The sequence below is a fragment of the Phreatobacter oligotrophus genome (assembly GCF_003046185.1).
Taxonomy (GTDB): domain Bacteria; phylum Pseudomonadota; class Alphaproteobacteria; order Rhizobiales; family Phreatobacteraceae; genus Phreatobacter; species Phreatobacter oligotrophus.
Genome location: NZ_PZZL01000001.1, coordinates 447,615 through 554,733, shown reverse-complemented (window position 1 = coordinate 554,733; position 107,119 = coordinate 447,615). Strand labels below are relative to the sequence as shown.

Below are 107,119 nucleotides of genomic sequence, written 5' to 3'. Positions count from 1 at the left end.
GTCGGGCAGCGGCAGCCCGTAGTTGGTCGGCTCAAGGCGGCAGTCCGGCCAGCGCTGGCGGACCACCCACGCCGCGGCGAAACCATCGTCGCAGGGGAAGTGATAGAGGCAGACATCGGGCTTCCATGCGGCCATGGGCTCAATCCATTTCATCGGCGAGGAGCTGGGAGATCGGCCGCGGGCGTTCCGGCCTGCGGATGAGGGCGCGGTCGCCGTGCTCGGGGCGGGCGCCGCGCGGCAGCACCGTGATGACGGCGTCGCCCTTGATGACGAAGTGGTGCCCCTCATGCGTGACGCCGGAGGCACCTGCCCTCACCGCCTTGGCGCAGATCTCCTCGATCCGCTGGCGGCAACCATCGACGTCGAACCCGTGCACACGGGCGAGGAACTGCAGCACCGCATGGTCGGTGACGCGCGGGGTCATGCCGCTGCCTCCGCCGGTTCATTGAACTTGCGGGCCTCGTTGCCCCAATTGTCCCAGCCGGGGCGCCGCTCCCGCGAGAAGACGTCGACGCGAGGGCCTTCCAGGCGCTCCTCGATGTCGGCGTAGATCTCATCCGGCTTGCGGGAATGCTGCCGCCGGACGGTGATGACCGGGTTCGGGAACGGCTTGCGGTTCAGCGACTGCGGCCGGCCGGATTTCAGGATCAGGAGGTATTCGGTGTTCCCGACGGCCTCCAACCCGTTCCCTCGAGCGAGCGAGTCCCGGTAGAGCCAGAGGCTCCCGGCATCCTTCGGCCAGACCTTCGACCACGCGATCACGGTCGAGTAGCGGAGACGCCACGCCTTGGAGATCTCGGCCGAGCGGATCAGCAGCGGACCGGTGAGCCACAGGAAGACGCGGCCACCATCGGGATGCAGCAGATCCCGCACCGGCAAGGCCTTCACCTCATCGAGGGTCATCCGCTGGTAATGCTGGGGGCGGTTCTTGGTGCCGCCGCTCCACTTCCAGGGCGGATCGATCATCACGACGCGGTAGTGGCGCCTGGGCAGGGGATCGAAGAAGAAGCCGGTCATGGCGCCGCATCCGCGGGGGCGGTTTCGGCAATGAAGCGGTCGCGGGTCGGCGGCGACAGGCGATAGCCGACGTTGGGGACGTTCTGCAGCTCGTCAAAGGACAGCGGCACCTTCTTGCGCAGCCGCGCCATCGCGACGCGGAACGCCGCCTCGGTGCTGGGGCGGAGAGCCGCGGGCAGGTCCACATGGACCACGAAGGGGGACAGGCAACGGCCGCCGACCATCGCGTCGAGAAGGCAGGCTTCCGACGGCGTCAGCCCATAACGCTTCCGAAGGGCGAGAGCACGAGGGGTCAGGGCTGCGACTGCGGCCTCGAACTGCGTTGGCGGACGGGGTGGCGGGCTCGGCGGCGGCTCCCCTCGCGGTTCCGCCCGGGGATCTGGTGGTGGACTGGCCGGCAACAGCGGGACCGGTGGCAACGGGATTTCCGCGGCGACCACGGCGGGGCGGCCCGTGCTGGCCTTCGACGCGGCGTTCAGCCGCTCGACGGCCTCGTCCATCTCCTTCATGCCGGTGGGGCCATGATGGGCGGCATAGGCAGCCATGAACAGCTCGGTGGCCCGTGCCGCCGGCGTCCGCCCGAACTTTCGGGCCTGCTCTACGAGCCGGGTGTAAACCGTCTCGGGCATTGTGATTGTCACGGACCGGCTGTCGGCGCGTTCAGCCTGTGCGCGCATCATCCCCTCCCCTGCGGCCTTCTGGCCGCCCTGCTATGGTCGTGCGGCGTTGGACTGCGATCTGCGGCGCTCGGAGGCGACACGGCGCTTGTAGGGCGGGACGTTCGGCCAGGCGTCGATGAAGGCATTGACCTTGTCGGCGGTGCGGGTGGTGCAGTCGCCCCCTGCCCGCAGCTTCTTGACGAGGTCAGAACCCGCCTCCGCCCGCTGGCCGAGGTGGGACGCGCCCATCCCCGTTCTGGCGAGGAAGGCTTCGATCTTGGCTAGCAGTCGGGATCTGGTGTCGTTCGCGGCATCCATGCACACGATGAGAAACACACCGTAGTGTGCGCGTCAACGGTGCGTGGATTTGCGAGGTGACAGAGGGTTGTGCACGTTTTATTGTGCTCCGCATGTCACAGCTGACGTGGCGCGATCGTCTGCGCGCGAAAATCGAAGAGAGCGGCCGGAGCATGCAGGACATCTCGCTAGCAGCGGGACGTAGCCGCAATTATGTCCGGTCGCTGCTCACCGAGGGGAAGGAGCCTGGGCTCGAGGCCTTCATCCAGCTGTGTGACGTGCTCGGCGCGAATCCGATGTGGATGATCTACGGCGGGGACGAGGATTTCTCGGCCCACACCGAGCTGCTGCGCGAGTATGCGAAGCTGACCCCCGAACAGCGGGCCGGCCTAGCCGCGGTCATGAAGTCGATGCAGCCGCCGGGCTGAGTTCGTCAGGATTGGCGCGCACCCGGCGGGCAAGGTCGCGGATCTGCTCGCCGGTCAGCCGTCCGACGTCGCGCCGGAACCGGTCGGCTTCCGCCTGCAGCGTTGTCGCTGGCGGTGCCTGGTGCACTTGTCTTCCGCCGTCTCCCATCATCGCAACTCCCTTTTCACGCACTTGAGAAGGCGCGCCCCCTCGGGGTGTCGCCCGCCCTACGCTTGCATCAACCCAATATACGCACACAGTAGTTGACGCAACACACGTTAGAGTGCACTCTCCCCTTCGTCCATGGGGGATGCGCCGATGCCTCGAACGACTGTCTTTGCCGCCATTCTGTTCTCCTCCGCCGCCTGGCTTGCCGCGCTTGTCTGGTTCGCCGGCGATGCGCGGGCCACCTGCGAACGGCATGCCAGCACCGCAACCTGCGTCACTCTCCTGCGGTGACGCCATGTCGGATCTTCCGAGAATTGCGGCTGATCAAGCGCCGCTTTCACCGTTCGCTGCGGCCTTCGCTCTCGTGCTGACGCCAGATGACGTCAGGGCACGGCGGACAGCCGCCCTGCTGATGGCGCGCGGCTTCGATCGCAAGACCATCGAGGCCGCGATCGATGACGCTGAACGTCTCGTTCTGAAACAAACAGAAACCACCGGTGATTTATGATCGGGACGCATTCAACGAAATCCGCACGTCTAAATACTCTGGTTGCTGCGCTGGGGACGGAGCCGCGGCGCCCGCGTGAGCGCAGCGACGGGCTGTCCGACATCATCCCCCTGGGGGAGGACTCCGCCTGCATCACCGCGGCCGGTGACAACGCCGCCATCATCACCGTCGTCACCACGACGGAGAAGGGCCGCCGCCTGCTGCGTGCCATCGCCCGGTTCTACGGGATCCAGCCTGCAGGGGTCGACGCGTGAGCCGGGCCCGCACAACCCGCAAAGATATGAGCGCGGTTGCAGGCAGCGTCATGTCCTGTTTCGCGCCGACGTGGTTCGCCGATGTGGCCACTGTTACGCAGGGTCAGCCATGAGCCGGGCCGCGAAGAAGAAGATCACCGGCGGCTCGCCGGCGGATCCCGCGGTGTCCGTTGTGGTCCGCATCCACGATCCGCGGCAGGTCGAGGCCTTCACCGAGGTCGAGATCGGCAAGAGGCGCTACGAAGAGATCGCCTCCGGCCAGCTGAAAGCGATCATCGAGCGCATCGAGCGTCTCGATGACGAGCGCAAGGCGGTCATCACCGACATCAAGGAGATCTTCGGCGAGGCCAAGGCTAACGGCTTCGACGTGAAGGTGCTCCGCAAACTTCTCGCCCTGCGCAAGGTCGACCGCGACACGCGGGAGCAATTCGAGGCCCTGGTCGAGCTCTACCAACAAGCGCTGGGGATGATCTGATGCGGGCGCCCATCGAACTGCGGATGCACGACACCCACATCGGGATCTGGCAGGCCAGCGCGCACGATCCGTCGTTCCGCGATGAGGTTTATGGCGGCCTGATCCGCTTGATGCGGGCGCGCGGCTGGACCATCGGGCAGGATCCCCACACGCGGCGGCACTATGCCTGCCTGTCGCCGAACCATCGGCTCGGCCGAAAGGGCGACCTTCGGTGCTCGATCCAGCTCGCCGGGCGCTCCATCACTGTGGAGGTGTGGGCGGAGACATGGCCGCTGGTTCACTCCAACGGCCACCGCTACGACTTCGACAAGCTGCAGCGCATGACCTATCTCGATCGGCTCCGCTTCCTCTTGGAGCGGCGGCACATCGCCGCCTGGCTCCGCACCATCGCGCCGGTGACCGGTGCCGAGCCGCCGCGGAAACCGCTGCCCCCGATGGACACCATCGCGAGGGAGTATCGGACGAGCTGGCACAAGGATAAGGCCATTGGCCGCCCGGTCTGCACCGATGATCGGAACCGGACGAGTGCCGACGGCGCGCTCCTCGAGCATGGCCAGACGGTCTGGATGCGCGACCGCTCCGGCCGGTGGATCCGCGGCCAAGCCTTCTACCGCATCAACAACGTCTGGTTCATGGTCGCCGGCAGTGATCTGCACTACCCCGGCTGTTTCCAGCTCTATGCGAAGGCGCCGGCGGATCCCCGCGAGAAGCGGAACGCCCGCCTTGCCCGCGAGCGGCTTGAAGCCGAGCACCGCAAGGCGGTGGCGAACCATCGCTATCGCCGCGCCGAGATCCTGCACCGGCTGATCTGCGAGGGCACCGCCGTGTGGCGGATCTGGTCGCGCAAGAACGATGCCTGGTACCGGACCGGCTGCGCCGGCTACACCACCGATCGATCCACGGCCGGGCTCTACACCCGGGCCGAGGCCGAGGCCGAGGTGAGGCGCGTTCCGCACAACCTCGAGGCCCATGGGCCCGACGGTGCGGTGTTCCGGGTCGAGGCTGCGCGCCATGCCGAGGCGGAGCACGCGGCATGACGGTCCCTCTTCCTCCGCACCACGCTGTCGGCGCCGCCCTGGCCGGCATGCGCGTGGTCATTGGTACCGAGAAGGCGACGCAGTCTGCCATCGCTGACGTGTTCGAGCGAAAAGGTGTGCCTTTCCTTCGTGAGCACCGACTGTCGGCCCGAGACATTCCGGACTTCTTTGCGTTCGGCGAGGTCGCGGTTGAGGTGAAGGTCGGCGGCGCGAAGGCGGCTATCGGCCGCCAGCTGGCCCGCTACGCCGAGCACGCGGACGTCAAGGCGCTCGTCCTCATCACCAACGTCGCTGTGGACCTTCCCGCGACCATTGGCGGCAAGCCGCTGACCGTCTTCTCGCTTGGTGCCGCATGGCTCTGACCGTCACCGCTCCGGGCCGCCCTGTGGGCTCTCTTCGCCTCACCGACCGCGAATGGGTCATGGAGGATGTCGAGCCGCATGTGAGCATCCGTTTGAAGCAGCTGTTTCCGCGGATCCCTAAGACAGCGCGGCCGCCCTACCGCCTGCCCAACGATCCCGTCACCTCCGCCGACATCGAGTGGTTCACCTCGCGTTACGCCATGCGGATCAGCGCGGAACATCTGTCCTACCTCGGTGAGCGTCGGGAGTTGTTCGAGCGCGACGTCGCGGCGCGCGAAGCTATCCTTCTGCCCGACTGGCAGCCGCCGGCGGTGACGCCCGGGCTGCGCGAAGGTCAGGTCGCGCGGACCTATCAGCATCAAGCCGTGCAGTTGCTCATGGCGCGCCAGGCGCTCCTCCTCGGCGATGTCGGCGGGCTTGGTAAGACCTATGTGGGCGGGCTTGCCTGTCTGCAGCCCGGCGTCCTGCCCGCCGCCATCGTGGTGGAGGCTCACCTGCAGCGGCAATGGGCCGAGAAGCTGGAAGCCTTCACCACTCTCAAAACCTACATGGTCAAGGGGACGCGGCCAGACCGCGAGAAACTGCCCCCTGCAGACGTTTACATCTGGCGTTACAGCCAGCTGGCCGGCTGGACTAACGTGTTCGAGAAGCTGCGGCTGCGGCTCGTCATCTTCGATGAGATCCAGAAGCTGCGAACCGGCACGGAATCCCACATGGGGGTCGCGGGACTCGTGCTCGCGAAGAATGCGCAGATCCGGCTCGGCCTGACCGGCAGCCCAATCTACGGCTATGGGTCCGAGATATTCACCATCCTCCGCTACATCGATGAGGCGGTGCTGGGCTCGTGGGGTGACTTCTTCCGCGAATGGCTGGCTGACGGGAAGCACCTCAAGGATCCAAAGGCGCTCGGCACCTATCTGCGCGACCAGCACGTCTATCTCCGTCGCACGAAGGAGGACGTCGGCCAGCAGATGCCGCCGGTCAATCGCATCGTGCAGACCGTCGAGCACAATCAGGCTGACATCGACGCGGTCGAGGCGGTGGCCCGCCAGCTGGCCTTGCGGGTCCTTGAGGGCTCGTTCACCGAGCGCGGTGAGGCAGCGCGCGAACTTGATTGGCGCCTGCGGCAGGCCACCGGCCTTTCCAAGGCGCGCAGCGTGGCCGGCTATGTCCGCCTTTTGCTGGAAAACGATCAGCCCGTGCTTCTCGCTGGTTGGCACCGCGAGGTCTATAGCATCTGGCTCAAGGAACTCTCGGACTTCAATCCGGTGCTCTACACGGGCACCGAATCCGCCGCTGGCAAGGAGCGGGCGAAGCAGGCAGCTATCCGCGGCAATACCAACCTCGTCATCATCAGCCTGCGGTCGGGCGCGGGCCTGGACGGGCTCCAGCACCGGTTCAGCGACATCGTCATCGGCGAGTTGGACTGGTCGCCCGGCGTGCACCAGCAGCTGATCTGGCGTCTCGACCGCGAAGGCCAGTCGCGGCCTGTGACGGCGCATTTCCTTGTCAGCGAAGACGGCTCCGATCCCGTCATCATCTCTCGGCTGGGCATCAAGGCCAGCGAGGCGCGAGGCGTCAACGATCCGCACCTCGGCGTGGAGGAGGTGAAGACGGACACCTCGAACATGGTGGCCCTGGCACGCCGCTACCTCAACAAGCACCAGCAACGGCAGCTCGACGCTTTCGAACGGGAGGCAGCCGAGTGAGCTATGACCCCGAAAACCCGCGCGGCCGCGACTTCGCCCGCGTGCTCATCTTCCTCTTCGTCGTCGTGCCGCTGGGCCTTCTGGTCTTGGCGCTGATCAAGCGGTGGCCAGCATGATGCTGACCTTCGGCAAGACGCCTGTTCCGTTCACCGTCTCATGGACCGGCGAGGAGCGTTTCCATGTCGGCCCGTGCGCGCATGTCGGCGGGCGCCTTGCCATCTGCCAGGCGGTCGCGCCGGGATCCGGCAAGCCGAAATTCGGCGCGCCGCACTCCCAGCGCCAGCGGGAGGCAATCGCCCACGATCTCTGCGATCTCTGCGGCCGAAGCCTGCGGAATCGCACCAAGGTGTCGCTCTCCCATGCGGCGCCCCGGATGAACGCGGCCAAGGCCGGCGATATCCTGCAGGTCGAGCCGCTGCTGCACCGGGAATGCGCGGCGCGGTGCGTCGAGCACTGCCCGTCGCTCCGCCGCGACATCGCCGACGGCTCGCTGCGGATCCGTCGGGTGCAACGGCATCAGGTCCAATTCGCCATCATGGGGCCCGAGTACGTGTCGCACTACGTGCCCGGCTATGTGCCCAAGCCCGGGGACCGGATTGTCGGGCACGCCAAGGTGCACCTCCTGCGCTGGCAGGACTGCGACCTTCGCTGGTTGGAGGGCGGCTGACCATGCCGATCCGCCCCGAGAACCGGAGAAGATACCCGGCCGACTGGAAGACGGTGATCGTGCCAGCGATCCGGGCTCGCTCGGGCAATCGGTGCGAGGAACCATCGTGCGGCGTGCGGAATGGCTCCTTGGGCGGCCGGCTGCCGAACGGGCGCTGGCTGCCCGCCGATCCGACCGGAGACGACGGCCTGCGCCTGACGTGGCCGGCGCCCGGCACCTATAGCTGGTGCAGCGACGGCGATCGCCGGGAGCCGCTGCGGATCATCCGGATCGTGCTCACCGTCGCGCATCTCGATCACGACGATCTCGAAACTCGCGACCTGACGCGCCTGCGCCATTGGTGCCAGCGCTGCCACAACCGCTACGACGCCCGACACCGGGCCGCCGGGATCCGTGCCCGCCGCCGCGCCACGGCCGCTGCCGCCGATCTCTTCATTGCGGAGGCGGTCACGCCTGCCGCCGCTGGATCTCCCGCCGCGCCGGTGGGGATCGAGGAGGAGCGGCCTCGCCTTTCCGCTCGTCAATCCGGAGCCAACTCGCACGCCGGGGATCAGGTGGCCCCCTCGTCCCCGGCAACTCCGGAACCATCGCTGCACGCGCCCACGGAGGCAGCATGACCGTCTCGGCTTTTCCCCTGGCATGGCCACAACACCGGCCGCGCACCGCCCATCGGCGGAATGCCACTTTCAACACGAAGGTGAACAACGGCCGCTACATCGAGACGAAGGCGCTAACGGTCGCGGCGGCACGCGACCGGCTGCAGCGGGAATTGGATCGGCTCGGCGCCAAGTCCATCGTGCTGTCCACCAATGTCGAACTGCGGCTCGACGGCCTGCCGCGCTCCGGCCAGGCGGAGCCGAAGGATCCCGGCGTCGCTCTCTATTTCATGGTGAAGGGCAAGCCGCACTGCCTGCCCTGCGACACCTATAGCACCGTCGCCGACAACATCGCCGCGCTGGCCGCCCACATCGAGGCGTCGCGCAAGATCGAGCGGCTCGGCGTTGCCGACCTGGGCGAGATCTTCGCCGGGTTCGTCGCCCTGCCTCCCCCGAAACACTGGTCGGAGATCCTTGGCGTGCCTCGCACGGCCACGGTCGCGACCGTCAACGATGCCTACCGGGGTCTGGCGAAGAAGCGCCATCCCGACCGCGGCGGCTCGCAGGAGCTGATGGCCGAACTCAACCTCGCGCGGGACGCGGCCGTGCGCGACATCGAAGGAACGTCCCCATGAAGATCGGTCATCCCGTGGACTGCTATGTCGGCACCCGCGTCCGCGCCGGACGCATGCGGCTCGGCATGAGCCAGGAGAAGCTGGGCGAGGCGCTCGGCATCACCTTCCAGCAGGTGCAGAAATACGAGAAGGGCTCGAACCGGATCTCGTGCTCGCGCCTGGTCGAGATCGCGCGCGTCCTTGGTCTGCCCGTCGCCTTCTTCTTCGAAGGCCTGCCGGACGATGCCGTCGCCCCGACCGACGAGGCAAAGACCATGGCGAACATGATGGCCACCCGCCACGGCGCCGCCATGGCGGCCGTCTGGCCGGAGGTCGAGGCCAAGGGGCTGGCCCCGCTGGTGCTCAACGTCGCGCAGCTGTCGGCCCACGGGCCGGCCGCCAACCTCACCGCAGCGTGAGGGGGCGGGGATGACCGATTGGAAGCGGCGAAGCACCTCGGCCGACGTTTACACCACCGTCGAGGTTGATCTGGACGAATTCAGCGATGAGCAACTGCTGCAGGAGCTCATCGACCGCGGGATCCTGACGGAGGGCGGCGCCGTCGCCCTCCTGAACCGGCCGGCGGGCAATGCACAGCCCGCGGCGAGCGCCGGCGGTTATCCGGACCTGACGCGCGCGCGAGACGAGCTGGCCATCGGCCGGCGCCACGAGGCGCTGATCTATGTCGAGCGCTACCTGGGCCGCGATTGGATCGGGAGGCTGACGCAATGAGCAAGCCCGAACGCATCATCGTTCCGCTCACGCCGAAGCAGCAAGGCGTTGTCTGGCGGCTCTACGGCGCCGCTGACATCGTGCAGGAGCTGCGAGAGCAAGCGAAGAGGGGGCCGACAGGTCCCGGCTTCGCCTTGGCATTGGCGCTGGCCGAAAAGATCGAGGCGGAGCGGCGGGTCGAACTCGCGCAATCCGCGCTGCGAGCTGTCGCCGGCGCTGGGCACAGCATCGCGAACCTCGATGGCGTCTATACGGACATCAAGGACGGTGTGCCGGTCTGCGCCATCGAGCCGCCGGACCTGTTCGGAGGCGAGCCATGACCGCGCCGCTCAACCTGTTCCGTGAGCGGCCGATCCTGTTCTCCGGCCCGATGGTCCGCGCCATCCTCGACGGCCGTAAGACGCAGACGCGGCGGGTGTTGAAGCCGCAGCCGCCGGTGGGCGTCTCGCGTCTCATCGGACCGGAGATCTATCGCCCGGTCGCCGTTGACCGTCATGGCGACGAATGCGAGGGCGAGCCCATTTTCGGCGTCTATGACGACGACGGGGAATTTGGCACGGCAGTGCCGTTCCAGCCCGGCGACCGCCTGTGGGTGCGAGAGGCCGCGCACTATGGGCCCAACCGCGTCGCCTACTGCGCGGACAATGAGCGGCTGGGGCCGAGCGAGCGTGTCCCTGGCTTCGGGCCCGCCAAGCCCTCCATCCACATGCCGCGCTGGGCCTCCCGCATCACGCTCGAGGTGACCGCTGTGCGGGTCGAGCGGCTGCAGGACATGCTCGAGGTCGACGCCATCGATGAGGGTGCCCTGACCATCGATCTCCCCGCGGTCGGGCCGGCAACACAGGCTGGGAAGCCGCCGCTCGGTGCCTCGCCCCTCGTGCGGTTCCGTCACCTTTGGGACGAGATCAACGGCAAGCGGCCCGGCTGCGCCTGGGCGAACAACCCGTGGGTGATCGCCGTCACCTTCAAGAGGCACACGCCATGAAGGTTCTGACCATATGGCAGCCATGGGCGACGCTCATCATGGCCGGCGCTAAGCCCTACGAGTTTCGCGGCTGGATCGCCCCTGTCTCGCTGCAGGGCAAGCGGATCGGCATCCATGCCGGCAAGCGGCCCGTGCGGAAGGCCGAGATCCAAGACCTGATCGTCAGGCTGCGGAGCGCGAACGCCTGGTCGACGTGCCTCAAACCGGAAGCGCTGCCTCTACTGGAACGGTGGCACCAGCGGCCAGACATGCTGCCGGTTTCGTGCGTGCTCGGGACAGCTGTTCTCGGCCGCCCGCGGAGCGGTCACGACGTCGCCGCTGAATTCGGCGGCCCGGTCAACGATTCCGACCGTCACGGCCACGCGAATTGGGCGTGGCCGCTCACCGACATCAGGCAATTCGAGCCGCCATGGCCGATGCGCGGCGCCCAAGGCTTTTGGGATCTACAGGTGGAGGATCCATGACCGGCCGCGCCTTCACCGTCTTCATCATCATGATCGCCGGCGCCATCGGCAGCTGGTGCCTCGTCTTTTGGGCCGCATGGAGCCGCACGCCATGATCCCGCGCTTCGCCAAGAGAACCAGCCGGTTCGCCGCCCGTCCGCCCCGCGCCTTCGGCTTGCTGACCATCGGGGATCTCACCATCGCCGAAAAGGTGAAGCTGCGGGTGTGCCAGGCGACGTCGCCGGAGGGCCGGTGCGATTGCTTCGACGGATCCAACCAGACGCGGCGGCCATCCTGCGAGACGCTGAATCGTCACGTGCGGCGGATCCTCACCGAGGTTGAGGAACATGTCCGCGAGAACATCGGGGAGGCGAAGCCGTGAACCTGTCAGCGCTGATCGCCGCCTATGGAGACGACAAGGTCCAGTTTCAGAATCTCGACCAGTGCTCGAAATCGCTCAACATGAGCAAGGACGGTACTTTCATCACGTTCGGCACCGAGCAGCGCCTGACCCCTGACGGTACCGTTCAGCTCGGTCTGGTGGTGTGGCTCGACCGCGACCGGGTGAAGGAGATCATAGCGGCTTCGAAAGGAGGGGCGGGATGACGTCGCGCACCCTCGAACGCGGCGCGGCGGGGATCCCCGACTATGTCATCGGGGAGGATGAGATCGCTCGTCGCTGCCAGATGACCATGACCGAATGGCGCCTCGCCGCGGTTCGCCTTGAGGCAGCAGGCTTCCCGCCTATCCACCCGATCCTCGGGAAGAGGTTGAGAGCCAGGGTCGATCAGTGGTTTGATGGGCAGACGGGGCTCGCTCCGATGGGGCCTGCCAAGGCTGCCCTGTATGATGATGGAGAAGAGAATTGGGGAGGCCGCCGTCGTCGTGCCCGGGCCTGACCATTATCGCGCGCCAAGGGCGACGCGAGGCTTGGTGGATCGCGCGCCGTGATCTCCGCTCGCGCGGCTTCGAGCCGGCGACCGTCCGTCTCATGCCCGATCCGCCCACCGACATGGACGCGCCGACGAAGGAAGCGCTCTATGCCGAGCGATGCGTGCGGCTGTGGGCCGACATGCTGGCATGGGCGGATGGCACTCTCCTCCGACCGCATGAGCGCTGGGACGGGACCATCGGCAGCCTTGCCCGGATCTACCAGTCGCACCCCGATTCCCCCTTCCATGCCTGCGTGCCCGGCACGCAGAGGAACTATGTCTCCTACTGCAAGGACATCGTGCGCACCGTCGGCAAGCGCACCATCGGCACGCTGACCGGTCCGGACTTCCGCCGCTGGCACACCAACTGGCTGACGCCCCCCGGCCACGAGGGCGAGCCGTTCACGCGCTCGGCGCAGGCCAAGATGAGCATGGTGCGCACGCTCCTGCGCTTCGGCATCGAGCTCCGGCTGCCGGGCTGCAGTCAGGCCTTGGAGATCCTGTCGACCATCGAATTCGCGGCGCCCAAGGCCCGCAAGCAATTCCTCGAGTTTAAGCACGCCGACGCCATCGTGCGGGAAGGGCTCAAGCGCGGCACCAAGCTGTTCCGGTCCATCGCCATCGGGCAGGCCTTCCAATTCGAGCTCACCCTGCGCCAGACGGACGTGATCGGCACGTGGGAGAAGCCCCGCGGCCCCTACAAGATGCCGCCGGGCGCCGTGCAGGTCGGGCAGGAGGTCTGGCTGCCGGGCCTGACGTGGGAGATCATCCAGGGCGGCCGGGCCGCTGGCGAGACGTCGAAGACCGATCACCCCTTCGACTTCGATCTGTCGCTCTACCCGCTGGTGCAGCTGGCGATAGCGGCCGTTCCTGCGGAGGAGCGAAAGGGCCCCCTCGTCGTCACCAACAGCGGCGAGCCCATCGGCCCCCTGATCTACTCGCGGAATTGGCGCAAGCTCGCCGACGCGGTCGGTGTCCCGGCGAACGTCTGGAACCGGGACAGCCGCGCCGGCGGCGTCACCGAGGCCACCGATGCCGACGCCCCGCTCGAATCAGTCCGGCACCATGCGCAGCATTCCGATGTCCGGACGACGGCCCGCTACTCGCGCAACGCGGCGAAGAAGACGGCGGAGGTGGCGCGGATCCGCGTGGCCTCTCGCGGTCAGAACAAGCCGTGAATCGAGTTTTCTAACGGGTTTTCTAACATTCTCTAACGGATCGGGGCTAAGTGCTGGAGCGGGTAGCGGGAATCGAACCCGCGTATTCAGCTTGGAAGGCTGCTGCTCTACCATTGAGCTATACCCGCGCCGGTTCGGCGAGTGACCATATTTGCGGCCGCCGATCAAGGGGCGACGGTCTGCCGTGCACCCGCGGCGCTTGTGGCGGCGGCCATAAGCCGGCTCAATCGCGGCCCCTTTTTGCGACAGCGGGCCGCAAGGCATCGCCCCCTCCATGACCGACGCGCTTCCCTCGCCCGCCGACAGCGTCCGCCTCCTGCCGCTCGCCGCCCCCTTGGCGGTGACGCAGATGATCGGCTGGGGCACGACCTTCTGGTTGCCGGCGGTCATGGTCGGACCGCTGACGCGTGATCTCGGCATCGCGCCGGAAGCGGTGTTTGGCGGCATCACCGTGATGCTCTTGGTGGGCGCTGCCGCCGCGCCGCGATTCGGCCGGATCATCGATCGCAGCGGGTCGCGCTGGCCCATGGCCTGCGGGTCGCTCGTCTTCGCCGCCGCGCTCGCCGTGCTCTCGCAGGCGACCGGACTTGCCGGCTATGTCGCGGCCTGGATGCTCATCGGGCTCGGCACGCCCCTCGCCCTGACCCAGGCGGCGGCCGCCGCCATGTCGCAGCTCGCCGGCCCCCGCGCCCGCCAAGGCATCGGTCTCCTGATGCTGCTTGGCGGCTTCTCCTCCAGCATCTTCTGGCCGCTCTCGGCCTTTCTCGACGCCCAGATCGGCTGGCGGGCCATGTGCCTCGTCTTCGCTGCCCTGCATGTCCTGGTCTGCGTGCCGATCCATCTTGTGGCGCTGAGACCCCGCGCCTCCCGGGACGGCGACAGCGCGGCCCCGCGGCCGGTCGCCACTCCGAGCCTTGCCCCGGAGCGACGGCGCTCGGCCTTCACCCTGATGGCCGTCGCCTTCTCGCTCGCCGGCTTCGTCTCCTGGGGCCTGCCGCTGCAGATCGTCGAGATTCTCAAGGCCTATGGCCATCCCGTCGCCTTCGCCATCTTCGCCGGCAGCCTGATGGGCCCGGCGCAGGTCATCTCGCGGCTTGGCGAGATCGTCTTCGGCCGCTCGACGGGCATCCTCACGGTCGGCGTCGTCACCTCGGCGATCATGCCCATCGCGGTGGTCCTGCCGATCCTGTCGCCGGCCTCAGCCGGCCTCGCCACGGCTTTCGTCATCGGCTACGGCATGTCGGCTGGCGCCATGACGGTGGTGCGCTCGGTCGCTCCCCTCGCCCTCTTCGGCAAGGACGCCTACGCCACCATGACGGGCTGGCTCACCCTGCCGCAGAACATCGTCTTCGCCCTCGCCCCCATGGCCTTCGCCTTCGTCATGCGCACGGCCGGCCCAACCGCGACGCTCGCCATGTCCTGCGGCGCCGCCCTCATCGCGCTCGGCACCATGGCGATGCTGGAGCGCCGCTTCCGCAACGACGCCGTCGCCTGATTCCGCCGCGTGTGGCCGGAGCCGGCTTTCGCGTTTGACGATAGTTTCATCTGCAACTATATGAGGACAACACCACCCGGAGGAGCCCCCATGACCCTGCAATATGTGACGGGCTTCGTGCCCACGGATGGCCGCGGCGGCGGATCGCTGCAGTACATGTCGGGCTTCGGCAATTCCTTCGAGACGGAGGCCCTGCCCGGCGCGCTGCCGATCGGCCGCAATTCGCCGCAGAAGTGCAATTACGGGCTCTATGCCGAGCAGCTCTCGGGCTCGCCCTTCACCGCGCCGCAGGCGACGAACCAGCGCTCCTGGCTCTACCGCATCCGCCCCTCGGTGAAACATTCGGGCCGCTACCGGAAGGTCGACAAGGGCCTGACCCGCACCGCTCCCGAAGCGCGGAACGAGAGCCAGCTGCCCATCGACCAGATGCGCTGGGACCCGACGCCGATCCCGACCGATGCGGTGACCTTCGTCAATGGCCTGTGGACCGTCACCACGGCGGGCGATGCCGACACGCAGGTCGGCATGGCCGCCCATGTGCTGGTGGTCACCCGCTCGATGACGAACGAGTACTTCTTCAACGCCGACGGTGAGTTCCTGATCGTGGCGCAGGAGAATCGTCTGCGCTTCCGCACCGAGTTCGGCGTCATCGAGATCGAGCCGGGCGAGATCTGCGTCATCCCCCGCGGCATCGTCTTCAAGGTCGAGCTCGTGAACGGCCCGGCCCGGGCCTATGTCTGCGAGAACTATGGCGGCGCCTTCACCGTGCCGGATCGCGGACCGATCGGCGCCAATTGCCTCGCCAATTCCCGCGATTTCCTTACGCCGGTCGCGTCCTACGAGGATCGCGAGGAGCCCTCGACCATGTATGCCAAGTGGGGCGGCGAGTTCTATGCCGCGACCATCGGCCAGTCACCGCTCGATGTCGTCGCCTGGCATGGCAACTACTACCCCTACAAATACGACCTGAGGCATTTCTCGCCGGTAGGGCCGATCCTGTTCGACCATGCCGATCCCTCGATCTTCACGGTGATGACCGCGCCCTCCGAGACGCCCGGCACGGCCAATGTCGATTTCGTCATCTTCCCGGAGCGCTGGATGGTCGGCGAGAACACGTTCCGCCCGCCCTGGTACCATCGCAACCTCATGAGCGAGTTCATGGGGCTGATCTACGGCGTCTATGACGCCAAGCCCGAGGGCTTCGTGCCGGGCGGCATGAGCCTGCACAATTGCATGCTGCCGCACGGGCCGGATGCCCCGGCCTTCGAACATGCCAGCACCATGGAGCTCAAACCGGCCAAGCTGACCGGCACCATGGCCTTCATGTTCGAGACCCGCTTCCCCCAGCGCGTGACCAAATGGGCGAGCGAACTCTCGACCCTCCAGCCGAACTATGCGGACTGCTGGACGGGCCTGAAGAAGCACTTCGATCCGGCGAAGAAGGAGCCGCGCTGAGCGGCTCCGCCGTCAGCTCACCACCGGCAGGTCCACGATGTCGTAGGCATGGGCGATGGTGCGCTTCAGGACGGGGTCGATCAGCTCCATCTCGAAGCGCGCCGCCGGGCGGATGCCGCCGATGGCGCCCAGCGTGCCGCCGAACATCAGCGTGCCCGGCAGGAGCGTGTCCTTCCCCGTCCACTTGGCGATGAGGTCGGCGGGCGGGCGAAGGGCTGCGAGCGTGCCCTCCTGGTAGACCACGCGCTCGCCGGCGATGACCACATGGGCGCGCAGCTGCAGCTCGTCCCAGTGCGGGGCGACCTCCTCGTATTTCCAGAGCACAGTCGCCACGGGCTTGGCGCACATCTGCTTCGACAGGGCGATGCCATAGGTCTCGGCCTTGCGGTCGGTATGGTCGGACCCGACCGTCACCCAGAGGCCATCGGCCAGCGACACGACCACCGGCTCGATCTCGCCGGAGGAATCGGGGCCGAGCACCTCGACGCGGTGGCTCTGGGTCACCAGCGAGGCCGCCCCGCGGTAGAAGACCGGCACCGAGGAGGGCGGCGGCACGCCGATGGCGGCGAGTTCCTCGATGTGGTGCTGGATCGCCGCGGCGTCGCGGCCGGCCCAGCCGGCCACCACCAGCGTCTCGAGCTCCATCGCGATGCGGTCGGAGCGACCGGCGGCGTAGCGGGTGAAGGACAGCATCGTGAAACTCCGGTCGGATGGTGCGCGAGCCATAGCGCGCAACGGCGCGGCGCGCCATCGACGGGGCCGCGACAGCCGCGCAAGGCAGCCGCGCTAAGCTTAACAACGGGGCGTGGTTGCCGCCGCCCGGCGCTTCGGCTTTGATCCCGCCGACACTCCAGGGAGGGGACCACCATGCAGCCGATGAGCCCCGGCATCACCAAGGCCGGAACGGGTATCGACGGGATCGTCTGGAACATTCTCGGCCAGACCTATGTGCCGAAGCAGGTCAGCGAGACCTCGATGTCCTGGCACGCCACCTTCCCGCCCGGCACCTTCGTGCCGCCGCACATCCATCCGACCCAGGACGAGTTCATCTACATGCTCGAGGGCCGGTTCGACCTGGTGCTCGAGGGCAAGGAATTCGTCGCCACTGCCGGCGACCTGATCCGCCTGCCGATGGGCCTCTCCCACGGCATCTTCAACAAGACCGACCAGACGGTGAAGTGCTTCTTCTGGGTCTCGCCGACCCGCAAGCTCTACGACCTGTTCTGGGGCATCCATTCGCTGCCCGAGCAGAACCCCGACGCGGTCGTCGCCCTCTCGGCCAAGCACGAGGTCGTCTTCCTGCCGCCGCCTCCCGGCGCCTGAGGTCAGCGCGAGGCTCTGGCCTGCGCCAGCGTCACCAGCGCGACACCGATCACCACCACGCCAGCGCCCGCCCATGTGGCGGGCGCATAGTTTTCGCCGAGCCAGATCGTGCCGGTGACGAGCCCGACCGCGGCGACGACATAGCCGATCTGGCTCAAGTAGACCGGCCCGCCGACATGCTGGAGGCGGAAGAACATGGCGAGGTTGGCGCCCGTCGCCAGCACCTGCGCCGCGATGAGCACGGGAACCGACGCGACCATCGCAAGGCCTGTCATCCCCTCCCCCGACGCGAAGACCGCGGCGAAGAGCAGCCCGGCGGCCACGAGGTTGATCGCCGAGGCGAGGGACAGAGGGTCCGCGCCCGCCGGCCAGTTGTGCGAGCGGTAGACATTGCCGGAGGCAAGGCACACCGGGATCATCAGGCCGAGCAGGACCCAGCCGAGGGTGGCATCGGCCCCGCCCGCATCGCCGCGAAAGGCGATGATGACGAGCACGCCGGCGAGGCCGACGAGAATGCCGAGGACGCCCAGCGGTGCGGGGAGCTTGCGCGCCACCAGCGAGGCGACCGTCAGCGTCATGATCGGCGAGAGCGCGAACATCACGGCGGTAAGCCCCGCGCCGATCCGCGGGATCACGACGAAGACGATGAGGTTCGGCAGCACGAAGGAGACCAGCGCGGCGATGACGTAGTAGGCGCCATGGCCGCCGCGGGGCGGCACGCCCTTGACGATCGCGCCGAGGGTCAGCAGCAGGCTCGCCCCCAGCGTCGAGGCGAAGACCCAGGAGGCCGGCGGCACGCCGGCCGCTGCCGCAAGCTTCTGCAGCGGGAAGGTGGAACCGAGGCAGAGGCCGCAGCCCGTCAGCAGCAGCGCCGCCTCACGCATGCGACCGGCGCTCACGGGGCTCGCCGCCCCTGGCGGTCACCCGGCCGGCGGGACCGGCGCGCCGAAGGTGAGGCAATTGCCGTCGGGGTCGCGGACGGCGATTTCGCGCATGCCATAGGACAGGTCCTCGGGGCCGAAGCTGATGGGGCATCCCATCGCGACGAGCCCGTCGCGGAGCCCATCGACATCGTCCACATAGACATAGATCGACGAGGTGCCGAGGCCATCCGGCGATTGGCTGGCCGGCATCAGGTGCAGGGAGACGGTATCCCGCTCGATGATGGCATAGGTCGGCGGCTCGCCCATGCCGAACTGGAGCCGGAAACCGAGCCGGTCGCGGTAGAAGGCAAGGCTCGCCGCGACGTCGCGGACCGTGAAGACGGCGCTGAAGCCCGTGAGCTGCGCCGCCATTCCACCCTCCCCGTCAGGCCGCCCTGCGGTTGACCTTGTCCTGCGAGAAGCCCGCCGTGGAGGCATAGCCGCGCACGATGGCCTTGCGCTCCTCGAAGGAGAGCACGGTGTCGATGTCGCTGAAGCCGTCCGGCGCGCGCTCCTCGACGGCGTCGATGACGCCCTCGGGGCCGCCCTTGCGGTTCATGCGCACGATCTGCGCGGTCATGGGCAGGCGCTCCTGCTCATAGGCCCAGAGCGCCTGGACCGGATGCTCGGCCGAGACGAGCAGGTCGGCCAGGCAACGCGCATCGAGGATCGCCTGCGAGGCGCCGTTGGAGCCCACGGGATACATGGGATGGGCGGCGTCCCCCAGCAGCGTGACACGGCCATGGCTCCAGCGCGGCAGCGGATCGCGGTCGCACATCGGATATTCCCAGAATTCGGGCGTCGCCTCGATCATGCGCTGGGCGTCCACGTAAGGCAGCGTGAAGCGCTTGAGGTAGGGCATGATGTCCTCGAACCGGCCGGGGCGCGACCAGTCCTCGCGCCGCGGCGGCGTGGCGTTGTTCTCGCCGATCTTGGCGGCGATGGCCCAGTTGGTGAGCTTGCGGCCCGGCGCGAGGCCTTCGGCGATCGGATAGATCACGAGCTTGGCGCTCATGCCGCCGGCGATCACCATCGAACGTCCGGTGAGGAAGTCCGGCCAGTCCACCGCGCCGCGCCACAGCATGATGCCGTTCCAGGCGGGCGGGCCCTCTGTCGGGAAGAGCGAGCGGCGGACCATCGAATGGATGCCGTCGGCGCCGATCAGCACGTCGCCGGTGGCGGTGCGGACATGGCGGCCCTCGCGGTCGAAGAACCAGGCGGTGACGCCGCTCTCGTCCTGCTTGAAGGCGCCGAGCCGGTGACCGGTGAAGATGCGGCTCTCGCCGAGGCGGGCGCGCACGGCCTGGTAGATGACCGTCTGCAGGCGGCCGCGATGGATCGAGAACTGCGGCACATCGAAGCCCGCCTCGACACCGCGCGGCTCGCGCCAGATCTCCTGGCCGAAGCGGTTGGTGTAGATGAGCTCGTGGGTGCGGATCGCGACGTCGTCGAGACGCGGCAGCAGGCCGAGGCCGGCCAGCTCCTTGATGGCGTGGGGCAGCGTGTTGATGCCGACGCCGAGCTCGCGGATCTCGGAGGCCTGCTCATAGACCTCGCAGGCGATGCCGCGCTCGGTGAGCATGAGCGCGGTGGTCAGTCCCCCGACACCGCCGCCGACGATGATGGCCTTCATGGAGCACTCCCGACGCGAAGGCGATAAACACGCGGCAGATCATGGCTTCGGGGCTCGGCACAGGCAAGGGGCGCGGCCCTGCCGGCGGGCGCGGGACGGCCCTGCGGGGCCCCTCGTCGTGCGGTAAGGTTACGCAGGGACGCGCTCCGCCTTCCGCGCCGGGCGCGCCGCGTGTAGAGACGCGCCCATGACAGACGCCGCCCGCCTTGCCAACGACACCTCTCCGGCCGCCGACGATGGCTTGTGGCTCGACCATGAGGACCGGCCGATCTTCCGCCACAAGCCGAAGCTGATCGGGCCCGAGATCGTCTTCACGCTGCAGGACCGCGAGATCGCCTGGTCCGACGGTCGCGTGTCGGGAAGCCTGCCGCTGCACCAGATCGAGAGCGTCCGGCTCATGTTCCGGCCGGCCAATCTCTACACCAGCCGCTACCGGATCGAGATTCGCCAGCGGCTCGGCAAGCGCATCTGGTTCTCGAACATCTCCTGGCGCGGCATGGTGGAGATCGACTCCAACGACGCGCCCTTCGCCGCCTTCGTGCGCCAGCTCTGCGCGGCGATCGCCAAGGCGTCGCCCAAGGCCAGGTTCATCGCCGGCGAGCCGGCCTGGCGCTATGCCGTCGTGGCGGCGATCACGGCGGGCCTCGCCGTGTCGCTCGCCTATCTCGCCATCGCCGCGGTGAAGACCGTCAACTGGGGCCTGATGGGCCTCGTCGCCTTCGTCGGCGGCTATACGGTCTGGCAGATGTCGCTGTGGCTCCGGAAGAACCGGCCGGGCAGCTTCGATCCGCTCGCGCTGCCGACCGACCTCCTGCCCACGGTCAAGCCGCCTCGGGCCTGAGCGCCATCACCGAGCACTGGGCGTGGCGCACCACATGCGCGGCGTTGGAGCCGAGCAGGTAGGTGGCGAGGCGCGGACGGTGCGAGGCCATGACGATGAGATCGGCATGGGAGGCTTCCGCCTCCTCGAGGATCTCGTGATAGGGGCGGCCGAGGCGCACGCGGGTCTGCACCTTGTCCTGCGGCAGGTCGGATTTCACGGCGAGGTCCTTCAGCGTCTGCTCGGCCTCCGACATCTGATTGGCGTGGAAATCGGCCGGCAGGTACTCGGCGGCCATGACCGGCATGTCCGGCACCACGGCGAGCAGCGTGATCGACGCGCCGCTCTCGGCGGCCAGTTGCCTGGCGACGGACAGCGCCTTTGTCTCGAGGCCGGGCTCGGCCGTGTCGACGGGGCAAAGAATGGTGTGGAACATGGCGGGTCTCCCTTCAACGGGAGGACAAAAGCACCGCCAGCGGCCCGGCGCCTTGACGCCGGTCAAGCCCGCGGCGGCTCCTTCGGCTCGCCGCGCCAGCTGACCGCATCGCCGACGAGATCGCGCACGTCCGGCTTCGGCGCGCCGATATAGGGCAGCGGCCGGGTCACCGCGATGGCGGTGATGCCGAGGCGGGCGGTGAGGAGCCCGTTCAGCACGCCCTCGCCGAGCTTGGCGGAAAGCTTGGCCGCAAGCCCCTGCCCCACCAGCTGGTCGAGGATCGTGTCGCCGGCTGCCATGCCGCCGGTCACCGCCATATGGCCGAGCACGTGGCGCAGCAGCTTCCACATGCCAAGCGTGCCGGGACGGCCGCCATAGAGTTCCGCGATCCGCCGGATGAGGCGGACGGCGGTCGCGAAGACCATGGCGAGGTCGATGGCGGCGCGCGGGCTGACCGCCGTCACCACGGAGACACGCCGGGCGGCCTCGGCGACGAGCCGCGTCGCCTCCCGATCCAGCGGTTCGAGCAGTTCCCGCTCGACGATGCGCAGGCGCTGCATCCCATCGACGATGCCGTCCGAGAAGGCGGCGGCCGCCGCCGTCCGGCCCCGGGCCGTGCGGGCATTGCCGGCCATGGCCGCGAGGAGATCGTCGGCGACTTTACCCGCGGCGCGGTCGTCCCGTGCGACCAGTGCCGCCGCGGCGCGCTCCCGCAGATCATCGAGACGGGCAAGGCTCCGCAGGGCAGCGAGTTCGCGGATGGCGAGCGCGAGCCCGCCGACGAGGAACAGCGCCAGCGCGGCGAGGCCGACCCAGCCGAGCCAGGCGGCACGAGCGAAGAGGTCATCGATGAGAGCCGACACGGCGAGGCCGAAGGCCAGCGAGACAAGGCCGCCAAGGCCGGTCCAGAAGAACCGGGTCCACCAGCTCGCCGGCGGCGGCGGCGGCGCGGCGAGGTCCGCCGGCGGATCGGGAGTGGTGTGGGTCGGCACCGGCGCATCGCTCGGCGGGGCGATCTCGACCGCCTTCGCGTCGAGCCGGAAGACCTCGGGCTTTGGTTGCGATCCCCGCGTCATGCCAGGCGGTCTCCGATGAGAAACTCGACGGCCCGGTCCAGGCGGATATGCGGGAGCGCCTGGGTCGGATCGGCCTTCGGCGGCAGGAACCGCACGAAGCGGTAGTCCTCGCCGCGGAAGGCATCGGGACCGTCAAAGAGCGCCGTCGGATCGGCCGGCAGCGCGCCGGGGAAGACCGCCACCTCCTCGGTGCCGGTGAAGGTCTCGGCTCCCGCGCGCTCGCCGGGCAACGGCGTGCCGACGATGCAGGGCAGGCTCTCGCCGCGGCGCGTCACCGTCGTCTCCCGCGTGGCCCGCAGCGCGGCGAGCGCCACGGCATCCACGCCGGCGCCGGCAAAGCTCGCCCGGCGGATGGCGCGATCGGTGAGGCGCTTCAGCAGGGCCTCAAGGCGGTCGTGGCTGGTCTGGTGGAGATGGTCGGCCTTGGTGGCGGCGAAGAGGATACGGTCGATCCGGCGTCCCAGCATGGACGAGAGGATGGAGTTCGCGCCGGGCCGGAAGGCGGTGAGCACGTCGGCCAGCGCCACTTCGAGGTCGGCCAGCGCCGCCGGTCCCGCATTGAGCGCGGCAAGCGCGTCGACCAGCACGATCTGGCGGTCCAGCGTGGCGAAATGGCGGGTGTAGAAGGGCATCACCACCAGCCGCTTGTAGCTCTCGAAGCGCCGCTCCATCAGCGCGGCGAGGCTGTCGGCGGGGGGAACGCGCCCGGCGAGGTCGAGCGGCGCGAAGGTGAGCGCCGGCGAGCCCTCCATCTCGCCCGGCAGCAGGAAGCGGCCGGGCGGCAGGGTGGAGAGCGAGACGCGCTCGTCGCGGCAGGACTTGAGATAGCGCGTGAACGCGTCGGCAAGGCGCAGGGCCTCCGCCTCCCCGCCCCGGCCGAAGGGCTCGGCCGTGGCCGTCGCCTCCAGCCATTCCGCGGCGAGCGCGGCGCGCGGCGGACGACGGGCGGCGTCGATGGCGAGCCGCGACCACTCGGCATAGGTCTGTCCGAGCAGCGTCAGGTCGAGCAGCCACTCGCCGGGATAGTCGACGATGTCGAGGGTCAGGGTCTTGCTGCTGCCGCGCATGAAGCCGGCATTGGAGGCAAAGTCGATGGCGAGACGGATCTCGCTGATGCGCCTGGTGCCCTCCGGCCATTCGCGGCGGGCAGTCAGCGTCGCCAGATGCTCCTCGTAGGGGAAGCGCGGGATGCCATCGTCCGCCTGCGGCTCCAGCCGGACGCGGGCGATGCGGCCTTGGGCCTGGGCCTCGAAAACCGGCCAGCGGGATGCGGTGAGCAGGCCGTGCACCAGCGCCGTGATGAAGACGGTCTTGCCCGAGCGCGACAGGCCGGTGACGCCGAGCCGCAGCGTCGGGCTCGCCCAGTCCGTCGCATAGGCCGCGATGGACCTTGCGGCGAGCCGCGTCTCGTTCACCCAGCCGGTCCAGACCATCACTCGGCCTCTGGATCGAGGTCCCGCGGGACGACGAAGGCGTGGAGCGTGCCGATGCCGGCGGCGATGTCGCGCCAGGAATGCGCCGCACAGTCGATGACCGCGAGGCCGCCGGTCGGATACTTGCGCGCGAGGCGCCGCCGCTGGTCCTCCGGTCCCGCGCCGATAAGGCGGGCCGCGAGATCCTCGATGCCGGTGTTGTGGCCGACGAGAAGCAGCGTCGCCACGTCGTCTGGCGTCTCGCGGATGACGTTGAGCAATTGCCAGGCCGGCGCCTCGTAGATGCGCGGCTCGAACGTCGCGGCGGGCATGGCGATAAGGCCGGCGCTGGCCAGCGCCCAGGTTTCGCGCGTGCGCTCGGCGGTGGAGACCAGGGCCCGGTCGGGCACGAAGCCATTGTCGACCAGCCACCGTCCGATCAGCGGCGCTGCCCGGCGGCCGCGCGCCGCCAGCGGCCGGTCATGGTCGACCATGCCGGGCGGCCAGTCCGACTTGGCATGTCTGAGCAGGATCAGCCGTCGCATCGCATCCTCGTCCGTCCTCATGTGCCCCCTCGCCTCCCCGGCGGCAAGGGCAAGGGGTCACGAGGGCCGGCGCGGACGCCGCTCGGACCAGATGAGATAGAGGCCGCTGGCGACGATGATGGCGGCCCCGGCGAAGACCTGGGGTCCGGGGAAGACGTTGAAGACGAACCAGCCGGCGGCGACCGACCAGAGCAGCTGGGTGTACTGCACGGGCGCCGAGACCGAGGCCGAGGCGAAGCGGAAGGCCATCAGCATGAAGGACTGGGCGACGAGCTGGATGGCGGCGTTGAGGAGGATGGTCGCGATGAGCCAGCCCGGCACCGGCTGCCATCCCGGCAAGGCGAAGGCGAGCGCGATGAGGCAGATGAAGAGGTTGAAATAGAAGAGGATCGAGAGCGTCCCCTCGGTCTTGCCCAGCGCCCGGATGGCGACCATCGCCGCGCCCCAGGTGGCAGCCGAGAGCACGGCGAGCAGGGCCGCCAGCGACACGCCTTCCGGGCCGGGGCGGATGATGACGAGGGCCCCGACAAAGCCGATGGCGACCGCGATCCAGCGGTTGAGGCCGACATGTTCGCGCAGGACGAGGCCCGAGAGCATCACCACGAAGAAGGGCGTGACGAAGAGGATGGCGGTGGCGACCGGCAGGTCGAGTTCGCGCAGCGCCTCGAAATAGGCGAAGACCGAGACGGCCGAGAGCGCCGCGCGCAGGATATGGGCCTTCAGCCGGCCGGTGCGCAGGGTCGCCCGGCCGCGCGCCATCTGGACGAGGATGATCGGCGTGAGGATCAGCAGGCTGGAGGCCGAGCGCATCGCCATGATCTGCCAGCTCGGCGCCTCGGCGACGATGATCTTCAGGATCGAGTCGGCGATCGAGACCAGCGTGAAGCAGACGAACTGCGCGGCAATGGCCGGCAGCGGCCGCTCGGCGGCCGGGGGAGGCGCGACCGGCGACGTCATGGCGCTCTCCGCGCAGTCATGGCGTCAGTCTCCGCCCGCATGCTGCAGCTTTAGCGGACCCGGCGGCGCAGCCAAGCCCGGGCGGGACATGCGCGCCATGCGGCGGGCGGCGGGGCCGCCCGCAAGCGGTCAGCCCTGGCGCGGCGGCGTGTGGATGACGAGGCCGTTCATGGCATCCGTCACCTTGATCTGGCAGGACAGGCGCGAGGTCGGCTTCACGTCGAAGGCGAAGTCCAGCATGTCCTCCTCCATGTGGGAGGGCGTGCCGGTGGTGGCGGTCCAGGCCTCGTCGACATAGACGTGGCAGGTGGCGCAGGCGCAGGCGCCGCCGCATTCGGCGACGATGCCGGGCACGCCGCTCTTGATCGCGGCTTCCATGACGGTCGAGCCGGTCGCGGCGTTGACCACGCGCTTCTCGCCACCGTGGTCGATGAAAGTGATCTCAGGCATCGGATCCCGTCCCTCACGCTGCGCCGGTGCCTGCCGGCGCGCACAAAGCGAAACCGCCGCACGGCAGCGCGGCGGTCGATGATCGCCAGTCCTTAGCGAATGGCCCGGCGGCGCGCCAGTGGTCCCGTCACATGGCGGATCGCCGCAGAGACAGTGATCCAGCCGCTCAGGCGGCCTTCAGCAGGTTGGCGATGAAGCCATTGGCCTCGGCCACCGCCTGCTCGAGGCGGGCCAGGTCGTCCCAGGCCCGCGAGGAGAGGTGGTCGACCTGGTCGCACTCGACCGCCTCGGCGGCCTGGGCGACACCGAAGGCGCCGATGCCGAGGGCCGAGCCCTTCAGCGTATGGGCGGCCTCGGCCCAGGTCTTGGCGCTGGTGGCGTTGCGCAGCCGCTCCAGCATGGTGCGCGACTGACGCTCGAAAAGGGCGAGAACCTCGCGCTCGAGATCGTGGTCGCCGAAGGTCTGCCGCGACAGATGGGTGAGATCGACGGGCATTGCCCCGCCAAGGTGGTCGTCCGACATGATACGCGCCATGGTCATAGTGTCCCCTGATTGACCGCAGCCGCTGGGTTGCGGCCGTTTTGTCCCGGAGGAGGTATGTCCTCCCCTCTCCCTGTGGCCCGACCTTGGCAGCGGAGCGGCGAAACAGCGGTTAAGGCGACCGGCGAAAGACACGGTTTCGCGAGGCGCGGTTGACCTTTCGTAAATGGCGCGGAGGGCCTCAGGCGCCGGGCGGCGGCTCCTTGCCGATGGCGCGATAGCCCTCGGCGGTGAGGCGGCAGACGAGCCAGTCGGGCTTGGTGGGATTGGCGAACCAGGGTGCCGCCCAGCCCGCGTCGAGGCAGGCGCGGACGGTCGCCTTCGGAACCTCGCGGCCTTCGGGGTCAAAGAGCGGGAGTTTTCCACCGGGCTGGTCGACGCCGCGCAGCAGCCAGCGGCGCTGCGGATCGGTCGGCCGAAGCCCCGTCGCCGCTGGGGCAGGAGCGCGCCGCCGTCCCGGGGCGCGGGTCGATGGGTCAGTCATGGTTACTCATCCGTTAACGATGAATCTCAAACTGCACGCGCCTACGGTTTCAATCCTTAGGACCCCCCGGTAGATTACACAGTGCGGCGGACTGTTGTCTGCCACCGGTATCGTTGCGTCCGAGAGGCACCTTGGGGCGTGACGCGGGCCGGTGGATCGACGGTCGGCAGTCAGTAAGGATGCGGGCGACACCATGGCGAACACTCCTAAGAAGGCTCAGGACCCGGCAGAGGCGGCTCTGGCTGCCATCCAGGACGCGCTGAACCTGGCGAACGAGGATCCGTCGAAGGCGGGCCGGACCGGCAGCGCGCCGCGCAACGGCGATGCCATGCGGGTCGATGACGATCTCTTCGCCGACACCCGCCGCAGCGAGGGCGTCGTCTCCCCCAGCCAGCCGCCAGCCAATGACGACCGCCGCGACCTCGCGCAGATGCTGGAGCGCCTGTCGCGCCGCCCCTCCTCCGCGCCGCTGTGGATCGCCGCCCTCCTCTCCGCGCTGTGGCTCGGCGGTGGCCTGTTCATCGCCTTCCGTGCCTATGGCGGCGCGCTGCCCGATCCGATGGCGCCGCAGACCCTGACGCTCGCCGCGGTCCTGCTGCTGCCCGTCCTCTTCTTCTTCGTCATGGGCGCGCTGATCCGCCGCTCGCAGGAAATGCGCATCGTCGCCCAGGGCATGAGCGAGGTCGCGCTGCGCCTCGCCGAGCCGGAGACGGTCGCCCGCGAGGCCGTCGTCTCGGTCGGCCAGGCCATCCGCCGCGAGGTCGCCGCCATGGGCGACGGCGTCGAGCGGGCTCTCGCCCGCGCCGGCGAGCTCGAGACCCTCGTCCATAACGAGGTCGCCTCCCTCGAGCGCGCCTACAGCGACAACGAACTGCGCGTGCGCGCCCTCATCGAGGAGCTCGTCAACCAGCGCGAGGCCATCGTCTCCAATGCCGAGCGCGTCCGCTCGGCCATGACCGGCGTCCACGAGCAGGTGGCCAGCCAGATCGCCGAGGCCGGCGAGCAGCTGAGCCGCCGCATCGACGAATCCGGCATGCGCGTCACCTCCTCGCTGGGCGAGAAGGCGGAGGCCATCACCCTCGCCCTCGGCCGCGCCGGCGACACGATGATCGACCAGATCCAGCTGCGCGGCGCCGACATCGTCGACCGCCTGGCCTCGACCAGCGACGAGGTCACCCGCGCCCTGTCGACCACCGGCGACCGCGTCACCTCGGTCCTCACGGACACCGGCAACATCGTCACCGTGACGATGGCCGAGACCGGCACCAGCATGGCCGCCAAGCTGTCCGAGACCGGCACGGCCATGACCAACCATCTCGCGCTCACCAGCGCCGAGATCACCCAGGCCATCGCGTCGCGTTCGGACGATGTCTCGGCGCGCCTGAAGGAGACCGGCGAGAGCCTGGTCGCCGAACTGTCGGCCCGCACCGGTGAGGTGTCGCAGACCCTGCGCGACACCGGCGAGACGCTCATCGGCGAGCTTGCGGCCCGCAGCGGCGAGGTCGCCGGCACCCTGCGCGAGACCGGCGAGGCGCTCATCAGCGAGCTGTCGGAGCGCGGCGGCTACGTCACCTCCACCCTCAAGGTCACGGGCGATGCCATCATCGGCGAGCTGTCGAGCCGCGGCGACTATGTCTCCTCGACCCTGCGCGAGACCGGCGAAACGCTGATCGACGAGCTGTCGCTGCGCGGCAACGAGGTCACCAGCCGCCTGAAGGATACCGGCGAGAGCCTCGTCTACGAACTCTCGACCCGCGGCGGCGAGGTCAATTCCGTCCTCAAGGCGACGGCTGAGACCCTGGTCTACGAACTCGCCACCCGCGGCGGCGAGGTCACCACCACCCTGCGCGAGACCGGCGAGGCCTTCGTGTCCGAGCTGTCGCTGCGCGGCAACGAGGTCACCACCCGCCTGCGCGACACCGGCGAGCGCCTCGTCGGCGAACTCACCGAGCGCGGCTCGGAAGTGGTCGGCAAGCTCGAGACCACCGGCAGCTACGTCGCCGAGACCATCACGGTGCGCGGCGGCGCCCTCGCCGACCGCATCGCCGAGACCGGCGACAAGCTGCACGAAACCGTCACCACCCATGGAGACGAACTCGACAAGCGTCTCGCCGTCACCGGCCAGCTCATCGCCGAGGCCATCACCCAGCGCACGGCCGAGGCCAAGAACGCCATCGGCGACGTCGGCATCCAGGTGGTCGAGAGCCTCACCGAGAAGGCCCAGGACGTCCAGCTTGCGCTGCATCGCGCCAGCGAGACCGTCACCACCGCCATTTCGGAGCGCACGGCCAGCCTGCGCGAGGAGATCGAGCTCGCCGGCACCGGCGTGCTGTCGTCCTTCGCCACCCAGGGCGCGGACCTGACCATGCGCATCGAGAGCATCGGCAACCACGTCACCGACACTCTCGCCAACCGCGGCGATGCGGTCACCCGCGAGCTGCAGCGCGTCGCTGCCGAGGTCACCGAGGCCGCGACCGCCCATGGCGAGCATGTCGCGAACCGCATCGCGCAGAACGTCGTCGCCCTCGATGAGGCGGTCGCCCGCCACTCCAACGGCTTCGAGACCCGCATTGCCGGCTATGCCGCGTCGATGGAAGACGCCTTCAGCCGCTACACCTCCGGCTTCGACACGCGGATGGCCGAGCAGGCCGCCAATCTCGAGGACGCCTTCATCCGCTACACCTCGGGCTTCGACACCCGCGTCGGGGACCATGCCACCCGGCTCGAGGACGCGATCGTGCGCCATACCTCGTCCTTCGAGGGCCGTGTCGCCCATTATGCCGCGACGATCGAGGACACGGTCGGCCGCCACGCCCTCAATATCGAGGACAGCGTCGGCCGCCTCACCGCCGACTTCGAGAGCCGCGTCGGCACCCATGCCTCGCTGCTCACCGAGCAGGTGGCGAACCATGCTGCCCTGCTCGACCACAAGCTGACCGGCCACATCTCGGCGCTCGACGAGACGATCGCCGGCAAGGGCACGGCGCTCGCCGACCGGATCGCGTCGGATGCCCGCGAGTTCGCCGAGCGCGTGGCGCAGCAGTCCTCGGAAATCTCCGAGGCGCTGGATGGCCGCCTCGCCCGCATCGACCAGGCGCTGGACACCCGCGCCCAGGCCTTCAACGAGACGCTGGCCAACCGCACGCTCGAACTCGCCAAGGTGCTCGGCGAGGGCGGCAAGGCGGTGACCGAGGCGCTGGAGAACAAGTCGGCCGAGATCACCTACAACCTGACCTCGAAGTCGGACGAGATCGCGAGCAACCTCGCGGCCAAGTCGGACGAGATCGCCACGACGCTCGCAAGCAAGTCCGAGGAGATCGCCTTCAGCCTGACCTCGCGGTCGGACGCGCTGGCGCGCCTGCTCAACGACAAGTCGGACCAGATCGTCTTCAGCCTGACCTCGCGCTCCGAGGAGATGGCGAAGGACCTCGCCGAGAAGTCGGACGCCATCGCCCAGACGCTGGCCCAGACCTCCGAGAGCATCGCGCAGAACCTCGCGACCCGCTCCGAGGACATCACCCGCATCCTCTCCGACAAGTCGGCCGACGTGACCTACACGCTCGCCGCCAAGTCCGGCGAGATCACCCGCCTGCTCACCGACAAGGCGGACGAGGTCACCTACACCCTCACCGCCAAGTCCGACGTCATCGCCGCGACGCTGTCGGAGAAGGCTGACGAGATCAACCGCACCCTCGGCGGCCGCGCCCTCGAGGTCGCCGAGACGCTCGACACCCGTGTCGCGCGCTTCGAGGAGGTCGTCGTCGGCCGCCTCGAGACGGTGTCGCAGACCCTCGACGCCCGCGGCTCGCATATTGCCGAGACGCTGACGGAGAAGGTCGAGGCGGTGACGCAGACGCTGCGTGCGAATGCGGACGACGTGGAGCGCACGCTCTCCGTCATCTCCAACGACATCACCCAGGGCCTGTCGACCCGCGTCAACGAGATCAACGCCGTCCTCGGCGCCCGCTCGGCGGAACTGGCGGCCCTTCTCGACGACCGCGGCAACACGCTCGTCACCCGCCTCGGCGACAACGGCATGCAGATCACCAACGAGGTCAGCCGCGTCGGCGACATCGTGGTGCGCGCGCTGGAGAACCGCGGCGGCGCCATCGCCGAGGTCATCGGCCAGAAGGGCGCGGAAATCACCCGCGTCCTGTCGCAGACCGGCCTCGACGTCACCCGCGGCATCACCGACTCGAGCGAACAGGCTGCCCGCGTGCTCGCCGAGAGCTCGCAGACCGTGCGCTCGGAGATCGACGCCGGCACCCGCGAGACGGTGGCGACCCTCACCGCGACCAACGACCAGCTGCGCGGCGAGATCGCCTCGCTGCTGTCGCGGCTCGGCGAGACCACCGGTTCGCTGCGCGAGGTCGCGACCCGCACCGAGCAGTCGCTCGCGACCATCAACGCCGAGCTCGGCGAGCGGATCGGCCAGTTCGCCACCTCCGCCGAGACCGCCTCGACCGCCGCCGAGACCTCGACGCGCATGCTCAACGGCCAGATCAGCCAGCTCACCACGGTGGCCGGTACGGTCCTGCGCGACGTGTCGAGCCTGTCGGAGCGTTTCGACAACCAGGCCCGCCTCCTCGGCGCCGCCGCCGAGCAGGTCGAGGAGATGCAGCAGCGTCTCGACGCCTCCTTCGAGGCGCGCCGCGAGCTCATCGAGGCGCTGGTGACCCACCTCGCCTCGAAGACCGAGGACATGGACAATCTGGTGAAGAGCTTCACCGGCCTCCTGGACGACAATCTCGGGACGGCGGAGAGCCGCGCCCGCGAGATCGGCCGGGTGCTGGTCGAATCGACCAACCAAACGACCCAGGCCATCGGCGAGCAGGCCGAGGCGCTGCGCCTTGCCACCGGCAAGGAGCGCGAGCGCACCACCCACGCCATGCGCTCGGCCTATGAGCAGGCGACGCAGGAGATGCATGGCCTCTTCCGCGAGGCCGCCGAGCGCTTCGAGACGCTCACCGCCGGCATGAAGGCGATGAGCAACGAGATCCAGCGCGAGCTCGCCGAGACCCGCGACCAGCTCACCCGCGGCATGGTCGAGATCCCGAAGGAGACGCAGGAGAACACCGCGGCCATGCGCCGGGTGGTCGCCGACCAGATCAAGGCCCTGGCCGAACTGAACGACATCGTCGCCAAGTCGGGCCGTGCCTTCGATGTCAGCGAGCCGGCGGCCCCGAGCCGCCGCACCAGCCGCGAGGAGCCCGCCCCGGCGCTGCGCGGCACGGTCGCCGAGGTCGCCCGTCCCGAGCCGGTGCGCGAGGCCCCGCGGCCCCGCCTGCCGGAGGCCCGCGGTCCCGAGACCCGCGCGCCGGAGGCACGCCCGGCGGAGACGCGTCCCGCCGAACCGCGCCGCGAGGCCCCTGCCCGCGCCGAGGCGCCGAAGGCGGCTGACCGCTCCGGCGGCTGGCTGTCGGACCTGCTCGCCCGCGCCTCGACCGAGGATGGCTCTGACCAGCCGCTGCGCCCGGCCCCGCGCCGCAACCCGCCGCCGGCAGCCCTCGACAATCTCGATGCGCTGTCCTCGGACATCGCGCGGATGGTCAACCACGATGCCGTCGCCGAGCTGTGGGACCGCTGGCGCCGCGGCGAGCGCAACGTCTTCTCGCGCCGCCTCTATACGACCCAGGGCCAGCAGACCTTCGACGAACTGCGCCGCCGCTACCGCCGCGACACGGATTTCCGTGACACGGTCGATCGCTACATCGACGAGTTCCAGCGCCTCCTCGCCGACGTCGACCGCAACGATCGCGACGGCAGCCTCGCCCGCTCCTACCTGACCTCCGAGACGGGCAAGGTCTTCACCCTGCTCGCCCATGCGAGCGGCCGGTTCGACTGAGCCGGCCCGACAGGCCGACATGACGAGGGCGCCGCGAGGCGCCCTTTTCGTTGGTCGGGAGGGATTGAGGAGACGCTCGCAGCGCTGAGGGCGCGGCGCGGCCGCGTCAGACCTGGCCGGTGGCCCAGATGACGATCTCGCCGAGCACGCCCTGGACGGCGGTGTTGAAGGCGGCCGAGACATTGCCGGCATCGATGCCGGCGGCCGGGGCACGGCCGCTGAAGACCCGGCCCGCGAGGATGCGGCCGGAGCGGTCATTGACCAGCTTCACCGAGAGCTCGACCACCACCTCCGTGGCGCCACCGGCGACGACCTCGAAGGAGCGGACGTCGGCGATGAGCTGCCAGTCGGAGGCCAGGCGGTCACCGGGGCGGCCGACCGAGCGCAGGCGGTTGGCGTTCTCGAAGGCCTGGATGAGGCGGGCCTGCAGCAGCTTCGGCAGGCGGTCGGCCCAGGCGCCGTCGGAGAGATAGGAATAGGCGCCGCCCGGCGCGCGCACGGCGATGCGCTCGGTGTCCAAGCTGGCAATGGCCTTGGGCTCGACGACGATCAGCTGGCCGCGCACGGCGCCGGCACGGGCCGGAAATGTCGAGGGAGCGATGAGGTCGAAGGCGCGCGGCGCATTGGACGATGAGCAACCCGCCAGCAGGATGAGGCCCGCAAGGGCCGTCACCGCAAGCCGTCCCGCCCGCCGATAACCCGGATGTCCACTGCCGTTGCGCAAGCCCGAACCTCAGTTCCGCCCTAGCGGCGATTGTATTCGGGCACGCCCGAGCCGCCGAAGATGAACCGCTGGGGATTGCGCTCCAGGGACCGCAATGTCCGCTCCAGTTCCGACAGCGTGCGCCGGCCGTCGGCCGACAGGGATTGAATATCGCGGATCGTCCGATCCGTGAAGCCGGTGATGGAGGTCGACAGCTGCGCGGTGCGGGTATCGAGCCGTTCGGCCAGCGTCCGGATCGAACGGGCCGTCGCGGTGAACTCGGCGAACATGCCGTTGTTCCCGTCGCCGGAGAAGTTCTTCAGCAGCGCGTCGAGCCGGTCGGCCATGCCGTTGAGCTTGCTGGAGACCTCGGTGGCGTTCTTGAGCAGCGCATCGACATTGGCGGAGTTGTCGCCGAGCGCCTGGGTGAAGCGGTCGATATTGGCCATGGCGCGGCCGATGCGTTCCGAATCCAGCGACTGGATGACGCGGTCGGCGCCGGCCAGGGTCCGGTTGAGGGCGCGCACGTCGAAGGTGGTGGCGACCTCGTTCACGCTGCCCAGCGTCTGGGTGAGCGAATTGGCGGCGGTGCGGGCGTCGCGCAGCAGGTCGCCGAGATTCTGGCTCTGCGCGTTCAGGCCACCGGTCAGGTCGTCGATGTTCTTCAGGATCGAGGTGATGCGGCCGGGCTGGGCGCCCTCCATCATCGATTCGACCTGCGAGGTGACCCGGTCGAGGCGCTGGGTCAGCGCTGAGATCTGCTTGGCGGCATCGCCCACCTGGGTGAGGAAGTCGCGGATGCCGTCGGAATTGTCACCCAGCGCGGCGGTGAAGCGCTCGACATTGTTCAGGCTGCGCTGAACCGAGCCCTGCCCCTCCGCCACGAGGCGGTCCAGGCGCTCCACGAGGCCGTTCAGCGTGTTCATGGTCTGCTGCGCGCCCGACATGATGTCGGAGCCGCCGGGCACGTCCGGGCCGATCTTCGGCGGGACGCCCGCCTCGCGCTGCAGCGGCTGGGCCGGCTCGGGACCATTGGCGAGGTTCACCGAGGCGATGCCTGAGAGCAGCGCGACATTGAGGCCGGCGCGGGTGGCGGTGGAGATGGGCGTGCCGGGCTGGAGGGCGACCACGGCGACCACCTTGCGCGGGTCGTTCGGGTCGATGTCGATGCGCCGGACCTCGCCCTTGCGGATGCCGTTGAAATAGACGGGCGAGCCGGTGCGCAGGCCGCCGACGGCGCCGGAGAAGACGATGCGGAAGTCCTCGCGGTCCTGACGGTCGCTGACGCGCAGGAACCACCAGAGGAACAGGGCGAAGATCGCCATGACCCCGAGGGTGAACAGGCCGATCAGCGTGGTGTTGGCCTTGGTCTCCATGTCCGGCGGTCGTCCTTAGGCCTTGACCCCGGCGGCGCGGGCGCGCTCGCCACCGAAATATTTCCGCAACCACGGGTGGGGATGGCGGAGCATGTCCGCCATCGTCCCCGTGGCGATGACCCGGCCCTCGGCGAGGGCTGCGATGCGGTCGCAGATTCGCGCCAGGCTATCGAGATCGTGGGTCACCATATACACCGTCAACCCCAAGGTGTCCCGCAAGGTCCTGATGAGCGTATCAAATTCCTCGGCGCCGATGGGGTCGAGGCCCGATGTCGGCTCGTCGAGGAAGACGATCTCGGGGTCCAGCGCCAGGGCGCGCGCCAGCGCCGCGCGCTTGATCATGCCACCCGACAGTTCGGACGGGTACTTGTCGCCGGCATCCGGCCTCAGGCCCACCATGGCGATCTTGAGCCGGGCGATCTCGTCCATCAGCGGCTCGGAGAGCTTGAGGTACTCGCGCAGCGGCACCTGGATGTTCTGCTTCACGGTGAGCGAGGAAAACAGCGCGCCGTGCTGGAACAGCACGCCCCAGCGGCGCTCGACCGCCTTGTGCTCGGCGCGCGACAGGCCGTCGAGATTCTGGCCGAAGGCCTCGATCGTGCCGCGCCGCTTCGGCACGAGGCCGAGGATGCAGCGGGTGAGGACCGACTTGCCGGTGCCGGAGCCGCCGACGACGCCGAGCACCTCGCCGGGCTGCACGTCGAGGTCGAGCCCGTCGATGATCAGCCGCTCGCCGAAGCCGACGGCGAGGTCGCGGACCGAGATGATGGGCTGGTGCGCGGATGCGTCCATCGTCCTGTCTCAGTAGCCGAGGCTGGCGAAGAACATGGCGAAGAGACCGTCCATGACGATGACGAGGAAAATGGCCTTCACCACCGAGGCGGTGGTTTGCTGCCCGAGGCTCTCCGCCGAGCCCTTGACGCGCATGCCCTCGATACAGGCGACAAGGCCGATGATGAGCGCCATGAACGGGGCTTTTGCGAGGCCGACCCAGATATGGCGCTGCGACACTTCCTCCTGCATGCGTGACAGGAAGATGTCGAAGGGGATGTTGCCGTAGATGTTGGCGACCATGGCGCCGCCGGCAATGGCCGAGAGATCGCCGACGAAGGTGAGGATCGGCAGGCCGACGATCAGGGCGATCATGCGCGGCAGGACCAGCACCTCGACCGGATTGAGGCCCATGACCTTCAGGGCGTCGATCTCCTCGCGCATCTTCATCGAGCCGATCTCGGCGGTGAAGGCCGAGCCGGTGCGGCCCGCCACCATGATGGAGACGATGAGCACGCCGATCTCGCGCAGGGTGAGGATGACGACGAGGTCGACGACATAGGTGTCGGCGCCGAAGTCGCGGAAGAAGAAGATGCCCTGCTGGGCGATGATTCCGCCGATCAGGAAGGTGATCAGCGCCATGATGGGGACGGCGCGGAACACGATGTGGTCCATCTGCGTGACCACGGCCGGCAGGCGGAAGCGGCCCTGCCCGGTGAAGATGCTCCCCGCCGCCAGCACAACCTCACCGAGAAAGGAGGCGAGCGCGGCAAGGTCGCGGCCCGCCTCGACCATCTGCTGGCCGACCTTGTCGATGGCGAGGGCGAGAGCCGGCCGGGGGCGCGGCGGGGCCTCGGGGGCGGTGGCGAGGCCCTCGGCGATGTCGGCATAGAGTGTTGCCGTCGCGCCATCGAGGCCGGAGCGATCCACCGGCACGCCGCGGGCGCCGAAGCCGGTCTCGATGCCGCGCACCAGCGTTCCGCCGAGCGTGTCGAGGCGCGAGACGCGGGAGAGGTCGAGGCTGACGGCGGCGGGCGTGCCCGCCTCGGCGAGGAGCCGCGTCACCTGCGGCTCCATGTCGCCGGCGGTCTCGGCCGTCCAGGCCCCGGCCAGCGTCACCGTGAGGCGGCTGCCGTCGACCCTCGTCGCGAGTTCAGCTTGCGCCACGGGCGTCCTCGTCGGCGGCGCGTCCCAGCCGCCGCGCGGCGACCGAGGCGCGAATTTCGATAAGTCGCATGCGCCCGCTCCGCTTCACAGGCGACGCCACACCTTCCATAAAGGTCCCGCCCGGCGCCGTCGAGGTCGCCGTTTCTTGTCTCATTTGTGCAGGCCGCCCCATGGAACTCGCCAAGCCCTATCTCCTTTTCCTCGGGGATGTTCACGACCAGCTCGCCGCCAAGACCGCGCAGGGCATCGTCGACTGGCGCCGCGACTGGTGCGTCGGTCAGGTCCGCCTCGAGGGCTGCAAGGCTGATACGGGCCTGAAGGACCTTTCGATCGCTCAAGGCGCCAAGGCCGGCGCCAAGACGCTGGTCGTCGGGGTCGTCAATGCCGGCGGTGTGCTGCCCGATCACTGGATCGACAGCATCGTCTCGGCCATCGAGGCCGGCATGGACGTCGCCACGGGCCTGCATGCGAAGCTCTCCTCGATCCCGAAGATCGCCGCCGCCGCCAAGAAGCACGGCCGCCAGCTCCATGACGTGCGCCATCCCACCCAGACCTTCGCCACGGGCAAGGGCGGGCTGCGGTCCGGCAAGCGCCTGCTGATGGTCGGCACCGACTGCTCGGTCGGCAAGAAGTACACCGCCCTCGCCATGGAGAAGGGCATGCGCGACCGCGGCTTCGATGCCGATTTCCGCGCCACCGGCCAGACCGGCATCTTCATCTCCGGCCGCGGCGTCGCCGTGGACGCGGTGGTGGCCGACTTCATCGCCGGTGCGGCGGAGTGGCTCACCCCTGCCGCCGATCCCCTGCACTGGGACGTGGTCGAGGGCCAGGGCTCGCTCTTCCACCCCTCCTTCGCCGGCGTGACGCTCGGCCTGCTGCACGGCGCGCAGCCCGACGCCTTCATCGTCTGCCATGAGCCGACCCGCCGCACGATGCGCGGCGTGCAGACGCCCCTGCCCTCCATCGCCGACGTCATCGAGCAGACCATCGCGCTCGGCCGCCTGACCAACCCGGCGATCACCTGCACGGGTCTGTCGATCAACACCGAGCACCTCTCGGAGGACCAGGCCTTCACCTATCTCGACCGCCTGTCGCGGGAATACGAGCTGCCGGCGACCGACCCGGTGCGCTTCGGCGTCGAGCCGCTGGTGGACGCCATCGCCGAGCTCTATGGCGAGCCCGAGCCGAAGCCGAAGAAGAAGCCGGCGCGCAAGGCGAACTGAGGCATCGCCATGACATCGCGTGAGCTCACCGTCCGCACCGAGCGCTGGCCGATCGCGGGCAGCTTCACCATTTCCCGCGGCTCGCGGACGGAGGCGGTGGTCGTCGTCTGCGAGATCCGTCAGGGCTCGGCCATCGGTCGGGCGGAATGCGTGCCCTATCCGCGCTATGGCGAGTCGGTGGACGGCGTCGCCGCCGACATCGAGGCCATGTCCGATGCGCTGGACAACGGCCTCGACCGGCAGGGGCTGATGGCGGCGATGAAGGCGGGCGCCGCCCGCAACGCCATCGACTGTGCGCTGTGGGACCTCGAGGCGAAGCTGTCGGGCAAGCGCGCCTGGGAACTGGCCGGTCTGCCCGCGCCGAAGCCGCTGACGACGGTCTATACGATCTCGCTGGGCTCGCCCGCCGAGATGGCGGAGCGTGCCGCCGGCTGCGGCCGCCCGCATCTCAAGATCAAGCTCGGCGGCGAGGGCGATGCCGACCGGCTCGCCGCCATCCGCGCGGCGGTGCCGCAGGCGACCCTGGTGATCGACGCCAATGAGGGCTGGACCCCGGCCAATCTCGAATCGAACCTCGCGGTCTGCGAGCGGTTCGGCATCGCGCTGGTGGAACAGCCGCTCCCCGCCTCCGACGACGAGGCGCTGCGGCATGTTCGCCGGCCGATCCCGATCTGCGCCGACGAGAGCGTCCACGACCGGCCGTCGCTGTCGAAGCTCGCCGGCAAGTACGACGCTATCAACGTCAAGCTGGACAAGACCGGCGGCCTCACCGAGGCGCTGCTGCTGGTGGCGGAGGCCGAGAAGCTCGGCCTCAAGATCATGACGGGGTGCATGCTCGGCACCTCGCTGTCCATGGCGCCGGCGACGCTGGTGGCGCAGCGCGCCTTCCTCGTCGATCTCGACGGGCCGCTGCTCCTGAAGGAGGACCGGCCGGAGGGCCTGCGCTACGAGGGCGCCACCGTCTACCCGCCCGCCCCCTCGCTCTGGGGCTGAACGGGCGCTGCGGGGCGCGGGACCGGCATGGCCCGCGCCACCGCCGTGACGATGATGCCGGCTGCACAGAGGCCGGCCATGGCCACATAGGCGCCGACGCCCGTGCGGGCATAGAGATAGCCGGCAATCAGCGTCGACAGCGCCATCGAGCCGCCGATGGCGACCGACACCGTCCCCTGCCCGCTCGCCCGCTGGTGGGGCGGCAGGCGCGCGGCGAGATAGGACATGGTGCCGAGGTGCACGAGCCCGAAGCCGGCGGCGTGCAGGAGCTGCAGCGGCGCGTTGATCCACAGCGGCGGATCGAGCGCCATGACGACCCAGCGCAGGAGTCCGCCTGCCCCGCCGATGAGCAGGAAGGTGGTGGGGCGCCAGTCCCGGGTGAAACGCGTCGCCACCCAGAACATGACGATCTCGGCCAGAACCGCGATGGCCCAGAGCGTGCCGACGGTGAAGCCGGAATAGCCGATGGCCTTCCAGTGGATGGAAGCGAAGCCGTAATAGACGGCGTGGCTGCCCTGGAGCAGCGCCGCGGCGATCATGATCAGCACGAAGCGCTGGTTGAAGAAGCCGGGCCCTGACGGCGCCACGGACCTGTCCGGCCGGTCGTGGACGAGCATGACCGAGACGATGGCGAGCGGCACGAGGCTCGCCCAGATCATCCAGGCGATCCAGTCGGGCGCGATGAGGGTGAGGATGATGCCGCCCGCGATGTTCGCGCCCATGAAGGCGACCGAGCCCCAGACGCGGATGCGGCCATAGTCGAGGGTTCGCCGCGCGACCCCGGCCAGCCCATAGGCGTCAGTCAGCGGCACCAGCGGGCTCCAGACGAGCCCGGTCAGGATCACGCCGATCAGGATCATCGTGAAGCCGTCTGCGAGCGCCACGCCGATGAAGGCCACCGCCGTGGCGAAGCAGCAGATGACGATGGCGTAGGAGAGCGTGCCCGCCTTGTCGGCGAGATAGGTGACCACGGGCGTCGCCAGGAGGCGCACCAGCTGCCCGCCGGCGAGGATCATGCCGACCTGCGCATCGGCCAGGCCCTTGGTCTTCAGCCAGACAGGGAAGAAGGGCTGGTGCAGGCCGAAGCCGATGAACATGGCGGCATAGAAGAGCGACAGCCGCGTCGCAAAGCGCCTGGAATCGTCCGATTTGGTAATGGGAACACGGACCATTAAGATTTTCGGAGAGAATCGGCTGTTGCCACTGTTCTAGACCGTCCCCACCCGTCCTGCGAGAGCGCGCTTCCGGATGACTGACGTGATCCAACCGCCTGCCACGCGCCCGCAGGGCTCGCTGGTCGAGGCCGACTACGAGGCGATCGAGCAAGCCGTCATGGAGACGGCGCGCGGCCGCTGGTTCCTCGCCGAATATGCGAGGCGCAACCGCCACGCCGACACGACTGCCGTGCTCGACGCCATCGGCCGGCTGGAAGGCGCCATGGGATCGGCGAGGCCCTCGGGGGATCTCGACCGCGTGCGTCTCGACATCCGCGAGATGGCCCATGCCATTGCCCGCACCAAGGCCGAGATCGCCGCCATCAAGCCGGAGGGGGCGACCGCACAGTCCGGCCATTTCGAGGACGCCTCGGTCGAGCTCGACGCCATCGTGCAGGCGACCGAGAGAGCGACCGGCGACATCCTGTCGGCTGCGGAGACGATCCAGGAGATCGCCTGGACGCTGCGCGAGATGGGCGCCGAGAACGAGGTCTGCGACCTCATCGACACCAAGACCACCGACATCTACACGGCCTGCTCGTTCCAGGACATCACGGGTCAGCGCACCCGCAAGGTCATCAACGTGCTGCGGTTCCTCGAGGAGCGCATCGACACGATGATGGCGATCTGGGGCGAACCGCTGGTCGCCCCGGCGCCGGCCCCGCCGCTGATGAACGAGGCGGCGAAGGCGGTCAGCGAGGAAGCCGCGCTGCTCAACGGGCCGGCCAAGCCCGGCGAGGGCCTCGTCCAGTCCGATGTCGACATGATGCTGGACGACGGGCTCTTCGCCGATGGTCAGGAAGCTCAGTCGGCCCCCGCAGCCATCACTCCGGCGCCCGAGCCTGCGCCGGCAGCGGCTGCGCCCGGCCCTGCTACCCCGGTGATGGCGGAACCCGCCCCGGCGGCACGCGCCCCGCTCGTCGAGGACGTACCGGCCACCGCGCGCGCCACCGCCGCGGCCGCGCTCTCCACCGATGACCGTCCGCTGGCCGAAACGCCGCGGGCGCCGCGCACCGACGCCCCGCTCGCACCGGGTCTCGGCGCGGTCGAGGAGATCGAGAAGCTCAGCTTCGTGGAGAAGGTCGCCCTGACGAGCTGATCGCCGTCAGGGCCGTCGCAGCGTCACGCCACCAGCGTGGCGAAGAGGGCCGGATCGACATTGCCGCCCGACACCATGGCGCCGACGACCTGGCCCTTCACGTCGAGGCGGCCAGCGAGCAGCGCTGCGAGCGGCACGGCACCCGAAGGCTCCACCACCAGCTTCAGTTCGCGGAAGGCGAAGGACACCGCGCGCTTCACCTCGTCCTCGGAGACGACGATGCCGCCGGCGACCAGCGGCTTGTTGACGGCGAAGGTGAGCTCGCCCGGCATGGCGGCCAGCAGGCCGTCGCAGATCGAGCCGGCGCGCCGGGTGTTGGCGACGCGCTCGCCGCCCGCGAAGGAGCGGGCGTGGTCCTCGAAGCCCTCCGGCTCGACCGAATAGATCTTGGCGCCCGGAGCCTTCTCGGCGACCGCGAGAGCGACGCCGGCGAGCAGGCCACCGCCGGAGCAGCAGACCAGCACCGAATCGGGCGTCAGGCCCTGGGCGACCAGGTCCTCCATCATCTCGCGACCGGCCGTGCCCTGGCCCGCCATGATGTGGAAATCGTCATAGGGCGGTACGACCACGGCGCCGCGGGCGGCAGCGATATCGCGGGCCATGGCCTCGCGATCGTCCTTCTCGCGGTCGAAGAGCACCACCTCGGCGCCGGCGGCGGCGGTGCGCTCACGCTTCAGGGCAGGCGCGTCCTTGGGCATCAGGATGGTGGCGCGGATGCCAAGGAGCTGGGCGGCGGTGGCGACGCCCTGGGCGTGGTTGCCGGAGGACATGGCGACGACGCCGATGGCCTTGCGGTCCTCCGGGATGCGCGCCAGCCGATTATAGGCGCCGCGGAACTTGAAGGAGCCGGTGCGCTGCAGCGGCTCGGCCTTCAGGAAGACGCGCGCGCCAGTGATGGCGTCGAGCTCGTGGGAGGTGACGAGCGGCGTGCGGCGGGCGACGCCGGCGATGACACGGGCGGCCTCGGCGACGTCGGCGGCGGTGGGCAGGACGGCCATGACTGTTTCCTTCGCGATGGTCGGAACCTTATGGGCGAGGCGGCCAGCCTGAACAAGTCAGCCTTTGTCCAGCCATCGATCAGCGGCGCTGATGGCGGACGCTGCGACGCCGCCGCCCTCGCCTTCCCGGCCCCGAGCAGATAGAGACGGCGCCGGAGGCACCGCTTGACCGACCCGACCGCCCTTCCCCGCCCGACCACGGCCCCGGCCGGTCGACCGTTCCAGGTGCTGATCCTGATGAGCCGCACCGGCGGTGGTCATCTGGCGAGCGCCCGGGCGCTGGAGGCGGAGCTTGTGCGGCAGCGGCCGGACTGCAAGGTCACCATCGTCGACATGCTGACCGACCATCTGGCCTTCCCCTTCTCGCGGATGCCAGCGACCTACGACACCGTGGTGAACCGCACCCCGCGGGTCTGGCACGCCATGTGGCGGATGACGGCGCTCTCGCCCGTGGCACGGCCGACCGCCGCCGTGGTCCGGCGCCTGTCGAGGGCGCGGCTGGAGGCCCTCGTCCGCACCACCCAGCCGGATCTCGTCATCTCCGTCCACCCGCTGGTCAATGACCTGATGGTGCCGGTGCTCCGCCGCATCGCGCCGCACAGCCGCTACGTCACCGTCGTCACCGATCTCGGCGGCATCCATCCGTCCTGGCTGCACCGTCAGAACGACGCCGTCTATCTGCCGACGCCCAAGGCGATCGACATCGCCCTGCGCCGCGGCCTGTCACGCGAGCGCCTCCATGCGCTCGGCCTGCCGGTGCGCGCCGATTTCGCCCGCGCGCCCGCCGACAGGGCCGAGACCCGGCGCGCCTTCGGCCTCGATCCCGATCTCCCGGCGATCCTGGTGATGGGCGGAGGCGGTGGCATCGGGCCGATCGCCGCCATCGCCGAGGCCATCTCGGCGGCGCTCGTGCCTGCCGGCAACGCGTCACCTGCCGCGCAGGTGGCGGTGGTCTGCGCCGGCAATGCCAAGCTCAAGGCCGAACTGGACGCGTCGTGGTGGCCGATTCCGGTGACGGCGCTCGGCTATGTCGACCGCATGAGCGACCTCATGGGGGCCTGTGATCTGCTCGTCACCAAGGCGGGACCCGGCACCATCGCGGAGGCCAGCATCCGCGGCCTGCCGATGATCCTCTACGGCTACATTCCCGGCCAGGAAGCGGCCAATGTCGACCATGTCGTCGATGCCGGGGCGGGCCTGTTCGAACCGGATGTCCATCGTCTCGGGGCGGAGGCGGCCCGGCTGATGACCACGGAGCGCGAGCGCCTTGCCGCCATGGCGGAGGCCTCGCGCCGGCTCGGCCGTCCCGAGGCGACGCGCGAGATCGTCGCCTCGATCCTTGGGGCAGCCTGAGGCTCAGACCTTCGGGCCGACCCCCTCGATCTCCGGCCGCCGCTTGGCGATCTCCGAGCCGACGTGATCCATGAAGACGCGGACACGCGCCGTCGAGCGCAGGTCGGGATGAGTGAGGATCCAGAGCGCCCCTGGCGAATCGCCGATCGGATCTGACAGGGGCACGAGGTCGGGGATGGTGCGGGCGATGAAGCAGGGCAGCAGCCCGAGCCCTGCCCCCTCCGCCACGGCTTCTGCCAGGCCGAGCACCGTGTTGATGCGCCAGCCGATCTTGTCCTCGCCGACATGCTGGGTCAGCCAGCGGCTGGGCTTGAGCCCCGACAGGTTATCACCCAGGCCGATCCAGGGATGGGAGCGGTAGTCCACGGGATCGAGCGTGGTGAGCCCGAGGCTGCGGGCGCCGTAGATGGCCCATGGAATCGCGGCGAGCCGCCGGCCGACCAGGGTCTCCGGCGGGTCGGAGGTGGCGCGGATGGCGACGTCGGCATCGCGCTTCGACAGGTTCAGCGACTGGTTGCCGACCACCACGTCGAGCGAGATCTCCGGATAGAGCTTGCGGAACGAGGCGAAGATCGGGGTCAGCAGGTGGACCACGAGCGTGTCGTTGGTCGTCACGCGAACCTCGCCCTGGGGGCGCAGGTCCTGGCCGGTGAGGCGGCGCTCGAAGTCGATGATCTCTTCGGACATGCGCTCGGCGAGCTTCACCATCTCCTCGCCCGCGGCGGTCAGCGAATAGCCGGTGCGGCTCCGCTCGAAGAGGCGGGCGCCGAGGCGTTCCTCCATCGCCCCGAGGCGGCGGAAGACGGTGGACTGGTTCACCGCGAGCAGATCGGCGGCGCCGGCGAGGGAGCGCGCGCTCGAGACGGCGAGGACAGTCCGGTAGTCGTCCCAGGAGACGAGCGGCTGCGGCATGGTCAAGGCTCCAATCGCTTGCGTCCATGCAAGCAAATCATTGCGGTCTCGTCAATTTACTTGCGGGCCATCGCCACCCATTCTTCGGGCCAAGGGACGCTCCTCCAACGCCCCGCCAGCCGCTTTCTCCTCTCCCCAGCCCCCTGGTGCCCCCATGTCCGATACCCAGACCGCCCCCTATGGCCTCCTCGCCCTACGCGTCGCGCTCGGCCTGATGTGGATCGCCCACGGCCTCCTGAAGGTCGTCGTCTTCACCGTTCCCGGCTTTGCCGGCTTCCTCGGCTCGCTCGGCCTGCCGACGGCGCTCGCCCTGCCGATCATCGTCGCCGAGATCGGCGGCGGCGTCCTCATCCTCGCCGGCATCTATGGCCGCCACGTCTCCGTCCTGCTGCTGCCAATCATGCTCGGCGCGCTGATGGTCCACCTGCCGAACGGCTGGGTCTTCTCCGCGCCGAAGGGCGGCTGGGAGTACCCCGCCTTCCTGATCGTCGCCTCCATCGCCCATGCGCTGGCCGGTGACGGCGCCCTCGCCCTGCGCTCCGGCCCGCTCGCCTTCTGGCGCCGCGAGGCCCAGGGCCAGGTCCGCATGGCCTGATCCGTCAACGGCGCGCCGGCCCGTCCGGCGCGCCTGTCCTGTCACCTCCCCCACCTCCCTGAGGACAATCCCATGGCCAAAGTGCTGTTCATCGAGGCGAGCCCCCGCAAGGGCCGCTCCTACTCCACCCAGGCGGCCGAGCATTTCCTCGCTGCCTACAAGGCTGCCCATCCCGGCGACACGGTCGAGACGCTCGACCTCTGGGCGGCCGACCTGCCGGCCTTCGACGGCGCGACGCTGGATGCCAAGTACGCCGTCATGGGCGGCAAGGACTTCACCGCCGAGCAGGCCCAAGCCTGGGCGAAGATCGTCGCCGCTGCCGACCACTTCAAGGCGGCCGACAAGATCGTCATCGCCACCCCGATGTGGAACTTCGGCGTGCCTTACGTCCTGAAGCACTACATCGACGTCATCGCCCAGCCCGGCCAGACCTTCGGCTGGTCGCCGGACCAGGGCTATTTCGGCCTGGTGAAGGGCAAGCCCGCCCTCGTCATCACCGCTTCCATGGGCGCCTATGGCCCGGGCACCGGCGCCGAGGCCATCGACTTCCAGAAGCCCTATGTGGAGTGGATGCTGAAGTTCTTCGGCTTCGAGACCATCCACTCGCTGCAGGTCATCAACACCGGCATGCCGGATACGGCCGAGGCTTCGCTCTCCGAGGTCAAGGCCAAGGCCGAGGCCCTCGCCAAGACGTTCTGACGGAAAAGACCGTTCGGCGGAACCAGCCCCCGTTCCTCCCGTCATGCCTGGCCCTTGCGCCGGGCATGATGCGTTTCAGGGGACGACGGGGCCGGTGCTGCCGCGCACGACCAAGGTCGGCGGCAGGATGATGCGGGCCGGCGGCAGGGCCGGGTTCACCGTCCGCACCAGGACGCGCTCGCCAGCGCGGCGCCCCTGCTCGCTCGGATGGGTGGATACGGTGGTCAGCCCCGGCGCCCACATGGCCGCCTCGCGCACATCGTCGGCGCCAACGACGGAGAAGTCGCGGCCGGCCTCGCGGCCGCGCTGGCGCAGGCCCATCATGACGCCGAAGGCGATGAGGTCGTTCATGCAGACGGCGGCGGTGGGCGGCGCCGCGAGATCGAGCAGCGCCTGGATGCCGGCAAATCCGGTGTCACGCGTGCCGAGGCCCGTCACCATCAATGCGGGATCGAAGGCGAGGCCCTTCTCGGCGAGAAAGGCGCGATAGGCGAGGCGCCGGTTGCGGCCCGTCGACATGGTGTCGTTGCCGCCGACCACGGCGATCCGCCGGTGGCCGAGCCCAAAGAGATGGTCGAGGGCGAGACGGGTCGCGGCCACGTCGTCGGAGGCGACCACGTCGAGGCCGATGCCCTCGATCTCGCGGGTAATCTGGATGACGGGAATGCCGGCCCTGGCGATGCGCAGCAGCGCGTCGCCGCCCGCACCATTGGCGGGGCAGAGGATCATGCCGTCCGGCCGGTACTCCTTCAGGGTCTCGAGCACGCGGTCCTGCTTGGCGGGATCGTCGGAATAGGTGCCGAGCAGCACGGTGTGGCCCGACCCGGCGAGGGTCTCCTCGATCGCCGCGAGGATCTCGCCAAAGTAAGGGTTCACGACGTCGTTGACGCCCACCGCGATCATGTTGGTGCGGGCGGTGCGCAGGCTGGCGGCGGAGCGGTTGTAGACATAGCCGAGCTCGCGGGCGACGGCCTGGACCTTCTCCCGCGTCGCCTCGGCCACCAGCGGGCTCGCGCGCAGCGCCAGGGATACGGTCGCAGTCGAGACGCCGAGGGTCTCGGCGATCTGCTGCAACGTCACGCGGCCGGGCGGCAGCGGATGCACGGGATGCTGATGCGAGGCGTCGTCCATGGGCCGCCCTCCCCACAGCGATCTAAAACTTCATTTCAAGTTTTGAACAGCGAATTCAATCGTTTTGGCTCTCGTCCCTTCGGCGGGGCCGGTCTAGGCTCGCCGCAAAACACAAGGTCACGGGAGGATCACATGACCAGGCAGCGCATCGGGTTCATCGGCGTCGGGCTGATGGGCCACGGCATGGCGAAGAACATCGTCGAGAAGGGCTATCCGCTCACCGTCATGGCCAACCGCAACCGCGAACCGGTCGAGGACCTGGTGAAGCGCGGGGCGAAGGAGGCGAGGAACGCCCGCGAGGTGGCCGAGGCCTGCGACGTTGTCGTCATCTGCGTCACCGGTGCGCCGCAGGTCGAGGCCGTCGTCAACGGACCCGACGGCATCCGGGCGGGTGCGAAGCCGGGCCTCACCATCATCGATTGCTCCACCTCCGAGCCCACCCTCACCCGCCGCCTCGCCGAGGAGCTCGCGCCGCTCGGCGTCACCTTCCTCGACGCACCGCTGTCGCGCACGCCGAAAGAGGCCTGGGAGGGCAAGCTTGACGTCATGACCGGTGGATCGGAGGCGGACCTTGCCCGCGTCCACGACGTCATCGCGTGTTTTGCCGGCCGCATCGTCCATGTCGGCCCGACGGGCGCCGGCCACACCATGAAGATCGTCAACAACTTCGTGTCGATGGGCTATGCGGCGCTCTATGCCGAGGCCCTGTCGGTGGCGAAGGCCAATGGCGTAGCCCCGAAGGCGATGAACGCCGTGCTCTCGGGCGGCCGGATGGATTGCGGCTTCTACCAGACCTTCTTCAAATACGTGATCGAGCGGGACGAGAACGCCCACCGCTTCACCCTCGCCAATGCCCACAAGGACATGCGCTATTGCGCCAACATGGCCCAGGCGGCGGGAATCGCGAACCCGATGGGCAATGCGGTGAAGAACTACTTCGCCATGGCGGAGGCGCAGGGCAACGGCGGCAAGTATGTGCCGATGCTCTCCGACGAGGTGGCGCGCTGGAACGGCGTGAACCTTCTGGAGTGACGGCGGACCGGTAGCCCAAGGCCGATCGCACCTGTCATCGCCGCTCCTGCCTTGCGCGGGGGCGGCAATGCCTTATGTTCCGCGCAGATTTCATCCAGGGATTTTCCGCGTGGTCACCTATGTGGAGGCCGGTTCGGCGCAGATGCGCAAGAACGGCCAGATCAAGCTCTATGGCGAAGAGGCCTTCGCGGGCATGCGCAAGGCGGGCCGGCTGGTCGCCGAATGTCTCGACATGCTCGTCGACGAGGTGCGCGAGGGCGTGCCCACCAGCCGCATCGACGAGCTCGTCTTCGAGTTCGGCATGGACCACGGCGCCTATCCGGCGACGCTGATGTATCGCGGCTACGAATATTCCTGCTGCACCTCGCTGAACCACGTCGTCTGCCACGGCATGCCCAACGACAAGCCGTTCCGCGACGGGGACATCGTGAATATCGACGTCACCTTCGTGCTCGACGGCTGGCATGGCGATTCCTCGCGCATGTATGGCATCGGCGACATTCCGCGCCGCGCCGAGCGCCTCATCGAGGTGACCTACGAGTCGCTGCTGCGCGGCATCGCGGCCGTGAAGCCCGGCAACACGGTGGGTGACATCGGCCACGCCATCCAGAGCTATGTCGAGCCGCAGCACATGAGCGTGGTGCGCGACTTCTGCGGCCACGGCGTCGGCAAGCTGTTCCACGACGAGCCGAACATCGTCCATCTCGGCAAGCCCGGCGAGGGCAGCGAGCTGAAGCCCGGCATGATCTTCACCATCGAGCCGATGGTGAATCTCGGCCGTCCCCACGTGAAGGTGCTCTCCGACGGCTGGACCGCGGTGACCCGCGACCGCTCGCTCTCGGCGCAGTTCGAGCACACGGTGGGCGTGACGAAGGACGGCGTCGAGATCTTCACCCTGTCGCCGAAGGGCCTCGACAAGCCGCCGCTGAACCGCGCCGCCTGATCACAGGCGACGGTCGGCGGGCGGGTCGGTCTCGCTCTCGCGGATCATGCCGCGCAACCGCCGCCAGATGCGCTCGGCAAGGCTCAGCGCCCGGTCGACCTCCTGGTCGCTCGGCAAAGTGAGGGACTGGCCGGGATCGGCCGGACGCGCGGCCGTCGCCCCGCCCCGCCTCAGCGCCTCGTTCTCCGCCTTCAGCCGTTCGATCTCCTGCTCCAGCGCGGCCCGGTCGTCGGGCACGAGCCGACAGGCGAGCGAACCGCCCGTGCGGGTGCACAGCGAGATCGCGCCGGTGCGGCTGTCCATCCGCAACAGGCCGTCCGGCGTGTCGCGCAGGACGAAGCGGCCATCATTCACGGCGGACGGCTGGGCGGCGGGCACCTGCGCGACGGCCGGGGCGGCAGCGAGGACAAGGGCAGAGAGCACGAGACGGGTTCGCATGGCGGACCTCCTTGAGCCTCGCCATTGTCCCCAGCTTCATGTCGTCACGATGGCTCGTGGATGAACGCCGGCCGAACGGTCAGTGGCGGTGGCCATCATGATCGTGGGCATGGTCGTGCCCGCCCTCGTGGCTGTGGTCGTGGCCGTGGCCCATCAGGGCGCCGCGATCGACGCCGCTGCGCCATTCGCCCCAGGCCTGGGCAAGGATCAGCGTCGCCGAGTGCAGGAAGAGGCCGGCCATGACGAAGGCGACGGCGAGGTCCGGCCAGGGGCTGGCGAGCCACCAGACGAGGCCCGCGGCGATCATGACGATGACATTGCCGACGGCGTCGTTGCGCGAGCAGAGCCAGACCGAGCGGACATTGGCGTCGCCATCCTTGTAGCGGGCGAGCAGCAGCACGCTGGCGAGATTGGCGGCAAGGGCCAGGAAGCCGACAATGCCCATGAACTCGGCGCGCGGCAGCCCGAGCACCAGCACCTGCCAGAGGGTCGAGCCGAAGACCCACAGGCCCATGACGAGCAGGCTCACACCCTTGGCGAGGGCCGCCGCCGACCGGACCCGCAGCGGCTTGCCGATGACGGCGAGCGACAGGCCATAGGTGAGCGTGTCGCCGAGGAAATCGAGCGCATCGGCCTTCAGGGCCTGCGACCCCGCGAGGTGGCCGGCCAAGGTCTCGACCGCAAACATGAGGCCATTGAGCGCGATGACGATCCACAGAACGGTGCGGTAGCGCGGATCGGTGCCGTCGAAGCCGGCGGGGGATGTGGCGGATGCGGACATGGGCTGTTCCTGCTTGGATCCTGTCGCCTGGAGGCCTAAATCCTCTAGTCACTGGAGGATCAAGCGGAGAGCAGCCATGCGCGACCTGACCATCGGCGCCTTGTCGAAACGGACCGGCGTCAAGGTGCCGACCATCCGCTACTACGAGCAGATCGGCCTGATGCCGCCGGTGCCGCGAACGGATTCGGGCCGGCGCAGCTATGGCGGCGACGACCTCAAGCGGCTCGGCTTCATTCGCCATGCCCGCAATCTCGGCTTCGAGATCGAGGAGATCCGCCAGCTCATCGCGCTAGCCGGCGATCCCGCCCAGCCCTGCGCCGATGCCGACGCCATTGCCCGGCGGCACCTTGGGGGAATCGACGACCGCATCGCCCGGCTGACGGCCCTGCGCGGCGAGATTGCCCGGATGGTCGACCACGGACCGCACGGCGCCATCGGTGAGTGCCGGGTCATCGAGGTGCTCGCCGATCACGGCCAATGCGTCAATCCGGCGCATTGAGCTCAGGACGCCTGGCCACGCCGCAGCCACCAGCCAGCCAGGGCCGCCCTGCTCTGCCGCCACCACAGGGTGAAGGGCAGCGTCACGAGCTTCGCCGCATCGGTGTCGGGCACGCCGTCGCGGATCGTGCCCATGGGCGCGTCGCAGGCGTCGTGGCGGTGATAGGTGCCGAACATCAGGTCCCAGAGCGGGATCATGTTGGCGAGGTTCTTGCCATAAGCCTCCGGCACGTCGGCATGGTGCCAGCGATGGAAGCGCGGCGAGGCGACGAGCCAGTTCAGCGGACCATGGTCGATGTCGAGCTCGAGATGGACATAGGCGGTGTGGAGCGAGGCCACCACGTAGGCCGCGACGATGGCGCCAGGCGGGATGCCGATCCAGGTGAGCAGGACGATGTAAAACACCTTCATCGTCAGCACCTCGAGGAGGTGGACGCGGAAGGCGGTGAAGCCGTTCACGTGGGTGTCGGAGTGATGGACGGCATGGACCGGCCAGCCGATCGGCGTGTGGAGGGCGCGGTGACACCAGTAGTCGGAGAAGTCCTTGCCCAGCACCCCGACCACGGCCATGACGATCCAGGGCACGCCGTCCCAGGCGCTGGCGGGGATGGCGGGAATGCCAAGGCTCGCATAGGCCGAGGCAACGAGGCCGGCGCCAACATAGACGACCGGCGCCATCAGGATATTCACCCCGAGGGTCGCCAGCGAGGCGGCGGAATTGCGCAGGGCGAGCGGCGTCAGCACGCGGGCGCGCCAGCCCAGGGCGAGGGCGATCACCGTGAAGGCCACGACGAAGCCGAGCACCGCCAGCATGGAGGGGCTGAGGAGATGGGCGCTGTAAATCGCCAGGAGGGTCGCGCCGGAATCGGCGAGCATGGCGGGCTCCGCGGCGCCGCCTGAGGCGCCGCATCCTGTCTAAGCCAGGCTGATTGCCGAATGGTTGACGGCTCAACCCGGGGTGGCCGTTGCGGCGATCTGCTGCTGCACCAGTTCGCAGGGACCATCGGTGGTCAGGAAGGCGATGTCGGCGGCGTCGCGGCCATGGCCGATGCGGACCAGCCCCTCGACGGGCGCGAGGCGGGTGAGATCGACGAGCCACCAGTCATGGCCGAGGAAAACCTCCATCACCGCGTGGAAGTCCGGCGGGTCGAGGTCAACGGCGTAGCAACTAACCGCCCGCGCGGGAATGCCGAGGGCGCGGCAGAGCGTGATGCCGAGATGGGCGAAGTCGCGGCAGACGCCGGCGCGCAGCGTGAAGGTATGCGCGGCATCGCTTTCGGCCGTGCTGACGCCAGCCACATAGTCGACATGGGCGGCGATCCAGTCCGCCACAGCCATGACCCGGGCGACACCATCCCCGTGGGGGCCGAACTCGCGGGCGGCGAAGCGCAGGAAGAGGTCGGAGGGGCAGAAGCGGCTGGGGAGCAGATAGGGCAGCACGGCGAGCGGCAGGTCGGACCTGCTCACCTGCACCGCGGATGGCGGCAGCAGGCGGCGGGCGCCATTGTCGATGGTGGCGGTGTAGGTGAGTTCGAGCCGGCCGCCGATCTGGCCGCGCAGCCAGCGCAACCCCTCGCCGTCCACCTCCTCGGCAAGGCTTTCCGGCGCGACGACGAGCCTCTCCGACAGGATGCTCTGGTCCGCGGTTCGCGCCGCCTGCACGAGGGCCAGCATGTGGGTCTCCGCCGGCAGGTCATAGACCAGCCGCGTCGTGACATCGATCCGCATGGCGCCCCCCTCGTGCTGCGGTGCAGAACGGCCGGCGAGGCCCTCGGTTCCCCGCAGCGCGCGGCCGCGATCACAGGGGACAGCAGCCGATGGCGAAGCTGCCGGCGCAGGCATTCCCTGCGCTGGCCGCGCCGCAACATCCGCATTCCCTCATTGCGGCTGCGGCGACTTGTTTTTTCTTTTTGTCGGCCAGCAATTGAGGCTATTGGAGAATTTTATTATCTCTTGAGCCTCCGCCCCATGGGGCCGCCACCATTTCCGGGTCGATCATGTCCACGACGCTCCCCCGCCGTACCCTGCTCGCCGCCGCTGCGGCGACCCTCGCCGCCCCTGCCCTGCCGCGCCTGGCGCTGGCCCAGCGCGTGCCCGCGCGGGTCGGCGTCATCCCCATCGTCGGCGCCGCTCCCGTCTTCGTGGCCGACCGCGAGGGCTGGGCGCGCGAGGCCGGCCTCGACTTCGCCTACACGACCTTCGAGTCCGGGCCGAACATGATCCAGGCGCTGGCCTCCGGCACGATCGACATCTACGCGGCCGGCGTCGCCCCGCTGGGCGTTGCCCGCTCCCGCGGCGTCGACGTCAAGGTCGTCGCCAGCACCGCCACCGGCGAGAACGTCTTCGTCGCCACGCCGCGCCTTGCCGCCTTCTTCAAGCCCGGCACCAGCCATGCCGAGGCCTTGCGCGCCTATCGCGCCCAGACCGGCAAGCCGGCGCGCCTCGCCACCCAGCCGCCGGGCTCGGTGCCGAACACCACCCTTCAGTACTGGCTCTGGGAGCAGATCAAGGCCGACAAGGCCGATGTCGAGATCGTCGCCATGGGCATCGACGCGACCCAGCAGGCGATCCTGGCCGACGCCGTCGAGGGCGCAACCATTCGCGAGCCGGCCCTGACCATCGTCCAGAAGCGCAATCCCGGCATCCGGCTGATTGCGCTCGGCGACGAGCTCTTCCCCGGCCAGCCCGGCACGGTGGTGGCCGTCTCCGGCGCCTTCCTCGCCCGCAACGAGGACCGCGTGCAGGGCCTCGTCAACGGTCTTGTCCGCGCCGGCGCGCTCCTCACCCGCGATCCCGACAAAGCGGCCCCGCATGTGGCGGCGAACCTCGCCAAGGGCATCGTCGACCTGGAGACGATCAAGGCGGCGCTGAAGTCGCCGGCCTCGAAGTTCACCATCGATCCGCGCGCCATCATCCAGCCGACCAAGGCGATGCAGGACTATCAGGTGAAGCTCGGCTCGTTGCGCGAGTCGGTCTCGCTTGACGGCCTGTTCGACACCCGCTTCTTCGAGAAGGCGCCGTCGGCGACCTGATGGCCGCCGGCAAGGACATCCCCGTGACCGGCACCACCCTCCCCGCGCCGGCGCGCAAGGCCGCGCCCACCGCGACGCTCGCGGCGGCGCGGCGCATCGGCCTTGCCGCCCTCGGCCTCGCCCTGTTCCTCGCGCTGTGGGAGGCGCTGCCGCGGCTCGGCCTCGTCAATCCGATGCTGCTGCCGGTGCCGAGCGTCATCCCCGCCGCCTTCTGGGCCGAGATCACCTCGGGCGCCTGGGCGACCGCCGTGCGGGCGAGCCTCGGTCACTACATGATCGGCCTCGTCCTCGGTTCGGTGCTGGGGCTTATCCTCGGCATCGCCACCGGCATGTCGCAGCTCGCCGAGGACATGACGTCCTGGGTCGTGCGCGTGCTGCGCCCCATTCCGGGCCTCGCCTGGGTGCCCTTCGCCATCATCTGGTTCGGCGTCAGCCCGTCCTCGGCGGTGTTCATCATCGCCATCGGCGTGTTCTGGATCGTCTTCTTCGCGGCCCATGGCGCCATCCGCGGCGTCGACCGGGACCTCATCGAGGTGGCGGATGCCTTCGGCTTCCGCTCGGCGCGGGAGCGGCTGTTCAAGATCCTGCTGCCGGCGGCCATGCCCGGCATCCTCGTCGGCGTGCGCACCGCCCTCGGGCAGGCCTGGATGGCGGTGGTGGCGGCCGAGATCTTCGGCGTGCCGGGCCTCGGCCAGCGGATGATCCAGGCCTCGAGCCTGCTCGCGACCGAGATCGTGGTCGTCTACATGCTCACCATGGCGGCGCTCTACGGCCTGCTCGACACGCTGTTCGTCGCGATCCAGGGATGGGTGCTCCGATGGAAAGCGTGATCGACATCCGCGGCCTGTCGCTGTCCTTCACCCGCGACGGCGAGACCAACGAGGTGCTGCGCGGCCTCGACCTCGCGGTGCCGCGGGGCGCCTTCATCGCCATTGTCGGCTCGTCCGGCGTCGGCAAGTCGACGCTGCTGCGCGTACTGATGGGCCTTGCCGCGCGCAGCGTCGGCGAGGTGACGATTGCGACGCGCTCCGGCCAGCGCCAGCCGCTCGCCCTGGTCTTCCAGGATTCGCGCCTGCTGCCCTGGCGCTCGGTGGCCGACAATGTCGCTTTTGGCCTTGAGGGCAGCGCCCTCTCCAAGACCGAGCGGCGGGCAAAGGCCGAGGCGGCGCTCGACATTGTCGGGTTGAAGCACCTCGCCGAACGCTGGCCGCACCAGCTCTCCGGCGGCCAGCGCCAGCGCGTGTCGCTGGCCCGGGCGCTTGCCGTCGAGCCGGAGGTGCTGCTGATGGACGAGCCCTTCTCGGCGCTCGACGCCATCACCCGCGAGGGCCTGCAGGACGAACTCGTCCGCATCTGGCAGGTGACGGGCAAGACCATCCTCTTCGTCACCCATGACATCGAAGAGGCGACCTATCTCGCCGACCGCGTGGTGGTCCTGGCGGGATCGCCCGGCCGTGTCGTGGCTGACCACGTCATCAGCTCAGCCCGGCCGCGCAAGCGCGCGGTGGCGGCGGATACGGGCCTCGTCGCCGGTATCCGCCAGCATATCGGCGGCGAGACGATGATCGACGGGACGGGGATCTAGGCCCCCGCCCCCGTCCTCCATCACTCAGTCGTCGAGCGAGAAGCCCGAAGCCTTGACGATCGGCGCCCAGTTGGCGCGGGCGCGCTCGAGATTGGCGGCATATTCCGGCGGCGTCAGCGAAAAGGGCTCCTGGCCGACGGCGCGCAGCGTGTCGCGGGTCGCCGGAACCTTCACCGCCTCCGCCACGAAGCCGGCGATGCGCGCGGCGAGATCGGCCGGCGCGCCCTTGGGCATGAAGCAGCCGAAGGTGTCGCGGCCCACCACCTGGGCGAAGCCCTGCTCGGCGAAGGTCGGAGTGTTCGGCAGGAAGGCCGAGCGCTCGCGATCGGCAACGCCAATGACGCGGAGCACGCCCGCCGCCACATGCGGCACGTAATCGCCGATGGGCGTGATGGTCGAGGCGACATGGCCGCCGATCAGATCCTGGATCGCCGGGGTCGAGCCGCGATAGGGCACGTGGCGCAGCTGGACACCCGCCGAGGCGATCAGCAGCTCGCCCATGAAGTGCGGCGTCGAGCCGGCCGCCGGCGAGCCGAAGGCGGCCTTGTCGGGATTGGCCTTGGCCCAGGTGATGAAGCCGGCGACGTCCCGCACCTCGGCCGGGACCATCGGCCCGACGGCGAGCGCGAAGGTGGCATAGGTGGCCGGGGTCACCGGAGTGATGTCGGTCGCGGGATTGTAGGCGAGGCGCTTGTAGACGCTCGGGTAGATGGTGAACATCGCGTCCGGGCTGACCAGCATGGTGCGGCCGTCGGGCGCGGCCTCCATCAGCGCGGCGATGGCGAGGCGCGCCGAGGCGCCCGGCCGGTTCTCGACGACGAAGCTCTCGGCGACCGAGCCGCGCAGGCTCTCGGCCAGGCGACGGGCCAGCGTGTCGGTGGGGCCGCCGGCGGGGAAGCCGACGATGATGCGGCCGACGCCGCGCACGAGCTGGGCGGGTGCCGGCAGCGTCGAGGCGGCGAGCGCGCCGGCTGCGAGTCCGAGCGCATGGCGGCGGCTCGGGCGGAAGTTGGTCGTCTTGGTCATTCGTGTCCTCCCTCAGATGAGCACCCGCCGGCTTCTCGTGGCCGGTCGCGGCGCCCGTGGCGTTTCCTCGTTGCGGGCCGGTCTCAGGCGGCGAGACCGAGCACCCGCATGGCGTTCTGCTTCATGATCAGGTCATGCACTTCGGGCTTGAAGCCGACCTCGGTGAACTGGGCGAGCCAGCGCTCCGGCGGGATCAGCGGAAAATCCGAACCGAACAGCATCTTGGTGCGCAGCTGGCTGTTCGCATATTGGACAATTTGCGGCGGGAAGTATTTCGGCATCCAGCCCGACAGGTCGATGTAGACATTGGGCTTGTGAAGGGCCATCGACAGCGCCTCGTCGGTCCAGGGCCAGGACGGATGGGCGAGGATGATCGTCATGTCCGGGAAATCGACGGCGACGTCGTCGACGTGGATCGGCTGCGAATATTTGAGCCGCATGCCGCCGCCGCCGCGCATGCCCGTGCCGATGCCGGAATGGCCGGTGTGGAAGATGGCCGGCATCTTGTAGTGGGCGATGACCTCGTAGAGCTGATAGGCCATGCGGTCGTTGGGATAGAAGCCCTGGCAGGTCGGGTGGAACTTGAAGCCCTTGACGATGCCGCCCTTGATGAGGTCCTCGGCCTCGCGCGCCCCGAGCCGGCCCTTGTGCGGGTCGATGGAGGCGAAGGCGATCATCATGTCGGCATTATCGCGGGCCGCGTCGGCGATCTCGTCATTGGCGATGCGGCGGTTGCCGATCTCGGCCTCCGTATCGACCGTGAACATGACCAGGCCGATCTTGTGCTTGCGGTAATGCGCGATCGTTTCGGCGATGGTCGGGCGCTTGCCGACCTTGAAATATTTCCCCGCCGCCTCCTCGAAGGGCGTCCAGTAGGGATCGGGCTCCTGACGGCAGGAGACCTCGGCATGGGTGTGGATGTCGATGGCGACGAGGTCCTCGACCTTCATGGGGTCTCTCCTGCACGGCTGTCGGGTCGGATGATGGCCTCGCCCGGCGGCTCGGCATAGAGGGCGGTGACGAGATCCTTGCGGCGGGTCAGCACCGCGCGCTGGTTGATCGAGCCCTTGTCGGTAAGTTCGCCGGCTTCGAGCGAGGGCGGCTCCGTCAGGATCACCGCGCGCTCGACACGGTTCGACGAGCCGGTGGCGGCCTTGGCGAGCAGGCCGAGGCGGCGGGCGAGTTCGGCGCGCAGGCCGGCATGGGCATAGAGGCCAGGATCATTGGCGGCGAGGCCGGCGAAGCGGGCGCAGGCCTCGGCGTCCGGCACCAGCAGCATGCCGATATCGTCGCGGTCATGGCCGGTGACCACCGTGTCGCGGATCAGCGGGTCGAGCGCCGAATTGACGACATGGCGGAGCGGGCCGACGCTGACCCAGGTGCCGGTGGCAAGCTTGAAGTCCTCGGACAGGCGCCCGTCGAAGAGGAACCCCTTGGATAGGTCGCCGGGGTCCGCATAGGCGACGGCGTCGCCGAAGCAGTAATAGCCCTCTTCGTCGAAGACTTTGGCCGTGAGGTCCGGGCGGCGCCAGTAGCCCGGCGTCACCGTCTCGGCCTTGACCCGCGCCTCGAGCTTGGTGCCGGCGGGGACGAGCTTCAGCGTGACGCCGACCATTGGCAGGCCGATGGCGCCGGCCTGGCCGGTGGCGCGCAAATTCATGATGGCGGAGGGGGCCGTCTCGGTAGCGCCAAGGCCGGTGACGAAGGGGATCTCGCGGCCGGCGACCTCACGGGCCAGCGTCAGGTAGCCGTCCCAGACCGGCTGGGCGAGGCCCGCCCCCGCATAGAACAGCATTTCGAGCCGGCTGAAGAAATGCGCGGCGAAGGCGCGGTCGGCCTCCAGGTACGGCAGCAGCGCCTCGTAGCCCTTCGGCACGTTGAAATAGGCGGTGGGCGCGATCTCACGAAGGTTGCGCACGGTCGGCAGGATGCCGGCCGCCACCGGCTTGCCCTCGTCGATATGGAGCGTGCCGCCATGGGTCAGCGCCATGCCGAAATTGTGGTTGGAGCCGAAAGTGTGGTTCCAGGGCAGCCAGTCCACGAAGACCGGCGGGGTCTCGGCGAGGAAAGGGAAGCACTGCAGCAGCATGACCTGGTTGGCCATGAGCATGCGCTGGGTGTTGACCACGGCCTTGGGCTCGCCGGTCGAGCCGGAGGTCAGCAGGAACTTGGCGATCGTCTCCGGACCGATGGCGGCGAAGGCGGCGTCGACGCGCGGATCGTCGGCATGGCCGTCGAGGCTCGACAGGTCGCGGGCACCGGCAAGCTCCGCATTGGCGGCCGCGACGATGACCCGGTCCGGTGCGGCCGCAGCCGCCAGCGCGGCGCGGAAGGGCTTGGCGTCGGCGACGAAGACGAGGCCGGGGGTCAGCAGGTCGAGGCAGTAGGAGAGCTTGGCAAAATCCTTGGCCACCAGGCTGTAGGGCGGCGAGATCGGGCAATAGGGCACGCCGATCATCATGGCCGCGAGGGCCATGACCGCATGGTCGATGCTGTTGCCGGAGAGGATCGCCACGGGCCGCTCGGCCGAGAGCCCAAGGCCGGCAAGGCCGGAGGCCAGACGGCGCACGCGCGTCAGGCACTCGCCAAAGGTCAGCGTCCGCCAGGCGCCGTCAGGCCCGCGTTCGGCGAGAAAGACGCGGTCCGGCGTGGCGGCGGCCCAATGGACGAGACGGTCGGGCAGCGCGCGGGGATAGGGGTCGAACCCCTGCCGCACCGTGACGAGCCGGGTGCCATCCGGCCGGTCCTCGACGACAGGGTCGAGCCGGCCGAGCCGGTGCCAGGCCTCGGGTGCGGTCGGTGCGGCGGCGAGCGAAGCGGCGAGGGCCATGCAGAGCCTCCGGGGGGCGGCCCTTGGCGGGCCTCACGAGGCGGTTGACGGGGATGCAAGTGTCGCGGGCGCGGGCGCCCGGCGCTCAGTCGGGGCGGGCGACCTTGGCGGCGCGCTTGGCGAGGAAATCGCGCACGCGCGCCTTCGCCTCCGGCATGTTCTGCGCGGTGGAGGCCATCAGCGCCTCGGTGAGGTAGCCGATATGCGGATCGGCCTCGGCGATGCGCGGCAGGGCATGGATGACCGCGAAATTGGTCATGTCGGCATTGCCCGCGGCTTTGGCGGCGAGCTGCTTGGCGAGCGCAAGGCCCGTGCCGTCGTCGACGAGGTACTGGCAGGCGCCAGCCCCCCTCGCCTCTTCCGCCGAGAGCGAGCGGCCCGTGAGCATCATGTCCTGGACGAGCGGCACGCCGATGAGGCGCGGAATGCGCACCGAGCCGCCGCCGCCGAGGAAGATGCCGCGCTGGCCCTCGGGCAGCGCGAAGAAGGCGGAGCGTTCGGCGATGCGGATATGGCTCGCCGCGGCGAGCTCGAAGCCGCCGCCGACCACCGCGCCGTGGAGCACGGTGAAGACGGGGACGCGGCCGAACTCGATCTCCTGGAAGGCGCGGTGCCAGCCCAGCGAGTGGGCGATGCCGGCGGCAAGGTCCGGCTCGCCGCCGACCTCCGACAGGTCGAGGCCGGCGCAGAAATGCTCCCCCTCGCCATGGATGACGACGGCGCGGACGGAGGCCGGAAAGGTTGCGAAGAGCTCGCGGAGCCCCGCGACCATGGTCTCGGACAGCGCATTGCGCTTGGCCGGCCGCGACAGTCGGATGATGGCGACTGCGCCTTCGATCGACAGGGACAGTCCCGATGCGGGTATCGGTTCGGCCAGGGCGCCCTCCCTCGGGCTGGTCTCGCCTTTGCGGCGATTAGTTATCTGTCATAACTATTTTCTGGATGGGCTGCTCTTGTCAATGGCCCCCTCGACCGGCCAGACAGAAAGAACAGGGCGTTGCTGCGCTTCGCCCGGTCAGCCCTGAGGAGCAGCATGGCGCTGGATCTCGGCCCCCTCGACGGCCATATCGGCTATCTCCTGCGGCGCGCGCAGCTCGCCGTCTTTGCCGACATCATGACGGGTTTCGCCAGCCATGGCATCTCGCCGGCCGATTATTCGGTGCTGACCGTCATCGCCGGCAATCCCGGCGCCGGGCAGAGCCAGGTGGCCGAGCGGCTCGGCATCCAGAAGACGAATTTCGTCCCGCAGATCCGCCGGATGGAGGAGCGCGGCCTTGTCGCGCGCACCCCCTCGCCCACCGATCGCCGGTCGATGAGCCTGACATTGACGCCCGAGGGCGAGGTGCTTCTCGCCGAGCTGCACCGCACCGCACAGGCCCATGTGGACCGGATGCGCGCCCATCTCGGGCCGGAGGCCTATGAGGCGCTGCGCGAGCCGCTGATGCGGCTCGCCGCCATCGGACCGGGCTGAACCCCGGTCAGTTCGCGCTGGGGACGCGGTCCTCGATGCCCCGGATATAGAAGTTCATGCCGAGGATCTGCTCGTCGGAGAGCGCGCCATTGCCCTTGCACTCCACCGTCTGGCCGTCCTGGCGGACCACCGGGCAGCGGAAGGGATGCAGCGTGCCGGCCTTGATGGCGGCCTCCGTCGCCTCGGCCATGGCCTTCACATCGGCCGGCATGTTCGTATAGGGCGCCATGTGGACGAGGCCGGTATTCAGGCCGCCCCAGGTGTCGCCGGAGCTCCAGCGGCCGTCCAGCATCGCCTGCACCCGCTGGATGTAATAGGGCGCCCAGTCATTGACGATGGAGGTCAGCTGCGCCTTCGGCCCGAAGCGGATCATGTCGCTGTCCTGCCCGAAGGCGAGGATGCCGCGCTGCTCGGCGATCTGCATGGCGGCGGGCGAATCCGTGTGCTGGGCGAGGATGTCGGCGCCCTGGTCGGCGAGCGCCTTGGCGGCGTCCGCCTCCTTGCCCGGATCGTACCAGGAGTTCACCCAGACGATCTTGATCTTGAGGTCGGGCCGCACCGACTGGGCGCCGAGCATGAAGGCGTTGATGCCGGAAATGACCTCGGGGATGGCGAAGGAGCCGATATAGCCCACCGTGCCGGTCTTCGACATGCGGGCGGCGATCTGGCCGAGAATGTAGCGGCCCTCGTAGAAGCGGCCGGCATAGGTGGCAAGGTTCGCCGAGCGCTTGAAGCCGGTGGCGTGCTCGAAGCGCACGTTGGGATGGCGGCGGGCGACGCGCTCGGTCGGGTCCATGAAGCCGAAGGAGGTCGTGAAGATCAGGCGATGGCCGGTGCGGGCAAGCTGCTCGATGACGCGCTCGGCGTCGGGGCCTTCCGCCACCTTCTCGACGAAGGTCGTCTCGATGCGGTTGCCGAACTGGCGCTCCAGCGCCTGGCGGCCGATGTCGTGCTGGTAGGTCCAGCCGTGGTCGCCGACCGGGCCGACATAGACGAAGCCGATCTTCAGCTTCTCCTGCGCCCACGAATAGCCGGCGCCGACGGTTGCGGCGACGGCAAGGGCGGCGGCGGCGAGCGTCGTCCTGCGGGTCAAGATCGCTCTGATCATCGTGCATGCCTCCGGCAACGGTCGGGTTGGGACAGCACGATGGTGGCGCGGCGCGCCGCCGGGATCAAGCGCCGCAGGACGTTCCCCCTCAGCGGCGCTCGTTGAAGTTGCCGCCGCCCGGGGGCCGCGTCATCTTGAACATCTGCTCCTCGCCGACCTGGAAATACTGGTCGTAGCCGCCGCGCATGATGGGATGCATCTTGCCGGTGTTGACGATGCCGTTCTCGATGAAGGCGTCGTCAATATACATGCCGACCACCTGGCCGATGACGAGGAAATAGGTGGTGACGCCCTCGAGCGAGGTCAGCGGCACGGTCTGGATCCACTTGCATTCCAGCGCGGCCGGGGCGGCCTTCACCCGCGGCGGCTTCACATGGACCGAGGGCGCAGCCTCCAGGCCGGCAAAGCTCATCTCGTTCTCGCCGCGCGGCAGCGGCGCCGAGGTGGCGTTCATTGCGTCGCGCAGGTCCCAGGAGCAGAACGAGCAGGTGAACTCGCCGGTCTCCTCGACGAAGGCGCGGGCGTCCTTCATGCCGCCGGAGCCGAAGGCCACCATGTGCGGCCGGTCCGAGATGGCGTTGAAGAAGGAATAGGGCGAGCAGTTGATGCGGCCCTCCTTGTCCATCGCCGTGATCCAGCCGATGGGGCGCGGCGAGACGATTGCCTTGAACGGATCGTGCGGCAGGCCGTGGTCGGCGGCGGTGACGTTGTAGTGCATGGGGGTTTCCTCAGGCCGTCGTCTAAAGGCGCGTGATGATGGCGGACATGTCGGGGCGCACGCGCTCCTCGGCGCGGGCGCTGGGCGTGCCGATATGGACGAAGCCGGCAATGGTCTCGTGGGCTTCGAGGCCGAGATGGTCGAGGAAGCGGCGGTCCATGGACGGCCATTCGGTGATCCAGGTGGCGCCGAAGCCATGGGCCGCCGCGGCATGGAGCAGGTTGAGGCAGACGGCGCCGGCGGAGAGCACCTGCTCCCATTCGGGGATCTTCGGGTGCGGCGCGGCGCGCGAGATGACGGCGACGCAGACCGGCGCGCGCAGGAAGCGGGCGCGTTCGATCTCGCGGCGATTGTCGGGGGCGGCGGGATCATCGGCGAGGATGATGCGCTCCAGCGCCTCGCCGAGCCTCTTGCCCGCATCGGGGCCGATGACCATGAAGCGCCAGGGGGCGAGCTTGCCATGGTCGGGCACGCGCGCGGCGATCTCCAGCATGGCATCGAGGGTGGCGTCGTCCGGCCCCGGGCCCTGCATCAGGGCGAAGGGCGTGGACCGGCGGGTCTTCAGATGGGCGACGAGGGCAGTGTTGACGGCGGCTGGCGCGGACATGGGATCCCCTGGACGGCGAGGCTCACCTAGGCCAGTTCCGGGCTTTCGCCAAGGGGACAGCGGGCCGGACCGCTCGCGGCAAAGGCCGGCAAGCGCGCCCTGCGGCGCAGGGAGGGCTTGCTCCGCCGCCATTCCCACACCAAAAAGGGCCACATTGTCCCGCCACCTGAAGGCGTCATGACGGCCGGCCGCAGCCCCTCTCCTCTCCTGATCGCGCTGGTGATGGCCGCGGGCCTCGGCCTGCCGGCTGCGCCGTCCCTCGCGCAGTCGCTCGACCGGCCGACCCTGCCGCGGATCGGGCCGGCTCCCTCCACCGAACTGCCGAGCGTCGCACCCGAGCCCCAGCGGCGCCGCCGCCACATGCCGGGCGGCGCCGCAACGCCGTTCTTCACGCTTCCCGACGGGGCAACGCCCTTCACGCCGCAGATGGGCACCTCGCCGCTCATCATCCCGCAGATCCCGGGCGCCCCGGTGGCCCCGGGCACTCCGGCCCTGCCGCCGCAATTCGCCGATCGCACGGCGGTCGCCTTCGACGCGCGCTTCCGCCAGGGCGGGCAATATGTCCGGGAGGGCCTGCACTGGCGCATCTTCGCCGACCAACCGGAAGCGAACGGCGCCTTCGCCCTCGTCGCCGAATCGCGCGATGCGGCGCCGGTCTTCGCGCTGCGCCCCGGCGCCTATATCCTGCATGTCGCCTTCGGCACCTTCGCGCAGACGCGCCGCCTGCGGATCACCGGCGAGCCCTTGCGCGACAGCATCGTGCTGAATGCCGGCGCCGTGCGGCTCGTCGGCCGCGTCGGCGAGGCGCAGATCCGCAATGCGCGCCTGTCCTTCGACATCTATGCCGGCGGCCTGTTCGACGGCGGCGAGCCGCGCCTCGTCATGCGGCAGGTCCCGGCCGGTGACCTCGTGGCCCTCGCCGAAGGCACCTATCACGTGGTCTCGACCTATGGCGACGCCAACGCCACGATCCGTGCCGACATCCGCATCCGTGCCGGCCAGGTGACGGATGCGACGATCCAGCACCGGGCGGCGAACGTGAACCTGAAGCTGGTGCAGCAGCGCGAGGGCGGCGATCCCATCGGCAACGCCGCCTGGACCGTGCTGACACCGGGTGGCGACGTGATCAAGGAATCGATCGGCGCCTACCCCTCCATGGTGCTGCAGGAGGGCGAGTACCTTGCTATCGCCCGCCACGAGGGCCGGGTGTTCAACCGGCGGTTCAACGTCGAGGCCGGCAAGGACCTGAACATCGAGGTCGTGGCGCGGTAGGCAGGTGGCTCCTTGCCAGCTGTCTTGAAGCCCCCGCGCCCTTCATCCGGCGATGCGCGCGAAACGCACCCTCACCTCTCCCCGGCGGGGAGAGGTCGACGAGCGACAGCGAGGCGGGAGAGGGGGAGCCTTCAACGAGAACGGTTCAGCCCCCCTCTCCCGGCCTTCGGCCGACCTCTCCCCGCCGGGGAGAGGTGTCGGTCGCGCCACATCGGAGTGGTTTGAGGCTGCCTCCCGCCCTTAGCCCTTCGCCCGCGCGCGGCGCACGTCCGGTGGAGTCGCCTCGTCGGCGAGCTGGGCGACCAGCGCGTCGAGGCCCATGACCTCCTGCGCCTGGCTGCCGAAGCGGCGGACGGAGACGGTGCGCTCGGCCGCCTCTTTCTTGCCGACGGCGAGGATCACCGGGATCTTCTGCAGCGAGTGCTCGCGCACCTTGTAGGAGATCTTCTCGTTGCGAATGTCCGCATCGGCCTTGAGGCCGGCCTTCTTCAGCGCCGAGAGCACTTCCAGCGCATAATCATCGGCCTCGGAGGTGATGGGGCAGACCATCACCTGCTTCGGCGCGAACCAGAAGGGGAAGGCCCCCGCATAGTTCTCGATGAGAATGCCGATGAAGCGCTCCATGGAGCCGCAGATGGCGCGGTGGACCATGACCGGCGGGATCTTGTCGCCGTCGGCGCCGATGTAGAAGGCGCCGAACCGTTCGGGGAGGTTGAAGTCGACCTGGGTGGTGCCGCACTGCCAGTCGCGGCCGATGGCGTCACGCAGGACATATTCGAACTTCGGGCCGTAGAAGGCGCCCTCGCCCGGGTTGATGGCGGTCTTGATGCGGCCGCCGGACTGGCTGGCGATCTTCTCCAGAACCTTGCCCATGACGCTCTCGGCGCGGTCCCAGAGCGCATCGGCGCCGACGCGCTTCTCGGGCCGGGTCGAGAGCTTCACCACGATCTCGTCGAAGCCGAAATCCGCATAGGTGGTGAGGATCAGGTCGTTGATGCGGATGCACTCGGCTTCCAGCTGCTCGTCGGTGCAGAAGACGTGGGCGTCATCCTGGGTGAAGCCGCGCACACGCATCAGCCCGTGCAGCGCGCCCGAGGGCTCGTAGCGATGGACGACGCCGAATTCTGCAAGTTTCATCGGTAGATCGCGGTAGGACTTCAAGCCATGCTTGAAGATCTGCACGTGGCCCGGGCAGTTCATCGGCTTGATGGCGAACCAGCGCTTGTCCTCGGCCTCGTCGCCCGCCGACTGGGCCGCGAACATGTTCTCGCGATACCAGCCCCAGTGGCCCGAGGTCTCCCAGAGCGACTTGTCGAGGAGCTGCGGCGCGTTGACCTCGTCATAGCCATGCTCGGCAAGGCGCCGGCGCATATAGGCGACGAGGGTCTGGAACATCGACCAGCCCTTGGGGTGCCAGAAGACGACGCCCGGCCCCTCCTCCTGGAAGTGGAAGAGGTCCATCTCGCGGCCGAGCCGGCGGTGGTCGCGCTTCTCGGCCTCTTCCAGCATGTGGAGATAGGCCTTGAGCTCGTCCTCGGTGCGCCAGGCGGTGGCGTAGATGCGGGTCAGCATCGGATTGTTGGAATCGCCGCGCCAATAGGCGCCGGCCACCTTCATCAGCTTGAAGGCGTTGCCGATCTGGCCGGTCGAGGCCATGTGCGGGCCGCGGCAGAGGTCGAACCAGCCGCCCTGGTCGTAGAGCTTGATCTCCTGGCCGGCGGGGATCGCCTCGACCAGTTCGACCTTGAAGGCCTCGCCCTTGTCGCGGAAGATCTGCGCGGCCTCATCGCGCGAGACGACGCGCTTGGTGAAGGGCTTGTTGGCGGCGATGATCTTGCGCATCTCCGCCTCGATCGCCGCGAAGTCCTCGGGGGTGAAGGGCTCGTTGCGGAAGAAGTCGTAATAGAAGCCGTTCTCGATGACCGGGCCGATGGTCACCTGGGTGCCCGGCCAGAGCCTCTGCACGGCCTCCGCCATCACGTGGGCGGCGTCGTGGCGGATCAGCTCGAGCGCCTCGGGGCTCTCGCGGGTGATGAACTCGATGCGGGCATCGCCGGGAATGGGATCGGCGAGGTCGACGACCACGCCGTCGAGCTTGGCAGCGATGGATTTCTTGGCGAGCGACGGCGCGATGGCTTTGGCGACGTCGAGGCTGGAGACGCCGGAATCGTAGGACCGCTGGGCGCCATCGGGGAAGGTCAGGACAGGCATGTCTCTCTCCGCTCACTCCTGCCGACAGAGCAGGTAAGGGGTGGTCTGGTGCATGGATGCGGCCCGGACACGGAGTTGCCGCTGACAAGGGCGGCATCCGGATCCCGGCCGGTGGGATCGCATAACCGAGCGCACAGCCGAGGGCAATGCGGGAGCGGCGCGGGGTTGCGGTCCGAGCGGGCCGGCTTCACGCTTGGGCCATGCCCCGCGGCCTCCGACTCGTCCTGCTCCTGCTTGTCGCCGCAGCCGCAAGGCCCGCCGCCGCCCAGCAGCCGCCCGCCCCGCCCCTTGCCGAGGCGGCGCCGCTCACGGCTCCGGCCAATGTCCCCGCCATGACCTTCACGCTCGTCACCGGCGAGGCGGATGCCTGCGGGCCGGGTTGCGACCGCTGGATCGCAGCGGAAGGCGTCATCGTCGCCGACACGCCCATCGCCTTTTTCGAGTTCGCAAGGCGCCTCGACGGCACAAGGCCGCCGCTGCTCATCCAGTCGGAGGGCGGCGTGGTCGAGGCGGCCATGGCGCTCGGCCGGCAGGTGCGCCGGGCGGGGCTCGCCACGATGGTGGCGCGCACCGACCGATCCGGCGCCCTGCCCCAGCCCGCCCTCGACGGCACCTGCCATGGCGCCTGCCTCTACCTGCTGATCGGCGGCACGGATCGCTCGCTGGCGCCGGGGGCGGAGCTCTCCATCAGTCCCATCAGCTTCGACGGCACTGCGGGCGAACCCTTCCCCGAGGCCATGCGGCAGCGGCTGATCGCTGGCGTCCTCGTGCGCATCCGCGCCTATCTCGGCGAGATGGGCGTCGATCCGGGCCTTGCCGCCTTCCTCGACGGCGAGCGCTACGAGGGTTTCTTCCCCACCCGCGGCTTCCTCGACCGCCACGCCATCCTCACCCGCGACCCCTGACCGGGCTTTTCGCACCGGCGATCCTGCACGACTGCCCTGCCCGCTCGCCTGCTTGCTGCGCCCCCCGTTCTCGGCGAGCCTGCCCATGGGACGTTCGGGTATCGGCCCGGCGTGGTTGACGTGGAGACGGGCCATGGGCTGGTCGGATCGGATCGGGCGCGCCGGACGCGCCATTGCGGGCCTCGCGCTGCTGGCGGGGGTGGCGCTGGCGCCTCCCGCGGCACAGGCGCAGTCGGTGCTGCGCGCAGCCATGCACTCCGACCTGCGCATCCTCGACCCGATCTGGACCACCGCGCTGATCAGCACCCATCACGGCTTCATGGTCTACGACACGCTTTTCGCAGTCGACGACAAGCTCGAGGTGAAGCCGCAGATGGTGGAGAGCTGGACGGTCAGCGACGACCGGCTGACCTGGACCTTCACGCTGCGCGACGGGCTTGAGTTCCACGACGGCCAGCCGGTGACGGCCGAGGACTGCATCGCCTCCATCCGCCGCTGGGGCGCCCGTGACGGCATGGGCCAGAAGCTCATGGCGGTGACGGCGGAGCTGACCGCGTCCGGGCCGAAGACCTTCGTGCTCAAGCTGAAGGAGCCCTACGGCCTCGTGCTCGCCTCGCTCGGCAAGCCGGCGGCGAACGTGCTCTTCATCATGCCGAAGCGCATCGCCGAGACCGATCCCAACACCCAGATCACCGATGCGACGGGCTCCGGCCCCTTCATCTTCCAGCGCGACCAGTGGAAGCCGGGCGAGCGCGCCGTCTATGTGCGCAATCCCCGCTACCGCCCGCGCGCCGAGGCCCCGTCCGGCATGGCCGGCGGCAAGGTCGTCAAGATCGACCGGGTCGAGTGGATCTGGATCCCCGATGCCCAGACCCAGGTAAGCGCGCTGCAGCGCGGCGAGATCGACTTCATCGAGGCGCCGCCGCATGACCTGCTGCCGCTCTTGAAGGGCGACAGCAACGTGGCGCTCACGGTCATGGCCCCCATGGGCCGGCAATATGCCTTCCGCTTCAACGTGCTGCACAAGCCCTTCGACAATGCCCGCATTCGCCAGGCCGTTGCGATCGCCTTCAACCAGGAGGACTTCCTGCGTTCGACCATCGGCGACCCCGACTATTACGTGCTGTGCAAGTCGCTCTTCCCCTGCGGTTCGCCGCTGTCGAGCGAGGCAGGCTTCACCGACCGCCTGGAGGGCAACATCGCCCGCGCCCGCGCGCTGGTGCAGGAGGCCGGCTATGACGGCTCGCCGGTGGTGCTGCTGCAGTCGACCGATATCGGCTCGCTGTCGAACCTTGCCCCGGTCGCCAAGGCGCTGATGGAGCGGATCGGCCTCAGGGTCGATCTGCAGGCCATGGACTGGCAGACGCTGGTGGCGCGCCGCGCCCGCCGCGATGCGCCGACCGCCGGCGGCTGGAGCGCCTTCCTGACGTCGTGGGGCTCGATCGACGTGCTCGACCCGGCCTCCGCCAGCTTCCTCAATGCGAGCTGCGAGCGGGCCGCCTTCGGCTGGCCCTGCGATGCCGAGCTCGAGCGGCTGCGCGATGCCTATGCGCGGGAGACGGATGCGACGAAGCAGAAGGCGATCGCGGAAGCCGTGCAGCGACGGGTGGCGGAGTATCCGACGCATATCCAGCTCGGCCAGTACCTGCAGCCAACGGCCTATCGCACCAATATCGTCGGCCTTCTCGCCGCCGGAAACCTGGCGCTCTGGAACGTCGAGAAGCGCTGAAGCGGCATGACCTGGTCGATCGTCGCCCATGATCCGGCGAGCGGCGCCTTTGGCGTCGCCGTCGCCACCTGCGCCTTCGCGGTGGGGGCAAGCTGCCCCTTCGTGCGGTCGGGCGTCGGGGCGGTCTCGACCCAGTCCATGACCAATCGCTATCTCGGCCCGGCCATCCTCGATGCGCTGGAGGCCGGCCTGTCGCCGGTCGAGGCGATCGAGCGGGCGCTCACGCCCGACGAGGGGCGGCACCTGCGGCAGGTCCACTGCGTCGATGCGCAGGGCCGAACGGCCTATTGGACGGGCCGCAACTGCGTCGAATGGTGCGGCGAGGCGACGGCGCCGCATGTCTCGGTGGCCGGCAACATGCTGGCAGGCGCGGATGTGGTGGCGGCGACGCTCAGGACCTATGAGGCAAGCACCGGCCTCGATCTCGCCGGCCGGTTCATGGCGGCGATGGCGGCGGGAGAAGCCGCCGGCGGCGACCGGCGCGGCAAGCAGTCCGCCGCCATGCTGGTGACGACGACTGAGGACTTCCCCGACCTCAACCTGCGGGTGGACGACCACGCCGATCCGCTCGGCGAACTGGCGCGGCTGCTCGGGATCTGGCGGCAGACCTATCCGCCGCGGCGCGGCTGGGCGCCGTCTAAGGCCAATCCATCGGGGGCTGCCGACATGGAGGCCATCGAGGCTGGCTGGAAGGCACAAGGCCTCGACCTGCGCTTCCGCCGCTGAGGCCTCAGCGCCCCTCCCCGGCCTCCACCGCCTCGCAGACCGGCCCGCCGCCGCGCCAGCGCCAGTCGCCATAGGCGAGAGGCTTCCACCATGCGGCATCGGCGGGGAGAACGAGCGGCGGATTGTCGATGCCGGAGGTGCCGCGCGGATGGCAGCGGCAGAGCCGCGCGAGGCCCATCCAGCCGCCGGCCCAGAGGCCGTGCCGCATCACGGCTTCGTCCATGTAGGCCGAGCAACTCGGCATGTGCCGGCACCAGCGGCCGACCAGCATGGAGATGGTGAGCTGATAGCTGCGCAGCAGCCCATGGGCAGCAAGGCGCGGCCAGCGCGGCGGGCTCCAGTCGTTGAACAGGGCGTCGAGGTCCCGATCCCGGCTCATGCCCGGCGGGTCATTCCGCGGCCTGGGCGCGGGCGGCGGTGGCCTTGCCGACCGCCTCGACCACGGCGTCGAAGGTCAGCAGAGTCGAGGCATGGCGGGCCTTGAACTCGCGCACGGGCTCCAGCACCGCGACATCGGCCCATTTGCCGGCGGGCGGCGCGCCATTCTCCTTGAGCATGCGGCGGACGGTGTCGCGCAGGTCCTTCAGCTCGGCCGCGGTCGAGCCGACCACGTGCTGCGCCATGATCGAGGAGGAGGCCTGGCCGAGGGCGCAGGCCTTCACGTCGTGGCCGAACTCGGCGACGCGGTCGCCATCCATCACCACGTCGACGGTGACGGTCGAGCCGCAGAGGCGGGAATGGGCGGTCGCCGAGCCATCGGGCTGCGCGAGGCGCCCCAAACGCGGGATCGAGGCCGCCAGTTCCAAGATGCGGGCGTTGTAGACGTCGTCGAGCACGTGCCGTCCCTCCGGCCAAAACGATCTGGCGTTACGGGCGCCATTGCCCCGCGGGAAGATGAACGCCCGTTCATGGAGCGTTCAGGCCCTCCCATCATATATGTGTCGCGTCAGGGCAATAAAGGCCGGCGGGCAACGCCGGGACCCTGGAAACGCCCCCGCATGCGACAACCTGCCGCACCTTGGCGATGTGCGCGGAAGTCGATCCGGAACGTTCTCCAGTGGCGTAGCAGGAAACGTTCCCGAAGCGGAGTTAAGTCTCATGGATGCCGTCGTGACGTCCCTTCCCATGGCGAAGGGGCTCGAGTCGCCGCGCCGCCGCCGTCCCAGCCGTGAAGAGGCGGAAGCCGCCGTGCGGACCCTCATCGAATGGGTTGGCGACAATCCTCCGGACCGCGAGGGTCTCGTCGACACGCCCCGCCGCATGGTCAAGGCGTGGGAGGACCTCTTCCGCGGCTATGGCCAGTCGGCCGCCAAGGAACTCGGCACGGTCTTCGAGGAGGTCGGCGGCTATGGCGACGTCGTCCTCGTCCGCGACATCCCGTTCTTCTCGCATTGCGAGCACCACATCGTGCCGATCATGGGCCGGGCGCACATCGCCTATTACCCGCGCGAAGGGGTGGTCGGCCTGTCGAAGCTCGCCAAGGTCGTCGACATCTATGCGCGCCGCCTGCAGACGCAGGAGAACATGACGGCGGAGATCGTCGGCGCCATCGAGGAGAGCCTGAAGCCGCGCGGCCTCGCCGTGCTGGTCGAGGCCGAGCACATGTGCATGTCGATGCGCGGGGTGCAGAAGCAGGGCGTCTCGACCATCACCACCGGCTTCACCGGCCTGTTCAAGGACGATGCGTCCGAGCAGGCGCGGTTCATGCAGATGATCCGCGGCTTCCGCTGAGGCGGGGTCCGTCGACCGCTCAAGCCTTCAAGCGACTCTCACTGCGCGATCCCCGCCCCTGTGGCGGGCATTCGCGTTTGATCGCCTGATTTCAAGACTTTGCAGATGCGGGATGGAGGGCGTCGAGCCGGCTGGGGCCCCTCACCCTTCCCTCTCCCCGCAGGCGGGGAGAGGGGCCGGAAGCGTTGCGACTTTTCCGAAGATCGACTGCTTGGGCCAGGGCTGTGCTGATCGGGCGGGACCTCACGGGTCCCCTCTCCCCGCAGGCGGGGAGAGGGCAAGGGTGAGGGGCAAGGGAGCGCAAAGCGTGAGGGGCAAAGAGCCCCCGTCCCTCAGAACGTCACGCTCTCGCCCGACTTCGGCACGGCGACCTTGGTCTTCGAGCCGGCCATGCCCGCCACGAACTTGTCCGCCGTCTGGTCGAGCAGCCCGAAGGTGGCGTAGTGGCAGGGCACGACCGTGTCGAACTGGAAGAACTTCTTGCAGGCGAAGGCCGCGGCATCGCCGCCCATGGTGAAGCGGTCGCCGACCGGCACCAGCGCGTGGGTCGGCTTGTGGTACTCGGCGATGAGGCCCATGTCCGGCATCATGTCGGTGTCGCCCATGGCATAGAGCACCACCCCGCCCTTCTGCTTGATGATGAGGCCGTTCGGGTTGCCGAGGGCATGGCTGACGCCGTCGTGGAAATCGGCGGAGGAATGCAGCGCATTGGTGAGGGTGACGGTGAAGTCGCCCTGGTCGGTCGTGCCGCCGCAATTCATCGGGTCGAAGGCCTTGAGCCCCTTGTTCGCCAGGTACATGCATAGGTCGTAATTGGTGACGACCTTGGCGCCCGTCTCGGCGGCGATGCTCAGCGTGTCGCCGACATGGTCGGAATGGCCGTGGGTGAGGAGGACATGCGTCGCGCCGCCGATGGCCGCGGCACGGTCGCCGGTGAAGCTCGGATTGCCGGTGAGGAACGGGTCGATCAGCACCACGGAGGAGCCGAATTCGAGGCGGAAGGCGGAATGGCCGAACCAGGTGAGCTTCATGGGATGATCCTCCGACAACATGCGGCTTGAGGGCCTGGCCTGTTGTAGAGTGTGGGCCTCACCAGACAAGCAGGGAGATCGACCATGAGCAGCTTCGGCCTTGGGCCCTTCGCCCCCAACACCCTGTCCCAGAGCATCCTGCCGGGATGGGGCGCGTTCAACATGACCGTGAACTACCAGGGCTCGCCCGACATCGAGACCGAGGTGGTGCGCGACGTCGCGAGCTTCGGCCGCCAGATCGGCTGGCTGAGCGAGCTCGTGCTGGAGCTGTGCAAGATCCACCCGCCGCAGGGCGCGGCCAAGGATGCCGAGGTCAAGCTGCGGGAAGCGGCGAAACGCATCAAGGCCATCAAGGAGCGCCGGGAAGAGAGCGCCCGCATCGAGGCCACCGAGGCGCTGGAGCGCTTCCGCAAGGAGCATCCGCAGCGCTATGCGCTGTTCCTGCGGGACAAGGCGGCGGAACTGCAGGCCGCCGAGAGCAAGGGGAAGCCGGTTTGATCGTCGAAGCGCAGCAGATCCGCGGCGAGGTGGCGAGCGGCCGGCGGCTGCTTGGCCTCGACCTCGGGACCAAGACCATCGGCCTCGCCCTGTCGGATGTGAACTGGACCATCGCCACGCCACTGGAGACCATCAAGCGGGTGAAGTTCACGCCCGATGTCGAGGCGCTGCTGGGCCTTGCCGCCAAGCATGATGCCGGGGCGCTGGTGATCGGCCTGCCGAAGAACATGGATGGGACCGAGGGCCCGCGCGCGCAGTCCACCCGGTCCTTCGTGCGCAACCTGCTGCCGAAGACGGAGCTTCCCATCGTCTTCTGGGACGAGCGCATGTCGACGGCGGCGGTGACGCGGACGTTGCTGGAGGCCGATGCCTCGCGCGCCCGGCGGGCCGAGCTCGTCGACAAGATGGCGGCGGCCTACATCCTCCAGGGGTTTTTGGACCGGCTGGGCTACGGAGAATTCGGGTCGGAGTGAGGGTTAGCATGCCCCTCACCCTTCCCTCTCCCCGCAAGCGGGGAGAGGGGGACCATGACGTCAATGACAGGTCTCCATCGCCCCGCCAGGCACAACGGGTCCGCTGGACGCGCAACGCTGTTGCCCCCTCTCCCCGCTTGCGGGGAGAGGGAAGGGTGAGGGGCGGATGAAGCCAGCGACAGCGGTGGAGTACCCCTCACGCCGGCCCGAAATTCAGCGTCCAGGTCTGCCCCACCAGATCCACCCCGAAGGAATGGTGCCTGTCCTCGGATGCCAGCACGAAGCCTTCCGCCACATAGATCCCCCGCGCGGCGGCGAGGCAGTCGTTGGTCCAGAGCATCATGCCGCGATAGCCGGCCTCGCGGGCGAAGGCGATGCACTCGCGCACCAGCCGCTTTCCCAGACCGGTGCCGCGCTGCGAGGCATCGACATAGAGCATCCGCAGCTTGGCCACCCCCTCTCCGGCATCGACGCAGAAGACCGAGCCGACCACCTCCCCGCCCCGGTCGGCGATGAAGGCGCGCTCACGGGCGGGATCGTTCTTGCGCAGGAAAGCCGCGCCGATCTCGGCGGCGAGCGCCTCGAACTCGTCGTTCCAGCCATATTCGGCGGCATAGACGCGCGCCTGGCCGGCGATGATGGCGCCCATGTCGCCGGGCCGGTGACGGCGGATGACCACCGCGGGCCCCTCGCCCGCCATCAGCCCCTGCACCTCCTCCATGGCGCCGACGAGCCGCTCGCGGTCGCCGGGCCTCAGGCGCGCCAGCAGCCCTGCCACCTCGTCACGCGAGGCGGCGTCATAGGGGGCGAAAGCGGCGCGGCCCTGCTCGGTGAGCTGAAGGATCTGACGGCGACCGTCCTCGGCGGCCGCATGGCGCAGGAGCAGCCCGTCCCGCTCGAAACGGCCAAGGATTCGCGACAGGTATCCGGCATCGAGGCCGAGCTCCGCGCCAAGGTCGCGGGCCGTCAGGCCGTCGCGGGTGAAGAGCTCATAGAGGACGCGGGCTTCCGTCAGCGACCATGACCCGCCGAGATAAAGGCCGAGAAGGCCGATGGCGCGGGTGTAGAATCGGTTGAAGCCACGAATGGCGGCGATCTGCGCGTCAGATGGTGCGGACATGGCCTTCCTCCGACAGGAAGGCTGGACCTATTAGTTGACTGAGTCAACTATTCAGCGCAGGTCGATCGGCCGGGGCAGCATCTCGGTGATCTGCACGCCGATGCGGTTGCCGTTGATCACCACCTGGCCGCGGGCAATGGGCATGTCGTTGGCGAGGATTTGCACCTCATCGTCCTCCGTGGCATCGAGTTCGATGATGGCACCGCGGGCCATGCGCAACATCTGATGGATCGGCATCACGGTCGTCCCGAGGACGACGGAGATATCGACGGAGACGGTATCGAGCTGAGCCATGGCACCTGTTGCCGCATGCGCGTCGCGGGGACGCCGATACCCTGACCTTAACATGGTGAACGAGTGGTAAACGACCGTTCCAATCTGGTGCTGGCGATGGCAGCGCCCGCCGATGCGCCGCCGGTGGAATGGGTGGTGTCAGACCGCCTCGTGCCCTACGAGGAGGCGCTTTCCGCCATGGAGGCGCATGTCGCGGCCATTGCGGCGGGCGAGGCGGCCGAGCGGGTCTGGCTGCTGGAACACCCGCCCCTCTACACCTCAGGCACCTCGGCCAAGGCCGATGGCGTGGTCGATGCGCGATTCCCCGTCTTCGAGGCCGGCCGCGGCGGGCAGATGACCTATCACGGGCCGGGCCAGCGGGTGGCCTATGTCATGCTCGACCTCAATCGCCGCAAGCGCGACCTCAGGGTCTTCGTCGCGGCGCTCGAGGACTGGATCATCGGCACGCTGGACGCCTTCAACGTGCGCGGCGAGCGGCGCGAGGATCGCGTCGGCGTGTGGGTGAAGCGCCCTGACAAGGGCGCGGAGGTCGAGGACAAGATCGCCGCCATCGGCATCCGCGTAAAGCGCTGGGTGACGCTCCATGGCATCTCGCTCAATGTCGAGCCGGATCTCGCGCATTTCGACGGCATCGTGCCCTGCGGCATCGTCGATCCGCGCTATGGCGTCACCAGCCTCGTCGATCTCGGCCTGCCGGTCACCCTGCCCGAGGTTGATGCCATCCTGCGGCGCGCCTTCGAGGATCGTTTCGGACCGACCGTCGCGGTGGAGGGTTGATCCCGGCCGCGCCCTTCCTGAGGAGCCGCCGATGCCTGCCTCCGCCGTCCAGACCTTCCGCGCCTTCGCCTACAACAATGCCTGGGCGAACCATCGCCTGCTTGAGGCCTGCGCGGCGCTCAGCCCGGAGGCGTTCGCGGCGCCGCGCACCGGCTTCTTCCCGAGCCTTGCGGCGACGCTGAACCACATCCTCGTCATCGACTGGTTCTACGTGGACGCCCTGGAAGGCGGAATGCTTGGACCGAAGGCCTGGGAGAACGAGATCCCCTGCCCCGCGCTCGCGGACCTGAAACGCGAACAGGCGGCGGTCGACCGGCGGCTGATCGCAGTCTGCGAGGCGCTGACGGACGAGGCCCTGAACGGGGAGGTCCGGGTCAACCGCATCACCCGCGTGCAGGTGGAGCGGGCCGACCGGCTGCTGATGCATCTCTTCCAGCACCAGATCCACCATCGCGGCCAGGTCCATGCCATGCTGGCGGGAACGGCGGTGAGGCCGCCGCAGCTCGACGAGTTCTTCTCGGTGGGGGAAGCGGACCTGCGGGCGGCGGAGTTTGCGGAACTCGGGTGGAACGAGGAGCGGGTGTGGGGGTGAGGCGGGGATCATTGGCGCGGCGGATGGGTCGATGCGCCCAGAAGGTTGCCGCCAGCACCTCCCCCGTCATCCCCGGCCGAGCGAAGCGAGGGGAAGGGGATCCAGGGGCCAAAACTGCTAGCCCGAGCGAAAGGGCCGCCCTTGCCTATCGGGGTAGAGGATTGGGACGGGTCTGGATCCCCTTCCCTCGCCCTTCGGGCTCGCCGGGGATGACGGGTGGTGCGACAGGAACTGAACTGACCCCTAAGGTCGCATTTGGGTCGAGCGGGCGGCCATCCACCCCTCACTCCGTTGGCCGAATCTCCACCTCTCCAGCCTTCACCCCCGCCATCTCCTCCGCCGTCGCCGGGCGCCGGTCGATGCGATCCACCTTGGCGCCAAGGGGCCCCGCCATCGCCACCCGGACGAGATCCTCGACTGCCACGGCGTCGCCCGCGATCACCGCCTCGACCGTCTCGTCGGCGCGGTTGCGCACCCAGCCCGAGAGCGCGCGGGCCAGCGCCTGCCGGCGGAACCACTGGCGGTAGCCGACGCCCTGGACGATGCCGGATATGGTCAGGTGAAGCCCGGAGGTGTTCACCATGGCAGCACGCCCTCCCGTGCCTTCAGGCCCTCTTCCGCGTGGGTGATGAAGTCGCGGGTCACCGGCACGGCATCGCGCTTCTCAGAGAGCAGGAGTTGGTAGACCATGTTCGAGCCGTCGCGGAAGCCGAGCTCGACCGCGGCGAGGTAGAACTCCCACATGCGGGCGAAGCGCTCGCCCTGCATGGCGACGACGTGGTCGCGCACGGCCTCGAAGTTCTCGCGCCAGGCCTTGATGGTCCAGTAGTAGTGGAGGCGCAGCACCTCGCAATCGTCCACCCAGAGCCCGCAGCGCTCGGTGGAGGCGAAGACTTCCGACAGCGCCGGCACATAGCCGCCGGGGAAGATGTATTTGCGGATGAAGGGGGCCGTGGTGCCCGGCGGCGACATGCGGCCGATGGCGTGGATCATGGCATAGCCGCCCGGGCCGCAGAGCCGCTTCACGGTGGAGAAGTAGTCGTCGAAATGGGCGACGCCGACATGCTCCATCATGCCGACCGAGACGACGCGGTCGAAGGTGCCGGTGAGCTCGCGATAGTCCTTCTCGAAGAAGGTGACGCGGTCGGCGACGCCGGCGGCCGCCACCCGCTCCTTCGAGGCGGCGAGCTGGTCGGGCGAGACGTTGATGGCGGTGACCTTGGCCCCGCAGACAGCGGCGAGATAGGTCGCGAGGCCCCCCCAGCCCGAACCGATCTCGGCGACGGTCATGCCGGACTCGATCTGCAGTTTCGCCGCGATATGGCGCATCTTGGCGATCTGCGCGTCCTTGAGCGCCATGTCGGGTGTGGCGAAATAGGCGCAGGAATAGCTCATCGTTGCGTCGAGCCAGAGCTCGTAGAAGGCGCGCGGGTGGTCGTAGTGGCTGGAGACATTGGCAGCGGCCTCGCCGACCTTGTTCGACTGCTGCCGCCGCTTCAGCGCCCGCCAGACCTTGCGCAGCGCCTGCTGGACGGGGTGGGAGCCAAGGCCCGCACGATTGACCGAGAACAGCGTCAGCAGGTCGAGGACCCGGCCGCCCTGCTCGATGGTCAGCCGGCCGTCCATATAGGCCTCGGCCGAGGCCAGTTCCGGGTTGAAGAAGAGCTGCCGCTGCACCTTCTCGTCATGCAGCTTCACGGTCACCAGCGGCCCGTCGACGCCGGAGCCGAAGCTCTCGGTCGTGCCGTCGTGGTGGATCACCGTCAGCCGGCCGTTGCGGACGAAACGCGACAGGAGATGGGCGAGCAGGCTCATGCGGGGTCACCCTCGACATCCACGCCGCGCAAGGCGGCGAAGCCCGGCCAGGGCTGGCGCGGGCAGGTTCCAGGCCATCGCCGGGCCGAGGACGGCCTCCACGAAGGGACGGCGATTGAGACGCGCCCCCTCGCGCATCCCGGCGCCATGGTAGACGAAGCAGGGCCGCGCGCCACCCTTGGTGCGGATGGGCATGAGGCGGCGGCGATAGCGGCCGGGGCCGAGGCCCTCATAGGCATCGAGCCGGGCTAGATCGCGGGGCGTGAGGCGCCAGACCACGCCATGAACCGTGCTGGCGGGGGCAGCCTTCACCGCGAGATAGCCGGCCGCCGTGACGACGAGGCGGTGGCGGTCGAGCCGGCCGAGGCCGAGGGCCCGGGCTCCCGGCGCGCGGCGGGCCATGTCCGGCCGGCTCATGTTGGTGCCATAGGCGAAACAGAACATGAGACAGGGATGGCAAAGGCGGTGGAAGGGGGCAAGGGGGCACCGCCTCATCTTGATTGATATACGGCTCTGCCGTATATATCTGTGATGCAGACGGTCCTGCTGACTCCGACCTTCGAAAGTGAAGCGCGGCGCGCAGGACTGACCGACGACGAGGTGCTGCACATTGCCTCGTTCATCGCCGCCGACCCCTTGGCTGGCGAGCTGATCCCGGGAACGGGCGGGGCTCGCAAGCTGCGCTTCGCCCGACGCGGAGCGGGAAAGAGCGGTGGTTATCGGACCGTCCACTATTTCGCTGGGCTGGACGTCCCGATCTTCCTGCTCGCGGTCTATGGCAAGGGTGAGAAGGCCAACCTCACCCAGGCCGAACGGAATGCGCTGGCGGCCCTGCTACCGCGGATCGCCGCGAATTGGCGAAGCCGGCGAAGGAGAGACTGATGGGACGGTTTGGTGAGACGCTGATCCAGAGCGCCCGCGAGGCGGAAGCCATTGCGCGCGGTGACTTGGCGCCTGCCCGTGAGATCCCGATTGAGGAGATCGACGTGGCCGCCATCCGCAAGCGGCTCAATCTGTCCCAGGATCGTTTCGCCCGCCGGTTTGGCCTGTCCCCGGCGACCGTGCGCGACTGGGAGCAGAAGCGACGGCGGCCGGATCGGATCGCGACCGCCCTGCTGCGCGTGATCGACCACGCGCCGGAGACGGTCGCTCGCGCGCTGGAAGACACCCCCTCCCCGCCATTGCGCGACTGACCTTCGCCTGCGCCCCTCCCGATTCTCCCACCGCCATGCTTTGGTGCGCGGCAGGGAGTGAACGACCATGGCGAAAAGCCCGACATCCAAGGCGACGACGAACAAGACCACGACGAAGCGCCCGAAGGCCGCGAGCGGCATGCGCAAGGGCCTGACCGCCTATGGCGATCCCGGCTTCTCGCTGTTCCTGCGCAAGGCCTTCATCAAGGCGGCCGGCTTCTCCGACGACGCGCTCGACCGGCCGATCATCGGAATCACCGACACCTCGTCGGACTACAATCCCTGCCACGGCAATGTCCGCGCACTCGTCGAAGCGGTGAAGCGCGGCGTGATGCTGTCGGGCGGCCTGCCCTTCGCCTTCCCGACCGTGTCGATCCACGAGAGCTTCTCGAACCCGACCTCGATGTTCCTGCGCAACCTGATGGCCATGGACACCGAGGAGATGGTGCGCGCCCAGCCGATGGACGCGGTGGTGCTCATCGGCGGCTGCGACAAGACCGTGCCGGCCCAGCTCATGGGCGCGGCTTCAGCCGACGTGCCGGCCATCCAGCTCATCACCGGCCCCATGCTGGTCGGCCATTACAAGGGCGAGGTGCTCGGCGCCTGCACCGATTGCCGCCGCCTCTGGGCCATGCACCGGGCTGGCAAGATCGACGAGGCGGAGATCGAGGCGGTGTCGCAGCGCCTCGCGCCGACCGTCGGCACCTGCATGGTCATGGGCACGGCCTCGACCATGGGCTGCATCGTCGAGGCCCTCGGCATGGCCCTGCCCCATACCGGCACGATCCCCGCAACCCATGCCGACCGCATCCGCGCGGCGGAGGCCTCCGGCCGCGAGGCGGTGAAGCTCGCCGCGTCAGGCCGCAAGCCGCGGGACGTGATGACCCAGGCCTCGCTGCGCAACGCCATGGTGGTGCTGCAGGCGATCGGCGGCTCGACCAATGCCGTGGTGCACCTTGCCGCCGTCGCCGGCCGCCTCGGCCTCAGCTGGGACCTCGACGAGCTCGACCGGATCGGCCGCGAGGTTCCGGTGCTGCTCGACCTCAAGCCCGCCGGCTCCAACTACATGGAGCATTTCCACTGGTCGGGCGGCGTGCCGCGGCTCCTGAAGGAGCTGAAGGACCATCTCGACCTCGACGCCCCGACCGTCACCGGCGAGCGGCTCGGCGACTGGGCGGAGCGCGCCGAGGAGGTGCCGGGCCAGACCATCATCCGCTCGCTCGGCCAGCCTCTGAAGAAGACCGGCGCCCATGCGGTGCTGCGCGGCTCGCTCGCCCCCGGCGGCGCGGTCATCAAGGCGGCGGCGGCAACGCCCAAGCTCATGGTCCATACCGGCCGCGCCGTGGTCTTCGAGGATGTCGAGGACATGACCAACCGCATCGATGATCCGGATCTCGACGTCACGGCGGACGACATCCTCGTCATGCGCAATGCCGGACCGAAGGGCCATCCGGGCATGCCGGAGGCGGGTCTCCTGCCCATCCCGAAGAAGCTGGCGCAGCAGGGCGTCACCGACATGATCCGCATCTCCGATGCGCGCATGTCCGGCACGGCCTATGGCACCATCGTGCTGCACGTGACGCCGGAGGCGGCCGAGGGCTCGCCCCTGGCGCTGGTGCGCTCCGGCGACCGCATCAGCCTCGACGTGCCGAACCGGCGGGTCGACCTGCTGGTGAGCGAGGCGGAGCTCGCCGAGCGGCGGAAGTCGTGGCGGAAGCCGAAGCACATGCGCCAGCGGCAGCGCGGCTATCGCAAGCTCTACCTCGACCACGTGACCCAGGCCGACAAGGGCTGCGATTTCGACTTCCTGGAGAAGTGAGGGGAGCATTTGTCGGCTATTCGCCGGGGAACGCTGCACCCCTGCCGCCGTCCGGGAGACCGCAGAACCTCCGCCCGTCATGCCCGGGCTTGGGCCGGGCATCCACGACTTTTCTGGCGGCGAAGTGGTCAAGTCGTGGATGCCCGCCACAAGGGCGGGCATGACGGAGGAGGTTCGGGCGTCAGGTCGGCCGCAGACCCTGCGCCCGTCATCCCCGGCCGAGCGCAGCGAGGGGAAGGGGATCCAGGGGCGGACAGGCGCAGACCCTTCAGGCAGGCTGACGTGAGTTTCCGAGGGCGTCGGTGGGTCGGCCCCTGGATCCCCTTCCCTCGCCCTTCGGGCTCGCCGGGGATGACGGGTGGTGCGGACGCACTTGCGCGGTGCAGGGCGCCTGACAAACCCGGCCCTCCCTCCCCCTTTCGCGCACCCCCTCATGCGCGGCGGGCGATTGCTCAGCCGCCCGCGCCGTGGTCGAAGACGCCCGCCATGTCGCTGCTCATCTCAAGCCTCGCCCCGGTCTTCTTGCTCATCGTCCTCGGCGCCTATCTCAAGGTCATGCCGCTGACCGACGAGGCGGGCTGGCGCGGGCTCGAGCGCGCCACCTACTATGTCTTCTTCCCCGCCATGATCATCATGACGCTGGCCAAGGCGGATCTCGGCACGGTGCCGGTGGTGGCCATGGGCCTGTCGCTGATCGCCGCCATCCTCGCCATGACGGTGATCCTCCTGGTGCTGCGCCCGGTGCTTGCCGGCTCACTCGGCATGGACGGCCCGGCCTTCACCTCGGTCTTCCAGGGCGCGACGCGGTGGAACTCCTTCGTCGCCATCGCCACGGCCGGCGCGCTCTACGGCCAGCTTGGCCTGACGCTCACCGCCATCTCGGTCGCGGCGATGATCCCGCTGCTCAACGTGCTGGCGGTGGTGATGCTGCAGCGGCACGCGCAGGACAAGCCGATCGTGCTGGGACCGACGCTGAAGGCGCTCGCCTCCAACCCCTTCATCTGGTCCTCGGTGATCGGCATCATCATCAACCTGTCGGGGCTGAAGCTGCCGATGATCGCCATGCGCTTCGGCGACATCCTCGGGGCGGCGGCGCTCGGCACGGGCCTGTTGCTGGTCGGCGCCGGCCTCGACGTGAAGGCGGCGCTCAAACCCCGCGCCATCACCTGGATCACCACGGCGCTCAAGCTCGCGCTCATGCCGGCCATGGTCGCGGCCATCGCCATGGCGCTCGGCGTCGACGGCGTGACGCTGAAGGTCGCCATCCTCTCCGCCGCCATGCCGACGGCGTCCGGCTCCTACATCCTCGCCCGCCAGATGGGCGGCGACGCGCCGCTGATGGCGGAGATCCTCACCGTGCAGACGCTCATCGCCGTGGTGACGATCCCGCTCGTCCTGTCGCTCGCGGGCTGAAACGCCAACGGCCCCCGTGAGGGGGCCGCCGCGTCGATCAGGCCAGCCGATCAGTAGTAGTCGCGGAACGTGTGCGGATAGCGCTCGTCCACCGCCGGGCCGCGGCGATAGCGCACCGCCGGCCGCTCGTACACATAGGCCGGCTCCTCGTAGTAGCGGGCGCGCGGCGCATAGTAGCCGCCGCCATAGCCATAGCCGTAGCGCGGCGCGTAGTAGCTGTTCTCATAGGCCTGGCGGCGCTGGTCGGCGGCGATCGCCGCGGCGCCGAGGCCGATGATGCCGAGCGCGATGCCGGCGCCGATGGCCGCGCCATTGTCGCGGTGATAGGGACGGCGATAGTACTGCGCCTCGGCGGGCGCGACGGCCGCGGCAGTGCCGGCGGCGACGATGAGGGCGCCAATGGCGGCCTTCGCCTTACGGGAAATCATGGGGATGCCCCTTTCGGTTCTGAGGATCTCGTGGCGCGATGCGCCTCGACTGCGGATGTCTCAAGAACGTGGGGGAAGGTGTAGAAGTTCCGCGTTGAACGGCGTCTGAACGTAAAAAGGCGGCACCGTGGCACCGCCATGAACAGGTGTTCAGGTGCCGGCCTCGGGCAGCGCCTCGATGACGATGAAGGCCTGCGCCCAGGGGTGATCGTCAGTAATGGTGAGGTGGATGACGGCGCGGTGCCCCGCCGGCGTTATGGCCTTGAGCCGCTCCGCCGCGCCGCCGGTCAGCGCCATGGTCGGCGCGCCCGAGGGCAGGTTGACCACGCCCATGTCCTTCCAGAAGACGCCGCGGCGGATGCCGGTGCCGAGCGCCTTGGCGCAGGCCTCCTTGGCGGCGAAGCGCTTGGCATAGGTGGCGGCGCGGTGGGCGCGGCCTTCCGCCTTCGCCCGCTCGGTCTCGGTGAAGAGGCGATGGGTGAAGCGCTCGGCATGGCGCTCGAGGCTCTTCTCGATGCGGCGGATGTCGCAGAGGTCCGAGCCGATGCCAATGATCACGCCGCCTGCCCCTTCTTCCGGGCGAGCAGCGTCAGCCAGATGCCGATGCCGGCAATGGCGAGGCCGAGCAGGATGAGCGGCACGCGCTCGCGCGGCGGATCGTCGAGCACCACCATGTCCTCGCAGCGCGTGCCGGGGACGATGCGCAGCGTCTCGTGCACCGGCTTGCCGTTCGGCGCGTGGCGATACTGGACCAGCGGCACGCGGCATTCCTGCACGATCGGACCGATGCGGCGCTCGAAGACGAAGGTCGGCACGCCCACCGTGTCGCGTGAGGAGGAGACGACGTTGGAACCCGTCCAGCGGGCGACGACGGCCTCCTCGCGGCTCGCCTGCCAGTAGACCCAGACCGGAAGGGCGTTGGGGACGAGGATGACAAGGCCGAGCAGCGCGACGAAGAGCCCGACCAGCGTGCGGGTGCGGCCGGGCGAGAGCTCGTCGGCGGGCGCCGGGGCGGGCGCGCTCATGCCTTGGCGCCCTGAATGCCGCGCGAGCCGGGTTTCACGGCTGGCAGCGCGGCGAGCTCGGGCGGCAGCGCGTCGGGGGCATAGTCCGGCACGTACCAGGAGAGCAGCGAGACCAGCGGCACGCCGACATCGGCCTTGCCGTCGGAGCGGTCCACGAGGACGGCGGCGCCGACCGTCTCGCCGGGATGGCCGGCAATGGCGGCGAGGCATTCGCGGGTGGACAGGCCCGTGGTGACGATGTCCTCGACGACCAGGACGCGGGCGCCGGGCGGGATCTCGAAGCCGCGGCGCAGCTTGAACTCGCCGTTCTCGCGCTCGACGAAGATGGCCTTGGCGCCGAGCTGGCGGGCGGTCTCATAGCCCGGCACGATGCCGCCGACGGCGGGCGAGACGACATAGTCGATGCGGCCGAAGCGCTCCTTCACTTTTGTCGCGAGCGCGGCGCAGAGCTTCGCCGTGCGCTCGGGGTCCATGAAGACGAACATCTTCTGCAGGAAGACCGGGCTGCGCCGGCCCGAGGAGAGGATGAAATGGCCCTCCAGCAGGGCGCCGGCGGCGCGGAACTCGGCGAGCACGTCGTCAGAGGTCATGGGTCAGGCATCCGTCGTGGGTCGACGGGGAGAGACGACGAAAGGGGGGAGGAGTCAATCCGCAGAACGCGCCCCCCGCGCCATCCCAGCTACCGCGCCAGCACCACCGCCGCCTCGCGGGTCGAGGCCACCGCGCCCGAGACCTGCGACACCGCCGAGGAAATGCCGGCGATGTTCTCGAAGATGTCGACGGTGGAGCGCGCCGCCTGCTGCATGGACTGCGACATGTCGCGCGTCACCGCGCTCTGCTCCTCCACGGAGGCTGCCGTTGCGACGACGCCGTCGCGCAGCACGGAGATCGCGGAGCGGATGTCCTGCAGCGACTGCAGCACCTCGGAGGAGATGCCCTGCACGCCGTTGATCTCGGCGCTGATCTGCTCGGTCGCCCTGGCCGCCTGGTTGGCGAGATTCTTCACCTCCTGCGCGACCACCGCGAAGCCGCGGCCGGCCTCGCCCGCCCGCGCCGATTCGATCGTCGCGTTGAGCGCGAGAAGGTTGATCTGGCCGGCAATGGTGTTGATGAGGCCGACAATGCCGCCCATGGCGACGGTCGCCTCGGAGAGGCGCGCCGCGAAGCCGCCAGCTGAATCCGTGCGCGAGAAGGCCGTGTCGGTCGCGGCCTGCGAGGCCGACATCATGTGCGAGATCTCGGCGACCGAGGCGGCGAGCTCTTCGGTTGCCGCCGCCATGCCCTGGACGCTGTCGCGTGTGGCGCTGGCGGCCGCGAGGGCGCGGCTCGTCTCGGCGCCGGTATCGCCGACGGCCTGGTCGATCTGGCCGAAATTGGTGTCGATGATGCCGCGCAGCTGGTCGAGCAGCGCCACCTGGCCGCTGATGTCGGTGGCGAACTTCACCACCTTCACCGGGCGGCCGGCCGCATCGAAGATCGGATTGTAGGAGGCCTGGATCCAGACGGTCTTGCCGCCCTTGCCGACGCGGCGGAACTGCGCCGCCTGGTACTCGCCGCGGCGCAGAGCAGCCCAGAAGGCGGCATAGTCGACGCTGTCACGCGTCTGCGGATCGACGAACATGGCATGCTTGCGGCCGACGATCTCGTCGAGGCGGTAGCCCATGACGGAGAGGAAATTGTCGTTGGCCTCGAGGATGGTGCCGTCGAGGTCGAAGGCGATGACGGCCTGCACCCGGCGGATCGCGGCGATCTCGGCGGCGCGCGCGGCGTCCTCGGTCTTCTGGCGAGTGATGTCGGTGGCGAACTTGACGAAGCCGAAGGGGTGGCCGGCGCTGTCGAGCAGCGGATTGTAGGAGGCCTCGATCCAGACCTCGCGCCCGCCCTTGGCGATGCGGCGGAACTGCCCGGCATTGAAGGCGCCGCCGCGCAGATCTGACCAGAAGTTTCGATATTCGGCGCTCGACCGCGTGGTCTCGTCGACGAAGATGGAGTGGTGCCGGCCCTTGATCTCGTCGAGCGAATAGCCGACGGCGCCAAGGAAATTGGCGTTAGCGTCCAGGATGTTGCCGTCGAGATCGAACTCGATGATGGCCTGGACCCGGTCGAGGGCCGCGAGACGTGCGGCCCGGGAATCGCGCGACTTGAACAGGTTGAGCATGGCGGCCTCCGGCCGGTGGACAGCCCCTCGTCGTCACTCGCCAGCGATCGGGGGTTCCGCATAGCGGTCCGCACCATTCCACCACGGACGTAAAGAAAACCTTCTTCCAATTGTAAAATCGGAGTAAAATTCCGCTCATTATTCACCTATCCCGCGTTCTGCGGAATGCAGGCGCTTGATTGTCTGCGGACCAACAGCACTTTATCGCAATAATAATTGACTTCCGCTACGTCAAATCGATTGGACGCAGACGCATCAATCCCATCATGGAAGGCAGGCACAACCTGTCGTGGGACCGGCGGGGCACCAAGTGCCAGCCGCCGCCGTTTGCCTATTCGAACACCCGGCCCGCCTCGGCCGAGATCGGCAGGTCCCGAATCCCCGCGATGATCGCGTTGAGGTGCTTGAGGTCCCAGACCTCCAGGTCGATCACCACATTGGTGTAGTCCTGGGCCGAGCGCTGCATGCGCAGGTTGTCGATGTTGCCGTCATTGTCGGCGATGACCTGCGTCACCGCCGCGAGCGAGCCCGGCGCGTTGCGGGACTTCACCGCGATGCGGGCGGGGTAGCGGGAGCGCCGCGCCTCGTCGATGTCCCAGCGCACGTCGAGCCAGCGCTCCGGCTCGTTGTCGAAGGCGGCGAGCGCCGGCGACTGGATGGGATAGATGGTGATCCCCTCCCCCGCCGTGAGGATGCCTACGATGCGGTCGCCGGGCACGGCGCCGCCCTCGCGGGAGATGGTCACCGGCAGGTCGGAATTGATGCCGCGGATGGGGATGGCCCCTTCCGATTCCGGCACCTGGAACTTGAGCGAGGAATCCTTGCCGACGCCGAACCATTCGGCGGTCGGCTTCGGCCCCAGCGGCACCTCGCTCTTGAAGTCGGGATGCACCGCCTTCAGCACGTCGTCGGCGGGGATCTCGTCGCGGCCCACGGCCCAGAACACGTCGTCGGTGGAGGAGCGGGCGAGGCGCTTCAGCCCCTGTTTCACCGCCTCGTCGGAGAAGGGCTTGCCGGCGCGGGCGAAGAGCTGCTGGACGATGCGGCGGCCGAGCTCGAGATACTGGTTGCGGGTGGCGGCGCGGGTGGCGCGGCGGATGGCCGAGCGCGCCCGGCCGGTCACCACGATGCTCTCCCAGGCGGGCGACGGCGTCGCCTTGGCATCGGTGATGATCTCGACCTCGTCGCCGTTCTGCAGCTCGGTGACGAGCGGCCGTTCGACGCCGTTGATGCGGGCGCGGGCGCAGTGATTGCCGATGTCGGTGTGCACCGCATAGGCGAAGTCGATGCAATTGGCCTTGCGCGGCAGGGCGATGAGCCGGCCCTTCGGGGTGAAGCAATAGACCTGGTCGGAGAAGAGCTCGAGCTTGGTGTGTTCGAGGAACTCTTCCGGATTGTCGCCATGGGCGAGCATGTCCACGGTGCGCCTGAGCCAGGCATAGGCGCTGCTCTCGGAGGCGAAGGCGGCCTCCGCCGCGCCATCCTTGTAGAGGGCATGGGCGGCGATGCCGTATTCGTTCACCTCGTGCATGTGGTGGGTGCGGATCTGCATCTCCACGCGCTGGCTCTCCGGGCCGATCACGGTGGTGTGGAGCGAGCGGTAGTCGTTGCCCTTCGGGGTCGAGATGTAATCCTTGAAGCGCTGCGGCACGGCCGGCCAGGTCGTGTGGATGATGCCCACCGCGCGGTAGCAGTCGGCAATCGTCTCCACGAGGATGCGGAAGGCGACGATGTCGGAGAGCTGCTCGAAGGAGACGGCCTTGCGCTCCATCTTGCGGTAGATCGAATAGGGCTTCTTGAGCCGCCCCGAGACCTCGGCACTGATGCCCTCGCCGGCGAGCTTGCGGGTGAGCTGGGTCTCGATCTCCTCAACGACGCGGGCGACCGCGTCGCGCTGGCGCGACAGGCGCTGCTCGAGCGCCTCGTAGGCTTCCGGATTGATCTGGCGGAAGGAGAGGTCCTCCAGCTCCTCGCGCATGTCATGCATGCCCATGCGGCCGGCGAGCGGGGCATAGATGTCCAGCGTCTCCTGCGAGATGCGGCTGCGCTTGGCGGGCGGCACATAGTGCAGCGTGCGCATGTTGTGCAGCCGGTCGGCGAGCTTCACCAGCAGCACGCGCACGTCGGAGGTGATGGCGAGGAGCAGCTTCCTCAGGTTCTCCGCCTGCACCGCCTGCTTCGACACGAGGTCGAGCTTCTTCAGCTTGGTGAGGCCGTCCACCAGCTCGGCGATGGAGGGGCCGAACTTCTCGCGGATGTCGTCCTTGGTGGCCGCCGTGTCCTCGATCGTGTCGTGGAGGAGCGCCGCGACGATGGTGGCATCGTCGAGCTTCAGGTCGGTGAGGATCGCCGCGACTTCGAGCGGATGGGAGAAATAGGGGTCGCCAGAGGCGCGCTTCTGCGTGCCGTGGGCCAGCATCGCATAGACATAGGCGCGGTTGAGCAGGGCCTCGTCGGCCCTCGGATTGTAGCGCTTGACGCGCTCCACCAGCTCATATTGCCGCATCATGGTGGGGTGGACGGGCCTTCCGGGATTCGTGTCGCCAGCCCGTCACGATAGCATCCGGGGGGACGGGGGCGGCAAGGCCGCGGGCCGCATGGACAGCGCACGCTGGCGTGAGCGCAGGGCGACGCGACCGGATCGGGACAGTACCAATGAAAAGGGCGACCTTGCGGCCGCCCTGGTGGTCTCGCGAGGCGAGAGGGCTCAGAGGCCCTCGTCGTCGTCGGTGTCCTCCGGCGGCTTCAGCCCCTCGAGGCCGCGCAGCAGGTCTTCCTCGCTCATGCGGTCCATGGCGACGTCGACATCGTCGGCGGCGCCGCCGGCAGCGGCGATCATCGGCACGGTATCGGCCTCGGGCTCGTCGACCTCGACATATTTCTGCAGCGAGTGGATCAGGTCCTCGCGCAGGTCATCGGGGGAGACGGTGGCATCGGCGATCTCGCGCAGCGCCACGACCGGGTTCTTGTCGCGGTCGCGGTCAATGGTGATCGGCGCGCCGGCCGCGAGCATGCGCGCGCGGTGGCTGGCGACGAGCACCAGCTCAAAGCGGTTGTCGACCTTCTCGATGCAATCCTCGACGGTGACGCGAGCCATCGATCATCCTTCGGCAGCGGTGGAACGGAGCCTGTATGCAGGCGGTTGTCCGGAAAGAGCGGGTGTATACCCATTCGCAGGGGCCAACACAAGGCCGCAGGCTCAGGCCGGCGGACTGGGGCGACACGGGGGCGCCATGCCGTCGCGGAACCCAGCGTCCACGCAGCATTGCTTAATCCCAAGAGATAATTTTTTGGCAGATTGTTTCCGAGGAATCGGCTTGATATAGGATGGAGGTACGGAATTAGGATCGTTCCAAACTATCGACATCATCGTGTGTTTCGACGCCCCTGCCGCCACACTTCGCAGTCATTCATCACCCTCAAGCTGATTTCGGCACCTACCGGATTGCAATAGGACGTTACGTCATGTCGAACGGAAACGAGCGCATCGCGCTTTTCATCGATGGCGCCAACCTTTACGCCACGGCCAAGACGCTGGGCTTCGATATCGACTATAAGCGACTGTTGGGTGAGTTTCGCGCCCGCGGCTATCTGCTGCGCGCCTACTATTACACCGCCCTGGTCGAGGACCAGGAGTACTCGTCGATCCGCCCCCTGATCGACTGGCTCGACTATAACGGCTTCACCGTCGTCACCAAGACCGCCAAGGAGTTCACCGATTCCACCGGCCGGCGGAAGGTGAAGGGCAATATGGACATCGAGCTCGCGGTCGATGCCATGGAGATCGCGGCCCGCGTCGACCACATCGTGCTGTTCTCCGGCGACGGCGATTTCCGCTACCTGGTCGAGGCGCTGCAGCGCCGCGGCGTGAAGGTGTCGGTGGTCTCCACGGTCGCCGTGCAGCCGGCGATGATCGCCGACGAGCTGCGCCGCCAGGCCGACGAGTTCATCGACCTCGCCCAGCTCGGCCAGCGCATCGGCCGCGACCCCTCGGAGCGCCCGGTGCGCGCGCCGATGACGGATGCGCCCGGCTTCGTCCGTGACCGGCCGCGGCCGGCCCGGCCGATCGCCGCCACGACGCCCGTCGCCAGCGACGATTTCGCCGACCGCTGATCCCGCATGTCGCCATGCGATCCGGGGCGTGACTGCCCCCTCTGCCCGCGCCTCGTCGCCTTCCGCGACCGGCAGCGGGCAGCCCGTCCCGACTGGCACAATGCGCCGGTGCCGAGCTTCGGCACCGACAATGCGCGGCTGCTCATCGTCGGCCTCGCGCCGGGTCTGCAGGGGGCGAACCGCACGGGGCGGCCCTTCACCGGCGACTGGGCCGGCGACCTGCTCTACGAGACGCTGATCGGCTTCGGCTTCGCCACCGGCACCTATGACGAGCGGCCGGACGACGGCCTCACCCTCGTCGACACGCGCATCACCAATGCCGTGCGCTGCGTGCCGCCGGAGAACAAGCCGACGACGGAGGAGATCGCCACCTGCCGCGGCTTCCTGGCCGCCACCATCGCCGCCATGCCGCGGCTGACCGCGGTGATCACGCTCGGCAAGATCGGCCATGACAGCGCGGTCAGGGCGCTCGGCGAGCGCCCCTCGCGCGTGCCGTTCACCCATGGCGGCGTGACGGGCGTCGGGCGCGTCACCGTCTTCTCCAGCTACCATTGCTCGCGCTACAACACGAATACCGGCGTGCTGACGCCAGAGATGTTCCGCGCTGTCTTCGCCTCGGTGCGCCGGCATCTCGACGCGGCCGGTTGAACCTTCCGGAGGGGTCCCGCGACTGAGGGAGGCCGCCGATGCCGCAGCCCTCCCCTTGAAGGACCGCCATGTCGCCCTCGCCCGCCTCCCCGCTTCGCCGGTCGCTCCGCATCGCCAGCCTCGTCCTTGCGGGCCTCGGGGTGCTGTTCTGGGCCGGCGCGATGGTGGCGACCTCCATGACCCCTGCCTCGCGGGGCGACGGCTTTCCCATGCTCGGGGCCATCCTGGCGAGCGTCTATCTCGTGACGCTGGTGCTCCCCGGGCTCATTCTGGCGCTCATGGATCGCTGGCCCTGGGTGTCGCTCGGCTTCGGAATCGTCGCCGTCGGCATTGCCAGCGATGCTGTGCTACCGTGGCTGCCATGGGGCGCGCTCCTCTCCTGAGCGACCGGCCCATTCACGGCCTCGTGATCGCCCCTGTGCATCCGTCTGCGGCAGCCCAGGTGTTGCCACAACGACCGCCACGCCGCAGGTCTGACCCCAAGGGAGCGTCCCATGAACCGTCGCCATCTCCTCAAGCTCGCCGGCAGCGCCGCCGCCATCGGCGCCACCATGGCCATCCCGGCCAGCCACAAGGTCTTCGCCCAGGCCGCCACCGGCCCCTTCACCCTGCCGCCGCTCGGCTATGCCTATGACGCGCTCGAGCCGCACATCGACAAGATGACGATGGAGATCCATCACACCCGTCATCATGCGGCCTTCCTCGCCACCATCAACAATGCCGCGCAGACCTATCGCGAGCTGACCCCCGCCAACACCGAGAAGGTGCTGCGCGGCCTTTCGGACGTGCCGGAGAACCTGCGCATGGGCGTGCGCAACACGCTCGGCGGCTACTGGAACCACGTGCATTTCTGGGAGATCATGACCCCCGGCGGCGCCAAGCAGCCCTCGGGCGCGCTCGCCACGGCGATCAACACCGCATTCGGTGATGCCGACAAGATGCGCCAGCAGTTCAACCAGGCCGCCGTCGGCCGCTTCGGGTCCGGCTGGGCCTGGCTGGTGGTCGGCCGCGACGGCAAGCTCGCCATCGTCTCGACGCCGAACCAGGACAACCCGCTGATGGACGGCGTGAAGGGCGTGGTCATGGGCATCGACGTGTGGGAGCACGCCTATTACCTGAAGTACCAGAACCGCCGCCCGGACTACGTCACCACGTGGTGGAACGTGGTGAACTGGGACAAGGCCGCCGCGAACTTCGCCAAGGCTTCGGCGTAATCCGATCCTGCCGCTGACCCGGTTTCGGGCGGCGGCGGGATTCCCCCCTCCTGCCTGCCGCCGGCACCCTCGGCGAACCCCGGTCGCATCGCGGCCGGGGTTTGGCGCGTCAGTGGCCGTGGTAGCTGAGGAATTCCAGCAGCGAACCGTCGGGGTCGCGGAAATAGACCGAGGTCGCCGGGCCGCGCACGCCGTTGGTGGCGACCGGCCCGAGCTCCACCGGCACGCCCCTGGCGGCAAGATGGGCGGCGGCCCCGTCGATCGGCCCCTCCCATTCGAAGCAGATGTCGGAATTGCCGGGCATGACCGGGACCTTCGCCACGGCATTGACGTGGCCGATGCCCGGGCCGTGGCAGTTCAGGCGGATGTCGCCGATCTTGTAGGCGAAGCCCGCGCCGCGCGGCACGACCTCGGCCCCGAGCACGTCGCGATAGAAGGCGTTCGAGCGCTCCCAGTCGCTGACATGGATGACGACGTGATCGAGCTTGTAGGCCATGGCGTTTCTCCCGGTGTGAGATGAGCGGAGGCGGGGCGCGGGATCAAGGGGGCGAGGCGGGATCGCCTGAAGCTGCGCACCGTTGCCGCCCCCCGGTGATGACTGCCACACCGCTCACCGCGTCATGCCCGGCCTTGTGCCGGGCATCCACGACTTCCTTCGGCGACGCTCGTGTTCAAGTCGTGGATGGCCGGGACAAGCCCGGCCATGACGGATGGGCCGGTGACTCGCGGCATTCAGTCGTGACAACCGCCCCTACCCGCGGTCCCGCAGGATCCGCGCCTGGTCGCGCTGCCAGTCGCGCTTCTTCTCGGTGTCGCGCTTGTCGTGGAGCTTCTTGCCGCGGGCGAGCGCGATCTGCAGCTTCGCCCGGCCTTGCTCGTTGAAATAGAGCTTGAGCGGCACGACGGTCAGGCCGTCGCGCTGCACCGCCCCGATCAGCCGGCCGATCTCCTTCTTGTGCAGGAGCAGCCGGCGCGGCCGCTTCGGCTCGTGGTTGAAGCGGTTGGCCTGCAGATATTCCGGGATGTTGCAGTTGAAGAGGAAGAACTCTTCGCCATTCGGCCCGGCATAGCTCTCGGCGATCGTCGCCTTGGCGGCGCGCAGCGACTTCACCTCGGTGCCGGTCAGCTGGATGCCGGCCTCGAACGTGTCGAGGATCTCGTAGTCGAAACGGCCGCGCCGGTTCTCGGCGACGACCTTGATCTTCGGCTCGTTCTTCGGGGCCATGACGCTTGCGGACGGCCCCCGTCAGTTCATCAGGCCGGCATGGACGAGCGCGGCCTTCACCGTCTCGCGGGTGGCGGCGGAGGCCGGGACCATCGGCAGACGCACCTCGTCGGACATCCGTCCGAGCAGGTTCAGCGCCGCCTTGGACGGGGCCGGGTTCGGCTCGACGAAGAGCGCCTGGTGCAGCGGGAAGAGCTTGTCCTGGATCGCCAGCGCCTTGGCGAAGTCGCCGGCGAGGCAGGCGTTCTGGAAATCGGCGCAGAGGCGCGGGGCGACATTGGCCGTCACCGAGATGCAGCCATGGCCGCCATGGGCCATGTGGGCGAGCGCGGTCCCGTCCTCGCCGGAGAGCTGGATGAAGTCCTTGCCGCAGGCCTGGCGCTGGGCCGAGACGCGGTCGAGCTTCATTGTCGCGTCCTTCACGCCGACGATGTTCTTGATCTCGGCGAGGCGCGCCATGGTCTCCACCGACATCTCCACCACCGAACGCGGCGGGATGTTGTAGATGAAGATCGGCAGCGAGGTCGCCTCGGCGATGGCCTTGAAGTGGCGGTAGAGGCCCTCCTGGCTCGGCTTATTGTAGTAGGGCGTGACATGCAGCAGGCCCTGGGCGCCAACCTTCTCGGCATGCTTCGAGAACTCGATCGCCTCGACCGTGTTGTTGGAGCCGGCGCCCGCCATCACCGGAACGCGGCCGCGGGCTTCCTCGACCGCCCATTCGACCACGCGCTTGTGCTCGTCATGGGTCAGGGTCGGGCTCTCGCCGGTGGTGCCGACCGGCACGATGCCGTGGGAGCCCTCGTCGATCACCCAGTTCACATGGGCGCGGAAAGCCTTCTCGTCGACCTTGCCGTCCTTGAACGGGGTGACGAGGGCGGGCAGCGATCCCTTGAACAGGTTGGTCATCGGAGAACTCCGGAACGGTCGGATGGCACGGGGCGTCGCCCCGCGCGCGAAGGCCGGCCACAAAGCCTTGAGATGGCCTGAACGTCAAGGGTGGAGGGCAAGCCGCATGGCTGCGGGGCCCCAAAGGGATCGCCGCGGCGGCCCCATGCGGCGGATTGGCCGTGGCCTCGCCCCTGTCGTAGGGTCAGGCCAACGCAGCGCAGGACCCGCGGCTTCCAGCCGCCCGGTCCCCACGACCGGCCCCCGATGGACCCTGTTCTCCCGGCCCCCTCCCCCTCCACGCGGCCGATGCGCGTGCTGCTGCTCGGCGCCACCGGCACAATCGGCCGCGCCACGGCCCGGGCACTCGTGGCGGATGGCCACGAGGTCGTCTGTTTCCTGCGGCCCCGCGCCGGCATTGGCAGGACGCTGGACGCCAACGCCATGGCGAGCCTCCTCCCCGGAGCCATTCTGCGCTTCGGCGACGTGACCGACCCGGCCTCCCTCGCCCGGGACGCCTTTGGCGGCGAGCGCTTCGATGCACTCGTCACCTGCCTTGCCTCCCGCACCGGCGTGCCGCGGGATGCCTGGGCCATCGACCATCGGGCCAATGCCCTGGCGCTGGCTGCGGCCCGCGAACACGGCGTCGGCCAGGTCGTGCTCCTCTCCGCCATCTGCGTGCAGAGGCCGCTTCTCGCCTTCCAGCAGGCCAAGCTCGCCTTCGAGGCCGAGCTCATGGCCTCCGGCCTCTCCTGGTCGATCGTCCGGCCGACCGCCTTCTTCAAGTCGCTGTCGGGACAGGTCGAGCGGCTGCGCGCCGGCAAGCCCTTCCTGGTCTTCGGCGACGGTCAGCTGACCGCCTGCAAGCCGATCAGCGACGACGACCTCGCGCGCTTCATCGCGGAATGCCTGACCGACCCCTGCCGCCAGAACCGCATCCTGCCCATCGGCGGGCCGGGCGAGGCCATCACGCCGCGCCAGCAGGGCGAGGAGCTGTTTCGCCTCCTCGGGCGCGCCCCGCGCTTCCGGCAGGTGCCGGTCGCCCTGCTCGACACGATCATCTGGGGGCTCGGCACGCTGGGCCGCGCCGTACCCTCCCTCGCCGACAAGGCCGAACTCGCCCGTATCGGCCGCTACTACGCGACGGAATCAATGCTGGTGCTCGATCCGGCGACCGGCCGCTACGATGCACAGGCGACGCCGTCGACGGGGACCGAGACGCTGTTCGACTTCTATGCCCGGCTGGTTGCCGGCGAGGCGGCGGTCGACCGCGGCGACCACGCGGTGTTCTGAATCACCCCGCGCGCGGCGAGCGGCAGTGTCAGGCGGCTGCCATGGCCGCGGCGGCGTCCGCCATGAGCTTTTCGCCGATCGGCGTCATGCGGGCATGGCGCTGCAGCGTCGCATGGCCATCGGCGAAGGCGGCGCGGCTGCTGGCGAGGCCATCGCGGGCCCGCGCCGCCTCCTCGGCCGACAGAAGCCCCGAGGCGAGGATGCGGCCATGGGCATGGTGCATCCGGGCCGAGACGAAGGTCGCGTGATAGATGCCGTCGAGCGGCCGCGGATCGGCCCGCAGCGGCGAGGCATGGCGCTCGTCCGGACCGTTCTCCACCAGCGGATGGCCGAGCGTATGGCCGAAGAGCAGGGCATGGGCGGATTCATGGGCGAGCCCGTCCACCGCCTCGATCCGGTCGCCATGCTCGTCGGCATTGAGGAAAAGCGCGCCCCAGCAGGCGAAGGCCGTGGCGCCGTCGAAGAGGCTGTTCTCGTTGACGCCGCCAGCCACCAGCACGATCTCGCCGATCAGGGCGCGAATCTCGGCGGCGAGTTCGGGCGCGGCGGCTTCGAGGAGCGACAGCGCCGCGCCGATGGCGTCGCGGGCCTGACCGGCGCTGCCGGGGGCCGGAGCCTCCAGAGCGACCCGCGTGGTCGGATCGACATTGATGTGGCGGTCAAACAGCGCAGCCTCGTCGCTCGCAAGATCGCTCCATCTGCGCAGGAAGGCCGGCGGCGGCTGCAGGAGCACCTGTTCGACAGCGTCCAAGGCCCGGCCCGCCGCCTCCGGGTCATCGGCGATGACGGCGTGGAGCAGGTCGAAATAGCGGGCATAGACCGCGGCGGACAGGCGGCCCGGCGGCAGCACGGGCGGCGAGCGGCCGAGCCCGGCGGCAATGGTCGCGAGGCTGTGGGTCAGTTCGCCGCGCAGGCGCGCCGACAGGGCAGCACCATTCGCGCCGCTGGGTGCGAAGGATGCGGTGATGATGTCCGTCACGGGTGCGAGGCCGGCGCCTCAGGCCTTGGTGAAGGGGGCGCCCGGCTTCTGGCCGACCATCACGGGGCTGGCAGGCTTCTGGCCGACCATGGCAGGCGAAACGGGCTTCTGGCCGACCATGGTTCCACGACGGGGCGTGAGGCCATCACGGCCGGTTCCGCCCTCGGCCTTGCGCAGGCCCAGCAGGGTCGAGAGGTCGATGGCGATACGGCGGGTCTCGGCGGTCATGGTTGAAACTCCGGAATAGGATGGCCCGTGGCGTGGGCAGAAAGGATGCCGTAATGGAAGCTTACGTGCCCGGTCACCTCCTGACCTGTCAAGACGATTGCAATGCCGCATCGGTTCCCCCTTTTTGCTCCATGATCCGTTTCGTCGTCACGGCCGCCCATCGCTACACGGTTGACGCGCTCGATGCGGATTTCGGTGCGCCGCTGCCCGCCTGTGACACGGTGAGCTACGAGGCCCTGTTCGCAGGACGCGATCATCCGGCGGCGACCTACATTTTCTGCGACATCGAGCGACTCGCCTCGCGGGAGCTTGCCCTCGCCGCCCAGGTCTTCCGCCAGATGAGGGCCCTGCCGGGCTTCCGGGTTCTGAACGATCCTGCCCGTGTCCGCACCCGCTATGGCCTCCTGCGGGCCCTCCGTGCAGCAGGGCTGAACGATTTCGACGTCCATCCCGCCGATGGCTGCCCCCGCCCGTCGCGGTTTCCCGTCTTCGTCCGCATCGCAGCGACTCATGAGCCGGCGCTGACCGGTCTCCTGCCCGACCAGGCGGCCCTCGATGAGGCGCTGGAGCGGCTGCAGGTGGAAGGCCACCCCTTGGCCCGCCTCCTCGTCATCGAATATGCCGCCGAGCCCGTGGCGCCCGGCCTGTTCCGACGCTGGGGCGCCTATCGCATCGGCGGGCGCATCCATCTCGACCATGTGGTGACCGAGGACACGTGGAACGTGAAATGGGGACGGCCCGGCCTCGTCGGCGACGAGACCTACCGCGCCGACGACGCCGACATCCGCTCCAACCGATTCGAGGATCACCTCACCCGCGTCTTCGATCTCGCCGGGATCGACTATGGCCGCGCCGATTTCGGCCTCGTCGGCGACCGGCCGCAGATCTACGAGATCAACACCAACCCCACCATCGGCCGCCTCGCCGAGCATCCCTCGGCGATCCGCATGGCGACGATGCGCTTTGCCCGCGAGCGGCTCGCCGAAAACCTCGTCGCCATCGACAGCCCTCCGGCCCCCGCCCGGTTCAGCCTCGACCCGGCCGCCCTGCCCGCCAATGCCGTCGTCGCCTATGACGAGATCAACGCGCTGAGGGATCACCAGCGGGGGATGGGGGAGCAGCGCGGGCGCGCGGCCAGCGTGATGTCGATGCTGGCCGGATGGCTGAAGCGGGACTGACCGCGCGCCGACACCGTCGATCGACCCATTTATGGGAATACTGTCCTAGATACCACGGAGCGTGACGCTCTGCAAGTCCGCTCCTGGCGCGGCATCGTTAACGCCTGCTTCACCACGCCGGCCGGTTTGCCCCCGGGCCGTCAAGGAAGCGTCAAGGAAAACGGCCTGATAACCACCTCTTCAAGGCCACAGTCCCGTGGGACGAGGCCGCTCCGCGTTGCGTATCAGGACGGACCTTGCCCATGCCCGTTCGTGTTTTCGGCGTCGTGCCGCCGGCCCCTGTCGCTCCCCTCGTGCCGCGCCTCGGTTTCCTGGCGGGCGTCGCCCTGTCGTCGCTGCTCGTCGGCGGCTGCGCCAAGAGCGAGGCCTCGGCCGACCAGGCCGGCACGGTCGCCGTCGCCAGCGCCGAGGCGCCGGAGACGACCGGCGCCATCTCGCCGGCCCAGCAGGTCTGGCGGCCTGCGGGCGGCACGGCGAGCGAGGCCGAGATCGGCGCGCTCCGGCAGGTCGCGACCGCGGCGCGGGCGAACCGGGTCGAGCAGGCCACCGCCGCCCGCGACCAGATCCGCGATCCCGTCGCCAAGGCGCTGGCGGAGTGGATGATCCTGCGCTCCAACGATTCCGTCGGCTTCGCCCGGCTGTCGGGCTTCCTCGATGCCCATCCGAGCTTCCCGGCGAGCCAGCGCATCCGGATGCGCGCCGAGGGCTCGCTGCTCGAGAACAATGCCGATGCGGCGACGGTGCGCCAGTTCTTCGCCCATCGCCAGCCGACCTCGGCCAAGGGCCGGGTGGCGCTCGCCATCGCGCTGAAGCGCGGCGGCGACCAGGCCCGCGCCGTCCGCCTGATCCGCGAGACCTGGCATGGCTATGACCTGTCCTCGGATGTCGAGGACCGGGTGCTCGCCGAGTTCGGCGGCCAGATCTCGGCCGGCGACCACAAGATGCGGCTCGACCGCATGCTGCACGAGGGCGAGAACGCCACGGCCATGCGGGCGGCCCAGCGGCTCGGCGGCGGCCAGCCGGCGCTCGCCCGGGCCTTCCTCGCCATCGGCGCGCAGCAGGCCAATGGCGGCACGTTGCTGGCCCAAGTGCCGGCCTCGTTGCACCGCGACCCCGCGTATCTCTTCGCCCGCGCCCAGTGGCTGCGCCGCGAGGACCGCGCCGGCGAGGCCGCGCAGATCCTCGTCAGCGCCCCGCGCGATCCGGCCGTGCTCGGTTCGGCCGATGACTGGTGGACCGAGCGCCGCGCCATGGTCCGCAAGCTGCTCGATGCCGGCGAGGCGCGTTCGGCCTACCAGGTCGCGGCGACCCATGCGGTGCGGTCAGGGCCAGGCCGGGTCGATGCCGAGTTCCATGCGGGATGGGTGGCGCTGCGCTTCCTGAACGACACGGCGACGGCGATGCGGCACTTTGAGGCGGCGCGGCAGGCGGCGACGACGCCGATGTCGCAGTCGCGGGCCCAGTACTGGCTCGGACGGGCGCATGACGCGGCGGGATCGCAGGCGGCAGCGCGGACCCATTACGCCGAGGCCGCGCGCCACTCCACGCACTATTACGGCCAGCTCGCCCGGGCGAAGCTCGGCCTTGCCGACCTGCCGATCCGCCGGCCGGCGGATACGACGCCGTCGAGCGGCGCCTATGCCCGCGCCCTGCAGATGCTCTACCGCATCGACGAGAAGGACCTCGCCCGCGCCATCCTCGCCGATCTCGGCCAGCGCGCCGCCGACCAGGGCACCCTCCACGCGGCCGCCGAGGTGGCGGCGCGGGCGGGTGACGCCAAGGGCGTGCTCACCCTCGGCAAGCTCGCCAACAATCGCGGCCTGCCCTTCGACCAGCAGGCCTTCCCGACCATGGGCATCCCGGCCTACGCCCATGTCGGCCCCGAGATCGACCGCGCGGTCGTCTATGCCATCGCCCGGCAGGAATCGACCTTCGATCCCCGCGTCGTCAGCCATGCCGGCGCGCGCGGCCTCCTGCAGCTCATGCCGGCGACGGCGCGGGCGACGGCGCGCAACCACGGCCTGCCCTTCGACCAGGGCCGCCTCACCTCCGACCCCGCCTACAATGCCCGCCTTGGCGCGGCGCATCTCGGCGAGCTCGCGGCCGAGTTCAACGGCAGCTACATCCTCACCTTCGTCGCCTACAATGCCGGCCGCGCCAGGGCGCGGGAGTGGATCCAGAAATACGGCGATCCGCGCGATCCCCGCGTCGACCCCGTGGACTGGGTCGAGCGCATCCCCTTCTCCGAGACGCGCAACTACGTGCAGCGGGTGATGGAGAACGTGCAGGTCTACCGCGCCCGGCTCGGCGGCGGCTCCGGCCTACGGATCGAGGCCGACCTCCGGCGCGGCGGCGGCTGAGGCCCGCCGCTTGCTGTTGAGATTCCGATTCAGCGGCGAAGAGTGATTCGGATCAGCGGCTTAGCAGGCCCGGTGAAAGTTCTGATTCCGATTCAAGCGATGGGGTGGCGGCCCTGGCGGCTGTCGGTGGCGCCGTGACGGCCCCTCACCCTTCCCTCTCCCCGCAAGCGGGGAGAGGGTGACGTCGACGTCGCAATTCCTTCTGTCGCCAAGCGCCAGGCACAACCGGCGTCAGCCAGACCGCGACGTTGGGTGCCCCCTCTCCCCGCTTGCGGGGAGAGGGAAGGGTGAGGGGCGGACCAGCACCAACTGATCGTCTCGTGACGAAGGGTCGTTGAACAACGAGCCTCGCTGCGTCGTTGGACGAGGGTGCAGGCCAGCGAGGGCGTGGCCAACCGGACCGGCGATGCTGGCGCGAATTGTCGAGTGAGGGAGAAGCCCCCTGCCCTCAGCCCCGCAGCGCCTTGCGCACCGGCGGCTGCGGCATGGCGACGGGCTCCATGGCCTGGACGAGCTGGCAGAACGACGAGCCGGGGAGCGGCGGGGCGAAGACATAGCCCTGGGCGGCCCTGACGCCGCGGCGGCGCAGCGCTTCCACCTGGTCGAAGGTCTCCACGCCCTCGGCGACGACCTCCATGTTGAGGTGGGCGGCGAGGTCGATGAGGCTGTCGACGATGGCCGTCGACTGGCGCTCGCTGCCCAGCGCATCGATGAAGAGCTTGTCGATCTTCATCACGTCGACGCGCAGCTTCAGGAGGTAGCTCATGCCGCCGTGGCCGGTGCCGACATCGTCGAGCGCCACGCGCACGCCCATCTCCTGGAAGCGGGCGATGATCTTGCGGGCCGCGTCCATGTCCGGCAGCGGATCGCGCTCGGTGACCTCCAGCAGCACCTGCGACAGCGCCACGTCCGAGTGCGAGAAGATCGCCGCGACATCGGTGACGATGGTCTGGTCGCGGAAATGGGCGGCGCAGAGGTTGAAGCCGCATTTGAGCTCCGGCCGGGCCGAATAGGTGGGGCCCAGCTCGGCTGCCGCCTGGCGCATGACCGCAAGCGTCATGGGGAAGATGAAGCCGGTGCGCTCGGCCTCGCCGATGAAGGCTCCCGGCGGAATGAGGCGCCCGTCGGGCTTGCGCCAGCGCACCAGCACTTCGCAGCCGAGGATTCGGCCGGTGTCGAGGTCGATGATGGGCTGGTAGTGCGGGATGAACTCGCCGTTGCGCAGGGCGCGGTGCATGTCGGCCATGGGACCGCGCTCGCGGCCGCCGAACAGGACGAGGAGGGCAATGAGCAGGCCGAGCCCCCCGCCGGCACCGGCCGAGGCCGTGGCGATCCAGCCCGTCTGCTGGGTCCAGGCCCCTTCGGAGGCATAGTACTCGATCTTGATCGGATAGCGCTCGGACGTCCTGACGACGCGGACATCCGGAGTGCCGGCCACGGCGCCCGGTCCACGGATGTTGACCAGCCGTCCGCCGGGAACCAGTTCGATGTCGATGCCGACGCCGAGATTGGAGCGCTGGATATCCGAATTGGGCACGAAGAGGCCGACGGCGATGAGCCCGCCGAGGCGGTCGCCGGAGGGCGAGGTCAGTTGCAGGCGGAGCGCCCGTCCGTAGGGGCCGCGCGTCAGGGCCACCGCCAGATCGAGGCCCGGCTCGCGGGTCGGATAGGCGGTGGAGCCTGGCGAGATCTGCACGAGGCTGCCGATGTTGTTGCACAGGAGCCGACCGTCCGGCCCCAGCACAGCGAGTTCCTTGAGGATCGGCGACTCGAACACGAGGAGGCGCAGCGCCTCCTTCTCGGATGCGCCGCAGGAGAACAGATTGCGCGTATGGGCTTCCCGCAGAGCGGTGGTCGCGCGTTCGAGGGCATTCTCGATCCGCTCCAGAACGAGCCCCGCCCGGGCATCGATCGTGGCGGTGAGGCTGCGGGCAAGCCAGACCTGGGCACCGATATAGGCGGCAACGGGGGTGGCGACCGCCAACAACACGGCTACCAACCAGACCAGGCCTCTGCGCCCCGAGACCGTTCCCACGATCATCCCTTCGAATGCCACGAACCCGGCATTCAGCGGCCGAGATGCGTAAGACTTGAAGGACTGTAGAAGGGCCGGCTTAACGGTATATTTCTTGACGCGAGGTCAATGCTAACCACCGCGCGAAAGACGGAAATCCATACACGCATGACGGCGGTATCCTGAGACCGCCGCGTCCCGTACTGCTCCCGCTGCCTTTGCAGGGGGGATCGATCAGCGGCCGGCTTCCTCGGCGCGCTCCTGCGCCTCGACCACGGCGAGCGCCGTCATGTTGACGACGCCGCGGGCGGTCACCGAGGGGGTGACGATATGGGCCGGGCGCGCCTGGCCGACGAGGATTGGCCCGACGGGCAGCGCATCGGCCAGAACCTTGATCACCTGGAAGGCGACGTTGGCGGCCGACATGTTCGGCATGATCAGCACGTTGGCCACGCCCTTGAGCCGCGATTTCGGGAAGACGCGCTCGCGCAGTTCCGGCAGAAGCGCGGAATCGGCGTGCATTTCGCCGTCAACCTCGAGGTCCGGCGCCTTCTCCCAGATCAGCTTGAGGGCCGCCTGAAGCCGCTCGACATGCTCGTCGTCGTAGCTGCCGAACTCCGAATGGGAGACCAGCGCGATCTTCGGCTCGAGGCCGAAGCGCCGGACATGTTCGGCCGCCGTGCAGGCCATGTCCGCGAGCTCCGCAGCCGTCGGCTCGACGGTGACATGGGTGTCGGCAAGGAACAGCGGCCCCGTGGACGTGATCAGCAGCGACAGGGCCGCAAGGCCCCGGGCGCCGGCCTTGAGGCCGATCACCTGGCGGATATGCCGCAGGTGCGTGTTGAAGCGCCCCTCGACGCCGCAGATCATCGCATCGGCATCGCCCCGCTCCAGGGCGGTCGCCGCGATGGCGGAGGTGGAGGTGCGGATGATGGTGCGCGCCGCATCCGGCGTCACGCCCTTGCGCCCCGTTCGGTCGTGATAGGTCGCGACATAGTCGCGGTAGCGCGGGTCGGACTGCGGGTCGATCAGCTCGAAATCCTTGCCGGCCTTGATCGACAGGCCGAAGCGCTCGAGGCGCTGCTCCACCACGGCCGGGCGGCCGATGAGGACGGGGAAGGCGAGCCCCTCCTCCACCACGACCTGCGCAGCCCGGAGGATGCGCTCATCCTCGCCCTCGGCATAGATGACGCGCTTGGGGTTCTGCCGCGCCTTGTCGAAGACCGGCTTCATCAGCAGGCCGGAGCGGAAGACGAAGCGCGAGAGCTCGGCCTCGTAGGCCTTGAAATCGGTGATCGGGCGGGTGGCGACGCCGGTCTCCATGGCGGCGCGGGCAACGGCGGGCGCGATGCGCAGGATGAGGCGCGGGTCGAAGGGCGACGGAATGAGGTTGCCGGCGCCGAAGGTGCCGACCTCGCCGCCATAGGCGCGGGCGACCACGTCGGACGGCGCCTCGCGGGCAAGGCCGGCGATGGCGCGGACGGCGGCGAGCTTCATCGCCTCGTTGATGGCGGTGGCGCCGCAATCCAGCGCGCCGCGGAAGATGTAGGGGAAGCACAGGACGTTGTTGACCTGGTTCGGATAGTCGGACCGGCCCGTGCAGATCATCGCATCGGGGCGGGCGGCGCGCGCCTCCTCCGGCATGATCTCGGGATTCGGATTGGCCAGCGCCATGATCAGCGGGCCCTTGGCCATGCGCTGGACCATGTCGGGCTTCAGCACGCCGGCGGCGGAGAGGCCGAGGAAGATGTCGGCGTCACCGATGATGTCGCCGAGGGTGCGGGCGTTGGTGTCCTTGGCATAGACCGCCTTGTAGGGGTCCATGAGCTTCTCGCGGCCCTTGTAGACGACGCCCTCGATGTCGGAGACCCAGATGTTCTCGGTCTTGGCGCCAAGCTCCCGCAGCAGGTTGAGGCAGGCGATGGCGGCAGCGCCCGCGCCGGAGGCGACGATCTTCACGTCGCCGAAGGACTTGCCCATCAGCTCCAGCGCATTGGTCACCGCGGCGGCGACGATGATGGCGGTGCCGTGCTGGTCGTCGTGGAAGACCGGAATGCCCATGCGCTCGCGCAGGCGCTTTTCCACCTCGAAGCACTCGGGGGCCTTGATGTCCTCGAGGTTGATGCCGCCGAAGGTCGGCTCCAGCGCCGCGACCACGTCGACGATGCGGTCGACCTCGCGGGCGTCGATCTCGATGTCGAAGACGTCGATGCCGGCGAACTTCTTGAACAGGACCGCCTTGCCTTCCATCACCGGCTTGCCGGCCAGCGGGCCGATGTCACCGAGGCCGAGCACGGCGGTGCCGTTGGAGACGACGGCGACGAGATTCGCCCGCGCGGTCAGTTCGGCCGCCTGGGCGGGATCGGCGACGATCGCCTCGCAGGCCGCAGCGACGCCCGGCGAATAGGCGAGCGCCAGATCGCGCTGGTTGGCGAGCGGCTTGGTGGCGCGGATCTCCAGCTTTCCCGGCCGCGGCAGGCGGTGATAGACGAGCGCGCCGGATTTGAGATCGTCGGTGATCGACTTTGTCATGCCCTGTGTCTCCTGCTCCGGTCATGCGACGACGGACCCGCAGCGTCAATCCCGCAGATACCGCTGGGCGGAGAAGGACCTCCGACGGCGGGGAAAAGACGCGCTGGCGCGGCTTGGCCGTTGCGGGGCGGCCCGGCAAGGGCTAATCGGGCACCATCAGCGAGACAAAGCCCGTGACCGAGACCCCTTCCCGCCCCGATGGCCTGACCTATTCGCAAGCTGGCGTCGACATCGATGCCGGCAACCGCATGGTCGACATGATCAAGCCGCTGGTGCGGGCCACCGCCCGGCCCGGCGCCGATGCCGAGATCGGCGGCTTCGGCGGCCTGTTCGACCTGAAGGCCGCGGGCTTCAAGGATCCGGTGCTGGTGGCGGCCAATGACGGCGTCGGCACCAAAATCAAGATCGCCATCGAGACGGGCCGGCACGACACGATCGGCATCGACCTCGTCGCCATGTGCGTCAACGACCTTGTGGTCCAGGGCGCGGAGCCGCTGTTCTTCCTCGACTATTTCGCCACCGGCAAGCTGTCGCCGGAGGCTGGCGCGCAGGTGGTCAAGGGCATCGCCATCGGCTGCCGCCAGGCCGGCTGCGCGCTCATCGGCGGCGAGACGGCGGAGATGCCGGGCCTCTATGCCGATGGCGACTATGACCTGGCGGGCTTTGCGGTGGGCGCGGCCGAGCGCGGCACGCTGCTGCCGCGTGGCGTGGTCGAAGGCGACGTCGTTCTCGGCCTCGCCTCGTCCGGCGTCCATTCCAATGGCTATTCGCTGGTGCGCCGCATCGTCGAGCGTTCGGGCCTCGCCTGGGATGCGCCGGCGCCGTTCGAGCCCTCGCGCAGCCTCGGCGAGGCGCTGCTCGAGCCGACCCGCATCTATGTGAAGAGCGTCCTCGGGGTGCACCGCGCCGCCGGCGCGATCAAGGCGCTCGCCCACATCACCGGCGGCGGCTTCGTCGACAACATCCCGCGCGTGCTGCCCGAGGGCCTCGGCGCAAGCATCGACCTGTCGGCGGTCACCATGCCCAAGGTCTTCGGCTGGCTGGCCGAGGTCGGCGGCATCGCCGAAGCTGAGATGGTGCGCACGTTCAACTGCGGCATCGGCATGGTGGTCGTGGTGGCGGCGGCCGATGCGGACCGCGTGGCCGAGGGCTTCCGCCTCGCCGGCGAGACCGTGGCGGTGCTCGGCCACATCACCAAGGCCGCGGCCGAGCCGCGCGTCACCTTCACGGGGACGCTGTCGTCGTGACGAGGAAGCGCGTCGCGGTCCTCATTTCCGGGCGCGGCTCGAACATGGCGGCGCTGATCGCCGCCGCGAAGGCGCCTGACTATCCCGCCGAGATCGCGCTGGTCCTGTCGAACGTGCCGGGCGCGGGCGGCCTCGCCATCGCCGAGAGCGAAGGCATCGCCACCGCCACCATCGACAGCAAGGCTTTCCCACGCGACCGCGAGGGCTTCGAGCGCGCCATGCAGGCCGTGCTGGAGGCGCAGCGGATCGACATCGTCTGCCTCGCCGGCTTCATGCGGATCCTCACCCCCTGGTTCGTGGGGCGGTGGGAGGGGCGAATGATCAACATCCACCCTGCCCTGCTGCCGGCCTACAAGGGCCTCGACACCCATGCCCGCGCGCTGGCGGATGGCGCCAGGGAGCACGGCGCGACGGTGCATTTCGTCACGCCGGAGATGGACGAGGGCGAGATCATCCTGCAGGAGGCCGTGCCGGTCCTGCCCGGCGACACCGCGGAGACGCTGGGCGCGCGGGTGCTCGCCGTCGAGCACCGGATCTACCCGGCCGCGCTGCGGATGATCGCGACCGAGTACCGCCTGATCTGAGGCCTCAGCGGGCGAAGAGCAGGTGCTCCAGCGCGCCCGGCTCCTGCTCCTTGAGGAAGGCGACGGCGAAGCCTTCGGGGAAATGGCGGCACACCCGCCCCGGGATCTTGCCCACCGCCAGAACCGTGCCGATGGCCGGCACCATGTCGGCGGAGATCGCCGCGCCGGTCAGCGACATGTCCATGACCAGGCAGGACAGGATCGTGCCATCGGCGAAGGCGAGCTGGGCAAAGGGCTCCAGCGGCACGATCCGCGCGGCAAGGCGCAGGTCATGGGTGTCGTGGGCCTGATGCTCCTGCATCCAGTCGAGGCGGCGGGCGATCTTGCCCCGCTCGTCCTCCGAGACGGTCAGGCTCATGACGAAACCGCCGTCGAGAACGCGGATGATGCGCCCCGAGAGCTTGCCGAAACTCGGGATATAGGCGATGGCGCGATCGTTCAGCGTCGCCTTGACCGGCGCGGCCAGCATCAGCGCGCGGCTCGACATGTTGATGGCGCGGCAGGGAAACTCGCGGCGCTGGCCGGCCTCGTCCCGCAGTGCGGACAGGGAGCAGGTTCCGGCGAGGCTCATGATGACGCGCGGCTCCGAACGCCGTTCAACGCCCTCGAGGGCCGCAATATCGGAGACCATACGCATCGGAGAAATCATTCGTAGGGGATGAATGACGGC

120 protein-coding genes and 1 tRNA gene (1 of these 121 running past the window's edge) are annotated in these 107,119 nt (G+C 69.0%); 60 read left to right on the top strand and 61 right to left on the bottom strand.

From position 1 onward, the window contains the following. The 5 genes from C8P69_RS02765 to C8P69_RS02745 all read right to left on the bottom strand — a co-directional run. Nucleotides 1–135, bottom strand: partial view of a phosphohydrolase gene (locus tag C8P69_RS02765; protein WP_108174322.1) — the start only. The gene continues 783 nt to the left of window position 1, outside the view; 135 of the gene's 918 nt are visible here — the first part of the coding sequence; the start codon lies at nt 133–135; its stop codon lies off the left edge, out of view. A 4-nt stretch (nt 136–139) separates the two neighbouring features. Beyond that, entirely contained in the window at nt 140–424 is a 285-nt protein-coding gene (locus C8P69_RS02760) for a hypothetical protein (protein WP_108174321.1), read from the bottom strand. Further along, on the bottom strand, nt 421–1,017 hold the full coding sequence (locus tag C8P69_RS02755; RefSeq protein WP_108174320.1) for an MT-A70 family methyltransferase: 597 nt from the start codon (nt 1,015–1,017) through the stop codon (nt 421–423). The genes C8P69_RS02760 and C8P69_RS02755 overlap by 4 nt, the downstream gene beginning before the upstream one ends. After that, on the bottom strand, nt 1,014–1,646 hold the full coding sequence (locus C8P69_RS23405; RefSeq protein ID WP_146167270.1) for a helix-turn-helix domain-containing protein: 633 nt from the start codon (nt 1,644–1,646) through the stop codon (nt 1,014–1,016). Before C8P69_RS23405 ends, C8P69_RS02755 begins: the two co-directional genes overlap by 4 nt. An 81-nt stretch (nt 1,647–1,727) precedes the next feature. Continuing rightward, a complete protein-coding gene (locus C8P69_RS02745; RefSeq protein WP_108174318.1) occupies nt 1,728–1,925 on the bottom strand; it encodes a hypothetical protein in 198 nt (65 codons plus the stop codon). A 161-nt stretch (nt 1,926–2,086) separates the two neighbouring features. Here C8P69_RS02745 and C8P69_RS02740 point away from each other — a divergent pair, with 161 nt between their 5' ends. From C8P69_RS02740 to C8P69_RS02655, 20 genes are all read left to right on the top strand, one after another. Continuing rightward, nucleotides 2,087–2,401: a helix-turn-helix transcriptional regulator gene (locus C8P69_RS02740; protein WP_108174317.1), complete on the top strand. Its 315-nt coding sequence runs from the start codon at nt 2,087–2,089 to the stop codon at nt 2,399–2,401. A 298-nt stretch (nt 2,402–2,699) separates the two neighbouring features. Next, on the top strand, nt 2,700–2,840 hold the full coding sequence (locus C8P69_RS23720) for a hypothetical protein (RefSeq protein WP_170118098.1): 141 nt from the start codon (nt 2,700–2,702) through the stop codon (nt 2,838–2,840). Nucleotides 2,841–2,844: 4 nt separating this feature from the next. Then, nucleotides 2,845–3,057 carry a hypothetical protein gene (locus C8P69_RS23400; protein ID WP_146167269.1) on the top strand — a complete coding sequence of 71 codons (213 nt, stop codon included), beginning with the start codon at nt 2,845–2,847 and terminating at the stop codon, nt 3,055–3,057. Further along, nucleotides 3,054–3,311 (top strand): hypothetical protein, encoded by a 258-nt coding sequence (locus C8P69_RS02735; RefSeq protein ID WP_108174316.1) that lies wholly within the window; start codon nt 3,054–3,056, stop codon nt 3,309–3,311. The genes C8P69_RS23400 and C8P69_RS02735 overlap by 4 nt, the downstream gene beginning before the upstream one ends. A 109-nt stretch (nt 3,312–3,420) precedes the next feature. Next, the gene (locus C8P69_RS02730) at nt 3,421–3,786 is read left to right on the top strand and encodes a DUF2312 domain-containing protein (protein WP_108174315.1); all 366 of its coding nucleotides are present in this window, start codon (nt 3,421–3,423) and stop codon (nt 3,784–3,786) included. Beyond that, nucleotides 3,786–4,823 (top strand): hypothetical protein, encoded by a 1,038-nt coding sequence (locus C8P69_RS02725; RefSeq protein WP_108174314.1) that lies wholly within the window; start codon nt 3,786–3,788, stop codon nt 4,821–4,823. The genes C8P69_RS02730 and C8P69_RS02725 overlap by 1 nt, the downstream gene beginning before the upstream one ends. Continuing rightward, a complete protein-coding gene (locus tag C8P69_RS02720) occupies nt 4,820–5,185 on the top strand; it encodes a hypothetical protein (RefSeq protein ID WP_108174313.1) in 366 nt (121 codons plus the stop codon). The genes C8P69_RS02725 and C8P69_RS02720 overlap by 4 nt, the downstream gene beginning before the upstream one ends. After that, the gene (locus C8P69_RS02715; protein ID WP_108174312.1) at nt 5,176–6,894 is read left to right on the top strand and encodes an SNF2-related protein; all 1,719 of its coding nucleotides are present in this window, start codon (nt 5,176–5,178) and stop codon (nt 6,892–6,894) included. The genes C8P69_RS02720 and C8P69_RS02715 overlap by 10 nt, the downstream gene beginning before the upstream one ends. 112 nt (nt 6,895–7,006) lie before the next feature. Next, nucleotides 7,007–7,561: a hypothetical protein gene (locus C8P69_RS02710; protein ID WP_108174571.1), complete on the top strand. Its 555-nt coding sequence runs from the start codon at nt 7,007–7,009 to the stop codon at nt 7,559–7,561. Between the two features lie 2 nt (nt 7,562–7,563). After that, a complete protein-coding gene (locus tag C8P69_RS02705) occupies nt 7,564–8,178 on the top strand; it encodes a hypothetical protein (protein ID WP_146167268.1) in 615 nt (204 codons plus the stop codon). Continuing rightward, a complete protein-coding gene (locus C8P69_RS02700; protein WP_108174310.1) occupies nt 8,175–8,792 on the top strand; it encodes a J domain-containing protein in 618 nt (205 codons plus the stop codon). The genes C8P69_RS02705 and C8P69_RS02700 overlap by 4 nt, the downstream gene beginning before the upstream one ends. Then, on the top strand, nt 8,789–9,190 hold the full coding sequence (locus C8P69_RS02695) for a helix-turn-helix domain-containing protein (RefSeq protein ID WP_108174309.1): 402 nt from the start codon (nt 8,789–8,791) through the stop codon (nt 9,188–9,190). Before C8P69_RS02700 ends, C8P69_RS02695 begins: the two co-directional genes overlap by 4 nt. A 10-nt stretch (nt 9,191–9,200) precedes the next feature. After that, nucleotides 9,201–9,503 (top strand): hypothetical protein, encoded by a 303-nt coding sequence (locus C8P69_RS02690; protein ID WP_108174308.1) that lies wholly within the window; start codon nt 9,201–9,203, stop codon nt 9,501–9,503. Then, a complete protein-coding gene (locus C8P69_RS02685; RefSeq protein WP_108174307.1) occupies nt 9,500–9,823 on the top strand; it encodes a hypothetical protein in 324 nt (107 codons plus the stop codon). Before C8P69_RS02690 ends, C8P69_RS02685 begins: the two co-directional genes overlap by 4 nt. Beyond that, nucleotides 9,820–10,488: a hypothetical protein gene (locus C8P69_RS02680; RefSeq protein ID WP_108174306.1), complete on the top strand. Its 669-nt coding sequence runs from the start codon at nt 9,820–9,822 to the stop codon at nt 10,486–10,488. The genes C8P69_RS02685 and C8P69_RS02680 overlap by 4 nt, the downstream gene beginning before the upstream one ends. Next, entirely contained in the window at nt 10,485–10,952 is a 468-nt protein-coding gene (locus C8P69_RS02675; protein WP_108174305.1) for an ASCH domain-containing protein, read from the top strand. The genes C8P69_RS02680 and C8P69_RS02675 overlap by 4 nt, the downstream gene beginning before the upstream one ends. A gap of 91 nt (nt 10,953–11,043) precedes the next feature. Continuing rightward, nucleotides 11,044–11,313 carry a hypothetical protein gene (locus tag C8P69_RS02670; protein WP_108174304.1) on the top strand — a complete coding sequence of 90 codons (270 nt, stop codon included), beginning with the start codon at nt 11,044–11,046 and terminating at the stop codon, nt 11,311–11,313. Beyond that, entirely contained in the window at nt 11,310–11,537 is a 228-nt protein-coding gene (locus C8P69_RS02665) for a hypothetical protein (RefSeq protein WP_108174303.1), read from the top strand. The genes C8P69_RS02670 and C8P69_RS02665 overlap by 4 nt, the downstream gene beginning before the upstream one ends. After that, nucleotides 11,534–11,830: a hypothetical protein gene (locus tag C8P69_RS02660; protein WP_108174302.1), complete on the top strand. Its 297-nt coding sequence runs from the start codon at nt 11,534–11,536 to the stop codon at nt 11,828–11,830. The genes C8P69_RS02665 and C8P69_RS02660 overlap by 4 nt, the downstream gene beginning before the upstream one ends. Before the next feature lie 92 nt (nt 11,831–11,922). Next, on the top strand, nt 11,923–13,041 hold the full coding sequence (locus C8P69_RS02655; protein ID WP_108174301.1) for a site-specific integrase: 1,119 nt from the start codon (nt 11,923–11,925) through the stop codon (nt 13,039–13,041). A gap of 54 nt (nt 13,042–13,095) precedes the next feature. On the opposite strand, the gene C8P69_RS02650 is transcribed toward C8P69_RS02655, so the two are convergent. Further along, nucleotides 13,096–13,169: transfer RNA gene (locus C8P69_RS02650), tRNA-Gly, on the bottom strand. Between the two features lie 146 nt (nt 13,170–13,315). Between C8P69_RS02650 and C8P69_RS02645 the strand changes: the two genes are divergently transcribed. Both C8P69_RS02645 and hmgA read left to right on the top strand, forming a co-directional pair. After that, a complete protein-coding gene (locus C8P69_RS02645; protein ID WP_108174300.1) occupies nt 13,316–14,536 on the top strand; it encodes an MFS transporter in 1,221 nt (406 codons plus the stop codon). Between the two features lie 90 nt (nt 14,537–14,626). Further along, nucleotides 14,627–15,991, top strand: coding sequence for a homogentisate 1,2-dioxygenase (gene hmgA / locus C8P69_RS02640; protein ID WP_108174299.1), 1,365 nt, complete (start codon nt 14,627–14,629; stop codon nt 15,989–15,991). Nucleotides 15,992–16,003: 12 nt separating this feature from the next. Here the strand turns inward: hmgA and C8P69_RS02635 are convergent, their stop codons facing one another. Continuing rightward, nucleotides 16,004–16,684 carry a DUF2848 domain-containing protein gene (locus C8P69_RS02635; RefSeq protein WP_108174298.1) on the bottom strand — a complete coding sequence of 227 codons (681 nt, stop codon included), beginning with the start codon at nt 16,682–16,684 and terminating at the stop codon, nt 16,004–16,006. 174 nt (nt 16,685–16,858) lie between these two features. Here C8P69_RS02635 and C8P69_RS02630 point away from each other — a divergent pair, with 174 nt between their 5' ends. Continuing rightward, complete coding sequence (locus C8P69_RS02630) at nt 16,859–17,314, top strand: cupin domain-containing protein (protein ID WP_108174297.1); 456 nt, start codon at nt 16,859–16,861, stop codon at nt 17,312–17,314. Nucleotides 17,315–17,316: 2 nt separating this feature from the next. Here the strand turns inward: C8P69_RS02630 and C8P69_RS02625 are convergent, their stop codons facing one another. Genes C8P69_RS02625 through C8P69_RS02615 form a run of 3 tightly spaced genes read right to left on the bottom strand, consistent with a single transcriptional unit; the run spans nt 17,317 to nt 19,870 of the window. Next, the gene (locus tag C8P69_RS02625) at nt 17,317–18,213 is read right to left on the bottom strand and encodes a DMT family transporter (protein WP_146167267.1); all 897 of its coding nucleotides are present in this window, start codon (nt 18,211–18,213) and stop codon (nt 17,317–17,319) included. Between the two features lie 21 nt (nt 18,214–18,234). Then, complete coding sequence (locus C8P69_RS02620) at nt 18,235–18,609, bottom strand: bleomycin resistance protein (protein ID WP_170118097.1); 375 nt, start codon at nt 18,607–18,609, stop codon at nt 18,235–18,237. Between the two features lie 13 nt (nt 18,610–18,622). Continuing rightward, on the bottom strand, nt 18,623–19,870 hold the full coding sequence (locus C8P69_RS02615; protein ID WP_108174294.1) for a flavin-dependent oxidoreductase: 1,248 nt from the start codon (nt 19,868–19,870) through the stop codon (nt 18,623–18,625). 187 nt (nt 19,871–20,057) lie between these two features. On the opposite strand from C8P69_RS02615, the gene C8P69_RS02610 reads away from it, so the two are divergent. After that, on the top strand, nt 20,058–20,711 hold the full coding sequence (locus tag C8P69_RS02610; protein WP_108174293.1) for a hypothetical protein: 654 nt from the start codon (nt 20,058–20,060) through the stop codon (nt 20,709–20,711). Here C8P69_RS02610 and C8P69_RS02605 read toward each other — a convergent pair. From C8P69_RS02605 to C8P69_RS02570, 8 genes are all read right to left on the bottom strand, one after another. Continuing rightward, nucleotides 20,692–21,126 (bottom strand): universal stress protein, encoded by a 435-nt coding sequence (locus C8P69_RS02605; protein WP_108174292.1) that lies wholly within the window; start codon nt 21,124–21,126, stop codon nt 20,692–20,694. The two genes, C8P69_RS02610 and C8P69_RS02605, sit on opposite strands and share 20 nt — an antisense overlap. A 62-nt stretch (nt 21,127–21,188) precedes the next feature. Further along, nucleotides 21,189–22,202: a YcjF family protein gene (locus tag C8P69_RS02600; RefSeq protein ID WP_108174291.1), complete on the bottom strand. Its 1,014-nt coding sequence runs from the start codon at nt 22,200–22,202 to the stop codon at nt 21,189–21,191. After that, a complete protein-coding gene (locus C8P69_RS02595; RefSeq protein ID WP_108174290.1) occupies nt 22,199–23,635 on the bottom strand; it encodes a YcjX family GTP-binding protein in 1,437 nt (478 codons plus the stop codon). The genes C8P69_RS02600 and C8P69_RS02595 overlap by 4 nt, the downstream gene beginning before the upstream one ends. After that, nucleotides 23,635–24,180 (bottom strand): SixA phosphatase family protein, encoded by a 546-nt coding sequence (locus C8P69_RS02590; RefSeq protein WP_342750192.1) that lies wholly within the window; start codon nt 24,178–24,180, stop codon nt 23,635–23,637. The genes C8P69_RS02595 and C8P69_RS02590 overlap by 1 nt, the downstream gene beginning before the upstream one ends. Nucleotides 24,181–24,216: 36 nt before the next feature. Further along, on the bottom strand, nt 24,217–25,116 hold the full coding sequence (locus C8P69_RS02585; protein ID WP_108174289.1) for a DMT family transporter: 900 nt from the start codon (nt 25,114–25,116) through the stop codon (nt 24,217–24,219). A 129-nt stretch (nt 25,117–25,245) separates the two neighbouring features. Continuing rightward, nucleotides 25,246–25,566 (bottom strand): 2Fe-2S iron-sulfur cluster-binding protein, encoded by a 321-nt coding sequence (locus C8P69_RS02580; RefSeq protein WP_108174288.1) that lies wholly within the window; start codon nt 25,564–25,566, stop codon nt 25,246–25,248. A gap of 166 nt (nt 25,567–25,732) precedes the next feature. Continuing rightward, on the bottom strand, nt 25,733–26,101 hold the full coding sequence (locus C8P69_RS02575) for an Hpt domain-containing protein (RefSeq protein WP_245901838.1): 369 nt from the start codon (nt 26,099–26,101) through the stop codon (nt 25,733–25,735). A gap of 187 nt (nt 26,102–26,288) precedes the next feature. Beyond that, a complete protein-coding gene (locus C8P69_RS02570; RefSeq protein ID WP_245901837.1) occupies nt 26,289–26,591 on the bottom strand; it encodes a hypothetical protein in 303 nt (100 codons plus the stop codon). A 193-nt stretch (nt 26,592–26,784) separates the two neighbouring features. On the opposite strand from C8P69_RS02570, the gene C8P69_RS02565 reads away from it, so the two are divergent. Next, nucleotides 26,785–32,436 (top strand): apolipoprotein A-IV repeat region-like domain-containing protein, encoded by a 5,652-nt coding sequence (locus C8P69_RS02565; RefSeq protein WP_108174286.1) that lies wholly within the window; start codon nt 26,785–26,787, stop codon nt 32,434–32,436. 106 nt (nt 32,437–32,542) lie between these two features. On the opposite strand, the gene C8P69_RS02560 is transcribed toward C8P69_RS02565, so the two are convergent. The 4 genes from C8P69_RS02560 to C8P69_RS02545 all read right to left on the bottom strand — a co-directional run bounded on the left by C8P69_RS02560 (nt 32,543) and on the right by C8P69_RS02545 (nt 36,453). Next, entirely contained in the window at nt 32,543–33,109 is a 567-nt protein-coding gene (locus tag C8P69_RS02560; RefSeq protein WP_245901836.1) for an ABC-type transport auxiliary lipoprotein family protein, read from the bottom strand. A 71-nt stretch (nt 33,110–33,180) separates the two neighbouring features. Then, nucleotides 33,181–34,515, bottom strand: a complete 1,335-nt coding sequence (locus tag C8P69_RS02555; protein WP_108174284.1) for an MlaD family protein — start codon at nt 34,513–34,515, stop codon at nt 33,181–33,183. A gap of 15 nt (nt 34,516–34,530) precedes the next feature. Continuing rightward, complete coding sequence (locus tag C8P69_RS02550; protein ID WP_108174283.1) at nt 34,531–35,307, bottom strand: ABC transporter ATP-binding protein; 777 nt, start codon at nt 35,305–35,307, stop codon at nt 34,531–34,533. Nucleotides 35,308–35,316: 9 nt separating this feature from the next. Then, nucleotides 35,317–36,453: an ABC transporter permease gene (locus C8P69_RS02545; protein ID WP_245901835.1), complete on the bottom strand. Its 1,137-nt coding sequence runs from the start codon at nt 36,451–36,453 to the stop codon at nt 35,317–35,319. 170 nt (nt 36,454–36,623) lie between these two features. Here C8P69_RS02545 and dgcN point away from each other — a divergent pair, with 170 nt between their 5' ends. Next, on the top strand, nt 36,624–37,676 hold the full coding sequence (gene dgcN / locus C8P69_RS02540; protein WP_108174282.1) for an N-acetyltransferase DgcN: 1,053 nt from the start codon (nt 36,624–36,626) through the stop codon (nt 37,674–37,676). A gap of 9 nt (nt 37,677–37,685) precedes the next feature. Continuing rightward, nucleotides 37,686–38,669, top strand: coding sequence for an N-acetyl-D-Glu racemase DgcA (dgcA, locus tag C8P69_RS02535; protein ID WP_108174281.1), 984 nt, complete (start codon nt 37,686–37,688; stop codon nt 38,667–38,669). Here the strand turns inward: dgcA and C8P69_RS02530 are convergent. Beyond that, nucleotides 38,639–39,841 carry an MFS transporter gene (locus C8P69_RS02530; protein ID WP_108174280.1) on the bottom strand — a complete coding sequence of 401 codons (1,203 nt, stop codon included), beginning with the start codon at nt 39,839–39,841 and terminating at the stop codon, nt 38,639–38,641. The genes dgcA and C8P69_RS02530 overlap by 31 nt on opposite strands. Nucleotides 39,842–39,926: 85 nt before the next feature. Here C8P69_RS02530 and C8P69_RS02525 point away from each other — a divergent pair, with 85 nt between their 5' ends. Next, a complete protein-coding gene (locus C8P69_RS02525; RefSeq protein WP_245901834.1) occupies nt 39,927–40,982 on the top strand; it encodes a protein phosphatase CheZ in 1,056 nt (351 codons plus the stop codon). Between the two features lie 23 nt (nt 40,983–41,005). Here C8P69_RS02525 and C8P69_RS02520 read toward each other — a convergent pair whose 3' ends face one another. Next, nucleotides 41,006–41,980, bottom strand: a complete 975-nt coding sequence (locus C8P69_RS02520) for a threonine ammonia-lyase (RefSeq protein ID WP_108174278.1) — start codon at nt 41,978–41,980, stop codon at nt 41,006–41,008. A 165-nt stretch (nt 41,981–42,145) separates the two neighbouring features. Between C8P69_RS02520 and C8P69_RS02515 the strand changes: the two genes are divergently transcribed. Then, nucleotides 42,146–43,333, top strand: a complete 1,188-nt coding sequence (locus C8P69_RS02515) for an MGDG synthase family glycosyltransferase (RefSeq protein ID WP_108174277.1) — start codon at nt 42,146–42,148, stop codon at nt 43,331–43,333. Nucleotides 43,334–43,336: 3 nt separating this feature from the next. Here C8P69_RS02515 and C8P69_RS02510 read toward each other — a convergent pair whose 3' ends face one another. Next, nucleotides 43,337–44,245, bottom strand: a complete 909-nt coding sequence (locus tag C8P69_RS02510) for a LysR family transcriptional regulator (RefSeq protein WP_108174276.1) — start codon at nt 44,243–44,245, stop codon at nt 43,337–43,339. Nucleotides 44,246–44,399: 154 nt separating this feature from the next. Between C8P69_RS02510 and C8P69_RS02505 the strand changes: the two genes are divergently transcribed. Continuing rightward, nucleotides 44,400–44,840: a DoxX family protein gene (locus tag C8P69_RS02505; RefSeq protein ID WP_108174275.1), complete on the top strand. Its 441-nt coding sequence runs from the start codon at nt 44,400–44,402 to the stop codon at nt 44,838–44,840. Between the two features lie 72 nt (nt 44,841–44,912). After that, nucleotides 44,913–45,539, top strand: a complete 627-nt coding sequence (locus C8P69_RS02500) for an FMN-dependent NADH-azoreductase (protein WP_108174274.1) — start codon at nt 44,913–44,915, stop codon at nt 45,537–45,539. A 75-nt stretch (nt 45,540–45,614) separates the two neighbouring features. On the opposite strand, the gene C8P69_RS02495 is transcribed toward C8P69_RS02500, so the two are convergent. After that, on the bottom strand, nt 45,615–46,670 hold the full coding sequence (locus C8P69_RS02495; RefSeq protein ID WP_108174273.1) for a LacI family DNA-binding transcriptional regulator: 1,056 nt from the start codon (nt 46,668–46,670) through the stop codon (nt 45,615–45,617). 132 nt (nt 46,671–46,802) lie between these two features. Between C8P69_RS02495 and C8P69_RS02490 the strand changes: the two genes are divergently transcribed. After that, complete coding sequence (locus C8P69_RS02490; protein WP_108174272.1) at nt 46,803–47,702, top strand: NAD(P)-dependent oxidoreductase; 900 nt, start codon at nt 46,803–46,805, stop codon at nt 47,700–47,702. 142 nt (nt 47,703–47,844) lie between these two features. Next, nucleotides 47,845–48,645 carry a type I methionyl aminopeptidase gene (gene map, locus C8P69_RS02485; protein WP_245901856.1) on the top strand — a complete coding sequence of 267 codons (801 nt, stop codon included), beginning with the start codon at nt 47,845–47,847 and terminating at the stop codon, nt 48,643–48,645. Here map and C8P69_RS02480 read toward each other — a convergent pair whose 3' ends face one another. Beyond that, nucleotides 48,646–49,083 (bottom strand): hypothetical protein, encoded by a 438-nt coding sequence (locus C8P69_RS02480; RefSeq protein ID WP_108174270.1) that lies wholly within the window; start codon nt 49,081–49,083, stop codon nt 48,646–48,648. Nucleotides 49,084–49,162: 79 nt separating this feature from the next. Beyond that, nucleotides 49,163–49,864 (bottom strand): cation efflux transmembrane domain-containing protein, encoded by a 702-nt coding sequence (locus C8P69_RS02475; protein WP_108174269.1) that lies wholly within the window; start codon nt 49,862–49,864, stop codon nt 49,163–49,165. Nucleotides 49,865–49,940: 76 nt separating this feature from the next. On the opposite strand from C8P69_RS02475, the gene C8P69_RS02470 reads away from it, so the two are divergent. After that, nucleotides 49,941–50,363 (top strand): MerR family transcriptional regulator, encoded by a 423-nt coding sequence (locus C8P69_RS02470; protein ID WP_108174268.1) that lies wholly within the window; start codon nt 49,941–49,943, stop codon nt 50,361–50,363. A 2-nt stretch (nt 50,364–50,365) separates the two neighbouring features. Here C8P69_RS02470 and C8P69_RS02465 read toward each other — a convergent pair whose 3' ends face one another. Both C8P69_RS02465 and C8P69_RS02460 read right to left on the bottom strand, forming a co-directional pair. Continuing rightward, nucleotides 50,366–51,238 (bottom strand): sterol desaturase family protein, encoded by an 873-nt coding sequence (locus C8P69_RS02465; protein WP_108174267.1) that lies wholly within the window; start codon nt 51,236–51,238, stop codon nt 50,366–50,368. 72 nt (nt 51,239–51,310) lie between these two features. Beyond that, nucleotides 51,311–52,090 (bottom strand): transglutaminase-like domain-containing protein, encoded by a 780-nt coding sequence (locus tag C8P69_RS02460; RefSeq protein WP_108174266.1) that lies wholly within the window; start codon nt 52,088–52,090, stop codon nt 51,311–51,313. A gap of 269 nt (nt 52,091–52,359) precedes the next feature. On the opposite strand from C8P69_RS02460, the gene C8P69_RS02455 reads away from it, so the two are divergent. Genes C8P69_RS02455 through C8P69_RS02445 form a run of 3 tightly spaced genes read left to right on the top strand, consistent with a single transcriptional unit; the run spans nt 52,360 to nt 54,979 of the window. Then, nucleotides 52,360–53,394: an ABC transporter substrate-binding protein gene (locus tag C8P69_RS02455; RefSeq protein ID WP_108174265.1), complete on the top strand. Its 1,035-nt coding sequence runs from the start codon at nt 52,360–52,362 to the stop codon at nt 53,392–53,394. Between the two features lie 17 nt (nt 53,395–53,411). Further along, a complete protein-coding gene (locus C8P69_RS02450) occupies nt 53,412–54,224 on the top strand; it encodes an ABC transporter permease (protein WP_425440738.1) in 813 nt (270 codons plus the stop codon). Next, complete coding sequence (locus C8P69_RS02445; RefSeq protein ID WP_211353794.1) at nt 54,212–54,979, top strand: ABC transporter ATP-binding protein; 768 nt, start codon at nt 54,212–54,214, stop codon at nt 54,977–54,979. The genes C8P69_RS02450 and C8P69_RS02445 overlap by 13 nt, the downstream gene beginning before the upstream one ends. 24 nt (nt 54,980–55,003) lie before the next feature. Here the strand turns inward: C8P69_RS02445 and C8P69_RS02440 are convergent, their stop codons facing one another. The 4 genes from C8P69_RS02440 to C8P69_RS02425 all read right to left on the bottom strand — a co-directional run bounded on the left by C8P69_RS02440 (nt 55,004) and on the right by C8P69_RS02425 (nt 59,712). Next, nucleotides 55,004–56,005, bottom strand: coding sequence for a tripartite tricarboxylate transporter substrate-binding protein (locus tag C8P69_RS02440; protein WP_108174262.1), 1,002 nt, complete (start codon nt 56,003–56,005; stop codon nt 55,004–55,006). Nucleotides 56,006–56,088: 83 nt separating this feature from the next. Further along, nucleotides 56,089–56,955, bottom strand: coding sequence for an amidohydrolase family protein (locus C8P69_RS02435; protein ID WP_108174261.1), 867 nt, complete (start codon nt 56,953–56,955; stop codon nt 56,089–56,091). After that, entirely contained in the window at nt 56,952–58,835 is a 1,884-nt protein-coding gene (locus C8P69_RS02430; protein WP_108174260.1) for a feruloyl-CoA synthase, read from the bottom strand. Before C8P69_RS02430 ends, C8P69_RS02435 begins: the two co-directional genes overlap by 4 nt. A gap of 85 nt (nt 58,836–58,920) precedes the next feature. Further along, nucleotides 58,921–59,712 (bottom strand): crotonase/enoyl-CoA hydratase family protein, encoded by a 792-nt coding sequence (locus tag C8P69_RS02425; RefSeq protein ID WP_245901854.1) that lies wholly within the window; start codon nt 59,710–59,712, stop codon nt 58,921–58,923. Nucleotides 59,713–59,868: 156 nt separating this feature from the next. Between C8P69_RS02425 and C8P69_RS02420 the strand changes: the two genes are divergently transcribed. Continuing rightward, on the top strand, nt 59,869–60,306 hold the full coding sequence (locus C8P69_RS02420) for a MarR family winged helix-turn-helix transcriptional regulator (protein ID WP_108174258.1): 438 nt from the start codon (nt 59,869–59,871) through the stop codon (nt 60,304–60,306). A gap of 7 nt (nt 60,307–60,313) precedes the next feature. Here C8P69_RS02420 and C8P69_RS02415 read toward each other — a convergent pair whose 3' ends face one another. From C8P69_RS02415 to C8P69_RS02405, 3 genes are all read right to left on the bottom strand, one after another. Next, the gene (locus C8P69_RS02415; RefSeq protein WP_108174257.1) at nt 60,314–61,414 is read right to left on the bottom strand and encodes a BMP family ABC transporter substrate-binding protein; all 1,101 of its coding nucleotides are present in this window, start codon (nt 61,412–61,414) and stop codon (nt 60,314–60,316) included. Between the two features lie 88 nt (nt 61,415–61,502). Continuing rightward, nucleotides 61,503–62,132: a flavin reductase family protein gene (locus tag C8P69_RS02410; RefSeq protein WP_108174256.1), complete on the bottom strand. Its 630-nt coding sequence runs from the start codon at nt 62,130–62,132 to the stop codon at nt 61,503–61,505. Nucleotides 62,133–62,154: 22 nt separating this feature from the next. Next, nucleotides 62,155–62,739 (bottom strand): nitroreductase family protein, encoded by a 585-nt coding sequence (locus C8P69_RS02405; RefSeq protein WP_108174255.1) that lies wholly within the window; start codon nt 62,737–62,739, stop codon nt 62,155–62,157. Between the two features lie 177 nt (nt 62,740–62,916). On the opposite strand from C8P69_RS02405, the gene C8P69_RS02400 reads away from it, so the two are divergent. Continuing rightward, nucleotides 62,917–64,011: a hypothetical protein gene (locus C8P69_RS02400; RefSeq protein ID WP_108174254.1), complete on the top strand. Its 1,095-nt coding sequence runs from the start codon at nt 62,917–62,919 to the stop codon at nt 64,009–64,011. A gap of 240 nt (nt 64,012–64,251) precedes the next feature. Here C8P69_RS02400 and thrS read toward each other — a convergent pair whose 3' ends face one another. After that, nucleotides 64,252–66,222, bottom strand: coding sequence for a threonine--tRNA ligase (gene thrS, locus C8P69_RS02395; protein ID WP_108174253.1), 1,971 nt, complete (start codon nt 66,220–66,222; stop codon nt 64,252–64,254). Nucleotides 66,223–66,422: 200 nt separating this feature from the next. Here thrS and C8P69_RS02390 point away from each other — a divergent pair, with 200 nt between their 5' ends. The 3 genes from C8P69_RS02390 to C8P69_RS02380 all read left to right on the top strand — a co-directional run bounded on the left by C8P69_RS02390 (nt 66,423) and on the right by C8P69_RS02380 (nt 69,582). After that, nucleotides 66,423–67,127, top strand: coding sequence for a hypothetical protein (locus tag C8P69_RS02390; protein WP_108174252.1), 705 nt, complete (start codon nt 66,423–66,425; stop codon nt 67,125–67,127). A gap of 133 nt (nt 67,128–67,260) precedes the next feature. Further along, nucleotides 67,261–68,856 (top strand): ABC transporter substrate-binding protein, encoded by a 1,596-nt coding sequence (locus C8P69_RS02385; RefSeq protein ID WP_108174251.1) that lies wholly within the window; start codon nt 67,261–67,263, stop codon nt 68,854–68,856. A gap of 6 nt (nt 68,857–68,862) precedes the next feature. After that, entirely contained in the window at nt 68,863–69,582 is a 720-nt protein-coding gene (locus C8P69_RS02380) for a DUF1028 domain-containing protein (protein WP_108174250.1), read from the top strand. Between the two features lie 4 nt (nt 69,583–69,586). Here C8P69_RS02380 and yidD read toward each other — a convergent pair whose 3' ends face one another. Next, nucleotides 69,587–69,961 (bottom strand): membrane protein insertion efficiency factor YidD, encoded by a 375-nt coding sequence (gene yidD / locus C8P69_RS02375; RefSeq protein ID WP_108174249.1) that lies wholly within the window; start codon nt 69,959–69,961, stop codon nt 69,587–69,589. 10 nt (nt 69,962–69,971) lie between these two features. After that, nucleotides 69,972–70,418: an iron-sulfur cluster assembly scaffold protein gene (locus C8P69_RS02370; RefSeq protein ID WP_108174248.1), complete on the bottom strand. Its 447-nt coding sequence runs from the start codon at nt 70,416–70,418 to the stop codon at nt 69,972–69,974. A 262-nt stretch (nt 70,419–70,680) separates the two neighbouring features. On the opposite strand from C8P69_RS02370, the gene folE reads away from it, so the two are divergent. Next, a complete protein-coding gene (gene folE / locus C8P69_RS02365) occupies nt 70,681–71,313 on the top strand; it encodes a GTP cyclohydrolase I FolE (RefSeq protein WP_170118096.1) in 633 nt (210 codons plus the stop codon). Between the two features lie 332 nt (nt 71,314–71,645). On the opposite strand, the gene C8P69_RS02360 is transcribed toward folE, so the two are convergent. After that, nucleotides 71,646–72,344, bottom strand: coding sequence for a metal-dependent hydrolase (locus C8P69_RS02360; RefSeq protein WP_108174246.1), 699 nt, complete (start codon nt 72,342–72,344; stop codon nt 71,646–71,648). An 84-nt stretch (nt 72,345–72,428) separates the two neighbouring features. Between C8P69_RS02360 and C8P69_RS02355 the strand changes: the two genes are divergently transcribed. Further along, a complete protein-coding gene (locus tag C8P69_RS02355; RefSeq protein ID WP_108174245.1) occupies nt 72,429–72,842 on the top strand; it encodes a hypothetical protein in 414 nt (137 codons plus the stop codon). Then, the gene (ruvX, locus tag C8P69_RS02350; protein ID WP_108174244.1) at nt 72,839–73,315 is read left to right on the top strand and encodes a Holliday junction resolvase RuvX; all 477 of its coding nucleotides are present in this window, start codon (nt 72,839–72,841) and stop codon (nt 73,313–73,315) included. Before C8P69_RS02355 ends, ruvX begins: the two co-directional genes overlap by 4 nt. A gap of 196 nt (nt 73,316–73,511) precedes the next feature. On the opposite strand, the gene C8P69_RS02345 is transcribed toward ruvX, so the two are convergent. Both C8P69_RS02345 and C8P69_RS02340 read right to left on the bottom strand, forming a co-directional pair. After that, entirely contained in the window at nt 73,512–74,435 is a 924-nt protein-coding gene (locus C8P69_RS02345; protein WP_108174243.1) for a bifunctional helix-turn-helix transcriptional regulator/GNAT family N-acetyltransferase, read from the bottom strand. Between the two features lie 51 nt (nt 74,436–74,486). After that, complete coding sequence (locus C8P69_RS02340; RefSeq protein ID WP_108174242.1) at nt 74,487–74,729, bottom strand: FliM/FliN family flagellar motor switch protein; 243 nt, start codon at nt 74,727–74,729, stop codon at nt 74,487–74,489. A gap of 96 nt (nt 74,730–74,825) precedes the next feature. On the opposite strand from C8P69_RS02340, the gene lipB reads away from it, so the two are divergent. Together lipB and C8P69_RS02330 are read left to right on the top strand one after the other, a co-directional pair. Further along, a complete protein-coding gene (gene lipB / locus C8P69_RS02335) occupies nt 74,826–75,506 on the top strand; it encodes a lipoyl(octanoyl) transferase LipB (protein WP_211353793.1) in 681 nt (226 codons plus the stop codon). Between the two features lie 31 nt (nt 75,507–75,537). Further along, entirely contained in the window at nt 75,538–76,098 is a 561-nt protein-coding gene (locus C8P69_RS02330; RefSeq protein ID WP_108174240.1) for a DinB family protein, read from the top strand. Nucleotides 76,099–76,381: 283 nt separating this feature from the next. Here the strand turns inward: C8P69_RS02330 and C8P69_RS02325 are convergent, their stop codons facing one another. The 3 genes from C8P69_RS02325 to C8P69_RS02315 are packed head-to-tail and all read right to left on the bottom strand — an operon-like array spanning nt 76,382 to nt 78,357. Beyond that, nucleotides 76,382–76,681, bottom strand: coding sequence for an acylphosphatase (locus tag C8P69_RS02325; protein ID WP_108174239.1), 300 nt, complete (start codon nt 76,679–76,681; stop codon nt 76,382–76,384). Then, nucleotides 76,675–77,913: an SAM-dependent methyltransferase gene (locus C8P69_RS02320; protein ID WP_108174238.1), complete on the bottom strand. Its 1,239-nt coding sequence runs from the start codon at nt 77,911–77,913 to the stop codon at nt 76,675–76,677. The genes C8P69_RS02325 and C8P69_RS02320 overlap by 7 nt, the downstream gene beginning before the upstream one ends. 6 nt (nt 77,914–77,919) lie before the next feature. Then, nucleotides 77,920–78,357, bottom strand: a complete 438-nt coding sequence (locus tag C8P69_RS02315) for a gamma-glutamylcyclotransferase family protein (protein WP_170118095.1) — start codon at nt 78,355–78,357, stop codon at nt 77,920–77,922. Nucleotides 78,358–78,444: 87 nt separating this feature from the next. Between C8P69_RS02315 and C8P69_RS02310 the strand changes: the two genes are divergently transcribed. The 4 genes from C8P69_RS02310 to C8P69_RS02295 all read left to right on the top strand — a co-directional run bounded on the left by C8P69_RS02310 (nt 78,445) and on the right by C8P69_RS02295 (nt 82,338). Next, nucleotides 78,445–78,795, top strand: a complete 351-nt coding sequence (locus tag C8P69_RS02310) for a type II toxin-antitoxin system RelE/ParE family toxin (protein WP_108174236.1) — start codon at nt 78,445–78,447, stop codon at nt 78,793–78,795. Further along, a complete protein-coding gene (locus C8P69_RS02305; protein ID WP_108174235.1) occupies nt 78,795–79,106 on the top strand; it encodes a helix-turn-helix domain-containing protein in 312 nt (103 codons plus the stop codon). The genes C8P69_RS02310 and C8P69_RS02305 overlap by 1 nt, the downstream gene beginning before the upstream one ends. Nucleotides 79,107–79,245: 139 nt before the next feature. Further along, entirely contained in the window at nt 79,246–80,925 is a 1,680-nt protein-coding gene (locus C8P69_RS02300; protein ID WP_245901853.1) for an IlvD/Edd family dehydratase, read from the top strand. Nucleotides 80,926–81,411: 486 nt separating this feature from the next. Next, nucleotides 81,412–82,338 carry an AEC family transporter gene (locus tag C8P69_RS02295; protein WP_108174233.1) on the top strand — a complete coding sequence of 309 codons (927 nt, stop codon included), beginning with the start codon at nt 81,412–81,414 and terminating at the stop codon, nt 82,336–82,338. 50 nt (nt 82,339–82,388) lie between these two features. On the opposite strand, the gene C8P69_RS02290 is transcribed toward C8P69_RS02295, so the two are convergent. The 7 genes from C8P69_RS02290 to rpoZ form a co-directional block, all read right to left on the bottom strand. After that, nucleotides 82,389–82,766 (bottom strand): hypothetical protein, encoded by a 378-nt coding sequence (locus tag C8P69_RS02290; protein WP_108174232.1) that lies wholly within the window; start codon nt 82,764–82,766, stop codon nt 82,389–82,391. 150 nt (nt 82,767–82,916) lie between these two features. Next, nucleotides 82,917–83,324, bottom strand: a complete 408-nt coding sequence (gene acpS / locus C8P69_RS02285; protein WP_108174231.1) for a holo-ACP synthase — start codon at nt 83,322–83,324, stop codon at nt 82,917–82,919. Then, entirely contained in the window at nt 83,321–83,791 is a 471-nt protein-coding gene (locus tag C8P69_RS02280; RefSeq protein ID WP_108174230.1) for a hypothetical protein, read from the bottom strand. Before C8P69_RS02280 ends, acpS begins: the two co-directional genes overlap by 4 nt. Further along, on the bottom strand, nt 83,788–84,381 hold the full coding sequence (gene pyrE / locus C8P69_RS02275) for an orotate phosphoribosyltransferase (protein ID WP_108174229.1): 594 nt from the start codon (nt 84,379–84,381) through the stop codon (nt 83,788–83,790). Before pyrE ends, C8P69_RS02280 begins: the two co-directional genes overlap by 4 nt. Before the next feature lie 89 nt (nt 84,382–84,470). Then, the gene (locus C8P69_RS02270) at nt 84,471–85,949 is read right to left on the bottom strand and encodes a methyl-accepting chemotaxis protein (protein ID WP_108174228.1); all 1,479 of its coding nucleotides are present in this window, start codon (nt 85,947–85,949) and stop codon (nt 84,471–84,473) included. A 331-nt stretch (nt 85,950–86,280) separates the two neighbouring features. Then, nucleotides 86,281–88,458, bottom strand: a complete 2,178-nt coding sequence (locus C8P69_RS02265; protein WP_108174227.1) for a RelA/SpoT family protein — start codon at nt 88,456–88,458, stop codon at nt 86,281–86,283. 198 nt (nt 88,459–88,656) lie between these two features. Next, nucleotides 88,657–89,046 carry a DNA-directed RNA polymerase subunit omega gene (gene rpoZ / locus C8P69_RS02260; protein WP_108174226.1) on the bottom strand — a complete coding sequence of 130 codons (390 nt, stop codon included), beginning with the start codon at nt 89,044–89,046 and terminating at the stop codon, nt 88,657–88,659. Nucleotides 89,047–89,414: 368 nt separating this feature from the next. On the opposite strand from rpoZ, the gene C8P69_RS02255 reads away from it, so the two are divergent. The 4 genes from C8P69_RS02255 to C8P69_RS02240 all read left to right on the top strand — a co-directional run bounded on the left by C8P69_RS02255 (nt 89,415) and on the right by C8P69_RS02240 (nt 91,924). After that, nucleotides 89,415–90,062: a LabA-like NYN domain-containing protein gene (locus C8P69_RS02255; protein ID WP_108174225.1), complete on the top strand. Its 648-nt coding sequence runs from the start codon at nt 89,415–89,417 to the stop codon at nt 90,060–90,062. A 6-nt stretch (nt 90,063–90,068) separates the two neighbouring features. Continuing rightward, nucleotides 90,069–90,710, top strand: a complete 642-nt coding sequence (locus C8P69_RS02250) for a uracil-DNA glycosylase (RefSeq protein ID WP_108174224.1) — start codon at nt 90,069–90,071, stop codon at nt 90,708–90,710. A gap of 68 nt (nt 90,711–90,778) precedes the next feature. Then, nucleotides 90,779–91,093, top strand: a complete 315-nt coding sequence (locus tag C8P69_RS02245) for a hypothetical protein (protein ID WP_108174223.1) — start codon at nt 90,779–90,781, stop codon at nt 91,091–91,093. Nucleotides 91,094–91,204: 111 nt separating this feature from the next. Then, nucleotides 91,205–91,924 carry a superoxide dismutase gene (locus tag C8P69_RS02240; RefSeq protein WP_273511375.1) on the top strand — a complete coding sequence of 240 codons (720 nt, stop codon included), beginning with the start codon at nt 91,205–91,207 and terminating at the stop codon, nt 91,922–91,924. Between the two features lie 109 nt (nt 91,925–92,033). Here the strand turns inward: C8P69_RS02240 and C8P69_RS02235 are convergent, their stop codons facing one another. From C8P69_RS02235 to dapA, 3 genes are all read right to left on the bottom strand, one after another. Then, the gene (locus tag C8P69_RS02235) at nt 92,034–92,420 is read right to left on the bottom strand and encodes a VOC family protein (RefSeq protein ID WP_108174222.1); all 387 of its coding nucleotides are present in this window, start codon (nt 92,418–92,420) and stop codon (nt 92,034–92,036) included. Between the two features lie 255 nt (nt 92,421–92,675). Continuing rightward, nucleotides 92,676–93,149 (bottom strand): SsrA-binding protein SmpB, encoded by a 474-nt coding sequence (gene smpB, locus C8P69_RS02230; RefSeq protein WP_108174221.1) that lies wholly within the window; start codon nt 93,147–93,149, stop codon nt 92,676–92,678. Nucleotides 93,150–93,170: 21 nt separating this feature from the next. Then, nucleotides 93,171–94,055 carry a 4-hydroxy-tetrahydrodipicolinate synthase gene (dapA, locus tag C8P69_RS02225; protein ID WP_211353792.1) on the bottom strand — a complete coding sequence of 295 codons (885 nt, stop codon included), beginning with the start codon at nt 94,053–94,055 and terminating at the stop codon, nt 93,171–93,173. A 300-nt stretch (nt 94,056–94,355) separates the two neighbouring features. Between dapA and C8P69_RS02220 the strand changes: the two genes are divergently transcribed. Then, entirely contained in the window at nt 94,356–95,327 is a 972-nt protein-coding gene (locus tag C8P69_RS02220; RefSeq protein ID WP_281260023.1) for an NAD(P)H-binding protein, read from the top strand. A gap of 28 nt (nt 95,328–95,355) precedes the next feature. Here the strand turns inward: C8P69_RS02220 and C8P69_RS02215 are convergent, their stop codons facing one another. Continuing rightward, on the bottom strand, nt 95,356–96,306 hold the full coding sequence (locus C8P69_RS02215) for an aKG-HExxH-type peptide beta-hydroxylase (RefSeq protein WP_108174219.1): 951 nt from the start codon (nt 96,304–96,306) through the stop codon (nt 95,356–95,358). Between the two features lie 18 nt (nt 96,307–96,324). Further along, a complete protein-coding gene (locus C8P69_RS02210) occupies nt 96,325–96,534 on the bottom strand; it encodes a hypothetical protein (RefSeq protein ID WP_108174218.1) in 210 nt (69 codons plus the stop codon). A gap of 131 nt (nt 96,535–96,665) precedes the next feature. On the opposite strand from C8P69_RS02210, the gene C8P69_RS02205 reads away from it, so the two are divergent. Together C8P69_RS02205 and C8P69_RS02200 are read left to right on the top strand one after the other, a co-directional pair. Beyond that, entirely contained in the window at nt 96,666–97,712 is a 1,047-nt protein-coding gene (locus tag C8P69_RS02205; protein WP_108174217.1) for a hypothetical protein, read from the top strand. 242 nt (nt 97,713–97,954) lie between these two features. Further along, complete coding sequence (locus C8P69_RS02200) at nt 97,955–100,072, top strand: lytic transglycosylase domain-containing protein (protein WP_108174216.1); 2,118 nt, start codon at nt 97,955–97,957, stop codon at nt 100,070–100,072. Nucleotides 100,073–100,520: 448 nt separating this feature from the next. Here the strand turns inward: C8P69_RS02200 and C8P69_RS02195 are convergent, their stop codons facing one another. Together C8P69_RS02195 and C8P69_RS02190 are read right to left on the bottom strand one after the other, a co-directional pair. Next, nucleotides 100,521–102,062, bottom strand: a complete 1,542-nt coding sequence (locus C8P69_RS02195) for an EAL domain-containing protein (protein WP_170118094.1) — start codon at nt 102,060–102,062, stop codon at nt 100,521–100,523. 258 nt (nt 102,063–102,320) lie between these two features. Beyond that, the gene (locus tag C8P69_RS02190) at nt 102,321–104,618 is read right to left on the bottom strand and encodes an NADP-dependent malic enzyme (protein ID WP_108174214.1); all 2,298 of its coding nucleotides are present in this window, start codon (nt 104,616–104,618) and stop codon (nt 102,321–102,323) included. Nucleotides 104,619–104,791: 173 nt separating this feature from the next. Here C8P69_RS02190 and purM point away from each other — a divergent pair, with 173 nt between their 5' ends. Together purM and purN are read left to right on the top strand one after the other, a co-directional pair. Further along, entirely contained in the window at nt 104,792–105,865 is a 1,074-nt protein-coding gene (gene purM / locus C8P69_RS02185; protein ID WP_108174213.1) for a phosphoribosylformylglycinamidine cyclo-ligase, read from the top strand. Beyond that, entirely contained in the window at nt 105,862–106,449 is a 588-nt protein-coding gene (purN, locus tag C8P69_RS02180) for a phosphoribosylglycinamide formyltransferase (protein ID WP_108174212.1), read from the top strand. The genes purM and purN overlap by 4 nt, the downstream gene beginning before the upstream one ends. Nucleotides 106,450–106,453: 4 nt before the next feature. Here the strand turns inward: purN and C8P69_RS02175 are convergent, their stop codons facing one another. Beyond that, entirely contained in the window at nt 106,454–107,086 is a 633-nt protein-coding gene (locus tag C8P69_RS02175; protein WP_146167266.1) for a PilZ domain-containing protein, read from the bottom strand. Nucleotides 107,087–107,119 lie beyond the last annotated feature (33 nt).

Excerpts from the sequence above, each read along its gene's own strand:
- C8P69_RS02400 (WP_108174254.1), top strand. The coding sequence starts at position 62,917 with ATGACGGCCGGCCGCAGCCCCTCTCCTCTCCTGATCGCGCTGGTGATG.
- C8P69_RS02245 (WP_108174223.1), top strand. The coding sequence starts at position 90,779 with ATGTCGCCCTCGCCCGCCTCCCCGCTTCGCCGGTCGCTCCGCATCGCC.
- C8P69_RS02505 (WP_108174275.1), top strand. The coding sequence starts at position 44,400 with ATGTCCGATACCCAGACCGCCCCCTATGGCCTCCTCGCCCTACGCGTC.
- C8P69_RS02270 (WP_108174228.1), bottom strand. The coding sequence starts at position 85,949 with ATGCTCAACCTGTTCAAGTCGCGCGATTCCCGGGCCGCACGTCTCGCG.
- C8P69_RS02565 (WP_108174286.1), top strand. The coding sequence starts at position 26,785 with ATGGCGAACACTCCTAAGAAGGCTCAGGACCCGGCAGAGGCGGCTCTG.
- C8P69_RS02470 (WP_108174268.1), top strand. The coding sequence starts at position 49,941 with ATGCGCGACCTGACCATCGGCGCCTTGTCGAAACGGACCGGCGTCAAG.
- C8P69_RS02580 (WP_108174288.1), bottom strand. The coding sequence starts at position 25,566 with ATGCCTGAGATCACTTTCATCGACCACGGTGGCGAGAAGCGCGTGGTC.
- C8P69_RS02490 (WP_108174272.1), top strand. The coding sequence starts at position 46,803 with ATGACCAGGCAGCGCATCGGGTTCATCGGCGTCGGGCTGATGGGCCAC.
- C8P69_RS02725 (WP_108174314.1), top strand. The coding sequence starts at position 3,786 with ATGCGGGCGCCCATCGAACTGCGGATGCACGACACCCACATCGGGATC.
- C8P69_RS02495 (WP_108174273.1), bottom strand. The coding sequence starts at position 46,670 with ATGGACGACGCCTCGCATCAGCATCCCGTGCATCCGCTGCCGCCCGGC.
- C8P69_RS02605 (WP_108174292.1), bottom strand. The coding sequence starts at position 21,126 with ATGTTCCACACCATTCTTTGCCCCGTCGACACGGCCGAGCCCGGCCTC.
- C8P69_RS02635 (WP_108174298.1), bottom strand. The coding sequence starts at position 16,684 with ATGCTGTCCTTCACCCGCTACGCCGCCGGTCGCTCCGACCGCATCGCG.
- C8P69_RS02380 (WP_108174250.1), top strand. The coding sequence starts at position 68,863 with ATGACCTGGTCGATCGTCGCCCATGATCCGGCGAGCGGCGCCTTTGGC.
- lipB (WP_211353793.1), top strand. The coding sequence starts at position 74,826 with ATGGCAGCGCCCGCCGATGCGCCGCCGGTGGAATGGGTGGTGTCAGAC.
- C8P69_RS02355 (WP_108174245.1), top strand. The coding sequence starts at position 72,429 with ATGAGCAGCTTCGGCCTTGGGCCCTTCGCCCCCAACACCCTGTCCCAG.
- C8P69_RS02300 (WP_245901853.1), top strand. The coding sequence starts at position 79,246 with ATGCGCAAGGGCCTGACCGCCTATGGCGATCCCGGCTTCTCGCTGTTC.
- C8P69_RS02680 (WP_108174306.1), top strand. The coding sequence starts at position 9,820 with ATGACCGCGCCGCTCAACCTGTTCCGTGAGCGGCCGATCCTGTTCTCC.
- C8P69_RS02575 (WP_245901838.1), bottom strand. The coding sequence starts at position 26,101 with ATGGCGCGTATCATGTCGGACGACCACCTTGGCGGGGCAATGCCCGTC.
- map (WP_245901856.1), top strand. The coding sequence starts at position 47,845 with ATGCGCAAGAACGGCCAGATCAAGCTCTATGGCGAAGAGGCCTTCGCG.
- C8P69_RS02510 (WP_108174276.1), bottom strand. The coding sequence starts at position 44,245 with ATGCCGCAGCCGCTCGTCTCCTGGGACGACTACCGGACTGTCCTCGCC.
- C8P69_RS02700 (WP_108174310.1), top strand. The coding sequence starts at position 8,175 with ATGACCGTCTCGGCTTTTCCCCTGGCATGGCCACAACACCGGCCGCGC.
- C8P69_RS02570 (WP_245901837.1), bottom strand. The coding sequence starts at position 26,591 with ATGACTGACCCATCGACCCGCGCCCCGGGACGGCGGCGCGCTCCTGCC.
- C8P69_RS02465 (WP_108174267.1), bottom strand. The coding sequence starts at position 51,238 with ATGCTCGCCGATTCCGGCGCGACCCTCCTGGCGATTTACAGCGCCCAT.
- C8P69_RS23720 (WP_170118098.1), top strand. The coding sequence starts at position 2,700 with ATGCCTCGAACGACTGTCTTTGCCGCCATTCTGTTCTCCTCCGCCGCC.
- C8P69_RS02175 (WP_146167266.1), bottom strand. The coding sequence starts at position 107,086 with ATGCGTATGGTCTCCGATATTGCGGCCCTCGAGGGCGTTGAACGGCGT.
- C8P69_RS02720 (WP_108174313.1), top strand. The coding sequence starts at position 4,820 with ATGACGGTCCCTCTTCCTCCGCACCACGCTGTCGGCGCCGCCCTGGCC.
- C8P69_RS02345 (WP_108174243.1), bottom strand. The coding sequence starts at position 74,435 with ATGTCCGCACCATCTGACGCGCAGATCGCCGCCATTCGTGGCTTCAAC.
- C8P69_RS02555 (WP_108174284.1), bottom strand. The coding sequence starts at position 34,515 with ATGGAGACCAAGGCCAACACCACGCTGATCGGCCTGTTCACCCTCGGG.
- C8P69_RS02630 (WP_108174297.1), top strand. The coding sequence starts at position 16,859 with ATGCAGCCGATGAGCCCCGGCATCACCAAGGCCGGAACGGGTATCGAC.
- C8P69_RS02695 (WP_108174309.1), top strand. The coding sequence starts at position 8,789 with ATGAAGATCGGTCATCCCGTGGACTGCTATGTCGGCACCCGCGTCCGC.
- C8P69_RS02480 (WP_108174270.1), bottom strand. The coding sequence starts at position 49,083 with ATGCGAACCCGTCTCGTGCTCTCTGCCCTTGTCCTCGCTGCCGCCCCG.
- C8P69_RS02320 (WP_108174238.1), bottom strand. The coding sequence starts at position 77,913 with ATGAGCCTGCTCGCCCATCTCCTGTCGCGTTTCGTCCGCAACGGCCGG.
- C8P69_RS02290 (WP_108174232.1), bottom strand. The coding sequence starts at position 82,766 with ATGATTTCCCGTAAGGCGAAGGCCGCCATTGGCGCCCTCATCGTCGCC.
- C8P69_RS23405 (WP_146167270.1), bottom strand. The coding sequence starts at position 1,646 with ATGCCCGAGACGGTTTACACCCGGCTCGTAGAGCAGGCCCGAAAGTTC.
- dgcA (WP_108174281.1), top strand. The coding sequence starts at position 37,686 with ATGACATCGCGTGAGCTCACCGTCCGCACCGAGCGCTGGCCGATCGCG.
- C8P69_RS23400 (WP_146167269.1), top strand. The coding sequence starts at position 2,845 with ATGTCGGATCTTCCGAGAATTGCGGCTGATCAAGCGCCGCTTTCACCG.
- C8P69_RS02590 (WP_342750192.1), bottom strand. The coding sequence starts at position 24,180 with ATGAGGACGGACGAGGATGCGATGCGACGGCTGATCCTGCTCAGACAT.
- C8P69_RS02295 (WP_108174233.1), top strand. The coding sequence starts at position 81,412 with ATGTCGCTGCTCATCTCAAGCCTCGCCCCGGTCTTCTTGCTCATCGTC.
- C8P69_RS02595 (WP_108174290.1), bottom strand. The coding sequence starts at position 23,635 with ATGGTCTGGACCGGCTGGGTGAACGAGACGCGGCTCGCCGCAAGGTCC.
- C8P69_RS02600 (WP_108174291.1), bottom strand. The coding sequence starts at position 22,202 with ATGACGCGGGGATCGCAACCAAAGCCCGAGGTCTTCCGGCTCGACGCG.
- C8P69_RS02645 (WP_108174300.1), top strand. The coding sequence starts at position 13,316 with ATGACCGACGCGCTTCCCTCGCCCGCCGACAGCGTCCGCCTCCTGCCG.
- dgcN (WP_108174282.1), top strand. The coding sequence starts at position 36,624 with ATGGAACTCGCCAAGCCCTATCTCCTTTTCCTCGGGGATGTTCACGAC.
- dapA (WP_211353792.1), bottom strand. The coding sequence starts at position 94,055 with ATGACCAACCTGTTCAAGGGATCGCTGCCCGCCCTCGTCACCCCGTTC.
- C8P69_RS02475 (WP_108174269.1), bottom strand. The coding sequence starts at position 49,864 with ATGTCCGCATCCGCCACATCCCCCGCCGGCTTCGACGGCACCGATCCG.
- C8P69_RS02235 (WP_108174222.1), bottom strand. The coding sequence starts at position 92,420 with ATGGCCTACAAGCTCGATCACGTCGTCATCCATGTCAGCGACTGGGAG.
- C8P69_RS02330 (WP_108174240.1), top strand. The coding sequence starts at position 75,538 with ATGCCTGCCTCCGCCGTCCAGACCTTCCGCGCCTTCGCCTACAACAAT.
- C8P69_RS02530 (WP_108174280.1), bottom strand. The coding sequence starts at position 39,841 with ATGGTCCGTGTTCCCATTACCAAATCGGACGATTCCAGGCGCTTTGCG.
- C8P69_RS02325 (WP_108174239.1), bottom strand. The coding sequence starts at position 76,681 with ATGGTGAACACCTCCGGGCTTCACCTGACCATATCCGGCATCGTCCAG.
- C8P69_RS02360 (WP_108174246.1), bottom strand. The coding sequence starts at position 72,344 with ATGAAGCTCACCTGGTTCGGCCATTCCGCCTTCCGCCTCGAATTCGGC.
- C8P69_RS02615 (WP_108174294.1), bottom strand. The coding sequence starts at position 19,870 with ATGAAGGCCATCATCGTCGGCGGCGGTGTCGGGGGACTGACCACCGCG.
- smpB (WP_108174221.1), bottom strand. The coding sequence starts at position 93,149 with ATGGCCCCGAAGAACGAGCCGAAGATCAAGGTCGTCGCCGAGAACCGG.
- folE (WP_170118096.1), top strand. The coding sequence starts at position 70,681 with ATGGATGCCGTCGTGACGTCCCTTCCCATGGCGAAGGGGCTCGAGTCG.
- C8P69_RS02310 (WP_108174236.1), top strand. The coding sequence starts at position 78,445 with ATGCAGACGGTCCTGCTGACTCCGACCTTCGAAAGTGAAGCGCGGCGC.
- C8P69_RS02685 (WP_108174307.1), top strand. The coding sequence starts at position 9,500 with ATGAGCAAGCCCGAACGCATCATCGTTCCGCTCACGCCGAAGCAGCAA.
- C8P69_RS02280 (WP_108174230.1), bottom strand. The coding sequence starts at position 83,791 with ATGAGCGCGCCCGCCCCGGCGCCCGCCGACGAGCTCTCGCCCGGCCGC.
- C8P69_RS02690 (WP_108174308.1), top strand. The coding sequence starts at position 9,201 with ATGACCGATTGGAAGCGGCGAAGCACCTCGGCCGACGTTTACACCACC.
- C8P69_RS02385 (WP_108174251.1), top strand. The coding sequence starts at position 67,261 with ATGGGCTGGTCGGATCGGATCGGGCGCGCCGGACGCGCCATTGCGGGC.
- C8P69_RS02200 (WP_108174216.1), top strand. The coding sequence starts at position 97,955 with ATGCCCGTTCGTGTTTTCGGCGTCGTGCCGCCGGCCCCTGTCGCTCCC.
- C8P69_RS02460 (WP_108174266.1), bottom strand. The coding sequence starts at position 52,090 with ATGCGGATCGATGTCACGACGCGGCTGGTCTATGACCTGCCGGCGGAG.
- C8P69_RS02435 (WP_108174261.1), bottom strand. The coding sequence starts at position 56,955 with ATGAAGGTCGAGGACCTCGTCGCCATCGACATCCACACCCATGCCGAG.
- C8P69_RS02440 (WP_108174262.1), bottom strand. The coding sequence starts at position 56,005 with ATGACCAAGACGACCAACTTCCGCCCGAGCCGCCGCCATGCGCTCGGA.
- C8P69_RS02390 (WP_108174252.1), top strand. The coding sequence starts at position 66,423 with ATGCCCCGCGGCCTCCGACTCGTCCTGCTCCTGCTTGTCGCCGCAGCC.
- C8P69_RS02710 (WP_108174571.1), top strand. The coding sequence starts at position 7,007 with ATGATGCTGACCTTCGGCAAGACGCCTGTTCCGTTCACCGTCTCATGG.
- C8P69_RS02655 (WP_108174301.1), top strand. The coding sequence starts at position 11,923 with ATGCCCGATCCGCCCACCGACATGGACGCGCCGACGAAGGAAGCGCTC.
- C8P69_RS02445 (WP_211353794.1), top strand. The coding sequence starts at position 54,212 with ATGGAAAGCGTGATCGACATCCGCGGCCTGTCGCTGTCCTTCACCCGC.
- C8P69_RS02265 (WP_108174227.1), bottom strand. The coding sequence starts at position 88,458 with ATGATGCGGCAATATGAGCTGGTGGAGCGCGTCAAGCGCTACAATCCG.
- C8P69_RS02500 (WP_108174274.1), top strand. The coding sequence starts at position 44,913 with ATGGCCAAAGTGCTGTTCATCGAGGCGAGCCCCCGCAAGGGCCGCTCC.
- C8P69_RS02205 (WP_108174217.1), top strand. The coding sequence starts at position 96,666 with ATGATCCGTTTCGTCGTCACGGCCGCCCATCGCTACACGGTTGACGCG.
- C8P69_RS02420 (WP_108174258.1), top strand. The coding sequence starts at position 59,869 with ATGGCGCTGGATCTCGGCCCCCTCGACGGCCATATCGGCTATCTCCTG.
- C8P69_RS02620 (WP_170118097.1), bottom strand. The coding sequence starts at position 18,609 with ATGGCGGCGCAGCTCACGGGCTTCAGCGCCGTCTTCACGGTCCGCGAC.
- C8P69_RS02240 (WP_273511375.1), top strand. The coding sequence starts at position 91,205 with ATGAACCGTCGCCATCTCCTCAAGCTCGCCGGCAGCGCCGCCGCCATC.
- C8P69_RS02740 (WP_108174317.1), top strand. The coding sequence starts at position 2,087 with ATGTCACAGCTGACGTGGCGCGATCGTCTGCGCGCGAAAATCGAAGAG.
- C8P69_RS02760 (WP_108174321.1), bottom strand. The coding sequence starts at position 424 with ATGACCCCGCGCGTCACCGACCATGCGGTGCTGCAGTTCCTCGCCCGT.
- thrS (WP_108174253.1), bottom strand. The coding sequence starts at position 66,222 with ATGCCTGTCCTGACCTTCCCCGATGGCGCCCAGCGGTCCTACGATTCC.
- C8P69_RS02210 (WP_108174218.1), bottom strand. The coding sequence starts at position 96,534 with ATGACCGCCGAGACCCGCCGTATCGCCATCGACCTCTCGACCCTGCTG.
- rpoZ (WP_108174226.1), bottom strand. The coding sequence starts at position 89,046 with ATGGCTCGCGTCACCGTCGAGGATTGCATCGAGAAGGTCGACAACCGC.
- C8P69_RS02675 (WP_108174305.1), top strand. The coding sequence starts at position 10,485 with ATGAAGGTTCTGACCATATGGCAGCCATGGGCGACGCTCATCATGGCC.
- C8P69_RS02430 (WP_108174260.1), bottom strand. The coding sequence starts at position 58,835 with ATGGCCCTCGCCGCTTCGCTCGCCGCCGCACCGACCGCACCCGAGGCC.
- C8P69_RS02660 (WP_108174302.1), top strand. The coding sequence starts at position 11,534 with ATGACGTCGCGCACCCTCGAACGCGGCGCGGCGGGGATCCCCGACTAT.
- C8P69_RS02730 (WP_108174315.1), top strand. The coding sequence starts at position 3,421 with ATGAGCCGGGCCGCGAAGAAGAAGATCACCGGCGGCTCGCCGGCGGAT.
- C8P69_RS02755 (WP_108174320.1), bottom strand. The coding sequence starts at position 1,017 with ATGACCGGCTTCTTCTTCGATCCCCTGCCCAGGCGCCACTACCGCGTC.
- C8P69_RS02735 (WP_108174316.1), top strand. The coding sequence starts at position 3,054 with ATGATCGGGACGCATTCAACGAAATCCGCACGTCTAAATACTCTGGTT.
- C8P69_RS02415 (WP_108174257.1), bottom strand. The coding sequence starts at position 61,414 with ATGATCAGAGCGATCTTGACCCGCAGGACGACGCTCGCCGCCGCCGCC.
- C8P69_RS02705 (WP_146167268.1), top strand. The coding sequence starts at position 7,564 with ATGCCGATCCGCCCCGAGAACCGGAGAAGATACCCGGCCGACTGGAAG.
- C8P69_RS02305 (WP_108174235.1), top strand. The coding sequence starts at position 78,795 with ATGGGACGGTTTGGTGAGACGCTGATCCAGAGCGCCCGCGAGGCGGAA.
- C8P69_RS02745 (WP_108174318.1), bottom strand. The coding sequence starts at position 1,925 with ATGGGCGCGTCCCACCTCGGCCAGCGGGCGGAGGCGGGTTCTGACCTC.
- C8P69_RS02190 (WP_108174214.1), bottom strand. The coding sequence starts at position 104,618 with ATGACAAAGTCGATCACCGACGATCTCAAATCCGGCGCGCTCGTCTAT.
- C8P69_RS02520 (WP_108174278.1), bottom strand. The coding sequence starts at position 41,980 with ATGGCCGTCCTGCCCACCGCCGCCGACGTCGCCGAGGCCGCCCGTGTC.
- yidD (WP_108174249.1), bottom strand. The coding sequence starts at position 69,961 with ATGAGCCGGGATCGGGACCTCGACGCCCTGTTCAACGACTGGAGCCCG.
- C8P69_RS02715 (WP_108174312.1), top strand. The coding sequence starts at position 5,176 with ATGGCTCTGACCGTCACCGCTCCGGGCCGCCCTGTGGGCTCTCTTCGC.
- pyrE (WP_108174229.1), bottom strand. The coding sequence starts at position 84,381 with ATGACCTCTGACGACGTGCTCGCCGAGTTCCGCGCCGCCGGCGCCCTG.
- C8P69_RS02670 (WP_108174304.1), top strand. The coding sequence starts at position 11,044 with ATGATCCCGCGCTTCGCCAAGAGAACCAGCCGGTTCGCCGCCCGTCCG.
- C8P69_RS02585 (WP_108174289.1), bottom strand. The coding sequence starts at position 25,116 with ATGACGTCGCCGGTCGCGCCTCCCCCGGCCGCCGAGCGGCCGCTGCCG.
- C8P69_RS02550 (WP_108174283.1), bottom strand. The coding sequence starts at position 35,307 with ATGGACGCATCCGCGCACCAGCCCATCATCTCGGTCCGCGACCTCGCC.
- C8P69_RS02405 (WP_108174255.1), bottom strand. The coding sequence starts at position 62,739 with ATGTCCGCGCCAGCCGCCGTCAACACTGCCCTCGTCGCCCATCTGAAG.
- hmgA (WP_108174299.1), top strand. The coding sequence starts at position 14,627 with ATGACCCTGCAATATGTGACGGGCTTCGTGCCCACGGATGGCCGCGGC.
- C8P69_RS02340 (WP_108174242.1), bottom strand. The coding sequence starts at position 74,729 with ATGGCTCAGCTCGATACCGTCTCCGTCGATATCTCCGTCGTCCTCGGG.
- C8P69_RS02410 (WP_108174256.1), bottom strand. The coding sequence starts at position 62,132 with ATGCACTACAACGTCACCGCCGCCGACCACGGCCTGCCGCACGATCCG.
- C8P69_RS02315 (WP_170118095.1), bottom strand. The coding sequence starts at position 78,357 with ATGTTCTGTTTCGCCTATGGCACCAACATGAGCCGGCCGGACATGGCC.
- C8P69_RS02250 (WP_108174224.1), top strand. The coding sequence starts at position 90,069 with ATGTCGCCATGCGATCCGGGGCGTGACTGCCCCCTCTGCCCGCGCCTC.
- C8P69_RS02610 (WP_108174293.1), top strand. The coding sequence starts at position 20,058 with ATGACAGACGCCGCCCGCCTTGCCAACGACACCTCTCCGGCCGCCGAC.
- C8P69_RS02255 (WP_108174225.1), top strand. The coding sequence starts at position 89,415 with ATGTCGAACGGAAACGAGCGCATCGCGCTTTTCATCGATGGCGCCAAC.
- C8P69_RS02455 (WP_108174265.1), top strand. The coding sequence starts at position 52,360 with ATGTCCACGACGCTCCCCCGCCGTACCCTGCTCGCCGCCGCTGCGGCG.